Annotated in this window: 98 protein-coding genes, 1 tRNA gene, 1 other RNA gene and 6 pseudogenes (1 of these 106 only partly in view); 66 read left to right on the top strand and 40 right to left on the bottom strand. The window is 64.3% G+C overall.

Translation table 11 applies throughout. The features are described from left to right. Positions 1-159, top strand: partial view of a UDP-N-acetylmuramate--L-alanine ligase gene (gene murC / locus C7449_RS18235; protein WP_108004333.1) — the end only. It extends 1,257 nt beyond the left edge of the window; the window shows 159 of its 1,416 coding nt (coding positions 1,258-1,416); its start codon lies beyond the left edge, outside the window; the stop codon is at positions 157-159. Then, a complete protein-coding gene (gene murB / locus C7449_RS18230) occupies positions 156-1,130 on the top strand; it encodes a UDP-N-acetylmuramate dehydrogenase (RefSeq protein ID WP_108004332.1) in 975 nt (324 codons plus the stop codon). Before murC ends, murB begins: the two co-directional genes overlap by 4 nt. Positions 1,131-1,204: 74 nt before the next feature. On the opposite strand, the gene C7449_RS18225 is transcribed toward murB, so the two are convergent. After that, positions 1,205-2,515, bottom strand: a complete 1,311-nt coding sequence (locus tag C7449_RS18225; RefSeq protein ID WP_108004331.1) for an MFS transporter — start codon at positions 2,513-2,515, stop codon at positions 1,205-1,207. Positions 2,516-3,029: 514 nt separating this feature from the next. Between C7449_RS18225 and C7449_RS18220 the strand changes: the two genes are divergently transcribed. The 8 genes from C7449_RS18220 to ligA all read left to right on the top strand — a co-directional run bounded on the left by C7449_RS18220 (position 3,030) and on the right by ligA (position 14,339). Continuing rightward, positions 3,030-3,953 carry a D-alanine--D-alanine ligase gene (locus tag C7449_RS18220; RefSeq protein ID WP_108004330.1) on the top strand — a complete coding sequence of 308 codons (924 nt, stop codon included), beginning with the start codon at positions 3,030-3,032 and terminating at the stop codon, positions 3,951-3,953. Then, complete coding sequence (locus C7449_RS18215) at positions 3,941-4,873, top strand: cell division protein FtsQ/DivIB (RefSeq protein WP_170115938.1); 933 nt, start codon at positions 3,941-3,943, stop codon at positions 4,871-4,873. Before C7449_RS18220 ends, C7449_RS18215 begins: the two co-directional genes overlap by 13 nt. After that, positions 4,870-6,201 carry a cell division protein FtsA gene (ftsA, locus tag C7449_RS18210; RefSeq protein ID WP_108004328.1) on the top strand — a complete coding sequence of 444 codons (1,332 nt, stop codon included), beginning with the start codon at positions 4,870-4,872 and terminating at the stop codon, positions 6,199-6,201. The genes C7449_RS18215 and ftsA overlap by 4 nt, the downstream gene beginning before the upstream one ends. A 105-nt stretch (positions 6,202-6,306) precedes the next feature. Beyond that, positions 6,307-8,070 carry a cell division protein FtsZ gene (gene ftsZ / locus C7449_RS18205; protein WP_108004327.1) on the top strand — a complete coding sequence of 588 codons (1,764 nt, stop codon included), beginning with the start codon at positions 6,307-6,309 and terminating at the stop codon, positions 8,068-8,070. A 299-nt stretch (positions 8,071-8,369) separates the two neighbouring features. Then, the gene (gene lpxC / locus C7449_RS18200; protein ID WP_108004326.1) at positions 8,370-9,323 is read left to right on the top strand and encodes a UDP-3-O-acyl-N-acetylglucosamine deacetylase; all 954 of its coding nucleotides are present in this window, start codon (positions 8,370-8,372) and stop codon (positions 9,321-9,323) included. A 166-nt stretch (positions 9,324-9,489) separates the two neighbouring features. Beyond that, positions 9,490-10,353: an outer membrane protein assembly factor BamD gene (locus tag C7449_RS18195; RefSeq protein WP_108004325.1), complete on the top strand. Its 864-nt coding sequence runs from the start codon at positions 9,490-9,492 to the stop codon at positions 10,351-10,353. 20 nt (positions 10,354-10,373) lie between these two features. After that, positions 10,374-12,044, top strand: coding sequence for a DNA repair protein RecN (gene recN, locus C7449_RS18190; protein WP_108004324.1), 1,671 nt, complete (start codon positions 10,374-10,376; stop codon positions 12,042-12,044). A 141-nt stretch (positions 12,045-12,185) separates the two neighbouring features. Then, positions 12,186-14,339: an NAD-dependent DNA ligase LigA gene (gene ligA / locus C7449_RS18185; RefSeq protein WP_108004323.1), complete on the top strand. Its 2,154-nt coding sequence runs from the start codon at positions 12,186-12,188 to the stop codon at positions 14,337-14,339. Between the two features lie 60 nt (positions 14,340-14,399). Here ligA and C7449_RS18180 read toward each other — a convergent pair whose 3' ends face one another. Further along, a complete protein-coding gene (locus C7449_RS18180; RefSeq protein ID WP_108004322.1) occupies positions 14,400-15,140 on the bottom strand; it encodes a PAS domain-containing protein in 741 nt (246 codons plus the stop codon). Between the two features lie 433 nt (positions 15,141-15,573). Next, positions 15,574-17,679, bottom strand: coding sequence for a DEAD/DEAH box helicase (locus tag C7449_RS18175; protein WP_108004321.1), 2,106 nt, complete (start codon positions 17,677-17,679; stop codon positions 15,574-15,576). Positions 17,680-17,968: 289 nt separating this feature from the next. Between C7449_RS18175 and panC the strand changes: the two genes are divergently transcribed. The 4 genes from panC to C7449_RS18155 all read left to right on the top strand — a co-directional run bounded on the left by panC (position 17,969) and on the right by C7449_RS18155 (position 20,860). Next, a complete protein-coding gene (gene panC, locus C7449_RS18170) occupies positions 17,969-18,850 on the top strand; it encodes a pantoate--beta-alanine ligase (RefSeq protein WP_108004320.1) in 882 nt (293 codons plus the stop codon). Beyond that, positions 18,847-19,674, top strand: a complete 828-nt coding sequence (gene panB, locus C7449_RS18165) for a 3-methyl-2-oxobutanoate hydroxymethyltransferase (protein ID WP_108004319.1) — start codon at positions 18,847-18,849, stop codon at positions 19,672-19,674. Before panC ends, panB begins: the two co-directional genes overlap by 4 nt. Positions 19,675-19,833: 159 nt before the next feature. Then, positions 19,834-20,544, top strand: coding sequence for an AzlC family ABC transporter permease (locus C7449_RS18160; protein ID WP_108004318.1), 711 nt, complete (start codon positions 19,834-19,836; stop codon positions 20,542-20,544). 1 nt (position 20,545) lies between these two features. Further along, on the top strand, positions 20,546-20,860 hold the full coding sequence (locus tag C7449_RS18155) for an AzlD family protein (protein WP_108004317.1): 315 nt from the start codon (positions 20,546-20,548) through the stop codon (positions 20,858-20,860). Positions 20,861-20,926: 66 nt separating this feature from the next. Here the strand turns inward: C7449_RS18155 and C7449_RS18150 are convergent, their stop codons facing one another. From C7449_RS18150 to C7449_RS21845, 5 genes are all read right to left on the bottom strand, one after another. Next, complete coding sequence (locus tag C7449_RS18150; RefSeq protein WP_108004316.1) at positions 20,927-22,768, bottom strand: aminopeptidase P family protein; 1,842 nt, start codon at positions 22,766-22,768, stop codon at positions 20,927-20,929. A gap of 489 nt (positions 22,769-23,257) precedes the next feature. Further along, positions 23,258-24,136: a 50S ribosomal protein L11 methyltransferase gene (locus C7449_RS18145; protein WP_108004315.1), complete on the bottom strand. Its 879-nt coding sequence runs from the start codon at positions 24,134-24,136 to the stop codon at positions 23,258-23,260. Positions 24,137-24,233: 97 nt separating this feature from the next. Next, positions 24,234-25,364, bottom strand: coding sequence for an FAD-dependent oxidoreductase (locus tag C7449_RS18140; protein ID WP_108004314.1), 1,131 nt, complete (start codon positions 25,362-25,364; stop codon positions 24,234-24,236). A gap of 12 nt (positions 25,365-25,376) precedes the next feature. Continuing rightward, positions 25,377-25,976 carry an SCO family protein gene (locus C7449_RS18135; protein ID WP_108004313.1) on the bottom strand — a complete coding sequence of 200 codons (600 nt, stop codon included), beginning with the start codon at positions 25,974-25,976 and terminating at the stop codon, positions 25,377-25,379. 135 nt (positions 25,977-26,111) lie between these two features. After that, positions 26,112-26,270 carry a hypothetical protein gene (locus tag C7449_RS21845; RefSeq protein WP_170115937.1) on the bottom strand — a complete coding sequence of 53 codons (159 nt, stop codon included), beginning with the start codon at positions 26,268-26,270 and terminating at the stop codon, positions 26,112-26,114. A gap of 304 nt (positions 26,271-26,574) precedes the next feature. Between C7449_RS21845 and C7449_RS18130 the strand changes: the two genes are divergently transcribed. The 3 genes from C7449_RS18130 (at position 26,575) to C7449_RS18120 (ending at position 28,450) form a co-directional block, all read left to right on the top strand. Continuing rightward, positions 26,575-27,039, top strand: a complete 465-nt coding sequence (locus C7449_RS18130) for a chemotaxis protein CheW (protein ID WP_108004312.1) — start codon at positions 26,575-26,577, stop codon at positions 27,037-27,039. Between the two features lie 201 nt (positions 27,040-27,240). After that, the gene (gene pncA, locus C7449_RS18125) at positions 27,241-27,879 is read left to right on the top strand and encodes a bifunctional nicotinamidase/pyrazinamidase (RefSeq protein ID WP_108004311.1); all 639 of its coding nucleotides are present in this window, start codon (positions 27,241-27,243) and stop codon (positions 27,877-27,879) included. A 76-nt stretch (positions 27,880-27,955) separates the two neighbouring features. Beyond that, complete coding sequence (locus C7449_RS18120) at positions 27,956-28,450, top strand: hypothetical protein (protein ID WP_108004310.1); 495 nt, start codon at positions 27,956-27,958, stop codon at positions 28,448-28,450. A gap of 68 nt (positions 28,451-28,518) precedes the next feature. On the opposite strand, the gene C7449_RS18115 is transcribed toward C7449_RS18120, so the two are convergent. Beyond that, on the bottom strand, positions 28,519-29,010 hold the full coding sequence (locus C7449_RS18115) for a CreA family protein (protein ID WP_108004309.1): 492 nt from the start codon (positions 29,008-29,010) through the stop codon (positions 28,519-28,521). Positions 29,011-29,073: 63 nt separating this feature from the next. Beyond that, complete coding sequence (locus C7449_RS18110) at positions 29,074-29,823, bottom strand: copper homeostasis protein CutC (protein WP_108004308.1); 750 nt, start codon at positions 29,821-29,823, stop codon at positions 29,074-29,076. Between the two features lie 172 nt (positions 29,824-29,995). Between C7449_RS18110 and C7449_RS18105 the strand changes: the two genes are divergently transcribed. The 3 genes from C7449_RS18105 (at position 29,996) to C7449_RS18090 (ending at position 33,497) form a co-directional block, all read left to right on the top strand. Next, entirely contained in the window at positions 29,996-31,417 is a 1,422-nt protein-coding gene (locus C7449_RS18105) for an amidase (protein ID WP_210204754.1), read from the top strand. Positions 31,418-31,518: 101 nt separating this feature from the next. Further along, on the top strand, positions 31,519-31,722 hold the full coding sequence (locus C7449_RS18100; RefSeq protein WP_108004306.1) for a DUF1059 domain-containing protein: 204 nt from the start codon (positions 31,519-31,521) through the stop codon (positions 31,720-31,722). A gap of 668 nt (positions 31,723-32,390) precedes the next feature. Beyond that, a complete protein-coding gene (locus tag C7449_RS18090; protein ID WP_245414440.1) occupies positions 32,391-33,497 on the top strand; it encodes a DUF2778 domain-containing protein in 1,107 nt (368 codons plus the stop codon). Positions 33,498-33,706: 209 nt separating this feature from the next. On the opposite strand, the gene C7449_RS18085 is transcribed toward C7449_RS18090, so the two are convergent. Both C7449_RS18085 and C7449_RS18080 read right to left on the bottom strand, forming a co-directional pair. Beyond that, positions 33,707-34,141, bottom strand: a complete 435-nt coding sequence (locus C7449_RS18085) for a hypothetical protein (protein ID WP_108004303.1) — start codon at positions 34,139-34,141, stop codon at positions 33,707-33,709. Positions 34,142-34,282: 141 nt separating this feature from the next. After that, positions 34,283-36,895 (bottom strand): ATP-dependent helicase, encoded by a 2,613-nt coding sequence (locus tag C7449_RS18080; RefSeq protein ID WP_108004302.1) that lies wholly within the window; start codon positions 36,893-36,895, stop codon positions 34,283-34,285. 337 nt (positions 36,896-37,232) lie between these two features. On the opposite strand from C7449_RS18080, the gene C7449_RS18075 reads away from it, so the two are divergent. The 4 genes from C7449_RS18075 (at position 37,233) to C7449_RS18060 (ending at position 46,986) form a co-directional block, all read left to right on the top strand. Beyond that, positions 37,233-38,414, top strand: a complete 1,182-nt coding sequence (locus C7449_RS18075) for an efflux RND transporter periplasmic adaptor subunit (RefSeq protein WP_108004301.1) — start codon at positions 37,233-37,235, stop codon at positions 38,412-38,414. Beyond that, the gene (locus tag C7449_RS18070; RefSeq protein ID WP_108004300.1) at positions 38,414-41,596 is read left to right on the top strand and encodes an efflux RND transporter permease subunit; all 3,183 of its coding nucleotides are present in this window, start codon (positions 38,414-38,416) and stop codon (positions 41,594-41,596) included. Before C7449_RS18075 ends, C7449_RS18070 begins: the two co-directional genes overlap by 1 nt. A 137-nt stretch (positions 41,597-41,733) precedes the next feature. Beyond that, positions 41,734-43,146 (top strand): FAD-binding oxidoreductase, encoded by a 1,413-nt coding sequence (locus tag C7449_RS18065; protein WP_108004299.1) that lies wholly within the window; start codon positions 41,734-41,736, stop codon positions 43,144-43,146. 129 nt (positions 43,147-43,275) lie between these two features. Further along, a complete protein-coding gene (locus tag C7449_RS18060) occupies positions 43,276-46,986 on the top strand; it encodes an AsmA family protein (RefSeq protein WP_146165106.1) in 3,711 nt (1,236 codons plus the stop codon). 115 nt (positions 46,987-47,101) lie between these two features. Here the strand turns inward: C7449_RS18060 and C7449_RS18055 are convergent, their stop codons facing one another. The 4 genes from C7449_RS18055 to ssrA all read right to left on the bottom strand — a co-directional run bounded on the left by C7449_RS18055 (position 47,102) and on the right by ssrA (position 48,680). Continuing rightward, positions 47,102-47,317: a ribbon-helix-helix domain-containing protein gene (locus C7449_RS18055; RefSeq protein ID WP_108004297.1), complete on the bottom strand. Its 216-nt coding sequence runs from the start codon at positions 47,315-47,317 to the stop codon at positions 47,102-47,104. 97 nt (positions 47,318-47,414) lie between these two features. Continuing rightward, entirely contained in the window at positions 47,415-47,612 is a 198-nt protein-coding gene (locus tag C7449_RS18050) for a DUF4169 family protein (RefSeq protein WP_108004296.1), read from the bottom strand. Positions 47,613-47,621: 9 nt separating this feature from the next. Then, positions 47,622-48,149 carry an SspB family protein gene (locus C7449_RS18045; RefSeq protein WP_108004295.1) on the bottom strand — a complete coding sequence of 176 codons (528 nt, stop codon included), beginning with the start codon at positions 48,147-48,149 and terminating at the stop codon, positions 47,622-47,624. 174 nt (positions 48,150-48,323) lie between these two features. Next, positions 48,324-48,680: a transfer-messenger RNA gene (ssrA, locus tag C7449_RS18040) on the bottom strand. Positions 48,681-48,818: 138 nt separating this feature from the next. Between ssrA and C7449_RS18035 the strand changes: the two genes are divergently transcribed. The 5 genes from C7449_RS18035 (at position 48,819) to C7449_RS18020 (ending at position 52,191) form a co-directional block, all read left to right on the top strand. Beyond that, a complete protein-coding gene (locus C7449_RS18035) occupies positions 48,819-49,130 on the top strand; it encodes a DUF2853 family protein (RefSeq protein ID WP_108004294.1) in 312 nt (103 codons plus the stop codon). Positions 49,131-49,370: 240 nt separating this feature from the next. Beyond that, positions 49,371-50,288 (top strand): thymidylate synthase, encoded by a 918-nt coding sequence (locus C7449_RS18030; RefSeq protein WP_108004293.1) that lies wholly within the window; start codon positions 49,371-49,373, stop codon positions 50,286-50,288. A 70-nt stretch (positions 50,289-50,358) separates the two neighbouring features. Then, the gene (locus C7449_RS18025; RefSeq protein ID WP_245414439.1) at positions 50,359-50,823 is read left to right on the top strand and encodes a YqaA family protein; all 465 of its coding nucleotides are present in this window, start codon (positions 50,359-50,361) and stop codon (positions 50,821-50,823) included. A 147-nt stretch (positions 50,824-50,970) separates the two neighbouring features. After that, complete coding sequence (locus C7449_RS21625) at positions 50,971-51,255, top strand: hypothetical protein (RefSeq protein WP_146165105.1); 285 nt, start codon at positions 50,971-50,973, stop codon at positions 51,253-51,255. 600 nt (positions 51,256-51,855) lie between these two features. Continuing rightward, a complete protein-coding gene (locus tag C7449_RS18020; protein ID WP_108004292.1) occupies positions 51,856-52,191 on the top strand; it encodes a four-helix bundle copper-binding protein in 336 nt (111 codons plus the stop codon). Here the strand turns inward: C7449_RS18020 and C7449_RS18015 are convergent. Further along, entirely contained in the window at positions 52,188-52,409 is a 222-nt protein-coding gene (locus C7449_RS18015) for a heavy-metal-associated domain-containing protein (RefSeq protein ID WP_108004291.1), read from the bottom strand. The two genes, C7449_RS18020 and C7449_RS18015, sit on opposite strands and share 4 nt — an antisense overlap. 336 nt (positions 52,410-52,745) lie before the next feature. Here C7449_RS18015 and C7449_RS18010 point away from each other — a divergent pair, with 336 nt between their 5' ends. The 6 genes from C7449_RS18010 to C7449_RS17985 all read left to right on the top strand — a co-directional run bounded on the left by C7449_RS18010 (position 52,746) and on the right by C7449_RS17985 (position 57,979). Continuing rightward, positions 52,746-53,342: a glutathione S-transferase family protein gene (locus C7449_RS18010; protein WP_108004290.1), complete on the top strand. Its 597-nt coding sequence runs from the start codon at positions 52,746-52,748 to the stop codon at positions 53,340-53,342. Continuing rightward, positions 53,343-53,855 (top strand): dihydrofolate reductase, encoded by a 513-nt coding sequence (locus C7449_RS18005; protein ID WP_108004289.1) that lies wholly within the window; start codon positions 53,343-53,345, stop codon positions 53,853-53,855. 166 nt (positions 53,856-54,021) lie between these two features. After that, positions 54,022-55,161 (top strand): FtsH protease activity modulator HflK, encoded by a 1,140-nt coding sequence (hflK, locus tag C7449_RS18000; RefSeq protein ID WP_108004288.1) that lies wholly within the window; start codon positions 54,022-54,024, stop codon positions 55,159-55,161. Then, positions 55,161-56,075: a protease modulator HflC gene (gene hflC / locus C7449_RS17995; RefSeq protein ID WP_170115936.1), complete on the top strand. Its 915-nt coding sequence runs from the start codon at positions 55,161-55,163 to the stop codon at positions 56,073-56,075. The genes hflK and hflC overlap by 1 nt, the downstream gene beginning before the upstream one ends. Positions 56,076-56,084: 9 nt before the next feature. Next, positions 56,085-56,270, top strand: coding sequence for a DUF2065 domain-containing protein (locus C7449_RS17990; RefSeq protein WP_108004286.1), 186 nt, complete (start codon positions 56,085-56,087; stop codon positions 56,268-56,270). Between the two features lie 266 nt (positions 56,271-56,536). Beyond that, positions 56,537-57,979 (top strand): DegQ family serine endoprotease, encoded by a 1,443-nt coding sequence (locus C7449_RS17985; RefSeq protein WP_245414445.1) that lies wholly within the window; start codon positions 56,537-56,539, stop codon positions 57,977-57,979. Between the two features lie 77 nt (positions 57,980-58,056). On the opposite strand, the gene C7449_RS17980 is transcribed toward C7449_RS17985, so the two are convergent. Both C7449_RS17980 and serB read right to left on the bottom strand, forming a co-directional pair. Beyond that, the gene (locus tag C7449_RS17980) at positions 58,057-58,632 is read right to left on the bottom strand and encodes a GNAT family N-acetyltransferase (protein ID WP_108004284.1); all 576 of its coding nucleotides are present in this window, start codon (positions 58,630-58,632) and stop codon (positions 58,057-58,059) included. Continuing rightward, positions 58,629-59,531 (bottom strand): phosphoserine phosphatase SerB, encoded by a 903-nt coding sequence (gene serB, locus C7449_RS17975; RefSeq protein WP_108004283.1) that lies wholly within the window; start codon positions 59,529-59,531, stop codon positions 58,629-58,631. Before serB ends, C7449_RS17980 begins: the two co-directional genes overlap by 4 nt. On the opposite strand from serB, the gene miaA reads away from it, so the two are divergent. Next, entirely contained in the window at positions 59,530-60,441 is a 912-nt protein-coding gene (gene miaA / locus C7449_RS17970) for a tRNA (adenosine(37)-N6)-dimethylallyltransferase MiaA (RefSeq protein ID WP_108004282.1), read from the top strand. The genes serB and miaA overlap by 2 nt on opposite strands. Before the next feature lie 19 nt (positions 60,442-60,460). Here the strand turns inward: miaA and C7449_RS17965 are convergent, their stop codons facing one another. Continuing rightward, positions 60,461-62,515, bottom strand: a complete 2,055-nt coding sequence (locus tag C7449_RS17965; protein WP_108004281.1) for an ATP-binding protein — start codon at positions 62,513-62,515, stop codon at positions 60,461-60,463. Between the two features lie 332 nt (positions 62,516-62,847). On the opposite strand from C7449_RS17965, the gene C7449_RS17960 reads away from it, so the two are divergent. Together C7449_RS17960 and ilvN are read left to right on the top strand one after the other, a co-directional pair. After that, complete coding sequence (locus C7449_RS17960) at positions 62,848-64,626, top strand: acetolactate synthase 3 large subunit (protein WP_108004457.1); 1,779 nt, start codon at positions 62,848-62,850, stop codon at positions 64,624-64,626. Between the two features lie 22 nt (positions 64,627-64,648). Then, on the top strand, positions 64,649-65,221 hold the full coding sequence (ilvN, locus tag C7449_RS17955) for an acetolactate synthase small subunit (RefSeq protein ID WP_108004280.1): 573 nt from the start codon (positions 64,649-64,651) through the stop codon (positions 65,219-65,221). 21 nt (positions 65,222-65,242) lie between these two features. Here the strand turns inward: ilvN and C7449_RS17950 are convergent, their stop codons facing one another. Continuing rightward, on the bottom strand, positions 65,243-66,085 hold the full coding sequence (locus C7449_RS17950) for an aldo/keto reductase (RefSeq protein WP_146165104.1): 843 nt from the start codon (positions 66,083-66,085) through the stop codon (positions 65,243-65,245). Positions 66,086-66,217: 132 nt separating this feature from the next. Here C7449_RS17950 and C7449_RS17945 point away from each other — a divergent pair, with 132 nt between their 5' ends. Then, positions 66,218-66,811: a LysE family translocator gene (locus C7449_RS17945; RefSeq protein ID WP_108004278.1), complete on the top strand. Its 594-nt coding sequence runs from the start codon at positions 66,218-66,220 to the stop codon at positions 66,809-66,811. 75 nt (positions 66,812-66,886) lie between these two features. Here C7449_RS17945 and C7449_RS17940 read toward each other — a convergent pair whose 3' ends face one another. From C7449_RS17940 to C7449_RS17930, 3 genes are read right to left on the bottom strand one after another with little or no spacing between them, the layout of a single operon-like run. Continuing rightward, positions 66,887-67,678, bottom strand: a complete 792-nt coding sequence (locus C7449_RS17940; protein ID WP_108004277.1) for an anti-sigma factor family protein — start codon at positions 67,676-67,678, stop codon at positions 66,887-66,889. Continuing rightward, positions 67,675-68,247, bottom strand: a complete 573-nt coding sequence (locus tag C7449_RS17935; RefSeq protein ID WP_108004276.1) for an RNA polymerase sigma factor — start codon at positions 68,245-68,247, stop codon at positions 67,675-67,677. The genes C7449_RS17940 and C7449_RS17935 overlap by 4 nt, the downstream gene beginning before the upstream one ends. Continuing rightward, complete coding sequence (locus C7449_RS17930; protein WP_108004275.1) at positions 68,231-68,605, bottom strand: COG4315 family predicted lipoprotein; 375 nt, start codon at positions 68,603-68,605, stop codon at positions 68,231-68,233. The genes C7449_RS17935 and C7449_RS17930 overlap by 17 nt, the downstream gene beginning before the upstream one ends. Positions 68,606-68,835: 230 nt before the next feature. Between C7449_RS17930 and ku (C7449_RS17925) the strand changes: the two genes are divergently transcribed. After that, positions 68,836-69,642, top strand: coding sequence for a non-homologous end joining protein Ku (gene ku / locus C7449_RS17925; RefSeq protein ID WP_108004274.1), 807 nt, complete (start codon positions 68,836-68,838; stop codon positions 69,640-69,642). 163 nt (positions 69,643-69,805) lie between these two features. On the opposite strand, the gene ligD is transcribed toward ku (C7449_RS17925), so the two are convergent. From ligD to C7449_RS17910, 3 genes are all read right to left on the bottom strand, one after another. Further along, entirely contained in the window at positions 69,806-72,370 is a 2,565-nt protein-coding gene (ligD, locus tag C7449_RS17920) for a DNA ligase D (RefSeq protein ID WP_108004273.1), read from the bottom strand. 3 nt (positions 72,371-72,373) lie between these two features. After that, positions 72,374-73,246 carry a non-homologous end joining protein Ku gene (ku, locus tag C7449_RS17915; RefSeq protein ID WP_108004456.1) on the bottom strand — a complete coding sequence of 291 codons (873 nt, stop codon included), beginning with the start codon at positions 73,244-73,246 and terminating at the stop codon, positions 72,374-72,376. A 143-nt stretch (positions 73,247-73,389) separates the two neighbouring features. Next, positions 73,390-74,478, bottom strand: a complete 1,089-nt coding sequence (locus C7449_RS17910; RefSeq protein WP_374828204.1) for an AbrB family transcriptional regulator — start codon at positions 74,476-74,478, stop codon at positions 73,390-73,392. A 170-nt stretch (positions 74,479-74,648) separates the two neighbouring features. Between C7449_RS17910 and C7449_RS17905 the strand changes: the two genes are divergently transcribed. Then, positions 74,649-75,776, top strand: coding sequence for an ATP-dependent DNA helicase (locus tag C7449_RS17905; RefSeq protein ID WP_108004272.1), 1,128 nt, complete (start codon positions 74,649-74,651; stop codon positions 75,774-75,776). A gap of 75 nt (positions 75,777-75,851) precedes the next feature. On the opposite strand, the gene C7449_RS17900 is transcribed toward C7449_RS17905, so the two are convergent. After that, positions 75,852-76,526, bottom strand: coding sequence for a MerR family transcriptional regulator (locus tag C7449_RS17900; protein ID WP_170115935.1), 675 nt, complete (start codon positions 76,524-76,526; stop codon positions 75,852-75,854). A 344-nt stretch (positions 76,527-76,870) separates the two neighbouring features. On the opposite strand from C7449_RS17900, the gene C7449_RS17895 reads away from it, so the two are divergent. After that, positions 76,871-77,623: a pyridoxine 5'-phosphate synthase gene (locus tag C7449_RS17895; RefSeq protein WP_108004270.1), complete on the top strand. Its 753-nt coding sequence runs from the start codon at positions 76,871-76,873 to the stop codon at positions 77,621-77,623. A 94-nt stretch (positions 77,624-77,717) separates the two neighbouring features. Here the strand turns inward: C7449_RS17895 and C7449_RS17890 are convergent, their stop codons facing one another. Then, the gene (locus tag C7449_RS17890; protein ID WP_108004269.1) at positions 77,718-78,440 is read right to left on the bottom strand and encodes an aspartate/glutamate racemase family protein; all 723 of its coding nucleotides are present in this window, start codon (positions 78,438-78,440) and stop codon (positions 77,718-77,720) included. A gap of 175 nt (positions 78,441-78,615) precedes the next feature. On the opposite strand from C7449_RS17890, the gene C7449_RS17885 reads away from it, so the two are divergent. Together C7449_RS17885 and C7449_RS17880 are read left to right on the top strand one after the other, a co-directional pair. Continuing rightward, positions 78,616-79,080, top strand: a complete 465-nt coding sequence (locus C7449_RS17885) for an Lrp/AsnC family transcriptional regulator (RefSeq protein WP_108004454.1) — start codon at positions 78,616-78,618, stop codon at positions 79,078-79,080. Between the two features lie 76 nt (positions 79,081-79,156). Beyond that, positions 79,157-80,428 carry an NAD(P)/FAD-dependent oxidoreductase gene (locus tag C7449_RS17880; RefSeq protein ID WP_108004268.1) on the top strand — a complete coding sequence of 424 codons (1,272 nt, stop codon included), beginning with the start codon at positions 79,157-79,159 and terminating at the stop codon, positions 80,426-80,428. Between the two features lie 159 nt (positions 80,429-80,587). Here the strand turns inward: C7449_RS17880 and C7449_RS17875 are convergent, their stop codons facing one another. Continuing rightward, positions 80,588-80,797, bottom strand: coding sequence for a cold-shock protein (locus tag C7449_RS17875; protein WP_108004453.1), 210 nt, complete (start codon positions 80,795-80,797; stop codon positions 80,588-80,590). 30 nt (positions 80,798-80,827) lie between these two features. On the opposite strand from C7449_RS17875, the gene C7449_RS21970 reads away from it, so the two are divergent. Continuing rightward, positions 80,828-81,013: a hypothetical protein gene (locus C7449_RS21970; protein WP_146165103.1), complete on the top strand. Its 186-nt coding sequence runs from the start codon at positions 80,828-80,830 to the stop codon at positions 81,011-81,013. A gap of 93 nt (positions 81,014-81,106) precedes the next feature. On the opposite strand, the gene C7449_RS17870 is transcribed toward C7449_RS21970, so the two are convergent. Beyond that, positions 81,107-81,490 (bottom strand): BRA0787 family protein, encoded by a 384-nt coding sequence (locus tag C7449_RS17870; protein ID WP_108004267.1) that lies wholly within the window; start codon positions 81,488-81,490, stop codon positions 81,107-81,109. A 442-nt stretch (positions 81,491-81,932) separates the two neighbouring features. Here C7449_RS17870 and C7449_RS17865 point away from each other — a divergent pair, with 442 nt between their 5' ends. Both C7449_RS17865 and ilvC read left to right on the top strand, forming a co-directional pair. Next, complete coding sequence (locus tag C7449_RS17865) at positions 81,933-82,625, top strand: TetR/AcrR family transcriptional regulator (RefSeq protein WP_108004266.1); 693 nt, start codon at positions 81,933-81,935, stop codon at positions 82,623-82,625. Between the two features lie 45 nt (positions 82,626-82,670). Beyond that, complete coding sequence (gene ilvC, locus C7449_RS17860; protein WP_108004265.1) at positions 82,671-83,690, top strand: ketol-acid reductoisomerase; 1,020 nt, start codon at positions 82,671-82,673, stop codon at positions 83,688-83,690. 630 nt (positions 83,691-84,320) lie between these two features. On the opposite strand, the gene C7449_RS17855 is transcribed toward ilvC, so the two are convergent. Beyond that, positions 84,321-85,163 carry a DUF2189 domain-containing protein gene (locus tag C7449_RS17855; RefSeq protein WP_108004264.1) on the bottom strand — a complete coding sequence of 281 codons (843 nt, stop codon included), beginning with the start codon at positions 85,161-85,163 and terminating at the stop codon, positions 84,321-84,323. Positions 85,164-85,319: 156 nt separating this feature from the next. On the opposite strand from C7449_RS17855, the gene C7449_RS17850 reads away from it, so the two are divergent. From C7449_RS17850 to C7449_RS17840, 3 genes are all read left to right on the top strand, one after another. After that, positions 85,320-85,874: an RBBP9/YdeN family alpha/beta hydrolase gene (locus C7449_RS17850; protein WP_108004263.1), complete on the top strand. Its 555-nt coding sequence runs from the start codon at positions 85,320-85,322 to the stop codon at positions 85,872-85,874. Between the two features lie 100 nt (positions 85,875-85,974). Beyond that, positions 85,975-88,548 (top strand): sensor domain-containing protein, encoded by a 2,574-nt coding sequence (locus C7449_RS17845; protein WP_108004262.1) that lies wholly within the window; start codon positions 85,975-85,977, stop codon positions 88,546-88,548. Between the two features lie 158 nt (positions 88,549-88,706). Further along, positions 88,707-89,924, top strand: a complete 1,218-nt coding sequence (locus C7449_RS17840; protein WP_108004261.1) for an aminotransferase-like domain-containing protein — start codon at positions 88,707-88,709, stop codon at positions 89,922-89,924. 210 nt (positions 89,925-90,134) lie between these two features. On the opposite strand, the gene C7449_RS17835 is transcribed toward C7449_RS17840, so the two are convergent. Beyond that, complete coding sequence (locus C7449_RS17835; RefSeq protein ID WP_108004260.1) at positions 90,135-91,748, bottom strand: hypothetical protein; 1,614 nt, start codon at positions 91,746-91,748, stop codon at positions 90,135-90,137. Between the two features lie 153 nt (positions 91,749-91,901). Here C7449_RS17835 and C7449_RS17830 point away from each other — a divergent pair, with 153 nt between their 5' ends. From C7449_RS17830 to C7449_RS17800, 7 genes and pseudogenes are all read left to right on the top strand, one after another. Beyond that, complete coding sequence (locus tag C7449_RS17830) at positions 91,902-93,005, top strand: endonuclease/exonuclease/phosphatase family protein (RefSeq protein WP_108004452.1); 1,104 nt, start codon at positions 91,902-91,904, stop codon at positions 93,003-93,005. Positions 93,006-93,143: 138 nt separating this feature from the next. Then, complete coding sequence (locus tag C7449_RS17825) at positions 93,144-94,061, top strand: PhzF family phenazine biosynthesis protein (RefSeq protein ID WP_108004259.1); 918 nt, start codon at positions 93,144-93,146, stop codon at positions 94,059-94,061. 258 nt (positions 94,062-94,319) lie between these two features. After that, a tRNA-Lys gene (locus tag C7449_RS17820) sits at positions 94,320-94,395 on the top strand. Positions 94,396-94,803: 408 nt separating this feature from the next. After that, positions 94,804-96,243 carry an AAA family ATPase gene (locus C7449_RS17815; protein WP_146165102.1) on the top strand — a complete coding sequence of 480 codons (1,440 nt, stop codon included), beginning with the start codon at positions 94,804-94,806 and terminating at the stop codon, positions 96,241-96,243. Between the two features lie 707 nt (positions 96,244-96,950). Continuing rightward, positions 96,951-102,837, top strand: a pseudogene (locus C7449_RS22480) (DUF3320 domain-containing protein). A 199-nt stretch (positions 102,838-103,036) separates the two neighbouring features. Further along, positions 103,037-103,302, top strand: a pseudogene (locus tag C7449_RS22185) (acyl-CoA dehydrogenase family protein); the annotation flags it as partial. Between the two features lie 205 nt (positions 103,303-103,507). Continuing rightward, positions 103,508-103,921: pseudogene (locus C7449_RS17800) on the top strand (integrase core domain-containing protein); the annotation flags it as partial. 1,626 nt (positions 103,922-105,547) lie between these two features. Here the strand turns inward: C7449_RS17800 and C7449_RS17785 are convergent. The 5 genes and pseudogenes from C7449_RS17785 to C7449_RS22180 form a co-directional block, all read right to left on the bottom strand. Further along, positions 105,548-105,823, bottom strand: coding sequence for a hypothetical protein (locus C7449_RS17785; RefSeq protein ID WP_108004255.1), 276 nt, complete (start codon positions 105,821-105,823; stop codon positions 105,548-105,550). Positions 105,824-105,999: 176 nt separating this feature from the next. Continuing rightward, a complete protein-coding gene (locus C7449_RS17780; RefSeq protein ID WP_108004254.1) occupies positions 106,000-106,380 on the bottom strand; it encodes a DUF6481 family protein in 381 nt (126 codons plus the stop codon). A 27-nt stretch (positions 106,381-106,407) separates the two neighbouring features. Next, the gene (locus C7449_RS17775; protein ID WP_108004253.1) at positions 106,408-106,632 is read right to left on the bottom strand and encodes a hypothetical protein; all 225 of its coding nucleotides are present in this window, start codon (positions 106,630-106,632) and stop codon (positions 106,408-106,410) included. Positions 106,633-106,767: 135 nt separating this feature from the next. After that, positions 106,768-106,977, bottom strand: coding sequence for a cold-shock protein (locus C7449_RS17770; RefSeq protein ID WP_108004451.1), 210 nt, complete (start codon positions 106,975-106,977; stop codon positions 106,768-106,770). Positions 106,978-107,269: 292 nt separating this feature from the next. Beyond that, positions 107,270-107,458 (bottom strand): annotated as a pseudogene (locus C7449_RS22180) (transposase domain-containing protein); the annotation flags it as partial. Between the two features lie 173 nt (positions 107,459-107,631). Between C7449_RS22180 and C7449_RS17760 the strand changes: the two are divergent. The 6 genes from C7449_RS17760 to C7449_RS17740 all read left to right on the top strand — a co-directional run bounded on the left by C7449_RS17760 (position 107,632) and on the right by C7449_RS17740 (position 111,233). Continuing rightward, positions 107,632-108,801: an extracellular catalytic domain type 1 short-chain-length polyhydroxyalkanoate depolymerase gene (locus C7449_RS17760; RefSeq protein WP_108004252.1), complete on the top strand. Its 1,170-nt coding sequence runs from the start codon at positions 107,632-107,634 to the stop codon at positions 108,799-108,801. A 177-nt stretch (positions 108,802-108,978) separates the two neighbouring features. Continuing rightward, positions 108,979-109,329 (top strand): hypothetical protein, encoded by a 351-nt coding sequence (locus tag C7449_RS17755; RefSeq protein ID WP_108004251.1) that lies wholly within the window; start codon positions 108,979-108,981, stop codon positions 109,327-109,329. A 374-nt stretch (positions 109,330-109,703) separates the two neighbouring features. Further along, on the top strand, positions 109,704-110,138 hold the full coding sequence (locus C7449_RS22175; RefSeq protein WP_245414437.1) for a hypothetical protein: 435 nt from the start codon (positions 109,704-109,706) through the stop codon (positions 110,136-110,138). A 150-nt stretch (positions 110,139-110,288) separates the two neighbouring features. Continuing rightward, complete coding sequence (locus C7449_RS22170) at positions 110,289-110,570, top strand: hypothetical protein (RefSeq protein WP_108004250.1); 282 nt, start codon at positions 110,289-110,291, stop codon at positions 110,568-110,570. Between the two features lie 209 nt (positions 110,571-110,779). Further along, positions 110,780-110,974, top strand: a complete 195-nt coding sequence (locus C7449_RS21840) for a hypothetical protein (RefSeq protein ID WP_170115934.1) — start codon at positions 110,780-110,782, stop codon at positions 110,972-110,974. Positions 110,975-111,035: 61 nt separating this feature from the next. After that, positions 111,036-111,233: a hypothetical protein gene (locus C7449_RS17740; RefSeq protein ID WP_108004450.1), complete on the top strand. Its 198-nt coding sequence runs from the start codon at positions 111,036-111,038 to the stop codon at positions 111,231-111,233. A gap of 11 nt (positions 111,234-111,244) precedes the next feature. Here C7449_RS17740 and C7449_RS17735 read toward each other — a convergent pair. Then, positions 111,245-111,501: pseudogene (locus C7449_RS17735) on the bottom strand (IS3 family transposase); the annotation flags it as partial. 191 nt (positions 111,502-111,692) lie between these two features. Between C7449_RS17735 and C7449_RS17730 the strand changes: the two are divergent. The 3 genes from C7449_RS17730 (at position 111,693) to C7449_RS17720 (ending at position 113,221) form a co-directional block, all read left to right on the top strand. After that, on the top strand, positions 111,693-111,899 hold the full coding sequence (locus tag C7449_RS17730) for a hypothetical protein (RefSeq protein WP_108004249.1): 207 nt from the start codon (positions 111,693-111,695) through the stop codon (positions 111,897-111,899). Positions 111,900-111,972: 73 nt separating this feature from the next. After that, positions 111,973-112,248 (top strand): hypothetical protein, encoded by a 276-nt coding sequence (locus tag C7449_RS21615; protein WP_146165101.1) that lies wholly within the window; start codon positions 111,973-111,975, stop codon positions 112,246-112,248. A gap of 553 nt (positions 112,249-112,801) precedes the next feature. Continuing rightward, positions 112,802-113,221: a hypothetical protein gene (locus C7449_RS17720; RefSeq protein ID WP_108004247.1), complete on the top strand. Its 420-nt coding sequence runs from the start codon at positions 112,802-112,804 to the stop codon at positions 113,219-113,221. Between the two features lie 816 nt (positions 113,222-114,037). On the opposite strand, the pseudogene C7449_RS22165 reads toward C7449_RS17720, so the two are convergent. Further along, positions 114,038-114,327: pseudogene (locus tag C7449_RS22165) on the bottom strand (IS21 family transposase); the annotation flags it as partial. Positions 114,328-114,435 lie beyond the last annotated feature (108 nt).

Genomic DNA, 114,435 nt, shown 5'->3' with positions numbered 1-114,435 from the left:
GATGCACGCCATCTGGAGGGTCCGGAGCAACTCGCCTCCATCATTGGCGCCATTGCTAAGCCGGGCGACTTTGTGGTTCTCTTGGGCGCAGGCAGCATTACGCATTGGGCCGTGGCGCTGCCGGGGGAACTCGCAAGAATATCGGGAACGACGGCATGAAGCAGGTGAATGGCGAAAAATTGCTGGCGTCGCTGGGCGACGGCATCAAAAATGTGCGCGGACGGCTGACGCCGGACGCGCCGATGGACCGTGTCACCTGGTTTCGGGCCGGCGGACTGGCGGAACTGATGTTCCACCCGCACGACACCGAAGACCTGGTGACCTTCCTGCAACTGCTGCCCGAAGACGTGCCGCTGACGGTGGTGGGCGTCGGCTCCAACCTGCTCGTTCGCGACGGCGGCATCCGCGGCGTGGTCATCCGCCTTTCGGCAAAGGGGTTCGGCGATCTCGAACTCGTCGGCGACAACCGCATCAAGGCCGGCGCCATCTGCCCGGACAAGAACATCGCCGCCATGGCACTGGACAACGGCGTTGCCGGGTTCGAATTCTTCTACGGCATCCCAGGCTCGATCGGCGGGGCACTGCGCATGAACGCCGGTGCAAACGGCGGCGAGACCAAGGACCTTCTCGTCGAGGTGCACGCCGTCGACCGCAAGGGCAAGGCGCATGTGCTGTCGAACGCCGACATGGGCTACACCTATCGCCACTCGGACGCGCCCGAGGGCCTGATCTTCACCCACGCAGTCTTCGAAGGGCATGTCGGCGACAAGGCGCAAATCCGCCAGAAGATGGATGCGGTCCGCCAGCACCGCGAAACGGTGCAGCCGATCCGCGAGAAAACCGGCGGCTCGACCTTTAAGAACCCGGAAGGCCACTCGGCCTGGAAGCTGATCGATGAGGCGGGTTGCCGCGGGCTGATGATCGGCGGCGCGCAAATGTCGCCGATGCACTGCAACTTCATGATCAACACCGGACAGGCGACCGGGTACGAACTGGAGTACCTGGGCGAAACCGTCCGCAGCCGCGTGCTCGAGCATTCCGGCATCATGCTGAAATGGGAGATCCGGCGCATCGGCAATTTCATGCCGGGCTACGAGATCAAGGAGTTCCTCGGCAAGGCCACCGCCTGAGGCGGAGCAGCTTTCAATAAAGAAGGGCCGCGGCGGATGTCCGCCGCGGCCCTTTTTCGTTTCGTCGCCAGCCGTCAGCCGGAGACCTCCTGCTCCGAGGAGAGCAACAGGCAGGCAAGCGTTATCACTGCGGCCGCCGCCAGATAGTAGCCGACGAAGTTCAAGCTGTAGGTCGTGGCAAGCCAGGTCGCGATGTAGGGCGCCAGCGACGCCCCAAAGATGCTGGCGAGGTTGAACGTCATCGAGGCGCCGGTGTAGCGCACAGAGGTCGGGAAGGGGGCTGCGAGCGCTGCGCCGATCGGGCCGTAGGTCATCCCCATCAGGCCGAGGCCGATGATCGAGCAGGCGAAGGCGCCGCCAAGACCGCCGGCGAGCATCGGTCCCATGAAGATCCCGAAAATGGCGATGCCGATCGTCGTCAGCACGAGCATCAGGCGCCGGCCGTAGCGGTCGGAGAGGATACCGGAAACCGGAATCATCAGGCCGAAGAAGACGACGCCGGTCATCTGGATGACGAGGAACTGCTCGCGCGAATAGCCGAGCTTCGCGGTGCCCCAGGAAAGGGCGAAGACGGTCATCAGGTAGAACAGCACGAAGGTGGCGAGCGCCACGAAGGTGCCGAGCACGAGGCTGCGCTTGTGCGATTTCAGGATCTGGGTGATCGGCACCTGCACGCGCTCATGCTTGTCGATCGCCTTCTGGAATTCCGGCGTCTCGGTGATCTTCAGCCGGACATAAAGGCCGATGATGACCAGCAGGACACTGAGAATGAACGGCAGGCGCCAGCCCCACGCGAGGAAATCCTCGTTGCTGAGCGTCTCTCCGAGGACCAGGAACGTTCCGGCCGAAAGGATGAAGCCGATCGGTGCGCCGAGCTGCGGGAACATCGCGTACCAGGTGCGCTTACCGGGCGGGGCGTTCTCGGTGGCGAGCAGCACGGCTCCGCCCCACTCGCCGCCGAGGCCAAGCCCCTGGCCGAAGCGGCACAGCGCCAGCAGCAGCGGCGCCCAGACGCCGATCGTCGCGTAGGTCGGCAGCAGGCCGATCGCGACGGTGGAGATGCCCATCGTCATCAGAGCCGCCACGAGCGTCGCCTTACGTCCGATCTTGTCGCCGAAATGCCCGAACACCACGGCGCCGAACGGCCGCGCGAAAAAGGCGATCGAGAAGGTGGCGAAGGATTGCAGCATCGCCGACGTCGGATCGGCCGACGGAAAGAACAGGTGCGGGAAGACGATCACCGCGGCGGTTGCGTAGACGTAGAAGTCGAAGAACTCGATGGTCGTACCGACCAGACTTGCAAAGAGGACACGCGCCGGAGAGTTCCCGGCGGGGGTGGTCGAATGCGTTGCGGTCGGTGACACCGTCATGGAAGTGTCACTCATTTTTTCTCATGCCTGTTGGTGGATTGTTCTTGCCGTCTTGGGAGGCAGCCAGGCCGTTCTACGGCATCGGATCACGCGGCGAAACAATTAAAATGCTAATATAGCCTCGGCAGCGGCAATTTCTGGCGTCAGCTATCCCCCGTTCGGGACATTTTCGATCGGTCACCAATCGCGCGGAGCTGAACCGCTGTCGCAGGCGCTCGCAATTCAAACCGGGCGCCGCCGGGCACGGCGGACGCATCGGGCTCGTCCCCGGTATCGACCGAGTGCCTCTTCACAACTCAAAGCTTGCATTTGGCCCAACTACCTGATTCTAGCGCAGGAATCTGCGTTGGGTCGCGATTCGCAACGTCGAAACGGCGCTCCGCCCCCTTCAAAAGTTAACGAAAGTAAACGCTTCATTAACCATAATGCCGTTGTAGTGAGAGTGTCTCGCAATGCGAGTCGGGCGGATGCAAATCAGGTCCGCGCAAGCGAGTTCAATTAGTGTGCGAAAGAGTCCCCGGAGGTCGAGATGAGCAAGCATGTGGCAGTGCTGATGGGTGGAGTTTCCTCCGAAAGGCCCGTGAGCCTTTCGTCCGGCAACGCCTGCGCCGATGCTCTCGAGGCGGCCGGCTACCGCGTCACCCGCGTCGATGTCGGCTATGACGTCGCCACCGTTCTTGCCGGGCTTAAGCCGGATGTCGCCTTCAATGCGCTGCACGGACCGTTCGGCGAGGATGGCACGATCCAGGGTATCCTCGAGTTCCTGCAGATCCCCTACACGCATTCGGGTGTGCTGGCGTCCGCGCTGGCAATGGACAAGGCGCAGGCGAAGATCATCGCCAAGGCTGCCGGCATTCCGGTCTCGGAATCGAAGCTGATGAACCGCTTCGACTTCACCTCAAGGCACCCGATGAAGCCGCCCTACGTGGTCAAGCCGGTGCGCGAAGGGTCGAGCTTCGGCGTCGTGATCGTCAAGGAAGACCAGTCGCATCCGCCCCAGGTCATCACCTCCGACGAGTGGCGTTACGGCGACCAGGTCATGGTCGAGCGCTATGTCTACGGCCGGGAGTTGACGTGCGGGGTCATGGGCGATGTCGCCCTCGGGGTGACGGAAGTGGTGCCGCAGGGCCACGGCTTTTACGATTATGACGCAAAATACGTGAAAGGCGGGTCGATGCACGTCCTTCCGGCGCAGATTTCACCAAATATTTACCAAAAAATACAAACAATCGCACTCAAGGCGCATCAAGCGATCGGGTGCCGCGGGGTCAGCAGATCGGACTTCCGATATGACGACCGCTTCTCCGAGAATGGCGAGCTTGTCTGGCTGGAGATCAACACCCAGCCCGGCATGACCCCGACATCCCTGGTGCCCGAGATGGCCGAGCACGCCGGTCATTCCTTTGGTGAATTCTTGAGTTGGATGGTGGAGGACGCATCTTGTTTGCGTTGATCGGCAGAAAGAGGGGCAGGTCGCTGCCGCGGGGCGTCCCGGGTGCCGCCGACGCCGAGACCGGCCGCGTTCTGCCGCGGCCGCTGCGCCGGGTCGTGCGCTTCGCCGTCAGCCTTGCTGTCGGGCGTGTGCATATTCCCCGCCACACCGGCCCGATCGCCGCCCTGTCGTTTTTCGCTGCGACCGGCTTCTACGGCATGTCGCTGGGCGGGCATTCGCAAAATTTCGCACAGACGACCACGACCGCGGCGGGCTTTGCCATCGACGACGTGAAGGTGTCGGGGGCGCGCGAAACTTCGGAGATCGATATCCTCGAGCAGCTCGGCCTCGATGGCACCACCTCGCTCGTTGCGCTCGACGTCGCCGAAGCGCGGGAGCGGCTGGCCAAGCTCCCCTGGGTCGAGCAGGTTTCCGTCCGCAAGGTCTATCCGGGCACGATCGAGATCGTGCTCAAGGAGCGGACGGCGTTCGCGATCTGGCAGCACGGCGACGATCTCTCGCTGATCGAGAAGAACGGCAGCGTCATCGCGCCGCTGCGCGACAACAAGTTTTCGAACCTGCCGCTGTTCGTCGGGCGCGACGCCGAAACGGCGGCTGCGGACTTCGACCGGCAGTTCGACGCATGGCCGCAGATCAAGGCGCGCGTGAAGGCCTACGTCCGCGTCGCCGGCCGGCGCTGGGATCTTCGCCTCGACAACGGCATCGTCGTCAAGCTGCCGGAGACCAATATCGCCAGGGCCATGCAGATGCTGTCGACGCTCGATGCGGAGCAGGGGCTGCTGGAACGCGACATCGCCTCCGTCGACCTGCGGCTTGAGGACCGCACGACGATACAGTTGACCGAAGGGGCCGCCGCCCGCCGCAAGGTGGTGCTGGAGCAACGCACCAAGGAACTCAAGAAGGTGACCGATCGCTCATGAGTATATTCGGTTCCTCGCACTTCGGTCTGCCGCGCCTGAAGCCGCTCAATTCCAAGCGGGTGCATATCGTCTCCGTGCTCGACATCGGTTCGACCAAGGTCGTCTGCCTGATCGGCCGGCTGACGCCGCGTCCCGAGAGTGAAATCCTGCCCGGTCGCACCCACTCGATCGAGATCATCGGTCTCGGCCACCAGCGCTCGCGCGGTGTCAAGAACGGCGTCATCGCCGACCTGGATGCGGTCGAGAGCGTGGTTCGCCTCGCGGTCGACGCGGCCGAGCGCATGGCCGGGCTGACGATCGACAGCCTGATCGTCAACGTTTCGGCAGGGCGCCTGCAGAGCGACATCTACACCGGCACGATCGACCTGGGCGGCCAGGAGGTGGAAGCCGCCGACCTGCGCAAGGTGCTCGCCGCCGCCGGCCAGCGCTCGCTGCGCGCGGATCGCGCCATCCTGCACTCGCTGCCGACCGGCTTTTCGCTGGATGGCGAACGCGGCATCCGTGATCCGCTGTCGATGTTCGGCGATGTCCTGGGCGTCGACATGCACGTGCTGACGGCCGAGCGGACGGCGCTGAAGAACCTCGAGCTCTGCGTCAACCGGGCCCACCTCTCGGTGGAAGGCATGGTGGCGACGCCCTATGCCAGCGGCCTGTCGGCGCTCGTCGACGACGAGGTCGAACTCGGCTGCGCCTGCATCGACATGGGTGGCGGAACGACGACGATCTCCGTGTTCGCCGAGGGCAAGCTCGTCCATGCCGACGCCGTGGCGCTCGGTGGCCATCATGTGACGACCGACATCGCGCGCGGCCTGTCGACCCGGATCGAGGATGCGGAGCGGCTCAAGGTCGTGCATGGCTCGGCCCTGCCGAACGCTGCCGACGAGCGAGACATCGTCGCCGTCCCGGCGCTCGGCGAGGACGACCGCGACCAGCCGACCCACGTGCCGCGGGCGCTGCTTTCGCGCATCGTTCGCGCCCGGATCGAGGAGACGCTGGAGCTCATCCGCGACCGTATCCAGCGCTCCGGCTTCTCGCCGATCGTCGGCAAGCGGATCGTGCTGACGGGCGGTGCCAGCCAGCTCACGGGCCTGCCGGAAGCAGCCCGCCGGATCCTGGCCCGCAACGTTCGCGTCGGGCGGCCGCTCGGCGTGTCGGGCCTGCCGGCCGCGGCTAAGGGCGCGGCTTTCTCAACGGCGGTCGGCCTGATGATCTATCCGCAGGTCGCGGAGCTTGAAACGCATTCGACGCAAGGGGGAATGCTTGCGTCGCTGGCAGGAGGTAACGGCCGCATCGCCCGGATGGGGCAGTGGCTGAAGGAAAGTTTCTGACGGAGTTGCCGCAAGTAGCAGCGTTGAGCGGCAAGGACGGACGGGTTTAGCGAGATTGGCCGGTGAGGCGATGCGGGCCAGAACAGACAAAAAGGAACAGGTACAATGACTATCAAGCTGCAGAAGCCGGACATCACTGAGCTGAAGCCCCGCATCACCGTCTTTGGTGTTGGCGGCGGCGGCGGCAACGCGGTCAACAACATGATCACCGCAGGGCTGCAGGGCGTCGATTTCGTCGTCGCCAACACGGATGCCCAGGCGCTGACCATGACCAAGGCCGAACGGATCATCCAGATGGGTGCCCAGGTTACCGAAGGCCTCGGTGCCGGCTCGCAGCCTGAGGTCGGCCGTGCGGCTGCCGAGGAGTGCATCGACGAGATCATCGATCACCTGAACGGCACCCACATGTGCTTCGTCACCGCCGGCATGGGCGGCGGCACCGGCACCGGTGCGGCCCCGATCGTCGCGCAGGCCGCCCGCAACAAGGGTATCCTGACCGTCGGCGTCGTCACCAAGCCGTTCCACTTCGAGGGCGGCCGCCGCATGCGGCTGGCCGAGCAGGGCATCCAGGAACTGCAGAAGTCGGTCGACACGCTGATCGTCATCCCCAACCAGAACCTGTTCCGCATAGCCAACGACAAGACCACCTTCGCCGACGCTTTCGCGATGGCCGACCAGGTGCTCTATTCCGGCGTCGCCTGCATCACCGACCTGATGGTCAAGGAAGGCCTGATCAACCTCGACTTCGCCGACGTCCGCTCGGTGATGCGCGAGATGGGCCGCGCCATGATGGGCACCGGTGAGGCCTCCGGCGAGGGCCGCGCGATGGCCGCCGCAGAAGCTGCGATCGCCAACCCGCTGCTCGACGAGACCTCGATGAAGGGCGCCCAGGGCCTCTTGATCTCGATCACCGGCGGCCGCGATCTCACCCTGTTCGAGGTCGACGAGGCAGCAACCCGCATCCGCGAGGAAGTCGATCCGGACGCCAACATCATCCTCGGCGCGACCTTCGACGAGGAGCTGGAGGGTCTGATCCGCGTCTCGGTCGTTGCGACCGGCATTGATCGGGCGGCCGCCGAGGCCTCCGGCCGCAGCACCGAGTTTCGCGGCGCGAGCAAGCCGGTGATCCGTCCCTCGGCCGCCATTCAACCGCAGGCAACGCAGGCTGCAGCGCCGGCACCGGCTCCGACGATGGCCCCGATGGCACAGACGGCCGCCGCCCAGCCGGTTGCCCAGCAGCCGGTCCGGACCGCCGATCCGATCTCGGAGACCATCCTGGCCGCCGAGCTTGGCCTCGAGCGTGAACTGGCCCTGCCGGAAGCAAAGCCGGCAGCTGCCGCGCACGACGATTTCCGCCCGCAGAGCCGAATCTTCGCCGCAGCCCCGGCAGCCGAGGCTCCGGTCGCCGCCCGGCCGGCTCCGGTCCACCAGCCGCAGTTCCAGCAGCCGCAGTACCATCAGCCGGTTGCCGCAGCGCCGGTTGCCCCGCGTGCAGAGCCGGCCGCGCCGATCTTGCGCCAGGAGCCTGTCGCGACCCGCATGCCGCGCATCGAGGACTTCCCGCCCGTCGTGCAGGCCGAGATCGAGCACCGCAGCCAGCCGGCCCAGGTTCAGGCCGAGGAGCGCGGTCCGATGGGCCTGCTGAGGCGCCTGACCTCTTCGCTGTCCCGCCGTGAGGGAGAGGAGCCGCAGGCGGCAGCCGAGGTCTCGGCCGCACCGCAGCGTCGGGCGCTTTCGCCGGAGGCCAGCCTCTATGCGCCGCGCCGCGGCCAGCTGGACGACCACGGCCGTGCGAATCCGCAGCCGCGGACGTTGAGCGAGGATGACCAGCTGGAGATCCCGGCGTTCCTGCGACGCCAGTCGAGCTGATTACACAAGGCCCGGATCATCGATCCGGGCCTTCTTGTTTTTACGTTCAAAATCAATTGCATGCATGAATTCTGTGGGACGTAACATACAGAAAGAAACAGTGATTTGTAACGCGTCGGGCCGGCAACTACATTCCGCCCAGAAATCGGGTGCATGGCATTGATTCATGGGCAATTTTTTAAGCCCGGTCAGATACCCGGTAGTGCCGCCCCAATCGCCCTCTTTCGGCAGTTGTGCGGCGCACACGAGGCAGACATGGCGACCGGCGCGGCGCTGGCGTAAGACAAGGCGAACAAACAATGTCCATCAGCTTGCTGGGTCTCCAGACAACGATCTCGAGCCCGGTCACGATTTCGGGAACCGGCGTCCATTCGGGCGCCGTGGTTTCGATCACCTTCCACCCGGCTGAAGCCGACAGTGGCATTGTTTTCCAACGCGTTCATGACAACGGTTCCGTCAGCGAGTATCGCGCGGTTTCTTCGCAGGTGGGCAATACCGACCTCTGCACCGTCCTGGGCTTCTCGCCGGAAAAATCGGTCGCGACCATCGAGCACGTGATGGCGGCCCTTTATGCGCTCTCCCTGGACAACGTCCTGATCGAGGTGAACGGCGCCGAAATGCCGATCATGGACGGCAGTGCCGCTCCGTTCATCGACGCGATCGATCAGGTCGGGCTGCGTCCGCTCGCCGTCAAGCGCCGTTACATCCGCGTCGTCAAGCCGATTCGCATCGAGGCTGGCGCCTCGTGGGCGGAGTTCCTGCCGCACGACGGCACGCGGTTCGAGGTCGAGATCGACTTCGATTGCCCGCTGATCGGCCGCCAGGCCTGGAAGGGCGAGCTGACGCCGCAGACCTTCCGCACAGAACTGTCGCGGGCCCGTACCTTCGGCTTCATGCGCGACGTCGAACGGCTGTGGGCGGCCGGTTACGCGCTCGGTTCGTCGCTGGAGAACTCGGTCGTCATCTCCGACGACAATACGGTGATCAACGTCGAAGGCCTGCGCTACGGGGACGAATTCGCCCGCCACAAAACGCTCGACGCCGTCGGCGATCTGGCGCTGGCAGGCGCGCAGCTCATCGGCTGCTATCGCTCCTATCGCGGCGGTCATAAGATGAACGCCCACGCCCTCAAGGCGTTGCTGAACGATCGCACGGCCTATGAGGTGGTCGAGGCATCGGTGCCGCGGGCCCGTGCCGGCCAGCGCGAGCTGATTACCGTTAATGCACCGGAATTCGCCCCCTGGTCAGCCTGAGCCGGGGGGGGCGCGATCCGCGCATCGTGGTGATTTCACACATCCTTTGCCATAAAATTGCGTTAATGCGCTCGCATGGCGTTGCGGTCCGCGCGAGTTTGAGGCTAGAACGCGGGTTGATGACCGGCGCTCGAAGCGGGCGCTGCGCTGATTTCGGGATTGTCAGATGAATTTTGCAGGGATTGTTGGTGCGAAGCGATTGACGCAAATTGCCTGCGTCGTTCTCCTGTCCACGGCCTCGATGGCGCTCACGGCCTGCCAGACCGATCCCGACATCGACATCACCAAGCTGTCCGGCGAGACCGATCCGCCGGATGTTCTCTACAACCAGGGTCTGGCCAACCTCAACGCCGGTAAGGTAACCGAAGCCTCGCGCAAGTTCGAGGCGATCGACCGCCAGCACCCGTTCTCGGAATATGCCCGCAAGGCGCTCGTGATGAACGCCTACGTCAACTACCGTCAGGGGCAGACCGAAGAGGCGATCGCCGCCGGCAACCGCTATCTGAACCTCTACCCGGAATCGGAAGACGCGGCTTACGCGCAGTACATCGTCGGCCTCGCCTATGCGAAGCAGATCCCCAACGTGACCCAGGACCAGCGCGCCGCGAGCAAGACAATCGAGGCGATGCAGAAGGTCGTCACCAAGTATCCCGATTCGGAATACGTCGAGGATGCGCAGACGAAGATCCGCTTCGCCCGTGACCAGCTGGCCGGCAAGGAGATGCAGGTCGGTCGCTACTATCTGGAGCGCAAGGAGTATCTGGCGGCGATCACCCGGTTCCGCACGGTCGTCGAAACCTACGGCAATACGAACCAGATCGAGGAGGCCCTCGCGCGTCTGGTCGAATCCTATTATGCAATGGGCATTGCCAGCGAAGCGCAGACCGCCGCCGCCGTCCTCGGCCACAATTATCCGGACAGTCAGTGGTATGCGGATTCCTACAAGCTTCTCCGGTCCAAGGGGCTGGAGCCGCGTGAGAATGCTGGTTCCTGGATTTCCCGCGCCGGCAAGAAGCTGATCGGCGCCTGAGCAGAGAGATCTGACCTCGAATGCTGGCACAGCTTTCGATCCGCGATATCGTCCTGATCGAACGACTTGACCTTGGCTTCGAGGCGGGCCTCTCCGTCCTGACCGGCGAGACCGGCGCCGGCAAATCCATCCTTCTCGATAGCCTGTCCCTGGCGCTCGGCGGCCGCGGCGACGGTTCGCTGGTCCGCCACGGCATGGAAAAGGGCCAGGTGACCGCGGTTTTCGACGTGCCGGCCGGCCATGCCGCCCGGGCGCTGCTGCGGGAGAATGGCATCGACGACGACGGCGATCTCATCTTCCGCCGCGTCCAGTCGGCCGACGGACGGACCAGGGCCTATGTCAACGACCAACCGGTCTCGGTACAGCTGATGCGCCAGGCGGGCCAGCGGCTCGTCGAGATCCACGGACAGCACGACGACCGGGCGCTGATCGACACCGACGCCCACCGGATCCTGCTTGATGCCTTTGGCGGGCTCGGCGATCTGGTGGGCGAGGTGGGCATCCTGCACCAGCGCTGGAAGGAAGCCGAACGGGCGCTGCGCAAGCATCGCGACCGCGTCGAGGCGGCCGCCCGCGAGGCGGACTACCTGCGAGCCTCCGTCGAGGAACTGGAGAAGCTCTCGCCGCAGGACGGCGAGGAGGAGGTTCTCGCAGAGGAGCGGTCCCGGATGATGAAGGCCGAGCGTATCGCCGGCGATATCGGCGAGGCGAGCGATTTCCTCAACGGCAATGCCTCGCCGGTGCCGGTGATCGCCTCCATGGTGCGGCGGCTCGAGCGCAAGAGCCAGGAGGCGCCGGGCCTTCTGGAGGAGACAGTCGAACTGCTGGGACGCGCCGTCGACCAGCTCTCCGACGCGCAGATGGCGGTGGAAGCGGCTTTGCGAAAGACCGAGTTCGACCCCAAGCTGCTGGAGCGGACGGAAGAGCGGCTGTTCGCGTTGCGGGCGGCGTCGCGAAAGTACTCCGTCCCGGTCGCCGGCCTGCCGGCCCTGGCGGAACGGATGTTTGCCGATCTTGCCGACCTTGACGCGGGCGAGGAGAAGCTCGTCCAGCTCCAGCGAAAGCTTGAGGAGCTTCGCGCCGCCTATGAGACAGCGGCCCGCTCGCTGTCGGAACGCCGCCATCGCACTGCCGAGGGGCTGTCTGCGGCGGTCATGGCCGAGCTGCCGGCCCTGAAGCTGGAGCGGGCGCGCTTCATGGTGCACATCACCACCGATCCGGATGGCGGCGGCCCTGAGGGCATCGACACCGTCGAATTCCACGTCCAGACCAACCCCGGCACCCGGCCGGGACCGATCATGAAGGTCGCCTCGGGCGGCGAACTGTCGCGTTTCCTGCTGGCGCTCAAGGTCGCGCTCGCCGATCGCGGCTCGGCGCCGACGCTGGTCTTCGACGAGATCGACACCGGGGTCGGCGGCGCGGTCGCGGACGCGATCGGTCAACGCCTGAAGCGGCTGTCCTCGACGGTGCAGGTGCTATCGGTCACTCACGCCCCCCAGGTCGCGGCGCGCGCCGCCACGCACCTTCTGATTTCCAAGGGGCCGGTTGCGGACAGCGAGGCGGTCGCGACCCGGGTCGTCCGCATGGACGACGATGACCGGACCGAGGAGATCGCCCGCATGCTGGCCGGCGCGTCGGTAACGGAAGAGGCGAGGGCGGCTGCGGCGCGGCTGCTGTCTGGCGGCGGCTGAGGCCGCAGGTCGGCCTATCCTTTCCCGACCATCTGAAGAGTGCGTCGCATCTGCCTGCCGACACCTTCTGCCCGTAGGCGCCATCTCTTCCCTTTCATTGCAGTTGCTCTAAAACCATCACTCGGAATCGCGGAGTGGGCCATGGCAATCGAGAAGATCCCCGTCGAAAACCTGACCGAGGAGGAGGCGGCGGCCGAGCTCGCCTACCTGGCGGCGGAGATCGCCCGCCATGACGAGCTCTACCACGGCAAGGATCAGCCGGAGATCTCGGATGCCGACTATGACGCGCTGAAGCGCCGCAACGATGCGGTCGAGGCGCGCTTTCCGCAACTGGCGCGGGCCGACAGCCCCTCCCGCCGCGTCGGCGCGGCGCCATTGCCGACCTTTGCCCCGATCGTCCACGCCCGGCCGATGCTGTCGCTCGACAACACGTTTTCCGACGAGGACGTGCGCGACTTCATCGCCTCGGTCTACCGCTTCCTCGGCCGCCTTCCGGATGATTCGATCGCCTTTACCGCCGAGCCGAAGATCGACGGTCTCTCCATGTCGATCCGCTACGAGAACGGCCGGCTCGTCAACGCCGCCACCCGCGGCGACGGCACCACCGGCGAGAACGTCACCGCCAACATCCTCACCATCGCCGAGATCCCGCATCGCCTGCCGGCCGGCGCGCCGGCGGTCGCCGAGGTGCGCGGCGAGGTCTACATGGCCAAGAGCGACTTCCAGGCGCTGAACGCACAAATGGTCGCGGAGGGCAAGCAGACCTACGTCAATCCACGCAACACCGCGGCCGGCTCGCTGCGCCAGCTGGATGCCGCCGTGACCGCCAGCCGCAAGTTGCGGTTCTTCGCCTATGCCTGGGGCGAGTTGTCGGAGATGCCGGCCGACACCCAGTTGGGCATGGTGGAGGCATTCCGGACCTGGGGCTTTCCGGTCAACCCGCTGATGAAGCGGCTCTCCAACATCGACGACATCATCGCCCATTACCGGGAGATCGGCCTGGCGCGCCCGGATCTTGACTACGACATCGACGGCGTCGTCTACAAGGTCGACCGGCTCGATCTGCAGGCACGGCTCGGTTTTCGCTCGCGCAGCCCGCGCTGGGCCACCGCCCACAAGTTTCCGGCCGAGCAGGCGTTAACGACGCTGACGGCGATCGACATCCAGGTTGGGCGCACCGGGGCGCTGACGCCGGTGGCGCGGCTGGAGCCGGTCACGGTCGGCGGGGTCGTCGTCACCAATGCGACGCTGCACAACGAGGACTATATCCGCGGCGTCGGCAACAGCGGCGAGCCGATCCGCGACGGCCGCGACATCCGCGTCGGCGACGTGGTGATCGTGCAGCGGGCCGGCGACGTGATCCCGCAGATCGTCGACGTGGTGTTGGAGAAGCGTCCCGACGAAGCGGTTCCTTACGAGTTTCCGAAGACCTGCCCGGTCTGCGGCAGTCATGCCGTGCGCGACATCAACGAAAAGTCCGGCAAGGTGGATGCGGTGCGGCGCTGCTCCGGTGGTTTCGTCTGCCGCGCGCAAGCCGTGGAGCACCTCAAACACTTCGTCTCCCGCAATGCCTTTGATATCGAGGGGCTCGGTGCCAAGCAGATCGACTTCTTCTTCGAGGCGGAAAGTCCGGCGCTGATGATCCGCACGGCGCCCGACATCTTCACGCTCGAGAAGCGCCAGGCCGGGTCGCTCGCCAAGCTGGAAAACGTCGAGGGGTTCGGCCGGGTCAGCGTGCGGAAGCTCTATGAGGCGATCAATGCGCGCCGCACGATCGCGCTCAACCGCTTCATCTACGCGCTCGGCATTCGCCATGTCGGCGAGACCACGGCCAAGCTCTTGGCGCGTGCGTATGGCAGCTACGCGGCCTTCGAGGCGGGGATGAAGGAAGCCGTGTCGCTGTCCGGCGAGGCCTGGAACGAGCTCAACCGCATCGACGGCATCGGCGAGGTCGTGGCGCGCGCCATCGTCGAATTCTACAAGGAACCGCGCAACCTCGACGTGATCGGTCGGCTGCTGGAGGAAGTAACGCCGGAGGCGGCGGAACTGCCGGTCGCAAGCGACAGCCCGGTCGCCGGCAAGACGGTCGTCTTTACCGGCTCGCTGGAGAAGATGTCGCGCGACGAGGCGAAGGCGATGGCCGAGCGGCTCGGTGCCAAGGTGTCCGGCTCGGTGTCGAAGAAGACCGACCTTGTCGTCGCGGGGCCGGGGGCCGGCTCCAAGCTCGACAAGGCGCGCGAATTCGGCGTCGAGGTGATCGACGAGGACCAGTGGTTCGAGCGGATCAAGGCCTGACCCTGAGATGCGCAGCGCGGCAGGGACCGATCGCGTCGAACCGCTTCCCGCCGAGGACGATCAGCCGGCGCTGCGACGCCGGTCCGGGCCTTCCTGGATGACCACGAGCGCCCCGACCAGAACCCGGCTCTCGGCGTAGCACGGGGTCAACCGCCGCCGAACCACAACGATTCTGCCGTCTTTCTCGCGGGCATTGGTGCTCTCGACGATCTCGCCTAAGAAGCAGCGGTCGAGATTGGTCCTGATGGCGGCGTCGAAACGGTCCGCCCCGACGACGTCACGCACGTGGCGACCGACCAGTTCATGCGGCTTGCGTTCCAGCCGCGCGGCTTCGGTAGCGTTGGTGTAGAGATAGCGATAGTCCGTTGTCACCACGCAGACGCGTTCGGGAAGGACATCGAGCAGACCGACGTCAAGGACGCCGTCGCGGATCGGTCCGGTCAGCGCAGGCAGGGTATCGTGGTCAGCCGCACGGGTGCGCACGGTGATGTAGCGTCGGAGAAGGGTCTCGATCAGGGCGGCGTTACTGCGCACGCGCGCAGCGTCGTCGGCCTCCTCATGCAGCAGCCGCAGCAGCACTGCGAATTGCGCCTGCTGCTCCGCCGGATCGAGCGCCTGGTGTTCCACGAGTGCCGTGAGCGAGGCGGCAAATTCGCGCTCTCGCCGGTCGACGAGCGGCAAGTCGTCCGTTGCGACGGCGGCCTGCAGGCGGCGGTAGCGCTCCCAGAACTCGTCGGTCAGGCGTTGTGTAACGCCGGTACCAAGGCCGATATGGCCCACTTTCGATCCCCTGTCCGCCATTTGCCCCGCCAACCGAACGGCCGTCGAAACCCGATTCGACGGCGCTTCGAAAGTGGCGAGGATAGGCCGGATCGGTCATGCGGTGAAGTCGCAAAAAATGGGATGCGGATCAGGGGCCAAGTTCCCGCAGACGCCCGGTTGCTGTTTAGAGAAAAACTCTCGGCCACAGCCAAGCGCCCCGCGCTATTACTAACCCGGGGATCGGCCTCGCGATCTCGTGCTGAGATGCCAATATCGAAGGCCGCCGGAGTATTTTCCAGTCCTGAAAGATGGGTTCCGGCAGGGTGGATGGGGAAGAAACCCATCCGTTTCTGTCCTCGCTATCCATTTCGATCCGTCGGCCGCTCTCGCGCCCTCAACCGGCCCTCCGCACGAACGTGGGCCGCGCCTCACGTCTCTCGAGGGCTGCGCAGGCGGGGCCTCTGACATGGCGTCAGCCGTTCGACTTGCGGGCCTTCTTGCGCGCCGGGCCGGTGCCTCCCGGGCCGCCTGGACCGCCCGGGCGCGGCCCTTTTGCCGGTTTTCCGGCATAGCCCTTGTCGCCGAAGGTTTTTTCCCGTGGTGACCTGTCTTTCCGGGCCTCGGACTTGGTCGGCTTCGGCTTGCGTGACGGGGCGTCCGCGTCACGGTACTCGGGCCGCGCCCCGGTTTCCCCGTCCTTGCGGAACGGTTTGTCGCCGGATCCGAATGCCTCGGCGGTGCGCTTCTCGAATGCCCGCTTTTCGAACGGGCGCTTTTCGAACGGGCGCTCGGGCCTGTCGGTCTTCTGTTCCTGGCCATCGCGCGCCTTGCGGAAGCCGCGCTCCGGCTTGTCGAAATCGCTCGCCCCGCCGCGGTCGTATCCCTTGCGGGGACCGCGCTCCGGCCGGTCGGAGACGGGCTTGCTTCGGGGGATGGCCGTCAGGTCGGGCGCCTGGTCCAGGGGAGTCAGCCGAATGCCCTTCTCGAGCATGCGCTTCGGGCCGATGGTTGCGAGGAAGCTGTCGGCCGCGTCGGCGGCGAGCTCGACGAAGGTCTCTTCCGGCTGCATCTTGATCGCGCCGATCTCGTTCTTGGTGATATTGCCGGCGCGGCACAGCATGGGGATCAGCCACCGCGGTTCGGCACTCTGCTTGCGGCCGACCGAGAGCGAGAACCAGCGGCCGGGACCGAACGCCTCGCGCGGCCGCCGAGGCTCGCGGGGCTCCATCGGCCCGCGATCACGGGCCGGGCGCCTCTGCGACAGGTCGATTTCCTTCAATTCCTCCGGCGCAGACCGCCCGGAGCGGTACAGCCGGGTGAAGGCCGCGGCAATCTGGCGGGGTTCATAGACGGCGAGCAACGTATCGGCGAAGGCGATTTCGTCTTCGGCGATCGCGTCGCTCAGGACCGGATCGGCCAAGAGCCGCTCGTCGTCCCGTGCCAGGATTTCGTCGGCGGAAGGCGGCGTCGCCCACTCAGCCGTTATCTTGGCGGCCGCCAGAAGGCGCTCGGCGCGCCGCATGGCGGGGAGGGGAACGATCAGCGCACTGACGCCTTTGCGGCCGGCGCGCCCGGTGCGTCCGCTCCGGTGCAGCAGCGTTTCCGGATTGGTCGGCAGGTCGGCATGGACGACCAGTTCGAGGTTCGGCAGGTCGATGCCGCGGGCGGCGACGTCGGTGGCGATGCAGACACGGGCCCGGCCGTCGCGCATCGCCTGCAACGCATGACTGCGCTCGTTCTGCGAAAGCTCGCCGGAGAGCGCCACGACCGAGAAACCGCGGTTGTTGAAGCGGGCTGTCAGGTGGTTGACGGCAGCACGCGTCGAGCAGAACACGATCGCCGTCTGCGCCTCATAGTAGCGCAGGACGTTGATGATCGCATTCTCGCGGTCGTGCGGCGCTACCGCCAGCGCCCGATATTCGATGTCGACGTGCTGGCTGCGTTCGGCCGCCGTGGAGACGCGAATCGCGTCGCGCTGATAGCTGCGGGCCAGTTCCTCGATCGCTCGCGGAACGGTTGCGGAGAACATCAGCGTGCGCCGGTCCTCCGGCGCCGAATCGAGGATGAACTCCAGATCCTCGCGAAAGCCCAGGTCGAGCATCTCATCGGCCTCGTCGAGAACGACCGCCCGCAGTCCGGACAGGTCCAGCGAGCCGCGATTGATATGGTCGACCAGGCGCCCGGGCGTGCCGACGACGATCTGCGCACCTCGATCCAGAGCCCGGCGCTCGTTGCGCATGTCCATGCCGCCAACGCAGGAGGCGATCACGGCGCCGGTCTCGCCATAGAGCCATTCCAGCTCGCGCTTCACCTGCAATGCCAATTCGCGCGTTGGCGCGATCGCGAGCGCCAGCGGCGTTCCGGCCGAGCCGAACCGGTCTTCGCCGCCCAGCAGGGTTGGCGCCAGGGCCAAGCCGAATGCAACCGTCTTGCCCGAGCCGGTCTGCGCCGAGACGAGCACGTCCGCGCCCTCGAGCCCAGGATCGCAAACGGCCTTCTGCACGGGCGTCAATGTAGTGTAGCCGCGTTTTGTCAACGCGCTTGCCATCGCCGGAACGAGGCCTTCGTATTCGGTCATCTTCTGTCTTTCGGAATTCGTGAATTATGGCGCCCGTTGGGAGACGAGGGCGTGATCGTGTCGGCCGCACGCGGCGGGCCATCGCTGCGGGCTTCCTAATCTGAAGCGCGTGAAAAGTACAGGTGCAATATCGTCTGACGCGCAGGACGGTTCAGCTTTCCGGACAAGGTTTGCCGATTGTCTTTTTGCGCTGCACAAGATAGAACGCGCCCTGCCGCAGAAAAGCCAGATTGCCAAGGCGGCGGCCGTCCCCGGGAAAGGACGTCCAAGGATTGGAGGAACCCGTCCGGTGCTGACCATTACGTCCATCGCGGCCCTGCGCGCGGCGCTCGCGCCCCATCGAGTGGCTGGAAAGACGATCGGCTTCGTACCGACCATGGGCTATCTGCACGTCGGCCACATGGAACTGGTGCGGCGGGCGCATGCCGAAAACGACATCGTGGTTGCCTCGATCTTCGTCAATCCGCTGCAATTCGGCGCCAACGAGGACCTGTCCCGCTATCCGCGCGACCTGCCGCGCGACGAGGGCATGCTGGAAAAGGGCGGTGTCGACATCCTGTTCGCCCCCGGCGTCGCCGACATGTATCCGCGGCCGATGGAAACCGTGGTCGACGTCCCGACGCTCGGCTCCGAGCTGGAAGGGGCAGCGCGGCCGGGGCATTTCGCCGGCGTCTGCACGGTCGTCACCAAGCTCTTCAACATCGTCGGGCCGGACCGCGCCTATTTCGGCGAGAAGGATTTCCAGCAGATCGCCATTGTTCGGCGGATGGTGGAGGACCTGGCGCAGCCGGTCGAGGTGATCGGAGTGGCGACGGTGCGCGAGCCGGACGGGCTAGCCTGCTCGTCGCGCAACGTCTACCTGTCGCCCGAGCAACGGGCCGCCGCGGTCGTCGTGCCGCGCGCCCTCGATGAAGCCGAGCGCTTGATCGCGGCCGGACAGAAAGACGTTGCCAAACTGGAGACGGCGGTCCGCGCCTTCATTTCCGCCGAACCGCTGGCCGTCCCTGAGGTCGTCGCGCTGCGCGACCCGGTAACGCTGGCGGAGATCGCCGAAATCGGCGAAGCCCCCGTTCTCCTGTTGCTTTTCGTCCGGATCGGGAGCACGAAACTGCTCGACAACCGGATCATCGGCACCAAGGGCGGCCAAGCAGCAGAGGTAGCCTCACCATGAGCGTACATGCAACGAAACGGCGTCTTGCTCCGTCGGATATCAAGGCACTGAAGGGCCAGCGGCCGATCGTCAGCCTCACGGCCTACACGACGCCGGTTGCGAAGCTGATGGACCCGCACGTCGATTTCATTCTCGTCGGCGATTCGCTCGGCATGGTGCTCTACGGCCTCGATTCGACGGTCGGCGTGACGCTCGAGATGATGATCGCGCACGGCCAGGCCGTGATGCGGGGCTCCACCAACGCCTGCGTTGTCGTCGACCTGCCGTTCGGCTCCTACCAGGAATCGAAGGAGCTCGCCTTCCGCAGTGCCGCGCGCGTGCTGAAGGAAACCGGCTGCAGCGCCGTGAAGCTGGAAGGTGGTGCGGAAATGGCCGAGACGGTCGATTTCCTCACCCGTCGCGGCATCCCCGTGCTCGGCCATGTCGGTCTGATGCCGCAACTGATCAACACCACCGGCGGCTACCGGTCGCTCGGCCGCAGCGACAAGGAGGCGGAGAAGATCCGCAGCGACGCCAAGGCCATCGACGATGCCGGCGCCTTCGCGATCGTCATCGAGGGCACCGTCGAGCCGGTCGCCCGTGATATCACCGGTACGGTCCGGGCTCCGACCATCGGTATCGGCGCATCGCCGGCCTGCGACGGCCAGGTCCTGGTCGTGGACGACGTGCTTGGCGTGTTTACCGATTTCAAGCCGCGCTTCGTCAAGCGCTTCGCCAATCTGGCGCCGCTGATGAGCGAAGCCTTCGCCGCCTATGCCGAAGAGGTGAAGGCCCGCAGCTTCCCGGCCGAAGAGCACACGTTCCAGGTGAAGAAATCGTCCTGACGGCGGTCGGGCCCTGCGCGTCGCTTTTCCGCGCGGCGGGGCTACGCTTCCGCGGGACGATCGTTCAGCAAAATCGATGCTTCCATCAGCCTAATTGAATTGCCCTGAAAGCCGGGTGCGCATAGAGCGGTCGATCAACGGCAGGAGAGGCGATTTCCCTTGAGCAAAGCAGACTTCATCCAGGGCGCGCGCCTTGCCGCCCCCTTGTGCGTTTCGGCGGCGCCATTCGGCGCCCTGTTCGGCGCCGTTGCGGTGGCAAACGGCCAGACGATCGCCGAGGCGGCGGTCATGAGCCTCACCCTCTTTGCCGGCGCCAGTCAGTTGGTGGGGATCGAACTGTTCGGTCAGAAGATCGCGCCCTGGGTCATCGTGCTGTCGATCTTCGCGGTGAATTTCCGCCACATCCTCTATTCTGCGGCCATCGTGCCTTATGTGCGTCACTTCACGCCGGTTCAAAAGTTTGTCACGTTCTTCCTGCTAACCGATCCGCAATTCGCCGAGACGCTGAAGCGGGGCGAAGCCGGCGGAGAGGTGAGCTTTTCCTGGTATCTCGGCTTCGGCCTGATGATCTACGTGCCGTGGCAGGTCACGACCGTGCTCGGCGGCATCTTCGGCCAGCTGATCGGTGATCCGAAGCTGATCGGCATCGACGTGCTGCTGCCGATCTACTTCATGGCGCTGGTGCTCGGCTTCCGCAAGAGGGCCAACTTCCTGCCGGTCGTTGCCATGAGCGGGGCGGCCTCGGTGATCGGTTATCACACGATCGGCTCGCCCTGGCACGTCAGCGTCGGAGCCGTTGCGGGCATGCTGCTCGCCGCGGCGCTGCCGGTCAAGCGCCAGGCGAAGCACGGCGGCGGCAAGGAGGCCTGAGATGGGTGCATGGTTCAATACCGAAATGATGCTGATCATCCTTGGCGGAGCGATCGCCACCTTCCTGACGCGGATCGGCGGCTATGTGCTGATCACCCAGATGAAGACGATCCCGCCACGGCTCGAAGCGGCCCTGAACGCCGTGCCGGCCGCCGTCCTGACCACACTGGTGGCGCCCGCCTTCTTCACCGGCGGGCCGGACGTGCAGGTGGCGATGGCGGCGGCGCTGATCGCCAGCCTCAGGCTTTCCATGCTGCCGATGCTGGCCGTCGGTTGGTGCGCGGTGATGGCGATGCGGTACTGGTTCGGCGCTTAAGCGCAGCAGCGAGACGGCGAAGGGAGGCGCGCGCGCCTCCCTTCTGTGTACTCCGGTGGTGCGCGCTCACGCGCCGTGGCTGAACGGCTTCGTGGCGTTGACCAGCCAGCCGCGAACCTCCACGTCGTCGATCAGCGGCATCAGCGCCGCGCGCGTCCGCGCGTGATATTCGTCGAGCCAGTGCAGTTCCTCGCGGGTCAGCAGTTCGGTCAGGATCAGTCGCCTGTCGATCGGGCAGAAGGTGATGGTCTCGAAGCCGAGCATGTCGATGTCGCCGCCGTCGACAGGCGCGGCCGGCAGGACATGGATGAGGTTCTCGATGCGGATGCCGAAGCTGCCGGGGCGGTAGTAGCCGGGCTCATTGGAAAGTATCATGCCCGGCAGCAGCTCCTGCGTCGAAAGCCGCGAGATGCGCTGCGGTCCCTCGTGCACGGAGAGATAGGAGCCGACGCCATGGCCGGTGCCATGGGCGAAGTCGGCGCCGGCCTTCCAGAGCGCGATGCGGGCCAGCGGGTCGAGGTCGCAGCCGCGCGTGCCTTTCGGAAAACGGGCGGTGCTGATGGCGATCATGCCCTTCAGAACCAGCGTGAAGAAGCGCTTCTGCTCCTCCGGCACGTTGCCGATCGCAACGGTGCGGGTGATGTCGGTGGTGCCGTTGATATATTGCGCGCCGGAATCGATCAGGAAAAGCGTCCCGTCCTCGAGCCGGGCGTCCGTGTCGGTCGTCACGCGGTAGTGCATGATCGCCGCATGGGCGCCGGCGCCGGCGATCGTGTCGAAGGAGATGTCCCTCAGCGGGTTCTGCATGCGCTCGCCGACGGCGGCGCGACAGGCCTCGAGCTTCCGCGTTACCTCGATTTCGGTGAGCGTGCCGGGCCTGCACGAATCGAGCCAGGCGAGGAACTCGACCATCGCCGCACCGTCCTGCAGATGAGCCTTGGCGGCGCCGGCAAGCTCGACCTCGTTCTTGCAGGCACGAGGAATCCGGGCCGGGTCGGCTGCTTCGACGACGGTGCCGCCGGCCGCGCGGATCGCCTCTCCCAGGCCGAATGACGCCTGCTCCGGGTCGATCAGGATGCGCTTTCCCGCGCGCGAAAGTGCCTCGATGCGCACGCCGAACTCCGAAGGCGGCGAGAAGTCGGCAAGCTGGGTCAGGTAGGCCTCCTCCTCGATGCCGGTCTTGCGCTTGTCGATGAAGATCTCCGCCTTGCCGTCGGCATGCAGGACAGCGCGGGCGAGGGGATGCGGGGTATGGGGAACGTCGCTGCCGCGGATGTTGAACAGCCAGGCGATCGTCGAGGGATCGGTGACGGCCAGCACGTCGGCGCCGGCCTCGCCGATCTTCGCGGCGATCTCGGCGATCTTGTCCTTTGCCAGCCTGCCTGCGCACTCCATCGGCTGGATGCGCACGCGTCCGAGCGGTTCGGTCGGCCGGTCGGTCCAAAGCCGGTCGAGCGGATTGTGGGAAAGCTGTACGAGTTTGCCGGCGATCTCCGCCAGGGCCTTCTCCAGCCTGCGCACCTCCGCGCTCGTGTGCAGCCAGGGATCGATGCCGAGGCGGAATCCCTTGCCCGCGTGCTTCGGGATCCACTTGTGCGGCGGTTCGTTGACGAGGTCGCCCCCCTTGAAGACACTGCCGTCGACCTGTTCGGCGAGCTGCGTCACGTAGCGGCCGTCGACGAACACGATCGCCTCGCCACGCGTAACCAGTGCAACGCCGGCGGAGCCGGTGAAACCCGTCAGCCACGCCAGCCGTTCGGCGCTCTCAGGTACGTATTCGCCCTGGAACTCGTCGGCCCGTGGCACGAGGAAACCGTCGATGCCAAGCGTGTCGAAGGTTGCGCGCAACGCATCGGCACGTTCGCGGCCGAATTGCGGGGTCGAGGTGACGTCGAAGCTCTGGAACATGGGCGGCTACCTGAAGGAAATGGACATGCCGCACCCTAGTGCATGGCGCGCTCGAAGGGAATTGGGCGCAGGCAAGGCTGCCGTGCTTCCGCCGCCTGCCAGGGCAGGCATTCCCTCTTTATTGGGCGGCGCCGATGCTGTTCATGCGCCGCGCGCATGGCTCCCATGTTCAAATAATGCTGTCCATTTTCCTCGCTTCGGCTATAACCCGCGGCAACGAAGCGAACGCGATATGCGTTCGAAACGAAGAAATCGAAAGTTCGCCGAAAGGCGATTGTTCTAGGTGTTCCGACAGGCGCTTGTCCGGTCACTCCTCCTCCCTCCTCCGGGCGGGCGTTTGGAACACTTGGGGTCCGCTTGAGCTCTCCTCCTCCTAAAGGCTCGCGGACAGACCGGTTCTACCGGTCCTTTAGGCGGTGCCTCTGGCACCGCCTTTCTCTTTTTCAGCCTCCCGGCCGTCTCCCTGCACGGTCGGGAGGCTTTTTCTTTTCAGCGCCTGTCGAGATGAATCGTCACCCAGCCATTACGCCAGATCGTGCGGACATGGCGCAGGCCGACGGCGTTGTAGGCCGACAGCACCTTCCAGCGCTGAGTGGCGAGAATTCCCGAAAGCACCACCTGTCCGCCCGGCGCCAGGTGGGCGACGAGTTGCGGCGCCATGCGCATCAGCGGACGGGCGAGGATGTTGGCGATCACCAGGTCGAAGGGGCCATGGCGGCGGAACGCGGTGTGGTGGAAGCCGGGCGCCGTTTCGAGAGTGATCCCTTCGGCGATGCCGTTCTTGCGCACGTTCTCGCGCGCCACTTTCGTCGCGACCGGGTCGATGTCGGTGGCGAGCACCGGGATCGGCGCCAGCTTGCGGGCGGCGATCGCGAGCACGCCGCTGCCGGTTCCAAGGTCGAGTGCGGAGCGAATCGTCCTGGAGCGCATGACGCTCTCGATCACCTCGAGGCAGCCGGCCGTGGTGCCGTGGTGACCAGTGCCGAAGGCCTGGCCCGCGTCGATCTCGATCGCGATCTCGCCCGGGCGCGCCGTGCCGCGATCATGGGAGCCGTGCACGACGAAACGGCCGGCGCGCACCGGCTGCAGCCCCTCGAGCGACTTGGCGATCCAGTCGACGTCGGGAATGTCCTCGCGCTGGATGACGGCATCGGGGAAATCGTCCTTGACGAGCGCTGCGAAGCGTTCGTGCATTTCTGCTTCCTCGTCGGCCATCAGGTAGAGCGAAGCCTCCCAGATGTCGGCCTTTTCGTCGATCTCCATGGTGGCGATGGCGTAGCCTTCATCCTCGAAAGCGTCGCTCATCAGCGCCAGGATCGCTTCGGCATTCTTCTCGGTCGTGGTGATGAAGAGGCGGATTTCGCTCACGGTCGGCAGTTCCTGCTTTCGGGCCGGAAGGGTGCGGGGCCCCGGCGCATTTCGGTGCGGGATGCGCTAGCATGTCGGCGATGCCGAGCAAAGCCGTTCAGTGCGTTCTTGCGATCCAGGGCGGGTGCGGCGTGTCCAGTCCGGCGATGCCGTGCACCAGCGAGCGCTCCGCAAAGGGCACATGCGCCATCAGCGGCAGGAGCCGGTTGCGCATCGCCAGCGCGGCGGGGCGCTCCATTGTGGCGAGCGCGGTCAGCATCTTCGTCTGGCGGAGCACGCCGCGCACGGCCGGCAGCCGCAGTTGCGAGTACTCCGCCTCGCGTCCTTCCGAAATGAGCCATGCCAGCCAGCAGGCGTCCTCGATGCCGAGGTTCATGCCGCGCGCGCCGACGGGGGAATGGATGTGGGCGGCATCGCCGGCGAGAAACACCCGGCCCTTCGACATCGCCTCGACGTGCCTGAAGCTCACCGTAAATTGGGACTTCCAGGTCTGCTCGACCGGCGGGTGCGGATGGGCGATGCGGTCCTCGAAATCCGGCAGGGTCGAGATGTAGCGAAGCACGTTTTGGCGGACAGGGATGCAGCCGAGCACGCCGGGGTTGGTGAAGTCGACCCGTGCATGGCTGACGTCAACCGGCGCGCCATAAGCGTAGTCCGCCAGGAAGAACTCGTTTTCCAGCGCCTCGCCGGGGAAGGCGAAGTCCAGGGAATTGCGCACGATCGAGTGCGCGCCGTCGGCGCCGACCAGGATGGTGGGCTTGATGGTTTCGCCGCTGTCATCGTTGCCGATTAGCGTCACTTCGGGCGTTTCGGGATCGCCGTCGACAGACTTGACCTTGGCGTGCCAGCGCGGCTCCACCTCGAAGGCGCGCAGCCGTTCGAGCAACAGGCGCTCGGTGGTGCCTTGCGGCAGGATGCACAGCGCCGGCGTCTGCCCGTGCAGAATGCTGGTGTGAATTGTCAGAAGCGGCTCGCCGAGCGACGAGAGCTGCAGGCCCTCGATCGGCAGCGCCTGCTCCCTTATCCGGTCGGCGACGCCGGACGGGCCGAGCAGCATCAGCGTGCGCGCGTTGACGCCCAGAGCCCGGCTCTCGCTCTCGGCCACCGGGCCGTCGCTGCTGGCGACGATCCGCGGCTTGATTCCGCGCCGGGCGAGTTCAAGCGCAAGCGTCAGGCCTGTTGGTCCCGCGCCGGCGATGAGGATCGAGGTGTCGGCGCGTGAAACCATGACCGGAGGGTCCTATCCCTTGATGAGGTTCTCCAGCTTTTGTACGGCAACTTCCGGGTTCTCGCCATAGGCGATGGTGCCCCGGAAGCCGCCGTTGCGGTCCAGCAGAAACACCGACGCGGTGTGATCCATCGTGTACTCGCCGTCCGGGACCTTCTCGTCGACCGGCACCTTGCGGGCGTAGACGCGGAAGCCCTTGACCATCTCCATCACCTTGGTGGGAGGGCCGGAAATCCCGGTGACGCGCTTGGAGACATTGGACACATAGTTGCCGAGGATTTCAGGGGTGTCCCGTTCCGGGTCGACCGTGATGAAGTAGGCCTGCATCTTCGTGCCGTCCGGATCGACCTTCGCGAGCCACCCGTCCATTTCGAACAAGGTCGTCGGGCAAACTTCCGGGCAATGGGTGAATCCGAAGAACAGCGCCGTCGGCTTGCCTGTGAAGGCCTCCTGCGTGATCGGCTTTCCGTCCTGGGCGACAAGGGTGAAGGGTACGCCGAATGGGCCTTCGGCAAGCTTTTCGCCACTCTTCGTCATTTCCAAACTCAGCCACCCCAGCAGGCCGGCGAGGATGGCGATGGCGATCCAGAGTACGATTCGTATGGTTTTCATGGGCCTATCCGGACTCCGAGACTGCCGCCACTGACATGGGCGATTTCAGCGAAGTCATAGTGCGTCGAACGCCCGTGCGCAAATGCGCCTAACGCCGCAACCCCGTAGGCGCCGCTGGCTAGCCGGCACTGCCCGTCACATGCACCAGGAGAGGCCGGTCTCCGCCATCGACAGCAGGATCGAGGAACCGTGGTCGAGCCAACCGGCAAACGCGAGGCCGGATAGTACGGTAAGCAGGACGCCGCCGGCGACGAGCGCAAGTATGGAACGTAAGGGACGACGGTTCGCAATCATGACGGCATACTAGCGCAGGTTCTTCGAAATCGGAATGGCGGCCCGCTCGCCTTCTCGTCGATTGCGTCATCAAGCGTTCCGGTGCGGATGGTCTTTGGGGAGGACGGTGCGGCGCGAACTCTTGGCGGCAACGATCGGGAAGCCGGCGATTCTGCCGATCCCCTTAGCCATTGCTTAATCTCTGTTTGCAATGCTTTGGAGGCGTATGGGCCTGCCGCGGTCCTCCCGGGCATGAGGTCCGTCGGCCATCCAGGCCGCAAAGCGCAACTTGCGACACTGCCGCCGAAATCTGGGAAATCCGATCATGTCCAACGCCATCAAGCAATCCGGTGCCTATCTCGAAATCGTTTCGTTCCACCTCGGCGAGCAGGAATTCTGCATCGACATCATGGCCATCCGCGAGATCCGCGGCTGGGCGCCGGTGACGCCGATGCCGCACACGCCGTCCTATGTGCTCGGCCTGATCAACCTGCGCGGCGCGGTGATCCCGGTGATCGACATGGCCTGCCGCCTCGGCATGAAGATGACCGAGCCCTCCGAGCGCTCGGCGATCATCGTCACCGACATCGCCGGCAAGCTGGTCGGCCTGCTCGTCGAGCAGGTCTCCGACATGATGACCATCAAGAGCGAGGACCTGCAACCGGCGCCGGAGATCATCCCCGAGGCCCAGCGGGCCTTCTGCCGCGGCATCGTCGCGCTCGAGAAGTCGATGGTCTGCTTCCTCAACCTCGATACCGTCATCGCCGACGAACTGGCGCAGGCCGCCTGAGCCAGCGTCAGCGGATATTTGTCGCCCGGCCACGACGCATCGGCGGGCAGGGATGCGGCGCAGCCTGTTTGAGCGCCGCGTCAGACCTGATTTTCCAGAACTATTCGCCGAAAGCGGTTCGCGCTTTCCGGGCGCATGCGTTAGGGTGATCCATCCTGCCCGGCCGGGCAGGGCCCTTCCCGAGAGTCCGGAGTGCCGACCATGAAATGCCTGCTGCTCATCGATCTACAGAACGGCTTCTGCCCGGGCGGCAATCTTGGCGTCGCCGGCGGAGACGAGGTGATCCCGGTCGCAAACCGGCTGATGGCGGAGGGCGGTTACGAACTGATCGTCGCCTCGCAGGACTGGCATCCCGCCGATCACGGCAGTTTCGCTTCCAATCACCCCGGCATGAAACCATTCGAGATGGGCGAACTGGGCGGCAAGCCGCAGATGCTCTGGCCGGATCACTGCGTTGAGTACACCGACGATGCGGCGCTCCACCCCGGCCTCGACCAGTCAAAGATCGCGTATGTCCAGCGCAAGGGCACGAACCGGCTGGTCGACAGCTACTCGGCGTTCCGCGACAATGATCGGACGGCCCATACCGGCCTCGCCGATTTCCTCAACAGACATGGCGTGACGCAACTCGATATCGGCGGGCTTGCGACGGATTACTGCGTCCAGGCATCGGCGATCGATGCGGTCGAGATGCTGCCCGGTGTCCGCGTCCGCTACGTGGAGGACCTCAGCCGCGGCATCGATCCGGCGACCATCGCTGCCGCCGAGAAAGCGATGGCGGCGGCAGGCGTGAAGACCGTCACCTCCGACGAGATCCTGCGGGAAGCGCGGGGCGTCTGAGAGCAGGGCGCCGGAACAATCGGGCCGAGTGGTCATTTCCCTTTGCATTGCGACACCACGCTGAAGGGAGAAAATCATGAGGCCATTCGCCACCCTTACGCCCATCCTCCTTGCCGGCGCGCTCTCCAGCGCGGCATTCGCTGGAACTACGATCGACGGCATCAAGGTTCCGGTGCCGACGCCGCGCCCGGACGTAATGGAGTTTGCCCAGGCCACAGGTGGCAGCAAGGCCCACAGCGGCGAGCTGGCCAAGCCGGGGGCTGGTGACACGCAGCCAGACACGGTGACCACCGGCTCGATTGCGCCGGACGTATTCGGTATCGAGGACTACAAGGCAATCGACCTCACGAAGATCGCGGTGATGCGCGTCGACGAGCTTTCCGACGAAAGCGCGCGCGAACAGTATCGTCGCATGGTGGACGGAAAGTCGGCGGAGGTGCGCAAGCTGCAGCAGGCCATCCGGACCAACCCCGACCTGGTCGCAGCGCTCGAGGACAAGCAGGTCGCCGTGGATCACATCATCTCGGTGCGGCCGGCCGGCGACGGAAGCGTGACCTTCATCGTGATGTGAGGGCGAGCTTGCGGGATCCAACATGTGGCGGCACGCTGGGCAATCCGGCTCCGGGCCGCCATACGTCGTTACTGCGGTTTTCCGTTGGACCAGCTGACGGTCTCACCGAACAGTGGTACGGTCGAGATCGACATCTTCGCCGATCCGTTGGTCAGTTCCCGTGAGTGCGCCAGATAGATCAGCGTGTCGTTCTTGCGGTCGTAGATGCGGGTCACGACCAGCTTTTTCCAGATCAGCGACAGCCCGGACTTGAACACCTCCTCGCCGCTCCGCGACAGGTTGATGTCGCCGATCGTGATCGGGCCAGTCTGCCGGCAGGCGATCGCGTTGTTGGAGGGATCCTCGAACCAGTTTCCCTTCTGCAAGCGGTCCAGGACACTTCGATCGAAATAGGTCACGTGGCAGGTGATGCCGGAGACTTTCGGATCGCTGACGGCGTCGATCATGATGTCGTTGCCCATCCAGTCGACGCCGACCTTGCCGACGGTGTCGGCGTGGGCGGTCGCGGCGAATAGGGACAGGAAGGTTGCAAGGGCGAGGCGAAGGCGCAGGGCGGTCATCGGTCGGTCTCCATCAGGCGATCACTTTCAGGTAGGTGGCGGGAGGCGCTTTGCAAAGGACCGTCAGGCGCTTCTTGCGGCGGCGATCGTGGCGCGGACGGCGTCGGGGTCGGTCACGGTGAGCTGGTACTCGCGGTCCTTGCCGGTGCCACCCATGCCGACGTTCGGATTGCGGAACATCATGCCGCTCGGGATCGTCTTCAGCGCCGCGAAATGCAGCTCCCGCAACCTAGCGCCGTCACGCACCGCCTTGATGGTGTCGGCGTCCAGCGCGCCGCAGCCCATGATGACGATGCGGTCGCCGGCCTGCGCGTTGATCTGTTTCAGGATGTCGAGCCCTTCAAGGGCAGTGTCGCGCTGGCCGGAAGTCAGGACACGGTCGACGCCGCAACGGATCAGCGCCTCCAGCGCCTCGCCGGCGTCCGCCGTCATGTCGAAGGCGCGGTGGCAGGTTACCGACATCGGCCGCGCCGCCTCGACCAGCGCCTGCATGCGCGCCTCGTCGATCCGGCCGTCCGGCGTCAGGCAGCCGATGACGACGCCGGCGACACCTTCCGACCGGAGGGCGGCGACGTCGGCCAGCATCGTCTCGAACTCCGCCTGCGAATAGAGGAAGTCACCACCGCGCGGGCGGACGATCACGTGCACCGGGATGCGGGCGGCCCGGACGGCGGCGCGGATCGTCGCCAGGCTCGGCGTCAGCCCGCCCTCCATGAGGCTGGCGCACAGTTCGACCCGATCGGCGCCGGCCCCCTGTGCGGCCAGAAATCCATCGATGCCTTCGACGCAGACTTCGATGAGCGGTGCAGTCATGAGATCTCTCCTGTGGTGAGTTTGCTGCACGTTATGGCCGACCGGAGGTGTGGACAATGGGGTTGGGAAGACGAACGCCGCCGGTTGAATGCGGCATCGTCAGAACCGGCCATTTCGCCGGAAGCGCAGCTGCGCTATCGATCAGCCAGCATGCAGGGGGAGAATGCATTCCATGGACGACATCACCAGCCTTTCCGCCACCGAACTCTCGGCTGCGATCCACGCCGGCAGCACCACCTGCCGCGCGGTGATGGTGGCTTATCTGGCGCGGATCGAGGCGCTCAATCCAAAGATCAATGCGATCGTCAGCCTGCGCGACGCCGGCGAGCTGGTCGCCGAGGCCGAGGCGGCCGACCGTGCGCTCACCGCCGGCGGATCGCGCGGCTGGCTGCATGGCATTCCGTTTGCCGTCAAGGATCTGTCCGAGGCGGAGGGCATCCGCTGCACCTACGGCTCGCAGATCTACCAGGATCATGTGCCGGACTTCGACGACATCCATGTCGAACGCATCCGCGCCGCCGGCGCCATCATCATCGGCAAGACCAACGCGCCGGAGATGGGGCTCGGCTCGCACACCTACAACGCCGTGTTCGGCGCGACGTGCAATCCGTATGATTTGACCAGGAGCGCCGGCGGTTCGTCCGGCGGGGCGGCGGCGGCGCTGGCGGCGCGGCTCCTGCCGGTTGCGGACGGCAGCGACATGATGGGCTCGCTGCGCAATCCGGCAGCCTTCAACAACGTGGTCGGATTCCGGCCGAGCTTTGGACGGGTACCGTCGCTCGGCACCGAATTCTACCTCGGCCAGCACGCCGTCAACGGACCGATGGGGCGTAGTGTCGCCGACGTTGCGGCGCTGCTCGGTACACAGGCGGGCCATGATGCGCGCGATCCGCTGTCACTGCCGACGGAAGATGTGCTGCCAGGGAAAGTCGCCGATTTCTCCGGGGCCCGGATCGGATGGCTCGGCGATTTCGGCGGCCACCTGCCGTTCGAGCCCGGAGTGCTGGACCTCTGCCGCGAGGCGGTCAGCGTGCTTGCGACGCTCGGGGCCGAAGTGGCCGACGTGCGGGCGGGCTTCGACATGGATCGCTTGTGGCAGGGATGGCGCATCTACCGCCACTTTCTCGTAGCCGGCGCGCAAGGAGCGGATTATGCCGATCCGCCAAAGCGGGCGAAGATGAAGCCCGAGATGATCTGGGAGATCGAAAACGGGTTGGGTCTTGCCGCAACGGACGTCCTTGCGGCCTCGGCCATCCGAAGCGATTGGTACCGCTACGTGCTCGAGCTGTTTCGCGCTTACGATTTTCTCGTGCTTCCCGCCGCGCAGGTCTTTCCCTTCGACGTGACGCTCGATTGGCCGAAGGAGATCGCCGGCCGGGCGATGGACACCTATCATCGCTGGATGGAGGTGGTGATCGGCCCGACCATGGCGGGACTGCCGGTTGCCGCCATGCCTGCCGGCTTCGGCGCGGCCGGCCTTCCCGCCGGTATCCAGATCATCGGGAAGCCGCGGGCAGACCGGGCGGTCCTGCAGCTGGCGGCTGCCTACGAGGCGCAGGTCGACTGGCTGGAGCAGCGCCCGGTGATCGGCTGATCTGAGACCGCTCGGCCTGTTTGTGATTTGTTCTTTCCCGGAGCGGGACGTATGCTGTCCTGCACCGACCGGCGCGCCGGCCGCAGCTTCGGGAGGGTCCCATGGGTCGCAAATACATCGACTGCCGCGAATTTCCGAGCGACATGAAGTGCACCATCGCCATATCCGCCGACAGCGAGGACGAACTGGTCGAGGCCGCCGTCCAGCACGCGGTTGCGGTGCACGGCGAGCATGACACGCCCGCCCTGCGCACGGAGATCCGCAAGGCCGTTCACGACGGCATGCCGCCTATGAAGGTGGCCTGACGACCAAACCGCGCCGGGTTCGCCTGCGTGCGCATCGGCTCGTTGATCTGTGCATGCCGTGTCCCGAATGCGGTTTCCTCTCTCGGGACAGATGCGCATTACGTTAGCGCGTGCCGAACGCCTTGGCACGCTTTGCCGTCACTCCCCCTCTGCCATTGTTGGCCCGGCTCGACGCCGCTGTGAGAACTGGTGCTACCTGCATTTCTATCCGGGTCAGGTGGATGGCCTCGCCGCGTGCCCAAGTTTCCTTGGCAGGCCAGCAGCCTTCATGCGCGCCCCGCACCGCGACCGGTGCAAATTTTTCCGCTGGCCGAAGCGAAGGACCAAGTCCTTGAAAACGCCCGCCGAGTTGCTGCCGGATCGCCTCGCCTGCTGGTCTCGGCGGAGGGGGCGCAGGTCCGCGTAAAGAATTTGCTTACCATAGTATGACAGCATTTTGGTCATTGTTTCGACCTGTGTGCATGGCACGGGGCGCCGGAAATCCGGCGTGTTGACGCCATGATGCCCGGTCCCGGCGGCCAGTCTTCGCGTAGTGCCGGATCGAGTAACCAGTATCTTGGGTAACGAGTATCATGGCGTCAGTCGCAGTTGCGTTGCGTGAAATCCGTCCTCGCCGCAGGGGCATTCCTTCCTTCCCGAAATCGCCTGTCTTGCTTGGAATGACCGCCGTGCTGCTTTCGCTGGCAGCCGGCGCGTGGGTTGCGGGCGCGCTTGCGAGCGTTCAGGCGATGGCGCCGCCGATGCCGGTGCCAAAGCAGGCTCGGCTGCAGGCCTCGCTCGATCTGCCGGCAGTCGTTCGGGCGGCACCGATGGGGCGCAACATCCGCGTACGAAAATTCGCGCGGCTGTCGAAGACCCCGGACGACCAGCTATGGCCTGCCGGCCTCACGGTCGAGGCGATCAAGGCTTCTCACGACAAGCGCGCGGCGTTGGCAGAAGCGAAGCTGAAGCGCGAACTGGCAGGCAAAGCCTATGTGCTGGCAGGGGCGCTGCAATCGCAAGCCGACCTCGCCGCGGCGCCGCCTGCCGAATTGACGGCTGACGCGCCGGCGCAGCCGCTGCTCGTTTCCGCGCTTGTCGATCCCGGCACCGCTCGGGCCGAAACATCCGGCAAGCCGTTCGATCTCGTCATGCAGAACGAGGCGGCAGCGGCAACCGAAGCGCTTCCGGACACCATTCCGCTTCCCGAGATGCGGCCGAAGATGCTGGCGCGGGGCGGGGAGGGCCAGCCCGACCACCGCGACGCCAAGCCGGCGGTGCGCGAGCTCGCCTATGCGAGTCCCTCGCAGGTCGGTACCGACGACGACGTGAGGCAGCAGATCCGGCCAAGCCTGTTCGGCAAAAGCCGGGCCCGCGGCCGCACCGCCTATTACGACATTGCCGCCGGCGTGGTGCACCTGCCCAGCGGGGAGCGGCTGGAGGCGCATTCGGGCATCGGGAAGATGCGCGACAACCCGAAATACGTGCACATGAAGATGCGGGGATCCACGCCACCTGGAACGTTCAGGCTTTCGATGCGCGAGAAGCCTTTCCACGGAGTGCAGGCGTTACGCATGACGCCGGTCGACGGGGTCCACCCCCACGGCCGGACCGGGCTTCTGACACACTCCTACCTGCTCGGCGCCGACGGCAATTCGCATGGTTGCGTCGCATTCAAGAACTACCCGCGGTTCCTCGCCGCGTTCAGGCGCGGCGAAATCGACACGCTCGTCGTCGTGCCGAGCATGACGACCGGCACGTCCCGGTTCGCCTCGTTATTTCGCAGGGAGGGTTAGGACCACCCGGAGCGGACGCACGGACAACCGGTCGATCGCCGAGACGACCGACCGGCCGGTGTGCGGTCAGCAACGCGCACGTTCCACGCCATTCCGGCGCGGACGATGTCGGTACCCCATGGTCCAACGTCGCACACGAAGACTTCGAGCGTCATGCGCTCGCATGCATCCCACCTCCGAAGATCGGAGCCGAACTCCGGTGGGGAGCGTTAGGCCATGAACAGCCGACGTAGCGTGGCGAAGAAGCCGGGTGGCTTGGGTGCCAGGACCGCCCGGATCTGTGCCGCTGCCGTTGCCGCGCTGACAGCCGAACCATAATGGCAGTAGCAGATGACCTCGTGGAGCTCGTCGTCCGAAAGCTCGAAGAAGCGCCGTGCTTCGCCATAGGTGTCGTCGGCCAGGCCGGCTGCACGCAGGACCGGATCCGCATAGGCAACGGAGATCGGAGAGCCGTCGCCGCGCATGTTGGCGCGAACGCTCGGCGTCTGATGTTCCGTCTGGCGCAAGGTCGACAGGTGCCAATGCGGATTGCGCTCCAGCAGTTCCGCCCAGCGCTCCAGACGCTCCTTGCGTGTCATTGTCTGAGCCGGAAAGGTCTCGACTTCCGCAACAAGCCGGAGTTGTTCCACTGTTTGATGCTTCATCTTGGACTCCCATTCAGAGGATGGATGTTCCCCCAATGCTCATGCAGCCCACTCTGTGAAGGTTGACTCCACTGCGCGCGGAAGTCCAATCACGATCGAAGCTCGGCCAAAAAGAATGGTCGTCCAACGTCGGAGCGCCGGTTATACCCGCTCCACGAAGCCGTCCAGCACCCGCTTCTGGCCGGCCCGGTCGAAATCGATCGTCAGCTTGTTGCCCTCGACGGCGGCGACGTTGCCGTTGCCGAATTTGAGGTGGAAGACGCGGTCGCCGACCGCGAAGCGCGACGGCTCGGTCGTGGTCGACTTGGCGACGAGCTCGCCTTCAATGGTGCGAGCCCGTGGGCCGCTCTCGCCATAGCCGATGCGCTCGACGGCATGGCCGGAGCGGTTGCCCCAGTTGTCGCGCGTGGCGTCGGTCTTGTTCTGCTGCGCCCGGCGCCAGCCAGGTGTCGAGTAGCTGTTCTGGAACGGCTCCTGCTTGTCGAAGCGCGACTGGCCGTAGCCGCCGCCGCGCCCGTAGCCGCCATAGGACTGGTCCGACTCGGCCACCTCGACATGGGCTTCGGGCAGTTCGTCGAGGAAGCGCGAGGGCACGGTCGACTGCCACAGGCCGTGGATGCGGCGGTTGGAGACAAACCAGATGTGGCAGTTGCGCTTGGCGCGGGTGATGCCGACATAGGCGAGCCGGCGTTCCTCTTCCAGCCCGGCGCGGCCGCCCTCGTCGAGGGCGCGCTGGTGCGGAAACAGCCCTTCTTCCCAGCCGGGCAGGAAGACCGTCTCGAACTCCAGCCCCTTGGCGGAGTGCAGCGTCATGATCGAGACGGCATCGAGATCCTCGTTCTGCTCGGCATCCATGACGAGTGCAACGTGCTCGAGAAAGCCGCGCAAGCTCTCGAACTGCTCCATCGAGCGGACCAGTTCCTTCAGGTTCTCCAGCCGTCCCGGCGCCTCGGCCGACTTGTCGTTCTGCCACATCGCCGTGTAGCCGCTCTCGTCGAGGATCTGCTCGGCAAGCTCGGTGTGCGGCATGGTCTCCAGCAGCGCCTGCCAGCGCTTGAAGTCGGTGACGACGTCGAACAGCGCCTTGCGCGCCTTCGGCTTCAGCTCGTCGGTCTCGATGATTTCGCCGGCCGCGGCAAACATCGGGATGTCGCGGGCGCGGGCGTAGTCGTGCAGGTTCCGGATCGTGGTGTCGCCGAGGCCGCGCTTCGGCGTGTTTACGATGCGTTCGAAGGCGAGGTCGTCGGCCGGCTGGCAGACGAGGCGGAAATAGGCCATGGCGTCGCGGATTTCGAGCCGCTCGTAAAAGCGCGGGCCGCCGATGACGCGGTAGTTCAGGCCGAGGGTGACGAAGCGGTCTTCGAACTCGCGCATCTGGAAGGAGGCGCGCACCAGGATCGCCATGTCGTTGAGGTTGTGGCGCCTGCCATTGCGGTCCGGCCGCTGCAGGGTCTCGATCATTTCGCCGACGGCGCGGGCCTCCTCCTCGGAATCCCAGGCGGCGTGAACGACGACCTTGCCGTCGTCCGGATCGACGCGGTCGGTGAACAGCGTCTTGCCAAGCCGGCCCTCGTTATGAGCGATCAGGTGGCCGGCGGCACCGAGGATGTGGGCGGTCGAGCGGTAGTTGCGCTCCAGCTTGATGACCTTGGCGCCGGGAAAATCCTTCTCGAAGCGCAGGATGTTGTCGACCTCGGCGCCGCGCCAGCCGTAGATCGACTGGTCGTCGTCACCGACGCAGCAGATGTTGATCTGCTGCTTTTCATTTGCGCTCACGGCCGTATCGCGCCTTCCGGCGCTGGCCTGCGCGGGCGCGGGCGAAACGTCGCCCGGCCAGCTATCGCTGGCTCGGCCTTCGGCCGGCACCGACGCCCGACCGGAGGATTGCGACCGCTGCGCCAAAAGCCGCAGCCACATGTACTGGGCGGTGTTGGTGTCCTGGTACTCGTCGACGAGGATGTAGCGGAACTTTTGGTGGTACTCGCGCAGGATATCCGGATTGGCGCGGAAGATGCGGATCGGATGCAGCAGCAGATCGCCGAAGTCGCAGGCGTTCAGCGTCTTCAGGCGGTTCTGGTAGGCGGCGTAGAGCTCGCGGCCCTTGCCGTTGGCGAAGGCGCGGGCGTCGCCCTCCGGGATTTGCGCCGGATCGAGGCCCTTGTTCTTCCAGGTGTCGATCATCCCGGCGAACTGCTTGGCCGGCCAGCGCTTGTCGTCCAGCCCCTCGGCCTGGATGATCTGCTTGATCAGCCGCACCACGTCGTCGGTGTCGAGGATGGTGAAATCGGACCGCAGCCCGGCCAGTTCGGCATGGCGGCGCAGGAGCTTGACGCCGATCGAGTGGAAGGTGCCGAGCCAGGGCATGCCTTCGACGGCGCCGCCGACGAGCATGCCGATGCGTTCCTTCATTTCGCGGGCGGCCTTGTTGGTGAAGGTCACGGCGAGGATCTGCGAGGGGAAGGCGCGGCCGGTGGCGAGGATGTGGGCGATGCGGGTCGTCAGCACGCGCGTCTTGCCGGTGCCGGCGCCGGCGAGCACCAGAACCGGGCCGTCGAGCGTCTCGACCGCTTCGCGCTGCTCGGGATTGAGGCCGGCGAGATAATCGGGCGCGCGGTGCGCATCGCGGGCGGCCATGGCGCGCGCCGCAATGCCGCCGGTCGGGGCGTGACCGGATTTCGGGCCAGGGGAAGGGGCCTTCTTCAGCGTGGGATCTTCGTCGTCGAAGAAGGGAATGTCGTCGTAACCGCTCATCATGCGGCTCAATGTAGTGATTCGGGGGCGAAAGGCCAGTTGCGCGTTCTTCTTTTATTCCGCCGGACGCCGGGCATCGCCGCCGATGTGGACGGTCGGCTGTCGCTGCCGGCCGATCAACGCCGATCGGCGTCGACGACCGCTCCACCGAATCCGGCGAAGACGCCGTCCGGGACGCCGCGCATCGCAACCAAGGGACGGAAGAAAACCGGTTTTCCCGTAATCCTTACAATTCCGTAATGATCGCATTCTTTCATTGCCGGTTCATAGGCAAGACACGATACTTGCTCTAAATGGCGACCGTGCCGACGCGGCGGTACACCCATGTCCGGAGAATTTCATGCGCCTTTGGAAACAATTCGTCGTGAGCCTCGCAGTGGTCTGCGCCGGCGTCCTCGTCTGGGGGCGGCTGGCACCTGGGGCCGGCGACACGCTGAAGGGCGCGGGCCTGCCGGACGGCCTCGTTGCCGCAATCGCGCCTGCCACCGGTGACGCCGGCACAAAGCCGAACGGACAGGGCAGGCGCCAGTCGGGCGGCTTTGGCGGGCCGACGCTGGTGGTGACCAAGCCTGTGCAACTGACCCTGGTCAACGACCGGCTCAACGCCATCGGCGACGGCGCGGCGATCCGCAGCGTCGTGGTGACCCCTTACTCGACGGGCAACCTGACCGACGTCTTCGTCAAGTCTGGCGACAGGGTGGCGCAGGGCCAGGTGATCGCCCGGCTTGACAATGATGAGCAGAAGATCGCCGCCGACCAGGCGCGGCTGACGCGAGACCGGGCGGCCGACAAGCTCAAGCGCTACGAGAACCTGCAGGCGGCGGCGGCGGTGACGGAGGTCGCCATCCAGGACGCCCGCGACGAGCTGAAGGCGTCCGAACTGGCGCTGCAGAAGGCCGAGCTCGATCTCAGCCGCCGCGACATCACCGCGCCCTGGGCCGGCATCGTCGGCATCATTTCGGTCAATCCGGGCGACTACGTCACGACCTCGAGCGAGATCGCGCGCATCGACGACCGCTCGGACATCCTCGTCGATTTCTGGGTGCCGGAGCGCTTCGTGCCCAAGATCCGTATCGGCGGGCCGGTTTCGGCGACGGCTATCGCGCGGCCGGGAGAGACGTTCACCGGCTCCGTCGAGGCGGTCGACAACCGCATCGACCCGGCGAGCCGCACCCTGCGGGTCCGCGCCCGTATCGACAATCCGCAAGACGTGCTGCGCGCCGGCATGTCATTCTCGGTGACGATGCATTTCGAGGGCGACCGCTTCCCGAGCGTCGATCCGCTGGCGCTGCAGTGGAGCGCCGACGGCTCCTACGTATGGCGGGTCGCCGAGGGCAAGGCGGAGAGGATTCCGGTCCGGATCGTCCAGCGCAATCCGGACAAGGTGCTGGTGGACGCAAAACTCGCCGAAAACGATGAAGTCGCCACCGAAGGGCTGCAGCGGCTGCGCGACGGCAGTGACGTCAAGGTGCTGGGCGCAGCGAACGAGCAGCGCCAGCCGGCAGCGGCGGAGGGGACGTAATGGGCGGTCGTCAGGCCGATACGGCCGTCCGTGGCGGGCAGGCGGGCTTTACCGCCCTTTTCGTGCGCCGCCCGATCTTCGCGCTGGTCGTCAACACGCTGATCGTCGTTGCCGGGCTTGCCGCCTTCAACGGCGTGGAAATCCGCGAGCTGCCGTCGGTCGACCAGCCGGTGATCACCGTCACGACCGATTTCGAGGGCGCCTCGCCGGAGACGGTCGACCGCGAGCTGACCGATGTCATCGAGGGCGCGGTGTCACGCGTGCAGGGGATCAAGGACATTTCCTCGACCTCCTCGTTCGGCCGCAGCCGCGTGACCTTGCAGTTCTCCGACACGACCGACGTAAGCCAGGCTGCCAACGACGTGCGTGATGCACTGGGGCGTGTCACCAACCGGCTTCCCGACAGCGCAGACGAGCCGCGCGTCGTCAAGGCCGATGCCGACAGCCAGCCGATCATGCGGCTTGCGCTGACCTCCGATCGCCTGTCGATGGAGGATCTGACGCAGCTCGTCGACAACGAGGTCAGCGACCGGCTCGCCGCCGTCGAGGGCGTCGCCGACGTCGCCGTATACGGCGAGCAGGAGAAGGTGTTCCGGGTCGACATCGACCAGGCGAAGCTCGCCAGCCGCGGGCTGACGATCGGCGACCTGCGCAATGCGCTGGCGACCGCTTCCTTCGACGTGCCGGCCGGTTCGCTCACCAGCATGAACCAGGACATCACGGTGCGGGCGACCGCCGACCTCGCCACCCCCGAGGATTTCGAGAACCTGATGCTGGAGAACCGGGTGCGGCTCGGCGATCTCGCCACGATCACGCTCGGCCCGGACGACGGCACGACGGCGCTGCGCTCGAATGGCCGCCAGGGCATCGGGCTCGGCATCATCCGCCAGGCGCAGTCGAACACGCTCGACATCTCCGCCGGCGTCCGTGCCACCGTCGCGCAGCTTGAGGGCATCCTGCCGGAAGGCACGGAACTGCGCGTGACCAGCGACGACGCCGTCTTCATCGAGGGTGCCCTGCACGAGGTGGAGATCGCGCTCGTGGTCGCCGTCGCCATCGTGACGCTGGTGATCTTTCTGTTCCTGCTCGACTGGCGGGCAACGCTGATTCCGACGATCAGCATGCCGATCGCGCTGATCGGCACCGTTGCCGCCATCTATCTCGCCGGTTTCTCGGTCAACATCCTTACGCTGCTGGCGATCGTGCTCGCCACCGGCCTCGTCGTCGACGACGCGATCGTGGTGCTTGAGAACATCGTGCGCCGTCGTGCGGAGGGGCTTGGGCCCCGTGCTGCCGCGGTACTCGGCACCCTGGAGGTATTCTTCGCGGTCATCGCCACGACGGCGACGCTCTGTGCCGTCTTCGTCCCGCTGTCCTTCCTGCCGGGGCAAACGGGACGCCTGTTCCGCGAGTTCGGTTTTGTGTTGGCTTTCGCGCTGCTGCTTTCCGGATTCGTGGCGCTGACGCTCTGCCCCATGCTCGCCTCGCGCATGTTGACCAAGGGCCCTGCCGACCACAGCCGCGGCGTGATCGGCCGTTTCGGCGGGCTGTGTGCCGCGTTCTACCGGCGCACGCTGAGGGCCTGCCTGAACGCGCCTTTGATCGTTTACGTCGTGGCGCTGCTGTTCACCGCCTTCGGCGCCGGATCGTTCCTGACGCTGAAGTCGGAGCTCACGCCGACCGAGGACCGCTCGCTGGTGATGATGCGCATCAATGCGCCGCAGGGTGTCTCGCTCGAATACGCGCAAGAGCAGATGCGGCTGATCGAGGAGAAGTTGCGGCCACTCTATGACAGCGGCGAGATCGTCAACATCTACTCTATCTCAGGGCAGGGCGGCTCGACCAACAGCGGCTTCATGGTGCTGACGCTCGCGCCCTGGGGCGAGCGGGAGCGCAGCCAGCAAGAGATCGTCGCCGACATCAACGCGGCGACCGCCGGCGTGCCGTCGGTGCGGGCCTTTGCCATCCAGCCGAACAGCCTCGGCATCCGCGGCGCGGGCAGCGGCCTGCAGGTGGCGCTCGTCGGCAACAACTACGAAAAGCTCGGCAACGCTGCTGCCGAACTCGTCCGCAAGATCGAGGACAGCGGGCGGTTCGAGAACGTGCGGCTGAACTACGAGGCCAACCAGGCGCAGCTGTCCGTCACAATCGACCGGGAGCGGGCCTCCGACCTCGGCATCGACATCAACGGTCTGTCATCGGCGCTGAAGGCCATCATCGACGGGACGAGCATCGTCGACGTCTATGTCGAGGGACAGGCCTACCCGGTGATCATCTCCTCGACCACCAACCCGGTGAACGACCCGACTGATCTCGAAAACATCTTCCTGAAAACCGGCGACGGCAAGATCGTGCCGATGTCGTCGATCGCCAGCCTCGAGGAAAAGGCCGTCGCGCCGCAGCTGGCGCGCGAGCAGCAGATGCGCTCCGTCTCTCTGTCGGCCGGCCTCAAGGACGGGTTGGCGCTCGGCGACGCGCTGAAAATGGTCGAGCAGATGGCCGAGCCGTTGCTGCCGGAGGGAGCGCGGCTGCTGCCGATGGCCGAGGCGGCCACGCTCGGCGAGAACGCCAACGGGCTGTTCATCACATTCGGCTTTGCGATCGTCATCATCTTCCTGGTGCTGGCGGCGCAATTCGAGAGCTTCGTCAGCGCCATCATCATCATGACCACGGTGCCGCTTGGGCTCGCCTGTGCCGTCTTCGCGATGATCCTCACCGGCACGTCGCTGAACATCTACAGCCAGATCGGCCTGGTGCTGCTCGTCGGCATCATGGCCAAGAACGGCATCCTCATCGTGGAGTTCGCCAATCAGCTTCGCGACCGCGGGCAGGACGTGCGCAGCGCCATCGAGAACGCCTCGAACATCCGTCTTCGCCCGGTTATGATGACGATGATCGCAACCGTCGTCGGCGCCCTGCCGCTGGTGCTGGCGAGCGGGGCCGGCGCGGAAGCCCGGATCGCGCTCGGCTGGGTGCTGGTCGGCGGGCTCGGGCTTGCCGCGGTCGTCACGCTCTACCTGACGCCGGTCGCCTATCTCACCATCGCCCGTTTTACCAAGCCGCATGCGGACGAGGAAAAGCGGCTGCAGCTCGAAATGGACGCGGCCGCCGGCCTGACGGTCGAAACCGTGCCGTCCGCCGAGCCACGGCAGATGCCGAAACCGGCGCAGGCCGCGGAGTAGATCGCGCACCGACGTGCATTGCCGATTGATGCAATATGGCTCGCCGGGGTTGGTCGGATGGTGGCCCGGAGAAACTTGCGCTGGACAGCCGTGCCGAAATTCGCCCATAACGCGGCATGGGTACGAAGGGGACGGGCATGGCGCTTTCGGACATCAGGGCAGGGACGCGCGACGAGGCGGCGATCCAGGCGGCGGTCGCGGCCTTTGGGCAGATCTTCGGCCCTAAGTTCCAGTCCGGCGAGGCGATCCGGGCGCAGCACGCGCACACCACCACCTACATTCCCGCGCAGCTGCCCGACGGCGTGCTCTTTGCCGAAAGCGCCGAGGACGTGCAGGCCGCGGTGCGGCTGTGCGCCGAGCACAAGGTGCCGGTCATTCCCTTCGGCACCGGCTCTTCGCTGGAAGGCCAGGTCAATGCGCCCTATGGCGGAATTTCGATCGATTTCAGCAGGATGAATCGCGTCCTTGAAGTGAATGCCGAGGATCTCGATTGCACCGTCGAGCCCGGCATCACCCGCGAGGAACTGAACGCGCACCTGCGCGATACCGGGCTGTTCTTCCCGATCGACCCCGGCGCGAACGCCTCGATCGGCGGGATGGCCTCGACGCGTGCCTCGGGCACGAACGCGGTGCGCTACGGCACCATGAAGGACAACGTGCTGGCGGTGACGGTGGTGACCGCCACGGGCGAGGAAATCCGCACTGCCCGCCGCGCCCGCAAGTCGTCGGCCGGATACGATCTTACCCGCCTCTATGTCGGCTCGGAGGGGACGCTCGGCGTGCTCACGTCGATCACGCTGCGCCTTCAAGGTATTCCGGAGATGATCGCCGGCGGCATCTGCGGCTTTCCGACCCTGAAGGATGCCTGCAATGCGGTGATCATGACGGTCCAGCTCGGCATTCCGCTCGCCCGCATCGAACTCGTCAACGCGCTGCAGATCAAGGCCTGCAATGCCTATTCCGGCCTGTCGCTCCCCGAGCAGCCGACGCTCTTCGTCGAGTTCCACGGCAGCCAGGAGAGCGTCGCATTGCAGTCGCGGCAGTTCGGCGAGGTCGTATCGGAATGCGGCGGCGGCGACTTCCAGTGGACGTCTGATGCGGAGGAGCGGGCCAAGCTCTGGAAGGCGCGGCACAACGTCTACTGGGCGGCAAAGGCGCTTCGCACCGGCGCCGCAGTGCTTGCCACCGACGTCTGCGTGCCGATCTCACGCCTTGCCGACTGCGTGGCGGAGACGGAAGCGGACATCGCGGCGCACGGGTTGCTGGCGCCGATCGTGGGCCATGCCGGCGACGGCAATTTCCACGTCAGCGTCGTCTTCGACGACAAGGACCCGGCCGAGATCGCCGCGGTCGAGGCCTTCGTGGAGCGGCTGAACGCGCGTGCGCTGGCAATGGACGGCACCTGCACCGGCGAGCATGGGATCGGCCAGGGCAAGCAGGCCTTCCTGCCGCGCGAACTGGGCGAGGCGGTCGATGTCATGCGGCAGATCAAGCGGGCGCTCGATCCCGGCAACATCCTCAATCCCGGAAAGATTTTTCCGCTGGAGTGAGACAGCAGACCATGGCCCCGCCTATAGTCGGGCCGCCGGCGACCGCCCACGGGCAGGGCGCCGAATTGTTTGGAATTTGATGTGAACGCGGCGATCTGAGCGTGCACATGTAGTGTTGGGATTGGCGGCGTGCTCGCACGGGTGATGTTGGCGATTGGCGGTCTGGTGGTGGTGGCGTTGTTCGCGGCCCTGCTGGCGCCGTTGTTCGTCGACTGGACCGGCTTCCGCCAGGAGTTCGAGCGCGAGGCGAGCCGGATCGTCGGCCGCAAGGTCGTCGTCCACGGCAGCGTCGATGCCCGCCTGCTTCCCTTTCCGTCGGTCACGCTGAACGACGTACGCGTCGGCGAGGAGGACGGGGGCGAGCCGGCCGTCACCGTCGGCCGCTTTTCGATGGACGCGGAACTGGCGCCGTTCCTGAGCGGCGAGGCGCTGATCTTCGACATGCGCATCGAGGAGCCGAAGCTGCGGCTGAAGCTGCTTCCCGACGGCACGCTCGACTGGGCGCGCGGGCGCCGCTCCGACATTCCGGCGAAGCTCGTCGTGCTCGAGAACGTCTCGGTGACGGGCGGCGAGATCGAGTTCGTCGACGAACAGGCCGGCCGCACCCGCCGCCTCACCGGACTCGACGCCCAGCTTTCGGCGCGCTCGCTGAAGGGCCCGTGGCGCATCGACGGGCGGGGCGCGCTCGACGGGCAGGCCGGCGCCTTCCAGATCTCGACCGGCCAGATCGACGAGAGCGGCAGCCTCTCGGTGAAGACGCGGATCGTGCCGGACCGGATCGGCTTTTCGGCGGATCTCGACGGCAATCTCCGGATCGTCGACTTCAAGCCGCAATACCGCGGCGCCTTTGCGCTGGCGCAGAAGAAGCAGCCGGACGGCCGCGACGCGCCGAAGCCGATCCGCGTTACGGGTGACTTCGAGCTGTCCAACGAGCGCGTGCGGGTGCCGCGCTACCATTTCCAGGTCGGCGACCCCGCAGACCCCTATGTCGTCACGGGCGAGGCCACGCTCGACACCGGCAGGAAGCCGGAGTTTCTGCTGATCGCCGATGGTCAGCAGATCGACGTCACCCGCATCGGCAAGAGCGGCGGACAAGGCAAGACGGGGCGCAACACCCAGGTGTCGGCCCGCCAGCGCCTGCAGGACATGCTTTCGATCCTCGGCGACATTCCCGTCCCGCAGGTGCCCGGCCGCGCCAGCCTCAAACTGCCGGCGATCATCGTCGGCGACACCACCGTCCGGGATGTGCTGGTCGACGTGGAGCCGGACGGCGACGGCTGGCTCGTCTCCCGCGGCACCGCGCAGTTTCCCGGCCGCACGACCCTGGAGGCCAAGGGACGGCTGACGCTCGCCGACAGGCCCGGTTTTTCCGGCAACCTGCTGGTCGCCTCCAGGCAGCCGTCGGGACTGGCAGCCTGGCTGGCCGGGTCGGTCGATCCGGAGATCCGCAAGCTCGGCAGTGCCGGTTTCTCGGCCGACGTCGATCTTCGCGAGGACCTGCAGCGTTTCGAGAACCTTGAGCTCGCCGCCAATGGCGCCACGCTGAAGGGGCGCATCGAGCGCCAGTCGCGCGCGGGCGAAACACCGGCGCTGTCGATCGAACTGGGTGGTGATCGCGTCGAGATCGAGACCCTGCGGGCACTGACGGGGATGGTCGCCGGCGACGCCTCCTCGGCCGCCTTGCTTCACCATTCGATCGCGCTGAACCTCCGGGCCGAGCGCTTTGCAGCATTCGGCGAGGAGGCGCGCGACGTCGACGCAGTCCTTTCGCTCAAGGACGGCGCGCTGGAGGTCAGTCGGCTCGACATCGCTTCGCTCGCCGGTGCGTCGATCTCCGCCAAGGGGCAGGTCGGCGGCACGGTCGCATCGCCTTCGGCAGGGCTCGATCTCGCGTTGCGTGCGAATGAAATGCGTCCCGTCATGGAGATGCTGAAGCGGCACCTGCCGGCCCATCCGGCCCTGGCGCGGCTGGTCGCGAGCGCCGGATATTACGACGATGCCGACCTGAAGCTGACGCTGGCGCTGCCCGGTGATCCGGAGGGCCCGGTGGGGGCCATCCTGTCGGGAAGCGTCAATGGCGGCCGTATCGATGCGCGGCTCTCCGCCGACGCCTTCGGTGATTTCCTCGCGGGCCGGAACATCGAGGCGCGGGCGACGCTCGAGAACCCGCGCACGGTCGTGCTCGCCGGGCAGATCGGCCTCGAGCCGCTGCCGTTCGATGCCGAGTCCGATGGCACGGTCACCGTCAAGGCTGCACAGCGCGGCCCGGGGCCGGCCGACTTGAGCTTCTCCTTCAGCGCCGGTGGCACATCGCTGACGGCCGCTGGCAAGGCGGATCTTTCCGCGAAACGGTTCCTGAGCGGGCAGTTCGACGTTACGGGTACCACAAGCGATATCGAACCCTACCTGCTGATGAACGGCATCGTCCTGCCGCAGAGCGGGGCCGGCCTGCCCGCGGCCCTCAAGGCGAAGGCCGTCATAGATGGCAGTTCGATCCGGCTGACCGGCATCGACAGTAAGTTCGACCGGAACGGGGTGACCGGCGAACTTGCGATCGATCGAACGGCGGCAATCCCGACGGGAACCGGCAGTCTCACTTTCGATACGCTGGATTTCGCCTGGCTCGCAGAGGGCGTTCTCAGTCCGGTCGAGGATGCCGACGGGCAGGGGCTTAGCCGCGCCCCCTTCGCCAATCCGGTCCACGGCGACGCGAATTTCGACATCAGGCTCGCCGCCAAACGGTTCTGGACGGGTCTCTATGGGCCGGTCGAGGACTTCAAGGCGGCGCTCAAGTGGACGGGGGCCGATTTCGCACTCTCCGACGTCGCCGGCGACTGGCTCGGGGGCACGCTCTCCGGTCGGATCAGGCTTGGCAATGCCGATGCCACCGGCCTGTTCGAGACGCGCCTGTCGCTTGCCGGGGCCGATCTGTCCCGCATCGTCTGGGCGAGGGAGGGAGGGGACCCGGTTGCAGAAGGCAGCAGCCACCTGACCCTGGCGATCGACGCCTCCGGCAAGAGCGTCGCCGCCATGATGGAATCCGCCAGCGGCTCGGGCGAGGCGCGGATCAACGGCCTGCGGCTGCACGGCATCCGCAGCGACGGTTTCGGCGCGATCCTCGCCGCCGCCGATTCCGTCGATGGCGAGATCACAGACAAGACGGTGGACAGGATTGCCCGCGGCACGGCGCTGGGCGGCGAGGCGCTGCTCGGCGCCGTCAACGTCCCCTTCACGATCGCTTCCGGCAAGCTTCGAGCCGACGCCATCACGGGGGAGGACGGTGCGGCGAGTTACAGCGGCGGCGGCGAACTGAACCTTGTCGAGCGGACGCTCGCGGCGCAGATCGTTGTGCGCCTGCGGGCCGGCGAGGAGGCCGTCACGGGCGGCGAGCCGGAGGTGGTGCTGCGTTTCGACGGGCCGATCGGCGCGCCCCGGATGAGCGTCGATGCGCAGCCGCTCGGCAACTACCTGTCGATGCGGCGGTTCGAGCGGGAGCGGCGGCGCGTCGAGATGCTGCAGGCGGCCGTCCTGGAGAAGCAGCGGCTGCGGCGCGAGGCGGCGCTCTACCGATCGCGCCAGCAAACGCGGGCAGCGCTTTCCGAAGCGGCGCGCCTCCAGGCCGCAGAAGAAGAGCGACGCCGCGAGGCGGCGAAGGAGCGGCTACGCGCGGGGGAGGCGGCGAAGGCGGAGGCCGCGAAAGCCGAAGAGGAGCGCCGGGCCGCGCCGGAGCAGCGCCGGGACGGATTTCTCGCCGCCCCGGACGGCCGCATCATCCGCAAGGACCTGCCGCCGATCGACGGCGGAAGCCTGAAATTCGACACGTTGCCAGGCGTCAACTGACGTTCTGCCAGCGGATCATTCGGTCGAGACAGCACTGCCCGTCCATCGCCATCAAACCGGTCGCGAAACCGCCGCTGCCTTTGTGTCTTGCGGTTCGTCCCGCAATTCGGAGAGGTCAGCCGGCCTTCGCCTTGACCGCCTCCAACACATAAACGCGAAGTGCCGAGGACAGGTTGCTGTCTGGCTGGCGGGCGTCGTCGATTTCGGAGAGGAGGGCGGCCAACGGGATCCGGCGCTCTTCTGCGATCGCCTTCAACTCAAGCCAGAACGGTTCTTCCAGCGTGAAGCTCGTGCGGTGCCCGTGCAAGGTGGCGGAGTGCTTGCGGATCACCGATCAGGGCTCGCAGATCGATTCAACAGGTTGTCAGACCGCATCAAGTTCACCGGCCAAGGCTTGGAACCGGAATCGCTTTTTCCAGCCACACTGATCATTTTGGGCGATCGTCGCTCGTTTCGAGCTTGCCCTGGTCCAGGGTCTTTTCGGCCATGTCGTTCAACGCGCGCGTGCGCGTCTTCTCCGCCTTGGTGCGGCCGAAGGAGATGCGGTTCTGCTCGGCCTGACGGTCCTTCTCGGCGCGGGCCTTCTGCTTTCGGAACTGGCGGAGATTGACGACGTCGCCGCTCATGCCGTTCCTTCAGTTCTTCTTGCGGAAGGAATCGAGCGATACGACCGAGGCGCCGGGCTTCTTCCCGTCATCGTCGCCGCCCGCCTTCGGGGCATCGCCGGCATCATCTGCGGCCGTGTCGACGGCAGCCGGATAGGCGGTAACCTCCGCGGACTGTTCGTCCTCCTCCTCCTCGCTCGCCGCGACGTCGAACTCGAGCTCGAAGCTGACGGAAGGGTCGTAGAAGCCGCGGATTGCGTTGAACGGAATCACCAGCTTTTCCGGCGTGTCGGAGAAGGAGAGGCCGATCTCGAACTGGCTGTCGGTCACCTTCAGGTCCCAGAACTGGTGCTGGATGACGATCGTCATCTGCTCGGGGTACTTCGCCTTCAGGTGCTGCGAAATCCGCACGCCCGGCGCCCCGGTCAGGAAGGTGATGAAGAAATGGTGATCGCCGGGCAGGTGGCCGGTCGCCGCCACTTCGCTCAAGACCTTGCGGATGACGCTGCGAAGGGCGTCCTGAGCCAGTATGTCGTAGCGGATGTGGTCTTGCGCCATCAGTGCCCGTCTTTCTGCTTGTCTTTCGTTTTGTCGCTCTTTGCCGAAAACCGGTGCCGGCGTCAAACGGCGAATGGCCTTTCCGGCCGTTCTCCCTTGTGGAGCAACCCCTGACCATCTCGGCCGCGAGTCATTCCAAACGAAAGCTATAAACCATTTCGAAAGAGGGGAGAAGGTGAAGGCTTCTGTTGCCAGGTGCCTTCGGACCCCGCCTTACGGTGCTACCCGCAAGGGCTTGATTTGAAGTGTCGCACCGCGATTAAGCGGCGAGACGTGCTTCAGCATAGTTGTCGTTTGCAACTATAAGTTTAGCCCGATAACGGTGGTACAATGCCGAGCAAAAAGTCGATCTTTACGCCCTTGTCGATCCTATTTCGCCCCCAGCAAAAGCCGATCGCGCCGATCGGTTTTTGGTGGAGGCGCCGGGTACCGCCCCCGGGTCCAATGGGTTTATTACACCGCCCGTTTATTGCCATAGCTGCGCGAGGCAGCACCCGACATATAGGAGGTTCGGACGCTGAGGAAAAGAGGGGCTGCAACAATTCTGCTTCAGGCCTGCGCCCGCGGAGCGGACCTCTATTAGCGCTTGACTTGCCACTCGCGCGTGAAACACTGCCACCGTTGGCTCGAGCCGCAGTGTCGACCCGCACAGGACAAGGAGGAGGCAGCATGACCGACTATCTCGCAGATGTCCGCAAATATGACAGCGCCGCCGACGAAGCCGTGGTCAAGAAGATCGTCAGCCATCTCGGCATCGCCTTGCGCAATCGCGATTCTTCGCTCGTGTCCTGCTCCGATCGCGAGGAACTCGATCGGGTCAAGGACAAATGGTGCGCCAAGAAACTGGGCGTGACGGGCGAGGCGGCCGACAAGGCTCTCGAGTCCGTCTGCGCCAGGATGGCCGGCGACCGCACCAAATCGCGCGTGACGTTTTACTATCTGGCCGCCAAGGAACTGGACAAGCTCGGCATACTCGCCTGACCGGCGAGAACCGGCCGGGACCTGGCCGGTGGAGAACGCGCATGATCCCGGCACGGGACAACCGCGGACGCTTTCCAGCCGCTGCCGTGTTTCCACACCTCACGACTGTAGCCGGCATCGCCCGGTCCGCCGGGGTATTTGCCGTGGCGTGACTGCTTTCGGTCCGTCGTGCTGGGGATGCGCCCTTGCATGGGCTGCCGCGGTGCGTAAGAGTGCGCCCGATTTGCGCAGGTTAAGAAAATGGCACGGCACCCCGAATACCAGTATCTCGACATTGTTGAACACCTGCTCGAGAAGGGCGACCGCCGTCTCGACCGGACGGGCGTCGGCACGTTCTCGATGTTCGGCGTGATGATGCGCTTCGACCTGTCGGACGGCACGTTCCCGGTCTACACGACGAAGCGGGTTTTCTGGAAGACGGCGGTCAAGGAGATGCTCTGGTTTTTGACCGGGCAAACCAACATCCAGTCGCTGCTGCGCGACAACGTGCGGATCTGGACCGACTGGCCCCTCGACAAGTACCGCAAGGCGACCGGCGAGCAGATATCGCAGGAGGCCTTCGAGGCGCGCATCCTGGCCGACGACGATTTCGCGCAGGCCTGGGGAGATCTCGGCCCCGTTTACGGCAAGCAGTGGCGCCGCTGGCGCGATGCGGACGGCAAGGAACACGACCAGGTCGCCGCCGTCATCGAAACCTTGAAGACGAACCCGTCCAGCCGCCGCATGGTGTTTCACGCCTGGAACGTCGCCGAGCTCGACCAGATGGCGCTGCACCCGTGCCACATGACCTATCAATTCCATGTGAGCGGCCTCGGCGGCGGACAGGAAAAGCCGAAGCTTTCGTTGCTGGTCGGGCAGCGCTCGAACGACATCGGGCTCGGAAATCCGTTCAACATCTGCCAGCAGGCGGCCCTTCTTGCGATGGTGGCGCAGCAGGTCGACATGACGCCCGGCGAACTGATCTGGGCCGGCGGGGACGTGCACCTCTACTCCAACCACGTCGAGATGGCGCGCGAACTTGTCCGCAGGGAGCCGCGTCCCTTCCCGAAACTCAGGCTGCTCCGGAAGCCGGACAGCATCGACGGCTACCGGATCGAGGACTTCGAAGTGACCGGTTACGACCCCCACCCGGCGATCGCAGCGCCGGTCGCGGTCTGACCGGCACCGCTGCGATGGAAGGGGGAGGCGCGCGGGGCAGCCCGGCTGCGCAGACCGCGAAACGCGCCCGATGATCGCTGCGATGGGCTTGAGTGCCTACCTGGGGCTGTTCATCGTCTCGTTCGGTGCTGCGACCGTGCTGCCGCTGCAGTCCGAGACCATACTCGTCGGCCTCATCCTGTCCGGAGAGTTCTCTCTGGCCGGGCTGCTCCTCGTCGCCAGCGCCGGCAATGTGCTGGGGGCGGTCTGCAACTGGGGGCTGGGGCGCTGCATCGAACGATTCCGCGACCGCCCCTGGTTTCCGGCCAATGCCAGTTCGCTGGAGCGGGCTGGCAAATGGTACCGGCGTTACGGGCGCTGGTCGCTGCTCTTCTCCTGGATGCCGATTTTCGGCGACGCGCTGACGGTTCTCGCCGGAACGCTTCGCGAGCCGCTCTGGTCGTTCCTGCTGCTGGTGGCGGTTGCAAAGACGGGCCGGTATCTCGCGCTTGCGGCCGCAACGCTGGGGTCGCAGGCCGTCATCGGTTTGTTGTAATCCAGAACGGAACAATCGTCCCAGCGGCAGGTTTCCACGCGTGCGGCGGACCTTCGTGATAGACTAACCGTTGAGTTGGCACGCAAGGCACGGCCCCACTACAGTCCGCGGATTCTGGAACTCCTTTATCTGAAAGAGGACAAGGCCATGCAAAGATTCACTGTTGCAGTTCTGGCGAGTGTCTGTTTTGCCATCACCGCTCCGGCTTCAGCTCAGACGTTGTGTGGCAATGGGCCATTCACCTACTTGAGAAACCTCTGCACCGGCGGTTCAGCCGCAAACGTTACCACCCCGGAGACCGCCCAGCATTCCAAGTCATCCAAGTCGTCCAATTCGTCCAAGTCATCCAACTCCGGCCAAAACAATCACAATAAAAGCAACCGCAATGGTGACAAGCACCAAAACGGCGCCAAGATGCCAGTGACGGGGTGACCCGCTAGCCGTTGAGGAAGGCGAGGGCGTCGATGCAACAGTCGGCGGCTCCGAGTGCCAACGAACCTGGCGAGCCAGCCTGACAGGCCAGGCTGGTGACACAGACGACCGTTGATGGCACCCGCACACGCAAACCGATTTAAGTTTTTTAGCTGCCAGAACGGCGGGGCGGAAACAAATGTCGTGGAGTGTGTTATTATCATCCATGTAGCGGACCTCCTTGATGGAGGTCCGCGCCCCGACTGCCCGACTACGCTGAGCTTGGCGGTATCCAGGCCAGCCTCTGGTTCGCATCGCAGCCCCGGCGCGGCGTCCTGATGGAGGTCCTTCAACCAAGAGGACTGACCATGCGTAAGCTCAGCATTGCACTTCTGGCGAGTGTCTGTTTCGCCATTACAGCTCCGGCTTCAGCTCAGACATTGTGTGGCAAAGGGCCGTTCACCTACCTGAGAGACATCTGCACCGGCGGTTCACCCGCCAACGTTACCACCCCGGAGACCGTCCCTCATTCCAAGTCATCCAACAACAACGACCACCACAATGGTGGCTCGCATCACCACTGATGACGGGTGATCCTCCGGCCTTGCAGGGGATTTCCGGATGAACGATCCACAATCGGCGCAAATGAAGATCTGCATCGACGAATGCCTGGCCTGCTATCGGGAGTGCCTGGCAACCGCGATGCACCACTGCCTGCAGGCTGGCGGCGAGCATACGGAGCCTCGGCATTTCACGCTGATGATCGCCTGCGCGGAAATCTGCCGGACGTCGGCGCACTTCATGCTCATCGGTTCCGAGCATCACCGGCACCTATGCGGTGAATGCGCGGAGATCTGCACCGAGTGCGCTCAGGACTGCGAGCGCATCGGGGGCATGCAGAATTGCGTCGATGCCTGCCGCCGCTGTGCTGAAAGCTGCCGAAAGATGGCGGCCTAGGCAGCGCCGCCGCAGCAGGACTTCTCAGCCGACGCCTTATAGCCGGCGTCGGCTATTGCCGCGATCAGCGCCTCGGTGCCGATCGTGGATTCGATCTCAGCCGAGCCAGTCTCGAGGTTCACGGCAACCTTCGCATTCGGGTCGACCGCCTTGACGGCCTTTTCGACCGCCCACACACAGTGGCTGCAGGTCATGTCGGATATGGTGAGTTGCTGCATCGGAAGCTCCCGTCTGATGTGATGCCACGAATGTGGGGCTTCCCACCGTGGCAAGGTCAATAGCCGGACGGAACACCAGCCAAAAAATTCGTTCTTGCAAGCATGAGCCCCGACCGGCGCTCCGCGTCCTGGCGTAACTACGGTTTCGAGGCGACATTCTGCTGGTGGAGGGGGCGGGTTGATGCTGCCATTCGCCCCTTTCGATGATAATGGTACCCCTGAACGACGTCGATCTTTTCACGCGCCACACGCTGCCGCCGCTTGGCCCGCTGGTGCGCATACTGACATTGAGCACAGATTGCCCGCGTGGCGATCGGCTGACACGGGAGGAAGACAATGCTGACGCTCGTACATGCGACGCAATCGCGTTCGTTTCGCATCCTATGGCTGCTCGAGGAACTTGGCACCGACTATGCCATCCGGCCCGTGAGCATCCGCCGCCGCGACGGCTCGGGTGCGCCTGATCCGGGCAACCCGCATCCGCACGGTCAGGTGCCGGCGCTGATCCACGACGGCTCGGTCGTCACCGAATCGACGGCGATCGCGCTGTACCTGACGGATCTGTTTCCCGGATGCGAGATGGGTCGCGATGTCGGAACCGCGGCGCGCGGGGCTTATCTTTCCTGGCTCGCCTATTACGCCGGCGTCATCGAGCCGGCCGCCATCAGCCACATGAATGGCTGGACCGCCGCCAACGCGGAAGCCGCCCGCCTTCACAAGGCGATGTGCGATCATGTGATTGCGACCCTGGAAAGGCAGCCGTATCTCGTCGACGAGCGGCCGAGCTCGGTCGATATCATCCTGTCCAGTTCGCTGATGTGGTTGCGGACGCTATTGCCGGAAAGTGCCGCCGTCGACGGCTACATCGGGCGGATGGCGGCGCGGCCGGCACTGGCGCGGGCGCAGATAAAGGAAAAGGCGGAAGGAAAGTAAATGCGTGAACCGAAGATCGTGCTTGTCGTGGCCGTTGCGCTGAACGGGGTGATCGGCCGCGAGGGCGACCTGCCGTGGCGGCTGCCCTCCGATCTGAAGCGCTTCAAGCAGTTGACGATCGGCCGGCCGGTGGTCATGGGCCGGCGTACCTACCAGTCGATCGGGCGGCCCTTGCCGGGACGGCCGAACATTGTGGTGACGCGCGATGCCGGATTTCGCCCTGAGGGCACGATCGTCACAAGCTCGCTGGAGGAGGCGCTGGAGCGGGCGCGCGCCGAGGCGCGGGCGCTGGAGGTGGACGAGATCTGCGTCATCGGCGGCGGCGACATCTACCGCCAGACGATCGGCAGCGCCGACGTGGTGCACCTGACGGAGGTGCAGGCGGAGGTCGATGGCGACACCCGGTTCCCGACGCTCGATCCCGCCATTTTCAAGGTCGTCCACGAGGAGGAAATTCCGCAGGGCGAAAAGGACAGCCACGCGATGCGTCTGATCACCTACGTTCGGAAGTGATGATTGAGCCTAACGCCCTGTTCACGAACTATTTTGCCGCATTTGTCCGGAAGTTGAGGCGGCTCCGTTGAAAGGGCCATGGGGGATACATATAACGGGGTTCACATTCATGTGACGCTGGGTGACCTGACGCGTGACCCGGGAGTGACCAGAGAAAGAGGTATTGATGCCCTGGAGCAATCAGAACGGCGGCGGCGGCCCTTGGGGCGGCGGCGGCAACAATCAGGGAGGTCCCTGGGGGCAGGGGCCGAACCGGCCCCGCGGCAGTGGCGGCCCGCCGGATCTCGAGGAGATCATTCGGCGCGGGCAGGACCAGCTGAAGAACGTGGTTCCCGGCGGCTTCAACGGCGGCATCTTCGTCATCGCGGCGCTGCTGATCGGCGTGTTCTGGTTGATGAACTCGATCTACACCGTCCAGCCGGATGAGCGCGGCGTCGAGTTGCGCTTCGGCAAGCCCAAGGACGAGATCTCCATGCCGGGCCTGCACTTCCATTTCTGGCCGCTGGAAAGGGTCGAACTGGTCACCATCACCGAGCAGCAGCAGAACATCGGCCGCAAGGGCGCTTCCGTGAACGCCGAGGACAGCGGCCTGATGCTCTCGGGCGACCAGAACATCGTCAACGTGCAGTTCTCGGTGCTCTACTCGGTAACCGATCCGCGCGCCTACCTCTTCAATCTTGAAAATCCGTCCGCAACCCTGCAGCAGGTCTCCGAGAGCGCGATGCGCGAGGTGGTCGGCCGCCGGCCGGCGCAGGACATCTTCCGCGACAACCGCCAGGCGATCGCCGAGGCGGTGAAGACGACCATCCAGGCGACGATGGATTCCTACGGGGCCGGCATTTCGGTCAACACGGTCGCGATTGAGGACGCGGCGCCGCCGCGTGAGGTCGCCGATGCGTTCGACGAGGTGCAGCGCGCCGAGCAGGATGAGGACCGTTACGTCGAAGAGGCGAACCAGTACTCGAACCAGAAGCTCGGTCTCGCCCGCGGTCAGGCCGCGCAGATCCGCGAAGAAGCGGCCGCCTACAAGAACCGCGTGGTCAACGAGGCCGAGGGTGAAGCGCAGCGTTTCATCTCGATCTACGAACAGTACAAGCTTGCGCCGGACGTGACCCGCCAGCGCATGTTCCTGGAAACCATGGAGGGTGTCCTGAAGGGCTCCAAGACGGTCGTCATCGACCAGAAGCAGCAGGGCAGCCAGGGCGTCGTGCCCTTCCTGCCGCTCAACGAACTCGGCAAGCAGTCGTCGTCCTCGACGCCGCCGCTGCAGCGCCAGCAACAGCCGCAGGCGGGAGGCACGCAGTGATGAGCAACCGCTTGCCAGCCATCCTCGTCGGCCTCGCCGTCGTTCTGTTCCTCGCCTATTCGTCGGTCTTCGTGGTCAACGCGCGCCAACAGGCGATCGTCGTCCGGTTCGGCGAAATCCAGTCCGTCAAGACGGAGCCCGGCATCTATTTCAAGCTGCCGTTCGGCTTCATGGACGCCGACAGTGTCCAGTACGTCTCTGACCAGGCGCTGCGCTTCGATCTCGACAACATCCGCGTCCAGGTGTCCGGGGGCAAGTTCTACGAGGTCGACGCTTTCGTGGTCTACCACATCAACGATGCCCGGCGCTTCCGCCAGGCGATCTCCGCCGACCGCGACGCTGCCGAGGCGCGGCTGCGCACCCGCCTCGATTCGGCGCTGCGCCGGGTCTACGGTCTGCGCGGCTTCGAGGCGGCGCTGTCGGAGGAACGCGCCTCGATGATGCGCGAGGTCCGCAACGAACTTTCGGGCGACGCGGAGAACCTCGGGCTGAAGATCACCGACGTCCGCATCCGCCGCACGGACCTGACGCAGGAAGTCTCGCAGCAGACCTTCGAGCGCATGAAGGCGGAGCGTCTCGCCGAGGCAGAACTCATCCGTGCCCGAGGCAACGAGCAGGGACAGGCGCGGCGCGCGATCGCCGATCGCCAGGTCGTCGAGATCATCGCCGAGGCGCGCCGGGAATCGGAGATCGTGCGCGGTCAGGGCGACGCCGAGCGCAACCGCGTGTTCGGCGAGGCGTTCCAGAAGGACCCGTCCTTCTTCGCGTTCTACCGTTCGATGGAGGCCTATCGCCAGAGCCTGGGCGTGACCGACACCACACTGGTTCTGTCGCCGGATTCCGAGTTCTTCCGCTACTTCGGGGCGATGGGCGGCCAGCCACCGGCAGCCCCGGCGCCCGTGCCGGCGGACTAGGTCCGGCACATGGCGGATTTCCTGACGGGGATCGCGTTCTTTCTCGTGATCGAGGGGCTGGTGTACGCACTGGCCCCTGCATCTTTGAAGCGCATGGCGGCCATGCTGCCGGCGGTTGCAGATTCGCAGCTTCGGGTTTTCGGCGTCGTCTCGCTCGCGCTCGGCGTTGGACTCGTCTGGATGATCCGCGGATAGCAATCCAAAAGTTGCCGCGGCGCCGACTTCGCTTGCGGCAGACGGCTAAAGGGACGACAGTAGATTGGGGCGCGTGCGGGGCATCCGCCCCGTCCCGCATCCCCAATTCCGCCGTATCCTTGGCGAAGATGGGTTGCAGGCTTTTGACAAGGACAGAGCAGATGGCATCGAGCACCAGGTCACCACAAATCGGCACACTGGGAACGGCGCTGCTGCTTGCCGCAGTCACCGGGCTCGCACCTGTTGCCGCACGGGCACAGGCACAGATGCAGGTCCAGCCGCAGCCTCGGGCCCAGGCGGTCGTACCGCTGAAAGTACCCCAGGGGCCGCAGTCGGTCGCCGACCTAGCCGAAAAGCTGCTCGACGCGGTCGTGAACATCTCGACCTCGCAGAACGTCAAGCCCGACGACCAGACGCCGGCGCCGGAAATACCGGAGGGATCGCCGTTCCAGGACTTTTTCGACGAGTTCTTCAAGGGCCAGCAAGGCGAGGGCGGGCCGCGCACCGTCAATTCGCTCGGTTCGGGCTTCGTGATCGATCCGGCCGGCTTCATCGTCACCAACAACCACGTGATCGAGGGCGCCGACGACATCGAGGTCAACTTCGCCAATGGCTCGAAGCTGAAGGCCAAGCTGATGGGCATCGACAACAAAACCGATCTGGCGCTCCTCAAGGTCGATCCGACGGCACCGCTGGTCGCCGTTCCCTTGGGCGACTCGACGAAAATGCGGATCGGCGACTGGGTCATGGCGATTGGGAATCCGTTCGGTCTCGGCGGCTCGGTGACGGTCGGGATCATCTCGGCGCGTGGGCGCAACATCAATGCCGGCCCATACGACAACTTCATCCAGACCGACGCGGCGATCAACCGTGGCAATTCCGGCGGCCCGCTGTTCAACATGAAGGGCGAGGTTATCGGCATCAACACCGCCATCATCTCGCCCTCCGGTGGCTCGATCGGCATCGGCTTTTCGGTGCCGACCGAACTTGCGGCAAACGTGATCCAGCAGTTGAAGGAGTTCGGCGAGACCCGGCGCGGCTGGCTCGGCGTGCGCATCCAGCCGGTGACGGACGACATTGCCGAGAGCCTCGGCATGAAGGACGCGAAGGGCGCCCTCGTGGCAGGCGTGATCAAGGGCGGTCCGGTCGACAACGGCGTCATCAAGACCGGCGACGTGATCATCCGCTTCGCCGGCAAGGACGTGCACGAGATGCGCGACCTGCCGCGCGTCGTCGCCGAGAGCCCGGTCGGGCAGGCCGTCGATGTCGTCGTCATCCGCGAGGGCAAGGAGATCACCGTCAAGGTGACACTCGGCCGTCTGGAGGACGGGGAGAAGCTCGCGCAGACGGGAGCGGAGACAAGCCCGCCAAAGGACGACAAGGCTCCGGAGCAGAAGGCCGAGAACAAGGCACCCGTCGTGCTCGGCATGACGCTCGGGGCGCTCGATGCGGCGACGCGCAAGGACTTGGGCGTCGCCGAGTCGGTGAAAGGTGTCGTCGTCACTGCCGTCGAGCCGAGTTCCGCGGCTGCCGAGCGGCGCATCCAGGCGGGTGACATCATCGTCGAGATCGGCCAGGAGGCCGTGTCGAGCCCCGATGATGTCGCCAAGCGCATCGCCACGCTGAAATCGCAGGACCGCCGCAACGCCCTGCTGATGCTTGCCGACAAGACCGGTGCCCTGCGGTTCGTCACGGTCCGCATCGAATAGGGTCGTAGCCCGCGTCAGAAATCTGTGCGCGATAGCTGAGAAGCCGGTCAGAGCGGGGTCTTTCCCCTTCGGCGGTTTCAGATCGGCGAGCGCTGCCGCCATTGTGCGGCGGTGACCGCGTAGAGCACGTGGCGCCGGAGATGCGGGTGGCTTTCGGGTACGCGCGGGTGGTCGAAGTCGCGGGCTGGATCCGGTCGCATGCCGATGCGTTTCATGACGGCCGTCGAGCGGCTGTTTTCACTAACCGCGAAGGAAACGATCTCCTCGAGGCCGCGCTGGTCGAATCCGTAAGCCAGCAGCGCTGAAGCCGCTTCGGTCACGTAGCCCTTGCCCCAGAACGGTCGAGCCAGGCGCCAGCCGATCTCCGCGCTTCCCTTCGGCAACAACGGCTCCAGATCGGTGTGCGCCAGCCCGCAGAAGCCGATCGCCTGATTATTCTGTCGCAGCGCCAGGGCAAAGAAGCCGAGCCCCGTCTCGTTGATCGTGCCGCGGATGCGGTCGAACAGTTCGTCCGCCTGTGCCCGGTTGCGGCGGAAAGGGAAATAGGCCATCACCTCCGGGTCGGAGTTGATTTCGTGGAACAGGTCGCGATCGGCCTCGATCCAGTTGCGGACGGTCAGGCGCTCCGTCTGCCTGATGATGTCGCCGATCATCCCTGATGGTCCGGCACGATGAAGTCTGACTTGCGGTAGCCCTGGATATAGAGCAGCGCCGTGAGATCGCCGTGATCGATGCGCATCTGTGCCTCGGCCGCCACCACCGGCTTGGCGTGCAGCGCCACGCCCGCGCCGGACAGGTACAGCATGCCAAGATCGTTGGCACCGTCGCCGACGGCGATCGCTTCTTCGGTTAAAATGCCGAGACGTGCGGCGATTTCGGCCAGCGCGTCGACCTTGGCCTGCTTGCCGAGGATCGGCTCGGCAACTTCGCCGGTGAGCCTGCCATCCTGCTCGAGAAGGACGTTGGCACGGTTCTCGTCAAAGCCGAGGCGGGCGGCGATCGGGCCGGTGAAGACGGTGAACCCGCCGGACACGAGCGCGGTGTAGTGCCCTTTCGCCTTCATCGTGGCGATCAGTTCCGGCCCGCCGGGCGTCAGGGTGATGCGCTTCTCGATGACCTCGCCGATCACCGAGACCGGCAGACCCTTGAGCAGGGCGACGCGCTCGCGCAGCGCCGGCTCGAAGGCGATCTCACCGTTCATCGCCCGCGCCGTGATCTCGGAGACGCGATCCTTCAGGCCGACTTCGGCGGCAAGCTCGTCGATGCACTCCTGGCCGATCATCGTCGAATCCATGTCGGCGATCAGCAGTTTCTTGCGGCGGGTCTCGGCGTCCTGGATGACGAGATCGATCGCGGCATCGCCCGTGGCCGCCGACAATGCCCGCCGGGCCGTCGCCGTGTCCGTGCCGTCGCGGAGCGCGATGTCACAGGCAATGCCGTCGGCGAGCCAGTAGAGGCCCGAGGCGTTTACGGCCTCTGCCGCCCTTTCGCCGATCGTTGGCGTCAGAATCGGATTTGACGGATTGGCGATGAGCGTGGCAACGAGAGCCATGATGAGAATTCCTGCAGGTGAACTGGACGCCATCCTGATAACCGGGCCGACCGCCAGCGGCAAGTCCGCGCTGGCCGTGCGCCTGGCGCAGGCGCGTAATGGCGTCGTGGTCAATGCCGACAGCATGCAGGTCTACGACACGCTGAGCGTGCTGACCGCCCGCCCGCAGGCCGGCGAGACCGGCGGGATCGAGCACCGGCTCTACGGTCACGTGCCGGCCGGCGAGGCCTACTCGACCGGCGCATGGTTGCGGCAGGCGACTGAGGTGATCGCAGAGCTGCGGGACAGGGGCAAACTGCCGGTGCTCGTCGGCGGCACCGGTCTCTATTTCAAGGCGCTGACCGGTGGGCTCTCCGACATGCCTTCGATCCCCGCCGATCTCCGCGACGCGCTGCGGCAGAGGCTGGCGGCGGAAGGGCCCGCATCCCTTCATGCCGAACTCATGCGGCGCGACCCGCTTTCCGCCGGCGCAATCCTGCCGTCCGACGGGCAGCGCATCCTGCGGGCGCTGGAGGTGCACGCGGTGAGCGGCCGCTCGATCCGGGAGTTCCAGGCCGCCTCCGGGCCTGCCGTCGTCGATCCGGCGCGGGCGCTGAAGCTGGTCGTGCTGCCGGAGCGCAGCATCCTGCACCAGCGGATCGACCAGCGTTTTGCCAGGATGATGACGACCGGGGCGGTGGAGGAGGTGCGAGCGCTACTGGCGCTGGGCCTGCCGCCGGAACTGCCGGTGATGAAGGCGATCGGCGTGCCGCAGATCGCCGAATTCCTGGCCGGGCGGATGAGCGAGGCCGAGGTGATCGCGCGCGCCGCCGCCGCCACGCGGCAATATGCCAAGCGTCAGATGACCTGGTTCCGCAACCAGATGGACGAAAGCTGGATCAGGACCGACGGATCCGACGTCGGCACCTGACAAGATCCCCTGGGCTGGCTCACTTGCGCAGGAGGCTGCTCAGCGGCTTCTTCAAGAGCTGGTCGCGGATCGAGCCGTCGCGACGAGGCTCGTCGTCGCCGAAGGCGGGTCGTGCTTGAGCGGCCGGCTCTTGCGGGTGGTCACCGCCGAGCTCACGCCGCAGCGCTGCGAAACGGTCCTGCGCTGAGAGCGGCGACGGGGCGCGGGGCAGCATCTCGGGGCGGTAGGGCTCGATTTGCGACGGGGCGGATGGCTCCGACACCCCGTGCACCGGGGGCGTCGCGGAGCCCGTATCGGCGTGACCCTCCACGCTTTGATGGGGTTCGTCCGCGAAACTGGCATTGCCGCGGCCGGGGTCGGCTACAGTTTCGGCCGCGAGATAGGTGTTTTGAAACGCCGAAATGTCCGGACCGGAGACCGAGCGCATGCGCGCCACGATCGACCGCAGGTCGATGGTGTCGGGCGTGGTGTCGCTGGCCTTGACGCCTGCGCCACTGGCGCGCGGCAGGCGATTTTCCTGGACGCGGGAGAACTTCATCCGCATCGGCACCGCCACGGCCTCGCCGAAGGCGATCGCCTCGCCGTTGCCGATCGACGAGATGAAACTGGTCGTTGACGACGAGGAGTTCGGGATCGCGGAGCGGATGATGTCCTGGTCGGCGTCGTTGGCAAGGCGCATAGCAAAGACCGTCGAGCATTGCGACAGGATGGTCGGATCCAGTTCGCCGGGGCGCTGCGTGACGATGCCGAGCGAAACACCGTATTTCCGGCCCTCCTTGGCAATTCGGGCGATTGCCTGGCGGGTCGGCAGGAATCCCAGGGTCTGATCGGCCGGCACGTAGCGGTGGGCCTCCTCGCAGACGACGAGCATGTGAACGCCGCCATTGCTCCAGAGCCCGATTTCGAACGCCATGCGGCACAGCACCGATGCCACCGAGTTGACGACCTCCGAGGGGATGCCCGCCAACTGGAAGGTGGTGATCGGCCTGCCGTCGCCCGGAAGGCGGAAGATGCGCGCCACCGTGTCGAGGATCGTGTCGGTGATCGTGTTCGACGAGAACATGAAATGGTAGCGCGGGTCGTTGATCGCCGACATGATCTTGACCTTGAGCGAGCGCAGGTGCGGCTTCTCGCTGCGTCCCTCGAGCCGGCCGATGCGCTCGTCGATCAGCGCCATCAGGTCGGCGATGCGGAACGGCACCGGCGTGTCGGCGGTGATCGAGCTCTTCTCCTGGCTGCGGCGCATCAGGCCGGAGTCGCCGGAGCCGCGAAACGCCTTCTTCGCCTCCGGGATCAGGTCGCGCAGCACGTCCATCTCTTCGGGCACCGGCGGGCGGCCGCGGAAGATCACCTCGGCGAACTCCTCGAGCCGGAACAGCCAGAAGGGCAGGTCGAGCGTGTCGGTTTCGATCACGACCGAGTGGTCGGGGAAGGCCGCGGCGAACTCGTTATGCGGGTCGAGGATGAGGACGCGCAGCTTCGGATCGGCCTGGATCGCCTTGTGCAGCAGCAGCGTCACCGCCGTCGATTTGCCGACGCCGGTGGTACCGACCACGGCGAAGTGCTTGGCGAGCATCGAGGGCACATGGATCGTCGCGTCGAGCGTCTCGTCCTGCGCCAGCTTGCCGATCACGGCGACGTCGTTCAGGCCGGTGTCGTAGACCCTCGCGAGATCCGAGGCACGAATGCGATGGGCGATGGCGCCGAGATAGGGGTAGCGGGAAATGCCGGATGAGAATGTCTCCCGGCCATCGGCGTCCAGGTGCACTTCACCGAGGAGCTCGACTTCGACGCGGAACACCGTATCGCCGTTCTCGGCCCAGGCCTGCGCGTCCGTTGCCATGGCGTAGACGAGCGCCACGATCCGGTTTCCCCCGACGGAGATGGAGATCAGGCGGCCGACGGACCACAGTTCGGTGAGGGCCGTCTGGCCGGCTTCGGCCACGGCGCTGATCGTCGCGCGCGCCCCGCTGCAGGCCACGACCCGGCCGAGCAGCCTGTTCCCAGGCGTGTCGTCATCCCGTCTGTCCTGCTCGCCGGCGACGATCGAACGCTGAAAATCGGTGTTGCGCAACACTGACACTCCTTGCCATTTGGCGGAGAATAACAGTGCCCGCTTAACAATGGGTTGCCTGACGGGCCCTCAAAGAGTGGCAACTATCCTGGGTTGCGGCTCATGTCGGACGGCAAAGGAAGTTGACGCCCCTGACAAGAGTGTTTATCAATCCGTCCCATGATTTTGAACGGTACGAAGATTCTCGTGGTGGGACGGCGCATGGGCAAGGTGGTGTAACCACCGGGCGAAAGCACCCATGCGCGGTAAGCAGGCTCCGAAAGGGGCCTTTTTTTATGCCCCCGATTTCGCTAATCACACTTTGCAACGGTAAAATGGACGGAAACATTCCGATGAGTGCAACTGAGAACCAGATGACGGGCGCCGAAATCGTCCTCCAGGCCCTGAAGGACAACGGCGTCGAGCACATCTTCGGCTATCCCGGCGGTGCGGTCCTGCCGATCTACGATGAGATCTTCCAGCAGGACGAGATCCAGCACATCCTCGTGCGCCACGAACAGGGTGCCGGGCACGCTGCCGAAGGCTATGCGCGCTCCACCGGCAAGGTCGGCGTCATGCTGGTAACCTCCGGGCCGGGCGCCACCAATGCCGTCACGCCGTTGCAGGACGCCCTGATGGATTCGATCCCGCTCGTCTGCATCACCGGCCAGGTCCCGACCAGCCTCATCGGCTCCGACGCCTTCCAGGAATGCGACACCGTCGGCATCACGCGCCCCTGCACCAAGCACAACTGGCTGGTCAAGGACGTCAACCAGCTGGCCGGCATCATCCACGAAGCGTTCCGGGTCGCCAAGAGCGGCCGTCCGGGCCCGGTCGTCGTCGACATCCCGAAGGACATCCAGTTTGCCACCGGCACCTATGTGCCGCCGGCAATGGTCCCGGCGAAGCACAACTATCAGCCGAAGGTGCAGGGCGATCTCGACCGGATTCGCGAAGCCGTGGCGCTGATGCAAGGCGCCAGGCGGCCCATCATCTATTCCGGCGGCGGCGTCATCAATTCCGGGCCGGAAGCCGCACAGCTGCTGCGCGAGCTCGTCGACCTCACCGGCTTTCCGATCACCTCCACCCTGATGGGGCTCGGCGCCTATCCGGCCTCGGGCAAGAGCTGGCTCGGCATGCTCGGCATGCACGGCACCTACGAGGCCAACATGGCGATGCACGACTGCGACGTCATGGTCTGCATCGGCGCCCGCTTCGACGACCGCATTACCGGCCGCCTGAATGCATTTTCGCCCAATTCCAAGAAGATCCACATCGACATCGACCCGTCGTCGATCAACAAGAATGTCCGCGTCGACGTGCCGATCCTGGGCGACGTCGGCCGCGTCCTGGAGGACATGGTGCGGCTGTGGCGCGCCGGTGCGCAAACCGCCGGCAAGGAACATCTCTCCGATTGGTGGGCCTCGATCGCCAAGTGGCGCGCGCGCAATTCGCTGGCGTACAAGCCGAGCGACGATGTCATCATGCCGCAATACGCGATCCAGCGGCTTTACGAGCTGACCAAGGACCGCGACACCTACATCACCACCGAGGTCGGCCAGCACCAGATGTGGGCGGCGCAGTTCTTCGGTTTCGAACAGCCGAACCGGTGGATGACCTCCGGCGGCCTCGGCACTATGGGCTACGGCCTGCCGGCGGCGTTCGGCGTGCAGATCGCCCATCCGGATGCGCTCGTCATCGACATCGCCGGCGATGCCTCGATCCAGATGTGCATCCAGGAGATGTCGGCGGCGGTCCAGTACGAGGCGCCGATCAAGATCTTCATCCTCAACAACCAGTACATGGGCATGGTGCGCCAGTGGCAGCAGTTGCTGCACGGCAACCGCCTGTCGCACTCCTACACCGAGGCGATGCCGGACTTCGTCAAGCTCGCGGAGGCCTATGGCGCGGTCGGCCTGCGTTGCGAGAAGCCCGGCGATCTGGACGGGGCGATCCAGGAGATGATCTCGGTGAAGAAGCCGGTGATCTTCGACTGCCGGGTCGCCAACCTCGCCAACTGCTTCCCGATGATCCCCTCGGGCAAGGCGCACAACGAAATGCTGTTGCCGGACGAGGCGACCGACGAGGCGGTGGCGAATGCTATCGACGCCAAGGGCCGACAGCTGGTTTGATGAAAAGGCAGGAACACCGATCATGAGCGCACATCTTCAGCCGACCGGTTCGGCCTATTTCATCGCCGCCGAGACGCAGGTTTCGGAAAGCCACACGCTTTCGGTGCTGGTCGACAACGAACCGGGAGTGCTTGCCCGGGTTATCGGCCTGTTCTCCGGCCGCGGCTACAACATCGAGAGCCTGACGGTGTCGGAGACCGAGCACCAGGCCCATCTCTCGCGCATCACCATCGTCACGCGCGGCACCCCGCACGTGCTGGAACAGATCAAGGCGCAGCTCGAGCGCATCGTGCCGGTGCACCGGGTCGTCGACTTGACCGTGCGGGCCCGGGATCTTGGCCACGAGCGGCCGCTGGAGCGGGAGCTGGCGCTGGTGAAGGTCTCCGGCACCGGCGACCACCGGGTCGAGGCGCTGCGCCTCGCCGATGCCTTCCGGGCTTCTGTCATTGACGCCAATACCGAGCACTTCGTCTTCGAGATCACGGGCAAGGTGTCGAAGATCGACCAGTTCATCGCCATCATGAAGCCGCTCGGCCTCATCGAGGTCTGCCGAACCGGCATCGCCGCGATGAACCGCGGCCCGCAGGGGATGTAGGATTTAGGGCCGGAAACGGCCCTAAATCATTTCCAGCGGCCGCCGGCGGCCGGGCGGCGGAAACGCGGCGTCGAGCGCAGCCTTATCGTCAGCCGTCAGCTTGAGATCGGCCGTCTTGCGGTTTTCTTCGACCCGCGCCGCCGATCCCGACTTCGGAATGGCGATGACGTTGTCGCGCGACAGAACGAAGGCGAGGGCGACCTGAGCCGGGGAGGCGCCGTGGGCGGCGGCGATCTCGCCTAGTACCGGATGGCGCAGCAGCCGGCCCTCGTCGAGCGGCGAATAGGCCATCGTCGGAATGCCGCGGCGGGCGCTCCACGGCAGCAGGTCGAATTCGATGCCACGGCGGGCGAGGTTGTAGAGCACCTGGTTCGCGGCGACGTTCTCGCCGCCGGGCACGGTCATCAACTCCTCCATATCGTCGACGTCGAAGTTCGACACGCCCCAGGCGCCGATCTTGCCCGCCGCCTTGAGTTCTTCGAAGGCGGCGACGGTTTCGCCGAGCGCGAACCGTCCGCGCCAGTGAAGCAGGTAGAGATCGATCCGGTCGGTGCCGAGTCGTTTCAGGCTGGCCTCGCAGGCGGCGATCGTACCCTTGCGGCTGCTGTTGGAAGGCAGGACCTTGCTGACCAGGAACACCTCGTCGCGGCGGCCGCGCACGGCCTCGCCAACCACCAGTTCGGCGCCGCCGTCGGCATACATCTCGGCCGTATCGATCAGCGTCATGCCGAGGTCGAGGCCTGCGCGGAGGGCACGGACCTCCTCTGCGGCCGAAGACCGGCTTTCGCCCATGTGCCAGGTACCCTGGCCGAGTGCTGCGACGCGGCGCCCGTCGGGAAAGGCTGCTTGCGGCATGGGATCCATGAAAATCTCCTCGTCTGTCGCGCCATCCATCACATCAAGGAATGGCAGTATGACAAGTTTTGTCTGGTGCTTCCATGCGCAGACCCTATCAAGAGGGCTATACAGCCAGAAACATTCCGCCTGGAGCGCGCCTTGCCGATCGAAATCTTCCTCGCTCTCGTCGTCTTCGCCTTTACCACCTCCATTACACCCGGCCCGAACAACATGATGCTGTTTGCCTCAGGGGTGAATTTCGGCTTCGTGCGCACCGTCCCGCACATGATCGGCATCGGGGCGGGGTTCCTGACGCTGTTGCTCGCGGTCGGCTTCGGGCTCGGGGCGATCCTCCAGGCCGTGCCGCTGCTCTACACCGCCCTGAAATTCCTGGGCGGCGCCTACCTCGTGTGGATCGCCTGGAAGATCGCGACGTCGGCCGGGCTCAGCGAGCGCAGCGCCGGCGGCCGGCCGATGACCTTCCTGGAGGCCGCCGCCTTCCAATGGGTCAATCCGAAAGCCTGGGTAATGGCGGTCTCCGCCATGGCGACCTACACGGAGCCGACCAACTATGCGGCAAGCGTGCTGCTCGTGGGCGTGGCATTTGCTGTCGTCAACGTCCCGAGCGTGTCGACTTGGGCAGGCTTCGGGTCGGTGCTGCGCGAGTGGCTGTCGGTGCCGGCGCGGCTTCGGGCGTTCAACGTGACGATGGCGCTGCTGCTGGTGGCCAGCCTCTGGCCGATGCTGCGCTGAGGCCTGCCGGCGCCCGCCGCACCGCGCGCCTCGAAAGGTTCCAAAGCCTTTCCGAGGCGTCGAAGCGGCGTGGTGTCACGCCGCCTCCATCTGGCGGTAGCACTCGTCGGCGACGGCGCGAAGTTGCTCGGCCGGGATCTCGGCGGAAACGGCGTAGCCGATCGGACCGTCGATCCAGTAGAAGGTCCGCACCGGGCCGGTCGTGTCGAGGCGGAAGCTGGTCTCGCGATGCTCGTCGTTCCTGCCGATCATCATCGTCAGCCGCCGGCCCTCCTGGTTCTGATACATCAGAAGCGCCCCCGGCTTTCCGCCCACCGGCACCAGCCGTCCGCCTACGAGGCCATAGCCGAGCGACGACAGGTCCGGCAGGTGCAGGCGATAGTCGAGACGCTTGCCGAGCCAGGCGGCGAGGTGCTGTTGCTGGTCGGCGCCGACTTCGACCGGGTGGCGGACCTCGCTGGTGTATATCAGGAAGGCCGTGCGGGCTTCGCTGGCCAGTTCCGTGACGGCAGGCATCGCCGGCGGGTGAGCGCCGCCCGGAACGAGGCGCCCGGCGGCGAAGCCCGAAACGAAGAGGACCAGTGCCGCGGCCGTGGCGATTGCCGGGCGGGCGAGGCGCGCCAGCGGGCGCAAGCTCGCCGCGCGCTTCGGCTGCAGCAGACCGTGGTCGGTGGGAAGCGACGCGAAATCCGCCGAGAAGGCATCGCGGAGCCGTTCATTCTGGACCGACCAGCCGGCCACCCGCTCGGCGTCCTGCGGATGGGCGTCGAGCCACGCCTCGACATCCGCGCGCCGGTCCGTGTCGAGCTGCCCGTCGACATAGGCGTGCAGGTCGCTCTCGCCCACAATGCCCCTTGCTTCACTCATTTCGGTCTCCTGAGAGCGACGATGTTGTCCTTCGCCAGTTGTTCGGCCAGCTGATGCCGGGCGCGCGACAGCCGCGACATGACGGTGCCGATCGGGATGGCGAGGATGTCGGCGGTTTCCTGGTAGCTGTAGCCTTCGACGACGACGAGCATCAGCGTCGTGCGGTTTTCCGGTGACAGGCTTTCGAGCGCCGCGCGGATCCGGGCGCGCTCCAGCGGGTCGCCGGTCTGGTCCGGCACGGCGACGTCCTGGGCGTCCTCGATCACGGTGGTCGGCCGGCGGACGGCGGCGCGGTGCCGGTTGCGGTAAAGGTTGGTCATGATCGTGAAGGCCCAGCTGCGCAGGTTTACGCCGCGCCACTGGGCCCGGCGGGCCAGCACGGTCTCGACGCAATCCTGCAGCAGGTCCTCGCCGTCGGCATCGCTACGGGCGAGGCTGTGGGAATATCGGCGCAGCCCCGGCACAAGCGCCAGCAGCGCGTCCTCGAACGAGGCCGGGACCGCGCCGCCGGCCGGCGACTCTTTCGGCGAACCGGTTTCGCCAGTGCCGTTGTCAGGGCCGCGCGGCATCCCATACGCCCTTCACGCCGTCACCGCTGACGTCGCCTTGCTTCTTGTCCTTGACGAAGTAGTAGAGCGGCATGCCGTCCTTCGCCCATTGCTTCGTGCCATCCTTGCGGTCGATCACGGTAAAGGCGCCTCCGACTTTCGCACTTGCTTCCGCCTTGAAGGGCGGCCAGTTGCTGGCACATGCTTCATAGCAGGTCGACGTGCCCTTGCTGTCGTTCTTGTAGGTGTAGAGCGTCATGCCGTTCTTGCCGGCAAGCACCTCGCCCTTTTGGGTCTTGACCGTCGTGACGGGAGCGTCCGCGAAGGCGGCGGTCGCGGTAACGGCAAGGGCGGCAATCGCGAGGAAGAGAGTTCTCATGGCGCTTGTTCCTGTGTCGTGTAAATTGGTTGCGGGTGCAGCCATGAGACACCGTATGGCCGAATAATATTCCCGCTCCGGTCGAAAAAGCCATATGATCGACGTTAGCGCGCGATGTGGGCCGGCTTCCGCCGCCTTCCGGATGCGCGCGGCCTGTGCTCAACCCTGCGGTTGAAGGAACAAATGTGCACAGCCACCGTTCCGCCTGTTCTGCCAGGGAGGCAGCAGCCATGGCTCCGCGTACGTTCTGGAAGGGCTATCTGAAACTCTCGCTTGTCACTTGCCCCGTCGCGATGACGCCGGCGACCAGCGACAACGAGAAGGTCCGCTTCCACACCCTCAACCGCGCCACGAAGAACCGGCTGGTCAGCCACTATGTCGATGCCGTCACAGGGAAAGCCCTGGACGAGGACGACGAGGTGAAGGGCTACGAGCGCGGCGAGAACGACTATGTCATGCTGGAAGACGAGGAACTGGATGCCGTGGCGCTGGAGAGCACCCGCACCATCGATATCGAGACGTTCGTCGCCCGCGACAGCGTCGACTGGATCTGGTTCGACAAGCCGCACTACCTGACCCCGAGCGACCCGGTCGGCGAGGAGGCGTTCAGCGTCATCCGCGATGCCATGAAGGCGAGCGAAACCGTCGGCATATCGCGGCTCGTGATGTATCGCCGCGAGCGCGCCGTTCTGCTCGAGCCGAGGGATAAGGGCATTGTCCTGTGGACACTTCGCTACGGCGAGGAGGTGCGCCAGCAGGATCAGTATTTCAGCGGTCTGGAGAAGATCGAGGTGGAGCCTGCGCTGACCGCGCTTGCCGAAAGGTACATCGACGAGCACAGCAAGACGTGGGACCCTTCGATGGTCGACGATCCGGTGCAGGAACGGCTGCTCGAAATCATCGCCGCCAAGAAGAAGGGCCGCAAGAAGCCGGCGAAGGAAAAAGCAGAAGAGCCGCAGGCGCCGCGGTCAAATGTCATCAACATCATGGAGGCGCTGCGCAAGAGCGTCGCGGCCGAAGCCAAGCCGAAGAAGTAGAACCGGGCGGCTGAAAAGAAAAGGCCGGGCGAATAATCGCACCGACCTTCCCGTTCTCGTCTCGACGCGCTGCCAGTACATCCGTGGTCAGGCGGAGACGAATTCTGTTCGCACCCCATCTGGGTATCGACTTCCACGATTGCAAGGGGCGACGCGGAAAGTCTCAGGCGCGCCCGCGCCGCGGCGGCTTGACCGCCAGCGGTGCCGCGCTCGCCCGGAAATCGGCCCAAGGGTCTGCATGCAGCGCCGCCAGGCGGGTAGGGGCATTCAGCACGGTGAAGTAATCCGGGCCGATGGCCGGATCGAGTTCGTCCCAGGCAAGCGGCATCGACACGGCCGCGCCCGGACGGGCGCGCGTTGAATAGGCCGCCACCGCCGTCTGGCCGCGCTGGTTGCGAAGATAGTCGACGAGGATCTTGCCGCCGCGTTTCGCCTTGGTGATGGTCGACACGTAGCGGCTCGGGCTGTCGGCTGCCATCTGGTCGGCAAGGCCCTTGGTGAAGGCCTTGATCTCGGGCCATTCGGCGGAGGGCTTCAGCGGCGCCACGACGTGAAGGCCCTTGCCGCCCGAGGTCTTGACGAAGGCCTGCAGCCCCGCCTCCTCGAGCCGATTGCGGGTCTCCTCCGCCGCGGCAATGACGTCGCTCCACCCGACGCCCGGGCCGGGATCGAGGTCCATGATGATGGTGTCCGGCTTCTCCCAGTTGTCGACCGTCGAGCCCCAGGGATGAATTTCGAGCACGGCCGCCTGTACCAGGCCGAGCAGCCCGTCGAGATCCTTGATGCTGATCAGCGGCTCGTCCGGATCCTGGGGGTCGGTCACCAGTACGATGTTCTCGTTCAGCCCCTTCCAGGCATGCTTCTGGAAGAACTGCTGGCCGTCGATGCCGTCCGGGCAGCGCACCAGCGCCAGCGCCCGGCCGGTGACGAACGGCTCGATGAAGCGCCATACCTCGGTATAATAATCGGCAAGGCCGCCCTTGGTCACGCCTTCGCGCGGCCAGTAGACACGGTCCGGATGCGTCAGCTTCACGCTTGACTTCGGCCTCGCCGAGGAGGATTCGGAAGCTGCGGTTGCCATCGCGGCCCTGCCGCCTTGGGGCCGCTCATGCACGACCTCCCTGGCCGGCTTGTCCTCGCGGATGCCGCGAAACGAGGCGTGACGCAGGTGGCCGTCTGCCGTCCATGCCCGGAACTCGACTTCGGCGACGAGTTCGGGGCGCACATAGCGCGCGCCACGCGCCTCGTCGGCGGTCAGCTTGTCGGCAAACGGGCTGCCATCGGCTTTCAGCCGCTCCAGGCGCGTCGCGAGCTCGGTGGCGACGGCATTGCTGAAGCCGGTGCCGACGCGCCCGACGTGCTCGAGGCGACCATTGTCGTAGACCCCGAGCAGGAGCGAGCCCACGGCCTTGCGGGAGACGGTCGACGGCACCCAGCCGGCGATGACGAACTCCTGGCTGGAAGAGCATTTCGCCTTCATCCAGCCCTTGCTGCGGCCGGAGCGGTAGGAGTCCTCCGCGAGCTTCGAAACGATGCCCTCGAGCCCGAGCCTGCATGCGTGTTTCAGAAGCACCTCGCCGCCCTCGTCGAAATGGCTGCTGTAGCGCAGCGTGCCGGTCTCGGCGGGGATGATGGTCCGAAGCAGTTCCTTGCGTCGCATCAACGGCACGGCGGTGAGATCATAGCCGTCGAGATGCAGGAGGTCGAAGGCGTAGTAGACGAACCGCTCCGTCCGGCCCTCGCTGAGATCCGCCTGAAGGGCGGAGAAGTCCGAGGCGCCCGAACTGCTCTCGACGACGAGTTCGCCGTCGATCAGGGCGCTGCCGACCGGAAGGTCGTGGAAGGCGGCGACGATCGTCTTGCCGAACTTGGCCGACCAGTCCAGTCCGCTTCGGGTGAGCAGGCGGACCTTGCCGGCCTCCAGGCGCGCCTGCAGCCGGTAGCCGTCGAACTTGATCTCGTGAATCCAGCGCTTGCCCATGGGGGGCTTGGAGGCAAGCGTAGCCAGTTCGGGCTCGACGAAGGGTGGCAGTCTGCCCTTGACGGCGCCTTCGACACGCGAGGGGTCGCCGGGCTCCAGGACCGGCGCTTTCTCGACGTCCTTCGTCTTGCTTGCGGTCTTGCGCTTGGTGATCTTCCCGGTCTTCGAAGACCAGCCCGGTTCCTCGCCGGCGACATCGTCGACGAGGCGGCCGGTCTTCACCGATTCGGGCCGCTCCTCGAGGATGTCGGGGTCTCCTTCCTGCCGGGCGAATTCGTCGTCTCCCTTGATCAGCAGCCAGTTCTCGTGCCTCTCGCCGGGTTTGCCCTGCATCCGCACAAGGTGCCAGTGGCCCTCGAGTTTCTCGCCGTGCAGGTCGAATTCGAGATGGCCTTTCTTGTAGCCCTTATGGGGATCGCCGTGGGGCTCCCAGGTGCCCCGATCCCAGACGATGACGGTGCCGCCGCCATATTCCCCCTTGGGGATCGTCCCCTCGAAGCCGCCATATTCCAGCGGATGGTCCTCGACGTGCACTGCAAGGCGTTTTTCACCCGGAACGAGGCTCGGACCGCGGGTGACCGCCCAGCTTTTCAGCACGCCGTCCATCTCCAGGCGGAAATCATAGTGCAGCCGGCGGGCGTCGCGCTTCTGGATGACGAAGCTGTTGCCGCTCGCCTTCGCCTTGCGGCCTCTCGGCTCCGGCGTCCTGTGAAAGTCACGCTTGCGGTTGTAGGTCTCGAGTGCCATGGATCAGCCTGCCTTGCGCTGCGGTGAACTTGCCTTCTTCGCCTTCGTCGCCTTGGCGGGTGAACCCTTGGCCGCACCCTTGGAGGGCGGCTTGGACGGCGCGCCGAGCGCCGCGCTCTGGCGCAGCGCCTCCATCAGATCGGTGACCTTTTCCGGCTTCCGGACCTTCTTCGGCTCGATCTTGCGGCCCTCGATCTTGGCCTTGACCAGTTCCGCCACCGCCTCCTCGTAGCGGTCGTGGAAGTCGGCGGGCTCGAATTTGCCGGCCTTTGTGTCGATGATGTGTTTGGCCAGATCCAGCATCTCGCCCTTGATCTCCATTTCCGGCACGTCGGCGAAGGCCTCCCTGGCGGAGCGGACCTCGTAGTCGAAGTTGAGCGTCGTCGCGATCACGCCGCCGTCGTGCGGGCGAATCAGCACCGTGCGCAGGCGGCGGAACAGGACCGTCTGGGCAATCGCCGCGGCGTGCTTCTTCGCCATCGCGTCGCGGATCAGCGCAAAGGCCTCGTCGCCCATCCGCTCGCTCGGGGCGAGATAGTAGGGTCTGTCGAAATAGAGGTCGTCGATCTGGTCGGTCGGCAGAAAGGCGCTGATCGCCAGCGTCTTGTCGCTCTCCGGTACCGCCGCGGCCACTTCGTCCGGCTCCAGGATCACATAGTCGTCCTTGCCGATCTCATAGCCCTTGACCTGATCCTCCTTTGCCACCGGCTCTCCGCTGGCGCTGTCGACGAATTCGCGGCGGACGCGGTGGCCCGTGTCACGGTTGAGGGTATGAAAGGCTATGCGTTCGGAGGTCGAGGCAGCCGTGAACAGCGACACGGGGCACACGACCTCACCGAACTTCAGATAGCCTTTCCATTGCGCGCGCGGTGCCATCTGCGATTCCTCGAGTACAGCATCGGCCATCAACGTGGCCCCGCCGAGGATTGTTCCGGAGATTATGCCACGGCGGGCGCGGAATATCAGGGGTGCGGACCCGCTCTTTCGAGCTATGACGCGCTGCCGGGCGAGCCGGCGTCTCAGGCTCGGTCGGCGACGAAGCGGGCGATGAACGGGCCGGCTACGGTGATGATCACCAGGCGGGCCGTCTGCAACGCCATGACGAAGGAAAGGTCGACATTGCTGGATGCGGCGATGACGGCGATCGAATCGAGGCCGCCCGGGCTGGTCGCCAGGTAGGCGGTCATCGGATCGATGCCGAGGGTGGCGACGAGCATGACCGCCAGCACGCCCGAAAAACCGATCAGCACGACGATCGAGACGATCGTCGGGAGCACGGCGCGGCGGGCGTGTTGCAGGATCGATCGCGTGAAGCCCAGCCCGATGTTCCAGCCGAGCAGCGCGAAGGCGAGGGCCAGCAGCCATTGCGGCAGCTCGACGTGGAGCGTGCCGGTCAGGCTCAGCGTAGAGCCGATGGCAAAGGGCGCCAGGAAGGCGCCGGCCGGGACTCGCAGGCGCCGGCCGGCGAAGCCGCAGCCGATGCCGACGGCAAGCGTCAGGGCGACGCTGATCAGATCGACGGGGGCGAAGAACATCGTCTGCTCGCCGCCCGCCGCCTGCTGACCGGCAAAACGGGCGACCAGGGTCGCCAGCGTCGCGACGAACACCACCCGCAGATACTGCATGAAGGCGACGAGGCGGACGTCGGCACCATAGGCGCCGGCCATCAGCAGCATGGTCGAGGCGGCCCCGGCCGACGAGCCCCAGATCGCCGTGGTGCCGGGCAGGATGCGCATGCGCGTCATCACCCAGCCGCTGAGCGTGCTCACTGCGATGACGGACAGGACGATCGCAAGAAAAAGCGGCCACCGGCTCAGAAAGGTGCCGGCCAGATCGGGCGAAACCATGCCGGCGATCATCATGGCGAGCACCACCTGGACCAGGAAGAAGAAGGTGCCGGGCAAGCGGATGGTGCCGCCGTTCATGCCGATGACGATGCCGGCCAGCATCGGTCCCATCAGCAGGCCGGCAGGAAGACCGATCGATTCGAATCCGGCCGCAAGTGGCGCAGACAGGCAGACGAGCAGCAGCCATTGCACGGCCGCCGGCAGACGTCCGAGACCGAAGGACTCGGCGACCGGATCGGACGATGAGCTGTCGATGCGCAATGGGATGCCTTCCGGTGGCGGGTGACACGACTACATATTGCGGTTGCGTCCGCCGCGCCACCGCAAAACGCCTCGGTCGCCGCGGCTCCCGCCATTCCCGGGCCGTTCACCGCGCGTCGGGCAAAGCTCTTTCTCTTGCATCCCGGCTCCAATCCTGCCAAGTCGGGCCCATGGAATTCGCACCACAACAGGACGAGGCGCTCAAGGCGGTCTCCCGTTGGCTGAAGGACGGCTGCTCGCCGCTGTTCCGTCTGTTCGGCTATGCCGGAACCGGCAAGACGACGCTTGCGCGGCATTTTGCCGAGCATGTGGACGGTGATGTGCTGTTTGCCGCCTTCACCGGCAAGGCCGCGCAGGTGCTGCGCTCGAAGGGCGCCAGCAACGCCCGCACCATCCACTCGCTGATCTATCGCCCGCGCGGCGAGGAGGAGGTCGCCGACGAGGAGACCGGCAAGACCTCGATTTCGCCGATGTTCTCGATCAACCGGCAGTCGCCGGTGGCCAAGGCCGCCTTGATCATCGTCGACGAGTGCTCGATGGTGGACGAGGCGCTCGGCAAGGACCTGATGAGCTTCGGCACGCCGATCCTGGTCCTCGGCGATCCGGGCCAGCTGCCCCCGGTGTCGGGCGGGGGCTTCTTCACCAGCCAGGAGCCCGACTACCTGCTCACCGACATTCACCGGCAGGCGCGCGACAATCCGATCATCCAGCTCGCGATGCACGTCCGCGAGGGCAAGGAGATCATGCACGGCGACTGGGGCACGGCGAAGGTGATCTCGAAGGGCGACGTGACGCAGTCGCTGGTGCTCGACGCAGACCAGGTGCTCGTCGGCACCAACCGCACGCGGCGGCGCTACAACATGCGGCTGCGCGAGCTGAAGGGTTTTACCACCGAGTATCCGCAATCGGGCGACAAGCTTGTCTGCCTGCGCAACGATCCGGCCAAGGGCCTTCTCAACGGCTCGCTGTGGCAGGTGATGACGTCGTCGAAGGAGACCGTGAAGCCCGGCATCAACCTGATGATCCGGCCCGAGGACGACGACATGGACAGGGGCGCTGCGAAGATCAAGCTCCTGAAGGCGGCGTTCGAGGATGCCGAGGGCGAAATTCCCTGGTCGACGCGCAAGCGCTACGACGAGTTCGACTACGGCTATGCGCTGACCGTGCACAAGGCCCAGGGCTCGCAGTGGAACGACGTCGTGCTGTTCGACGAAAGCTGGGCGTTCCGCGACACGCGCGAGCGCTGGCTCTACACCGCGATCACCCGGGCGGCGGAGACGTTGACGATCGTGCGCTGATTCGGCGCCTGGCGGCGATCCGACCGGGCCGCCGTGCACGGCGGCGCCATGCCGCCGCTGCAGGCGGCTGGCAGATCAGTTGCCGATGATGCCGAGCAGGACCGCCTTGGCGACGGCCTGAAAGCGGTTGTGGCCGTTGAACTTGCGGATGATTTCCTTTTCCATCGCCTGCACCTGACCGGGCTCGATCTCGAGCGCGCGGGCGATGCGGGTGGTCGGATATCCCTCGGCCATCAGCGTCAGACAGCGCAGCTCCAGCTCGGACAGCGCTTCCGGGCGGACGTTGTCGTTGATTTCGATTTCCTTTCCGAGACCGATATCCAGCAACTCGCCGATCTGCTGCATCTGACGCTGAATGGTGGCTTGCTGCGCTGCCAGTTCGCGCTTGCGGGCGATCATGGCGCCGCGGAAGATGGCATCCGCCTCTTCCTGGCTCTGCACCTCTGCGAGTGCGTCGAGCATGTCACGGATGGCGGCCACCGGCATGCCGGTCTCCCGGCATGTGTTGACCACCGCCATCTGCTGGATCTCGACCGGACCGTAAACCCGCATCGGGCCGACGCGGGCTGCGCTCAGCAGCCCCTTCTCCTCGTAGAAATGCAGCGTGCGGTGCGTGACGCCGAAAGCATTGGCCATCTCGGCAATGGCCAGCCGACCCTCCGGAAGATCGTCGGGGAGGGGGGCCGCCGGCAGGAAGCGGATGGCGTCGATCACCGAAGCGGTGACCTTGTCGGCTGCGCGAATCGTCATGAAGCCCACCGGGGCAGAAGGTCCGACATCGGGTCGATGTTCCTCGTCTGATCGCACCACCGGCACGGCGCCTCCGCCTGCGCACTGCCGATCGTGGTGTCTGCTAAAACCTGTCCGCATAGGCGCTGCCGTTGCCGGACACAGAAATACTAGCGTCGGCAACGGCCGTTTCCTACCCCTATATCTGGGGGTGCCGCCGGGTTTCGCATGGCTTTGACAGGCTGCGGGCGCTGGTTTGGAGAACGCCGCGGCGGCCGGTGAAGGCCGTCGCAACCGATCAAGGCCGATTGAACGATAGGAAACAACCGGCTAGACATCGTTCGTGAACAAGGAACGGTGCTGCCATGGCTGCGAAACTGTCGGTCAACCTGAATGCGATCGCGATGCTCCGGAACCGGCGGGACTTGCCTTGGCCGAGCGTCACCGGACTGGGCCGCATCGCTCTCGAGGCCGGCGCGAGCGGACTTACGGTGCATCCGCGCCCCGACCAGCGGCATATCCGCTTCTCCGATCTCAACCCGATCCGGACGCTGATCGACGAGGCGTTCCCGGATGCCGAATTCAATATGGAAGGCTATCCGGCCGAAGAATTCCTGCAGCTTGTTGAAGAGCACCGGCCCGAGCAGGTGACGCTGGTGCCCGACGATCCGGCCCAGGCGACATCCGACCATGGCTGGGACTTCCGCAAGGACCGCAAGCTGCTCGAGGCGGTGGTCGGCCGCCTAAAGGGGCTCAGCCTGCGGGTTTCGCTGTTTGCCGACGGCGAGCCTGATCGCGAGGCCTTGACGATCGCGAAAGAGGTCGGCGCCGATCGGATCGAGCTCTACACCGGGCCGTATGGCGGCTGCTTCGACCAGCCCGCACGGGCGGCGGAATTGGTGGAGGTTCTTGGGCAGACCGCCGATATCGCGCTCGATCTCGGCCTCGACGTCAATGCCGGTCACGACCTGACCGTGGCAAACCTGCCCGCACTCGTCGCCCGCATCCCGGCGCTGGCCGAGGTTTCGATCGGCCATGGGCTGACGGCGGACGCGCTGGAATACGGCATGGCCGAGACGGTTCGGCGCTTCCGCCGCGCCGGCGGGCAGGACGTCTGACGGGGCAACAAAGAGGGCTGGCGATAGCCGGTAGCCGACACCAGCCCTTCGCCTCGCAACTTCGCGGACGACGTGCCCCGGCGATCAGCTTACCTCAGGCCGCGATGGTGGCCGATTGGCCGATTGCTTCACCGAGCGCGAAATCCACGGCCGCCGTGGCGTGGATCGCCGTGGAATCGAAGCCTGGCAGGGGCAGGTTGGCAGGATCGAGGATCAGGCAGATTTCCGTGCAGCCGAGAATGACGCTGTCGGCTCCCGCCGCCTTCGCCGTCTCGACGATCGCCAGCAGCCGGTCGCGCGAAGCGTCGAGGATCTTGCCTGCGCACAGTTCCTCGAAGATCATGTCGTGCACTGTGGTGCGATCGTCCGCGTCGGGGACCATGACGGCAAGCCCGTGGTGGGCCATCTGCTCCGCGTAGAAGCCGTGTTCCATCGTGTAGCGGGTGGCAAGCAACAGCGGGCGCCGGCGCCCGGCGGCCTGCAGCGCGCGGGCCGTTTCGTCGATGATGTTGATGAGCGGGACCGAGATGGCCGCCTGCACCTCGTCGGCGACGAGATGCATCGTATTGGTGCAGATCAGAGCGCAGGACGCGCCGGCATTCTCCAGCCCCTTTGCCACCGCGCCGAGGCGTTCGCCCGCACGGTCCCATCGGCCGGCCTTCTGCAGATCGACGATGTCCTGGAAATCGACGGAATGCAGCACGATGTCGGCGGAGCGCAAGCCGCCGCGCCGCGCCCGGACGGCCTCGTTGATCATGCGGTAGTAGACCGCCGTGCTTTCAAAGCTCATGCCGCCGATAAGTCCGATGGTCTTCATGCCGCTGCCCTTTCGCTGCCGGAATTTGCGTCCGCAATAATGCGGCAGGCATGGCGCCAATTGTTCGCAAAGATCATCGCTGCGATTGCGGTGAACGCTCGATCTGTGTTGCTTTGTCCGAAGAATGCAGGAATTATTCGCGACGATGGTTGTCCTGGCGAAGAGCGTGCGCATGATTCTGGATGAACGCGACAGGAAGATCTTGGCTCTGCTGCAGGCCGATGCCGGCGTGCCGGTCGCCGAAATCGCCGAACGGGTGAGCCTCTCGCTGTCGGCCTGCGCGCGGCGCATACAGCGCCTGGAGGAGAGCGGCCACATCATCCGGCGGGTGGCGGTGCTGGATCGCGACAAGATCGGCGTGCCGACCACCGTCTTCGCCCTGATCAAGACCGCCCATCACAGCGACGAATGGATCGAGCTGTTCCGCAAGGCGATCAGCGGCATTGCCGAGATCGTCGAAGCGCACCGGCTGACGGGCAACTACGATTACATTCTGAAGATCGTGCTGCCGCGGGTCGAGCACTACGACGTCATCTACAAGGAGATTGTCCGCAAGGTCGAACTGTTCGATGTCTCGGCGTCGATCTCGATGGAGGTCTTGAAGAGCGGGTCGGCCCTGCCGGTCGACTATGCGCGATAGGCGGAGTAGTCTCGTCACACCGGATGACTTTGCTTGATTGCCGGGCCGGTCCATGGCGCGGCGGAAGGAGAAGTCCATGGCAGAGCGCCATCAGGTGGTTGTGGTCGGTGCGGGCTTTGGTGGCCTGCAACTCGTCAACGACCTGAAGGGCGCGCCGGTCGCGATCACGCTGATCGACCGCAAGAACCACCATCTCTTCCAGCCGCTGCTCTACCAGGTGGCCACCACGGTGCTCGCCACCTCCGAGATCGCCTGGCCGATCCGTCATCTCTACCGCAACCGGCCCGAGGTGACGACGCTGATGGCCTCCGTGACCGGCGTCGATACCGCGGCAAGGACCGTGACGCTGATGAACGGGACGGTGATCGGCTACGACACGCTTGTCCTCGCGACCGGCGCGACGCATGCCTATTTCGGCAATGACCAATGGTCGGGCTGGGCGCCCGGCCTGAAGACGCTGGAGGACGCGACGATCATCCGCAGGCGCCTGCTGCTGGCCTTCGAGCAGGCGGAGCTTGCGGCCGATCCGGCGGCCCGCGAGGCGCTGGAGACCTTTGTCATCGTCGGTGCGGGGCCGACCGGCGTCGAGCTTGCAGGCATGATCGCCGAGCTCGCGTACCGCACGCTTCCCACCGAATTCCGCCATATCGACACGCGGAAGGCCCGCGTCGTCCTGATCGAGGCGGGGCCGCGCATTCTCGCCGGTTTTTCGGAAGAGCTGTCGCTCTATGCGGCGCGGGCGCTGGCGGCGCTTGGCGTCGAAGTCATGACCGATACGCGGGTGACCGATTGCCAAAGGGAGGGCGTGCAGACGAGCGACGGGGCGATCGCCAGCCGGACGATCGTCTGGGCCGCCGGCGTCGAAGCCTCGCCGGCAGCCGCCTGGCTCGGCGCGGCGGCGGATCGGGCGGGGCGGGTTAAGGTGGAGCCGGATCTTTCGGTGCCGGGCCTGGCCGACGTGTTCGTCATCGGCGACACGGCGGCGGTCTTTTCGGAGGACGGCGGTCCGGTGCCGGGCATCGCTCCCGCCGCCAAGCAGCAGGGTGCCTTCGTGGCCCGGGTCATCCGTGCGCGGCTCGCCGGGCAAGCGCCGCCGGCGCGGTTCCGCTATCGAAACCGGGGCAGCCTCGCCACCATCGGTCGGCACGTGGCGATCATCGATTTTGGAAGGATCAGGCTGAAGGGATGGCTGGCGTGGTGGATATGGGGGATCGCCCATATCTACTTCCTGATCGGCACGCGAAGCCGCTTCGCCGTTGCCTGGAGTTGGCTCTGGATATTCCTGACCAATCAGCAAAGCGCCCGGCTGATCACGCAGCGCGATCCGGTCCGTGACGATAGCGACTGAAGAGGCGGCGGCGCCATCTGCCTGGGGCGGAGTATCCGGTAGAGACCCGGGGCTAGTTAGGGGCGCGAAGCCGGAAATCAAAAAAGGCCGGGCAAAGCCGGCCTTCCCTTCGCTCCTGTCGCAGCAAATGGCTTGCGGCGGAGCAGTATGCTTTGGCGATCAGGCTGCGGACAGCTGATCGGCCGACATCTTGCCCGACTTGCGGTCGCGGACGAGCTCGTAGCTCACCTTCTGGCCGTCGTTCAGGCCGGCGAGGCCGGCGCGCTGTACGGCCGAGATGTGCACGAATACGTCCGGCTCGCCGCTATCGGGAGCGATGAAGCCGTAACCCTTGGTGGTGTTGAACCATTTTACGGTACCAGTTGCCATGACGAAAACCCTTTCTTCTCCGGCATATATTTGGATTTGGGCCATGCGGCCAAAATCCTGGTGGTCGAAATTGAAGGGGAAGTTCGTCAAAATGCTGCCATCGAGGACAGCAAGAGCAAAAGTCGTCGTTCAATTCTCGATGGTCGAGAAATAAGCGCTTCGCGTCCAAAGGTCAAGAAGGGGAAGCGCTTTGGATTTGAGACGAAGTTTTTCTGAAGGACCGCACGTCCCTGAAGGGTGGCGCTCCGGCGCCGGCCGCAGGATTGAAAAGATCGCCGCGCGGCAGGCGCGGCGATCGGCGGTTCGCAATCAATGGATCTGCGGCGGGGCGCTGCGCTCGGCTGCAACGAGCAGCGCCGGGTTGTCGCTCTCTTGCAATTTGCGCTTGCGAACCAGGACGCCCATGACGCGGGCGGCGGTGGAAAAGGTCATGACGTCGAGGGGGCCATCGCCATCCCATGGCTTGGTGAGGCGCTCGGCGATCAGGCCGACCACCGTCTTGGGCACGATGTCGGTGCATTCGCGCATCGCTTCGAAGACGGTGCTGATCGGCACCAGCGTGCCCTCGTGCATCACCGCCGGCTCGGCTTCGCCGGTCTTCCAGTCGTCGAAGGCATCGATGGCATCGCGAAACAGGTGTTGCAGGGTGATGGGAGCATGTCCTTCGTGAAGGTCAGGCAGGAAATTCAGCATTTTCTGTCTCCTTGGCGTCGGGTTGGCTGCTTGCTCCTGCAGCGGCCAGTCACCGTGCGGCGCTGGCAGAAATTTCCACCGCACGACGAATGACCTCACCAATTCTATCGATAGGAAATGACTTGGGAAGAGAAAAAACGTGCGCAAAATTCCGCACTTAGGCGGCGTTGAGAACAAATGGTTTCATTTCAAACGGTTAATGTTGTCGCCTCATGCTATGATTCATCGCTCAGCTGGGCCTCTTCGTGAGAGGTGGGTTCCGGTTGAGGCGGGGAAGCGTTGGCCTGCTCGGCGGGAATCGCCGGCCGGGATTCGTCCGTTCGGGGGGGGTGACGAGACAATTGGCGCCACTCCCGCAGTTCGCTGCCGCTGGCGTATCGAAATTGCGGTTGACCGGCGATGCGCGTCCGGCTATAAATCGGAACCGTACCGTACGGTACGCATGGAGTCGCAGGTGCAGGTCGTCAGGGACAGTGAGACAGGAACGGAGCGGGCCGGCTTGACCGACCGCCAGAATGCCGTTCTCGAAAGCGCGCTGAACCTGCTTGTCGAAGGCGGCGAGAAGGCGGTGACGACCGCCGGTGTCGCCCGCGCCGCGAACTGCTCCAAGGAAAGCCTCTACAAATGGTTCGGCGACCGCGACGGGCTGCTGTCGGCGATGATCGCCTATCAGGCCGGGAAAGTCCGCACCGTCGACGCGAGCGGCGATGCGCTGACCTCGGAGGGGCTGCGCAAAAACCTTTCCGCCTTCGCCCATGACCTTCTCGACGTCTTGTCGGGCGAGGTGTCGCTGGCCCTCAACCGGCTGGCGATCGGCCAGACCGTCGGCAAGGGGCGCGCCGCAAGCCGCGGCGGCCCGACGCTGGGGCGGCTTCTCGAGGAGCGCGGCCGCCGGCAGATCGGCCGGCGCGCGGCGACCCTGCTGGAGGCGGGGCGCAGGGCCGGCTTTCTCGCCTTCGACGACGCGGACGAGGCCTACGGTACGCTCTACGGGCTGATCGTCACCGACACCCACTTGCGCATGCTGCTGGGCGAGGACCCGCAGGCGCTCAAACAGGAATTCGCCGCACGGGCGGAACGGGCGGTGACGTCCTTTCTCGCCCTCTACGGCGTGGATGCAACGGCGGACGCCTAGGCGCCCGCTTGGGAAACAACGGACAAGCAAGGGAAGGAAACCACAATGCGCGTCTATTACGATCGTGATGCCGATCTCAACCTCATCAAGGCCAAGAACGTTGCCATCGTCGGCTACGGTTCGCAGGGCCGCGCCCATGCGCTGAACCTGAAAGATTCCGGCGCCAAGAACGTCGTGATCGCGCTGAAGGCCGGTTCGCCGACCGTCAAGAAGGCCGAGGCCGACGGCTTCAAGGTCATGACGGTTGCCGAAGCCGCCAAGTGGGCCGACCTGCTGATGATGGCGACCCCGGACGAACTGCAGGCCGACATCTACAAGGCCGACATCGCCGGCAACATCCGCGATGGCGCGGCGATCGCGTTCGCCCACGGCCTCAACGTCCATTTCGGCCTGATCGAGCCGAAGTCCTCGCTCGACGTCGTGATGATCGCCCCGAAGGGCCCCGGCCACACGGTTCGCGGCGAATACCAGAAGGGCGGCGGCGTTCCCTGCCTCGTCGCCGTTCACCAGAACGCTTCCGGCAATGCCCTTGACCTCGCGCTGTCCTACGCCTGCGGCGTCGGCGGCGGCCGTTCGGGCATCATCGAGACCAACTTCAAGGAAGAGTGCGAAACCGACCTGTTCGGCGAGCAGGTCGTCCTCTGTGGCGGTCTGGTCGAGTTGATCCGCGCCGGCTTCGAAACGCTGGTCGAGGGCGGCTACGCGCCGGAAATGGCCTATTTCGAGTGCCTGCACGAGGTGAAGCTGATCGTCGACCTGATCTATGAAGGCGGCATCGCCAACATGAACTACTCGATCTCCAACACCGCCGAGTGGGGCGAATACGTCACCGGCCCGCGCATCATCACCGAGGAGACCAAGGCCGAGATGAAGCGCGTCCTGAAGGACATCCAGACCGGCAAGTTCACCTCCGAGTGGATGCAGGAATGGAAGGCCGGCGGCGCGCGCTTCAAGGGCATTCGCCGCAACAACGACTCGCATCAGATCGAAGAAGTCGGCGCCAAGCTGCGCGGCATGATGCCCTGGATCGCCAAGAACAAGCTGGTCGACAAGGCCGTCAACTAAGGCCCGTCAGCGCCGTCAGCCAAGCTGTCCGTCGTGCGACGGGAGGGCTGGCCGACGACCGATGGTGAGAAAAGCCGGGCACGCGCCCGGCTTTTCCATTTTTGGCAAAGCCATTTCTGCAACCTCCAGGCTCGCATCAAAAAAACGGCTCTGATCCCCAGCGCCTGGGCCGGCACCTGCGCCTGCCTTGCCGGCTTCCGCCCGACACGTTGAACGTCGAAACCCTCCACCAATCAGGGGTTGCCCTCCCGGTGACGAAGGAACATCATTGCTCCGATGTCGTTTCACGATCGCGGAGGAAAGTGTGATGGCAACGTTTTTCTACCATTTCGCGTGGTTCGACGCGGCGATACTGACGGCGATCGTCGCGCTGGTGCTGGCAAGCATCTTCGGCGAGGGGAAAGCCTGAAGGACCTCTCCGGAGGGACGACGCAACGGGAACGCAGCCACAACTGCGACGTACGGTCGTTTGCCTCATGAGCAGCGATGCTGTTGGCGCCGGTGCCTGACTTCGCGCGACCACGAGGCGCCTGCCTTCAGCGTGCGGCCGCCGGGCAAATCGTCCGGGACTTTCTATCCCCCAGCTTGCGGGCACCAGGGGCGATCGGCCCGGATGATGGGCCCGCATGTTCAGCCTGGACTTGTGGCGAGGTCGGACGTCGGAGCAATGGGTGCCGTTTCCGGCACGACCAGCTTGCGATAGAGATGCCAGGTCGCATGGCCGAGGATCGGCATCATCACCGCCAGTCCGGCGAAGATCGGGATCGTGCCGATGATCAGGCAGACCGCGACGATCAGGCCCCAGAAGGCGACTGGCGCCGGATTCGTCACTGTCGCGCGCAGCGATGTCTCGACGGCGGAAACCGCGCCGACATCGCGATCAAGCAGCATCGGGAAGGCCACGACCGTGGTTGCGAGCACCACGGCGGCGAAGCAGAAGCCGACCAGGTTGCCGATGACGATCAGTTCCCAGCCTGCGCGGGTGTCGAACACCTGGGAAAGGAACACCGATAGCGTCTGCGGCGGCTGCGGGCCGAACAGGCTGACATACAGGCCTTGAGCAACCAGGATCCAGGTCACGAACAGCACCAGCAGCATCAGCCCGACCGTCAGGATGGCCGGCAGTGCCGGGGACTGGCGGACCTCGAGGGCATGCTGCCAGGAGGTGTCGAGGCCGGCCTCGCGGCGGCGGCTGATCTCGTAGAGGCCGACTGCGAACAGGGGCCCCAGCAGCGCAAAGCCGGCCATGAGCGGGAAGATGATCGGCAGCAGGTTGGCACCGGAACTCCAGGTGATCAACACGACGCCGGACAGGGGATAAATCATGCAGAGAAAGGCATAGTGCGATGGCTGCTGGCGAAAATCGTCGAGACCGAGCAGGAAGGCGTCCCAGACTTCGCCGATGCTGATCTTGCGGATCTGCGGGTGGGCGACCCTGCTTTCCGCGTCCGACATCACGTGAAAAGTGGCCATGCTTGGTCCTCCTTGCGGGTTGGGCCGTAGGAACGCCGCGGGCAGGACCTCCATCCACCCTGCGGTGGTCGATCAATGGTCGCTAAAACATTAGCATTCTCGCATGAAGTTGTCCTGCCCCTTGACACCGGCGCCCTTCGCACGCAAATCGCCTTCATGAAGGTTTCCGAGGCAGACATACTGATCGTCCCGGGCTACACCAATTCCGGGCCGGGACATTGGCAGAGCCGCTGGCAGGCAAAGCTGTCGACGGCGCGCCGTGTCGAGCAGGCCGAATGGTCCAAGCCGGTGCGCGAGGACTGGGTCCGGCGGGTGGTCGAGGAGGTTGAGGCGGCCGAAAGGCCGGTGGTGATCGTCGCCCATTCGCTCGGCGTCGCCGCCGCCATCCATGCCGTCCCCCAGGTCGGCCACAAGATTGTCGGGGCCTTCCTGGTGGCGCCGCCGGAGGTGACGAATCCCGCTATCCGTCCCAAGCACCTCATGACGTTCGGTCCCTATCCGCGCGATCCTCTGCCGTTCCCGTCACTGATGGTGGCGAGCCGCAACGATCCGTTCGGCAGCTACGACCACGCCGATGACATTGCGAACGCCTGGGGCTCGCTCCTGGTCGACGCCGGTTCATCCGGTCACATCAATACCGAATCCGGGCATGGACCCTGGCCGGAAGGAACCCTGGTGTTCGCCCGGTTTCTCAGCCGTCTGAAGCCCTGACTGCCGGCTCTCCGGTGCGGCCGAGCCCGGCCGGCATTAATCGGAACTTCATTCAATTCTCCGAAGCTGCGTCGGTGTTCTTCCAACGGGAGCCGCATCGATGGGCTCGACATCGCGATCGACGCCAATTTCGCGTCCGGGCATGCCGCTCGGCGCAGTCGCCGAGCATTCTCCGTTCGGCATGGGAACCGTCGACGATGCCCTGAACTTCACGCAGGCAAATCCGGCGCTGCTCAGCCTGTTCGCCGCCGCAGGCGTGGCTGACCTGCCGCGGCTGGACCGGGCCGTGCCCGACGAGGATCGCGGCCGTCTTTCGTGCGCGCTTGCCGGTGCGAATGGAGCGATGCAACAGCAATCGATTGAACTCCGCCTGCAGCGCACCGACGGCACATCGGTCTGGTGCCTGCTGTCGCTCGTCGATTGCGGCGAGGAAAATCCGAAGCACCTCTTTGTCCAGTTGGTCGATATCGACGCGCAAAAGCGCCGGGAAGCCGATCTCGCCGACCGGGAAAGCCGGTGGAACCACGCGCTGGAAAGTGCAGGGCAGGGCGTCTGGGACCACGATTACGCCAAGGGCGAGCTGTTCTACTCCCGCCAGTGGAAGGCGATCCGCGGGATGACCCCGGACGAGGAGGTGGACGGCTCGCTGGAAAGCTGGCTGCCGACGGTGCATCCCGACGATCGCGAGCGGGTGCTCCTCGAAATCGACCGGCAGGAATCCGCCGAGGCGGCATTCAACGTGTTCTCCTATCGCGAGCGCCATCGCGACGGCCATTGGGTCTGGATCGAAAGCCGGGGCGCCGTCGTGGAGTTCGGCCCGGACGGCCGGCCATCCCGCATCGCCGGAACCGACACCGACATCACCGAGCGCAAGAACGCCGAGGAGATGTTGGCGCAAATGTCGCGCCGGCTCCAGCTCGCACTAGACATCTCGCGCATCGGCGTGTTCGAAGTCGATCTCGACGCCCGCGTCCTCAACTGGGACGAGCCGATGCGGCAGATGTACGGCAAGGGCACCGGCCCGATCGCGAACACCGAGTGGGAGGAGGCGCTCCACCCGGAAGACCGGGAGGCGGCCACGGCCGTCGTAACGCAGGCGATAGAGGACTGGTCGGAATACAGCCATGCCTTCCGGATCATCCGCGAGGACGGCGCGATCCGCCACATCCGGGCCCGCGGCGCTCCCTATGTCGACGTCAACGGCGTGCGGCGCCTGGTGGGCGCCAACTGGGACGTGACCGAGGACGTGCTGCTGCAACAGGAACTCCAGCGCGCCAAGGACCTTGCCGAGGCCCGCAGCGCCGCGCTGGAGGAGGCCAGGGCACGGATCGAGTATACCGCGCTGCACGACCACCTCACCGGGCTTCCGAACCGCCGATACCTCGATTCGGTGCTCGAGGAGCGGGCCGCCCGGGCTGCGGCGGATGGCGCACGGCTGTCGATCCTCCACGTCGACCTCGACCGTTTCAAGGAGATCAACGACACGCTCGGCCATACGGCCGGAGACAGCATGCTGGTCCATGCCGCCGACGTGCTCAGAGCCAATATCGGCCCAAGCGATTTCGTCGCCCGCATCGGTGGCGACGAGTTCGTCGTTCTCGTCTGCGGGCCGGAGCAGGGCGACCTCGGCGAGCTTGCCGGCCGGATCGTCTCGGCCATGGGTGCGCCGGTGACGATCGAGGGAAACACCTGCCGGTTTGGCGCCAGCATCGGTATCGCCAGTGCCGCTGGCGCGTCGATCGACGGACGACAACTGCTGATCAACGCCGACCTCGCTCTTTACCGGGCAAAGAGCCGGGGGCGCAGCCGCCACGAGGTTTTCACCAGCGATTTCCAGGCACAGATCATCGCCACCCGGAACACGGCCGACGAGATCATGGCGGGTCTCGAGCGGCACAGTTTCATCCCCTACTACCAGCCGCAGTTCTGCGCCCGGACGCTCGAACTCGCAGGCGTAGAGACGCTGGCGCGGTGGCAGCACCCCCGCCGCGGCCTGCTCGCGCCGGACGCTTTCCTGGCCATTGCCGAGGACCTGAACGTCGTGGCGTGGATCGACCGGCAGATCCTCGAGCAGGCGCTGCGCGATCTCGATGGCTGGGACCGCGCCGGCCTGCACATACCCAAGCTGTCGGTCAACGTCTCGTCGCGTCGCCTGCACGACCCGGACCTCGCTCCGTCGCTGCGGGCACTCCCGATCGAGCCCGGCCGCCTGTCGTTCGAGTTGCTGGAATCCACCTTCCTCGACGATTGCGACCGGGTCGTTCTCGACAACCTCGCCGAAATGCGGCAGCTCGGCATCGACATCGAGATCGACGACTTCGGTACCGGGCACGCCTCCATCGTCGGGCTGATGAGGCTGCTGCCCCGGCGGCTGAAGATCGATCAGGAACTCATCCGGCCGATCAGCAGTTCGACGGCCCAGCGTCGGCTGGTGGCCACCATCATCGAGATCGGCCGGTCGCTCGACATTACCGTGACCGCGGAGGGCGTCGAGACGGCCGAGCACGTCCACATGCTGCGCGACATGGGCTGCGACATGCTGCAAGGCTACGCGCTGGCCCGCCCGATGCCGGCAGGTGAGGTCGCCGCCTTCCTGCAATCGGAGTGCTGGCGGGACGGATTTGGCTCCCCGCTCGAGTTGCAGGAGCGCGTCAGGCGCACCCTTGCGGGCTGACGCCGGCGGGGCGCCGCAACTTTGCCGTACGCGCTCTTGCCGATCGGGCGGGGCGGTGCTACGGCCTCCCGAAAGCGCGCGGGTATAGGTCAGTAATATTGACTTAAATTGGCCTGTGTGGTCCTCTCCAGCAATTCGAAATACCGAGGAAATCCCCCATGCTGAACTGGGAAGACATCTTTGCCACGCGTTCGTCCCGGATGAAGGCGTCCGAAATCCGCGAGCTGCTGAAACTTCTCGACCGCCCGGACATCATCTCCTTTGCCGGCGGCATCCCCGATCCGGCGCTGTTTCCGGATGAGGAGTTCAAGGCGGCCTATGCCGACATCTTCTCCGGCAGCGCCGTCAACGCCGCCCTGCAGTACTCGGTAAGCGAGGGCTACAAGCCGCTGCGCGAATGGCTGACCGGCGAGATGGGCAAGCTTGGCATCACCTGCTCGGCGGACAATGTCTTCATCGTATCGGGATCGCAGCAAGGCCTGGACTATCTCGGCAAGCTCTTCCTCTCGCCCGGCGACACGGCCCTCGTCACCTGGCCGACCTATCTCGGCGCGCTGCAGGCTTTCAACGCCTATGAGCCGAACTACGACAAGCTGGCGCTGAGCGGCAACCGCACGCCGGAGTCCTACCGCAAGACCGCGCAGGAGGCCGGCGGCAAGGTGAAGTTCGCCTATCTTTCCGCCGACTTCGCCAATCCGACCGGTGAGACGGTAGATCGGGCCGGCCGCGAAAGGCTGATCGACCTGGCTGACGAGCTCGACATCGCCATCATCGAGGATGCGGCCTACCAGTCGCTGCGCTTCGACGGCGAGGCCATTCCGCCGATCCTCGCCCTGGAGATCGCACGCAAGGGCGACATCAATGCCACCCGCACCATCTACTGCGGCAGCTTCTCCAAGACGCTCGCGCCGGGGCTGCGGATCGGCTATGTCGTGGCAAATGCCGACATCATCCGCAAGCTCGTGCTGATGAAGCAGGCCGCCGACCTGCATTCCTCGACCATCAACCAGATGGCGATCGCACACGTCACCGAACGTGGCTTCGACGCGCAGGTGAAGAAGATCAAGGCCGCCTACAGCAAGCGGCGCGACGCGATGCTTGCCGCACTCGCGAAGTACATGCCCGAAAGCGTGCGCTGGACGAAACCGGAAGGCGGCATGTTCATCTGGGTGACGCTGCCGGAAGGCATGGACGGGGCAACGCTGCTGGCCAAGGCGATCGAGACCAAGAAGGTTGCCTTCGTGCCGGGCAAGGCCTTCCACGCCGACGGCAGCGGCGCCAACACGCTGCGCATCTCCTTCTCCTGTGCCGACGAGAAGACGATCGACGAAGGCATAAGCCGCCTCGGCGCCTTGATCCGCGAGGAACTGGCCTGACGCTTGTTTTTCGGAACCGCCCGCCGGGCGGTTCCGGCCTCGGCGAAGGGCAAGCCGATCAAGAAGACCGGGCGCCGCCGCGCAAGGCTGCGCCCGTCGTCGAGCACAGACCGGGAAAACCGGCAGGCGATCCCCACAGCATGTGCAAAGTCAGCGGCAGCGTGCTGAGCGGCGCTCCTCTGAATGCTGCCGGCATCACGACGATGCCGGTTACGGCATCACAACGTCGATTTCCTCGCCGGAGGACGCATAGGTGACCCGGCCGGCGCTCTTACCGTCGGGGCTTTCCACCCGGATCTCCATTGTCAGCCGGCCATCGGGCGAGGGCACCATGTAGGTGCCATCCGGGCCCATGGCCTGGCCGATCGCGAAGGTGTAGCGGGCGATCGGCATCGCGTGATCGTCCACGCCGAGGCGACGGTAGGCGCGCGCCCGGAACTCGGCGAGCCGGCCGGAGCCGGTAAAGGTCTCGATGGCCTCCATCGTGAACAGGCGCTCCGGGCGGAAATCCTCGTCCCAGGGCATCCGCATCGCGGACCGGGCGACATGCGTGTCGTCCGCCACGAATTCAGCCATGGCGCCGGGTCGATTCGGGTCTTCGGCAAGGATGCGGGTCTCGTTGGCGTCGAAGCCGAGTTCGGCGAACCGCGCCGCTTGCGGGAACTCGGCGGCCACGCGCCGAAGCGTGTCGGCTATGGCTTGCGGTGCAAGGCGGTCGCGCCTCGGCTGGCGGCTGTCGGGCAGGTCGACCTGTCGAACCGTGCCGTCGGGGGTAACCTCGACCGTGCCATTGCCGTCACCCTTGCCGTCGACGGCCCCGTCGTCGAAATGGACCACCCATCGCAGTTCCGTGCCTCGAACGGCGCGTTCGCGCCTTAGCGTCATGGCTTGAAGTCGCGCTTCGTCGTTGCCCCATTCGCGCCGCGCGATCCGGCGGATGCGCTCCAGCCCGTTCAGGTCCACGTCCTTGAGTGAGAAGAGTTCTGCCGTGCTTGCCCCGTGGACGAGGGGTGACAGCAGGGGAGAGCGGGTGACGCCGGAAATCGTCCAGGTATAATCCTCCTTTCGCCCGGCGATCGAAGGATGGTCGGCGCTGACCGACAACGCTCGCGGTCGCACCGTGAATTCCCGCAGCCGCCGGTCTTCCCCAAAGATCGCGGCAAGCGCCGCCATCGCCTCCCGTTTCGGCCAGTCGGAATTTGTCAGAAGGTCCATGCGGCGGGCGCGGTTGGTGTTGGACAGGTCGCCGCCGATGATGTTGCCGGCGGCGTCGGCGCGAACCGTCGCGCTCTCGCGGCCGGAGGTGACATAGATCGACCAGCCGATCTCCCCGTAGGCGGGCTCGGGCAGGATGCTGACCTGCCGGGCGATCTCTATCGATTGCACATGCGCCTCGTCTTCGAGCCTGGCATAGGCGATCGCGTGGGCAACCACCTCCGGAACCCGCTCCAGGGCGATCTCGTCCCGTCCGAAGAAGCCCCCGGTCGTGTCGGAGACGAGGCCGGGTGTATCGGAGGCCCGAGGGCCGACCGTGGTCTCGAAGTCGAAGAAGAAGCGCCTGACGATGCCGATCCGCCATTCGTCGACATTCGCAGGGGCATGCTCGCCCTGCAGCTCGACGGTGACGTTCCTGTCGGTCAGCCGCACGGCCAGCAGCCGGGGGGACCGCCCCGTCGCCGCGATGATGGAATCCACAGCCCTTGCGGCCTCGCCGCGTTCCGTGAGGTAAGAGCCGGCGGCGCTTGCGTCAGGGGCTGCGGCCAGCAGGCAGGTCAGAACGCTGGCGGCGAGGATTGTGAGACTTGCGAACGACCACGCCTTCATTTCACTGCCTCGGCCCGGAATCGGGATCGCCGCGATGATGAAGCCTCAGGATATGGGACACAAGCGGGATGTGTCCGTGGCCGCAGCGGGAAATCGCTTCCCATTCGGCTGATGGCGGCTAAACTGCGCGTCATTTCAACGGTTGCAATGCAGATGTCCGTTCGCCTCGCCACCTTCAATGTCGAAAACCTTATCTCGCGTTTCGATTTCAGCGGCTTCCGCAACCAGGCGCGCCAGGACCGGGTGCTGCGGCTGTTCAGCATCAGGACCGAGGCGGAGTTCCAGCGGCTGGAGGAGGCGCGGGCCATCGCGCTGACCGACGATTCGCGCCAGCAATCGGCGCTGGCGATCGCCGACACCGATGCCGACATCCTCTGCCTGCAGGAGGTCGACAACATCGAATCGCTGCAGGCTTTCGAGTACGGCTACCTCTTCAGGATGGCCGGCAACGGCTATCGCCAGCGTTACCTGATCGAAGGAAATGACAAGCGCGGCATCGACGTCGCCGTGCTGATGCGGGAGCGCACGCGCGACGGCCAGGCCATCGAATGCGTGGACGTGCGCAGCCATGCGGCTCTCACCTATCGCGATCTCGACCTGTATCTGCCCGAACTCGCGCCGCTCACGCCCGATGACCGCATCTTCAAGCGCGACTGCCTGGAACTGGACCTGCGGATCGGCGGGCGGCCGCTGACGCTCTACGTGGTGCATTTCAAGTCGATGGGGCCGGGGCGCGACGGCCTGGACGGGCGTTCGTCGACAATGCCGGTCCGGATCGCCGAAGCGAAGGCGGTCCGCCGCATCATCGAGGACCGCTTCGGCGCCGGGCGGACGGCAAACAAGCGCTTCGCCATCTGCGGCGACCTGAACGACTACCGGGAGCGGATCATCGTCGAGGGAGACCGACGCAACGGCTACGTCTTCCGCCGGGTCGAGGAGGGCGTGAGCGCCGTCGACGTCTTCACCGGGGACGGTTTCGTCGAAAACCCGGTGCTGCGCCCCGCCGAGGACGACCGCTGGACGCTCTACCACAACATGGGGCCGGACGACCGGTATCTCTGCCAGCTGGACTACATCCTGCTTTCGCCCGAACTGGCCCGCCGCAACCATTCGCGGGTGCCGGAGATCATCCGCGCCGGCCAGCCCTACCGGACCATCTTTCCGCCGGGCCAGGAGGTGGAGCGCTACCCGCGCATCGGTTGGGACCGCCCGAAGGCCTCCGATCACCGCCCGGTGGTGATGACGCTGGACGTGTGATGCGCGGCGTCATTGACGTCCCGCCATCCGCCCTCGAGGCGGCGCCTAGTCATCCCCCGCACCGGCGTGATTAGCCTCTTGCCGGAGACGAAGGCGTCGTGCAGTTTGCCAATCGGGACAATCGCCAGGGAGTATGCCGTGTCGCGCCGATACGCCGTTTACGACGTTTTCACCGACCGCAGGCTGGCGGGTAATCCGCTTGCCGTCGTCTTCGACGCCGATGGCCTGGATGACGCGCAGATGCAGGCGATCGCTGGCGAGTTCAACCTGTCCGAGACGGTGTTCGTCAAGCCCGCGCGGAACCCCGCGCACGCGGCGAAGCTGCGCATCTTCACTCCCGTCGACGAGCTGCCCTTCGCCGGCCACCCGACGGTCGGCGCGGCCGTGGCGATCGCCGAGATGCTCAACAGGGAGGCGGGGCGCCCGCTCGACCTCGTCAGCGTGCTGGAGGAGAACATCGGCCCGGTGCGATGCGCGGTGCGGCTGCCGTCCAGCGGGGCTGCCTTCGCCGAGTTCGACGTGCCGCGGCGGTCGGTGCGGCTGGACGCGGTGCTGGACCGGCAGGCGATCGCCGACGCCTTCGGCCTGAAGATGAGCCAGATCGGCTTCGAAAACCACATTCCCTCGCTCTGGAGCGCCGGCGTCGCCTTCGTCATGGTGCCGGTCCACGACCTTGTCGCGGCGTCGTCGGCGGAGTTCGACCCGGTGCTGTGGCAGCGCTGCGTTCCCTTTGCCGACGGGCGGCTGGCATCGGCCTATCTCTACTGCCGGGGCGGGGTGAACCATCTCGCCCGCTTTCACGCCCGCATGTTCCCCGCCGAGATCGGCATCGGCGAGGATCCGGCCACCGGATCGGCGGTGGCGGCCCTTTCCGGCGCCATCCAGTTGTTCGACCAACTGGTGGACGGCCATCATCCGATCCTGATCGAGCAGGGCATTGAAATGGAGCGGCCATCCTTCATCCACCTCCATCTCGACGTCGCCGACGGTGAAATCGCGGGGGCGCGGATCGGCGGGCAGGCGATCCGCATCGCATCCGGCACGCTCGAACTCTGACCTGGCGCTTGCTTACCCCCGGACGCGATGGGCCGAGGTGCGCGGCAGGCCCGCGAGCAGCAACGGCAGACGCGAAGCCCGCGACGGTCGCGGCTGTGGTCGGAAGAGGCCAGAAAATGAGCTCGCAGTATTCGCTGTCGGATGCGGACCGGCGTGGAAAATTGTGCCGCCGCGAAGAAATTTTTCGCGACCGGGTAGACAAGGTCGGAGAACGCCATTATACGCCCCATCAGACCGCAGCGACGCGGTCCTGACGGCGGGTGATTAGCTCAGTTGGTAGAGCAGCTGACTCTTAATCAGCGGGTCCACGGTTCGAGCCCGTGATCACCCACCAAGTTTCCCGTGATATTTCAATTTTTTAGAATGGCAGGGGACTTCGCGAAAGCTAGACGTCTTCACGGCGGTTTGGCCGCAAAAGCGCTGGTCTGGAGCGCAGATTCCCGGAAGAATCCCGAACTGAACTCTGAATGCGCGGGGCTGGGCGCGCGTGCGGACTTGGCCCCGGAGTCCCGGATTCGAGGCGGCCGCTATCCTTCGCTCGAATCCTGCCCGCCTGCCTTGCTCCCCTGCGAATTGTCGATCAGCCCCCAACCCTGCCCAATGGTCGGGCGGACGAACACGATACCCTGTTGTTCATAGCAGGTCTGAAGCAGGATCGAGGCGCGCGTCCGAGCCCGGCTATCGAACACATGACTATGAAGTCGCTGCCTACGACGCGATCGCTGCCGACCGGGAGGAGTGGGTGTCGCGGCGCGCCATGATACGGCTTGCCAATCCGCCCAGGAAGAAGGGCAAGGCCCACGAGCCCGTGACGGTGTTCGATCTCAAGGGATTGGCGGTATTGATTGCCAAGCACATCAACGAGGTTCCAAAGGACGTCCGGTTTGCTGCCCTGGCGGTGATGGTTGTCAAGCCTCCGACGGCAAGCCACATTCATGCCGCGCGTCGCCTTTCGGGGAGACCTCCGATTTCCGACCAGCATGCTGCTCTGCTCGCTCCGAAACGGCAAAACGTTGTGCTTGCCGCAATCCTCAAAAGCGATCTCGGAACTCAGGAGGTCGCCACGCTCGAAGACCTGGAACATCCGGACACAGAGTTGCCGGGATACGACGAAGCGAAGCGCTGGGCTCGAGGACTACGGTCCGACGTGGCCCGATGGCGCGAAGGCAATTTGCCATGGCAGGAGGTCGCTGGTGGCGCGCTGATTTCAGGCCCGCCGGGGACAGGCAAGACGTTCTTTGCGGCCGCACTGGCGAGCGCACTGGGACTGAGGCTGATCTCCACGACCATCGGCGAATGGCAGTCGGCCGGAGCCCTCGACGACACACTGATGGCGATGAGGAGCTGTTTCGAAGATGCGAACGACGGCCGAGGGGCCGTCCTCTTCATCGACGAACTGGACAGCATCGGCAGCCGATCGAGCAAGCCCACCGGTCGCCGCGGCAACCACTATTGGCAGATCGTCCTTAACGAGTTTCTGAGCCTGTTGACGGGATTGGGTGAGGGTGTCGTGGTGATTGGCGCCACGAACTTTCTAGACTGGATCGACCCCGCGATATTGCGCGCCGGTCGGCTGCAACAACCACGTGGAGGGAAGCTAGCCGCTCGAATCCTTGGCCGAGATTGCCGAATATTTGGATGGCAAGTCTGGCGCGGCTTTGGAAAAGATCGTGCGCGATGCGCGGAAGACTGCCCGACATCAGGATCGAGGGCTGGAATACGGGATCTGAGCGCTCAGCTTCCGGAAAAGACACGCTACACACCGCAAGACTTGCTTCGGCTCGCGGTGCACGAAGCCGGTCATGCGTTGATCTCGCTTGCGGTCGGATACGCGACCAGCGCCACCATCGAAATCAAGGACTCGTTTGAGTCATCGGCTCAAGCATACCTTGGCGGGCTGATTTCATATGAATTGACGGAAGACCACGTCCCGACGGAAACGAGCCTCCTCAACCGCATGGCAGTGGGGCTGGCCGGTATGGCTGCCGAAGCGGCCGTGTTCGGTGATCGGTCGCTGGGCTCAGGCGGCACGATCGGCAGCGATATCGAGCGGGCTTCGTCTATAGCTCGGCGGTTGGTCGGCTCCTACGGTCCGGTTCGACGCCGATATTTATCGGCTCCGTTGAAGAGCTGGACGAGAAAGGATTGCCCGAAAACCTTGAGAAGGAAGTCACAGAGATAATCGCGGCGCAATATCATCGAGTCTTGGCAATGCTCACCGTCGAGCGGGATCGTCTGGCCTCCCTAGCGGCGGATGCGGTCAACCACCGCTCTGTCAGGATTGAGCGCGGGGGGACAGCGGATGCGGCCTAGCTCACATCTACGTCCCCCCTGGCAGTTTCTGAGGCGGAAATATGGATTCGGGACAAGGTTTGAACCTGTCCGCCCACGCCCTCGCGATCTCGGACTGGCGAAACAGCAAACTGGCGTGCCACACGATGAAAGGAACCCTGCAGGCATAGCCGGCGACGTCAGCCCGATCGATGAAACCGCAGACGACAATGAGACATTTGGCGAAGCGCTGTCAAAGGCGGGATTCAAGCCGGCCAAAGTCGGGCGCAGGATCGTGTCCCAAGGGAAACGCAGAGAAACTCTGAAGAGGCGGCCTTCGAAGAATACGGACTAGCTTCGGAGCGCTCCATTCCGGGTGCGAAGGATTCGTGCAGTGAGGCATGGTCTGGGTTGGTCAGATCGCTGCCTGGTCAGGCGCAGGTTCTAAGGACACAACGGATTCGCGTTCATGCTCGAACCTTGGCATCCTGCGATAAACGTTGTCAGCCAGCAACAAGTTAACGCGTTATTGGTTAGCCGGAACACGAGAGCCCAAAATATCCTTGAAACCCTCAGTAGAGTAGTGGTTGATCGCCAACTAGGGCTCGGAGGATCGGAATGTCGGATGTCGTAGAGTATGTTGTTGGCATTAACGCCGATATTGCTTCCTGTTTTACATATGCTTCGTTCCAAAATGCGATCCCGGTCATACGATCGATCAAGATTGACAATCCCACCTTACAGAACGTTGAGGACTGTCAGCTTCACCTCGCAGCGAACCCGCCGTTCATCCGCGCGAAGACCTGGACGATCGACCGCATCCTTGCTGGCGACAGCATCACGGTCACGGATCGCAAGGTCGATCTTGACGCATCCTATCTGTCGGGCCTGAACGAGGCCGAGCGCGGCGAGATCACGCTGACGCTGAGCTCCCGCGGAGCGACCTTGAGCGAGGTCCATGTCCCCGTTCGTCTTCTTGCTCGTGACGAGTGGGGCGGCGTGGACGACATGGCACAACTTCTGCCGGCCTTCGTCATGCCGAACGACCCTGCCGTCGCCCGTGTCATGAAATCCGCTGCGGATCAGCTCGCGGCACACGGTCATTCGTCAGCGTTGGACGGCTATCAGAGCGGCGACCCGAAGCGAGCATTCATGCTCAGCGCTGCCATATACTCTGCCGTCTCCGCCCTGGGGCTGCATTATGCCGAGCCGCCCGCGAGCTTCGAGCACCGTGGACAGAAGGTGCGGCGACCGACCGACATCCTCGAGCAGAAGCTGGCGACATGCCTTGATCTGACTCTGCTGCTCGCATCGACCTTGGAAGCGTCGGGTCTTCATCCCGTCATTCTGATGTTTAGCGGACATGCTGCAGTGGGCGTCTGGTTGAACCAGAGAACACTCTCCAACGCGATCGAAAGCGATCTGGAGGTGAGAAAGGCGCTTGCGCTCCGGGAGTTACTGGTGTTCGAGACTACCGGATTAACCCATCGCCCGGCCATGGTCCTCGATCATGCCCAGAAACTGATCGAGGCTCGCATGGAGGAGGGGCAGCGGGACAAGTTCGTCGCTGCGATAGATGTCAGACGTGCGCGCAGTGGAGGCGTCACCCCGCTTGCCTCCCACGAACCCATGCGACGCGCGGTCCAGGACGTCGATGATGCAAGACCGATCGCACTACCTCTGCCAGCAATGCCGGTATTCTATGCCCTCCCTGCAGACGTCGCCGAAGAGAAGCCCACTACGGCGGCGGGCAGGATCGACCGGTGGCAGAAGAAGCTTCTCGATCTCACTCTAAGAAATCGGCTTCTGAATTTTCCCGACACGCAGAAGACGATCCCCTTCCTGTGCACCGACGTACCTTATCTTGAGGACAGGCTGGCATCTGGCGCTACGATCAGGCTTATTTCTCTGCCGGAACAGAACCCCGTCGGCGAAAGGGACGAGGCACTCTTCCGGGAAACCCGCGGCGAGGATCTGCGACGCCGCTTCGCCACGGAAGCCTTGCAGCGCGACGAGCTGTCCTCGAAGTTGCACACCAAGGAATTGGATAAGCGGCTGATCGAGCTCCACCGGCAGGTCAAGAACGACTTCGCCGAGGGTGGCGCGAACACCCTGTTCCTCGCTGTCGGATTCCTGCGCTGGAAGAAGAAGCCCGAAGACCCTAGGAGCTATCGAGCTCCGCTCCTTCTCCTTCCAGTCAAGCTTGAGCGGAAGAGCGCATCGTCTCGCTTTGGTCTCCGGTTCCACGAAGACGAACCTCGTTTCAATGCCACCCTGCTGCAATTCCTCGAGCGGGACTTCGATCTGCGGCTTCCCCAGTTTTCCGGACCGTTGCCAGTCGACGAAAGCGGTGTCGACGTCCTCCGACTGTTGGCGTCCATTCGTCAGGCGGTCAGGGACGTGCCTGGAATGGAGGTCGTAGACGAAGTTGCCCTGTCCACGTTCTCCTTCGCCAAGTTCCTCATGTGGAAAGACCTTGTGGAGCGGACGGACGCCCTTCGTCAGAACCGCGTGGTAAAGCACCTCATCGATACGCCAGAGCAGACGTTCGCCGATGGGGAGATGACCTTTGCAGAAGAGCGGGAGATCGATCGCCGGTTCGACCCGAAGGATATCATCTGCCTCCTGCCTGCCGACTCCTCGCAGATCGCGGCGAGCTTGGCCGCCGCGGAGGGGCGGGACTTCGTCGTCGTCGGGCCGCCGGGCACGGGCAAGAGCCAGACCATCGCCAACATGATCGCCAACTGCCTGGCGATCGGAAAGACGGTCCTTTTCGTTGCCGAGAAGACTGCCGCGCTCGACGTCGTATATCGGCGGCTGCGCGAGCATGGTCTTGGCGATTACTGCCTGGAACTGCATTCAAGCAAGGCGGATCGCAAGAGTTTCGTCTCTCAACTGAAGCAGGCGTGGCAGGCTTCCACTCGTTCCGACGATCGCGAATGGATACAGGTCAACGAGCGATTCCGCCTGCGTCGCGACGAACTCAACAGCTACGTGGACAGCCTTCACAAACGGCATCCCAACGGGCTCACCGCCTATAAGGCGATCGGTGTCGCCTCGAAGGAGGCAATGCAGCATTCGCCGAAGTTCTGGTTCGCATCGACGGATGCGCACGATGAGCATACCTACAATAACTTGGCTATGCTCGCGGCCGAACTCGGTCGGGTCTACGGCGCTGTTCAGCGTCAGCCGTCCCTTGACCTCGTGGACAAGGCGGAATGGTCGTCCGGCTGGCAGGAGCAGCTACTGTCTTTCGCCTCATCGATAAGCCAGCGGATCGACCGGCTGCAGCAGGCATACCGCGCGTTTATGCGCGAACTCGGTGTGACGGAAGAAGCGTTGCCAGGCTTTGATAGCGTTCAGAGGCTGGCGGACTTCGCCGAAAGCCTTGCGGCGACAGCCGGGACGGACGTCAGCGTCGCTTTCGATAGAGAGTTCGGTCAGCTCCAGCACGCGCTTGACGAGCTACGCGGTGCAATTTCGGAATACCGTTCGGCAGAGCGGGGGCTTGCTGCACCATTCGCCCGCGAGACGCTTGACGCAATACCAATCGAGCAGTTGGAGAACGACTGGCGCGAGCGTCGGCATCGATCTGGCCGAAAAGCTGGCTAGGAAAGCGTCGCGTTAAGAAGCTTCTGCAGTCATATGCAGAGGCAGGGACTCCCGATCCCGAGCGTGACTTCGCAATCCTGAAACGGATGAGACAGCAGTCGGCTGCTATTCAAGGTAACGCGCTGGCAGGTAAGAGGGCGGGCTTCGACGGACTTAAGACTGACCTCGGCTTGGTCGAGCGGCGCCTTTCGGGCGCTCAGCGGGTCAGGGACAGTCTCTCCAGGCTAGGCAAGGTGATGGAAGAGGTGAGGGTGATCGTACAGGCGATTGCGCCGGCTCTGATATCCGCATCTCCGGACGCCTCCGTCCGTATTGCCGCGCGAGACTTTATCGATGCCTTTGCGCAGTTCGTGCAGACGAAGCAGGACTTTTCGTCCGTGGCCGGAACAGACGTGGCCACACTGTACCCGCAGGAACTCTTTTCCACCCTTCCTCGGCGACTGGCAGAACTGTCAGGGGCACGCCAGATGCTGCGCGACTGGGTTGCGTGGTGCCGTGTCCGGCAGGAGGCGATCGCGAAGGGTCTCGTCGGGCTGGTCGAAGACATCGAAAGCGGGGCCGTGGCGGGCCCGGACACCGAGGCGGCTTTCCATCTCGGATATGCGAGATGGTGGCTGCCGCTGGCGATCGACGCCGATCCTGTCCTCAGAGAATTCCGTCGGTTCCAGCACGAACACGCGATCGAAGATTTCCGGCAGGTCGACGACCTTGTCAGGAAAGCCGCTGCTGGCAAGGTCGCGTCGGTTCTTGCGCACGGTCTGCCGCCCATCCAAGGCGTGCCGCGCCAGTCCGAGCTCGGCTTGCTCCGGCACCAGATGGAGCTACAGCGGCCGAGCCGCTCAATCCGGGAGATGATCGGCGGGATGCCCAGCAGCCTCTCGAAGCTCGCGCCCTGCATGCTCATGTCGCCGCTGTCGATCGCGCAATACCTTCCACCCGATCAGGCTCTCTTCGATGTCGTGATCTTCGACGAAGCTTCGCAGATCACGACTTGGGACGCCGTCGGCGCGATCGCGCGCGGGCGGCAGACAATCATCGTCGGCGATCCCAAGCAGTTGCCGCCGACGAACTTCTTCGGACGCAACGAGGACGATGAGGAGGTCGAGGAGCACGAGCGCGATCTCGAAAGCATCCTCGACGAAGCGAAGACGGCCGGCATCCCGGTACGCGACTTGCGCTGGCACTACCGCAGCCGCAATGAATCCCTCGTCGCTTTCTCCAACCACTACTATTACCAGAACAGACTGATCACCTTCCCGTCTCCGCAGGTTGAGGATCGGGCAGTAAGCCTCCGCCCTGTGCTGAGCGGCGTCTATGATCGTGGTAAGAGCCGGACGAACAAGGTCGAAGCGCGAGCGGTGGCCGACGAAGCCGTGAAGCGGATGCGGTCCTGGTTGAAGCTGCCTGAGGGCGATCGCCCGACCATCGGAGTCATCACCTTCAACGCCCTGCAGCAGTCGCTTATCCAGGACTTCCTCGACGAAGCCAGGCGCGACATCCCCGAACTCGAATGGTTCTTTGCCGACGACCGGATCGAGCCGACGATCGTGAAGAACCTCGAAAATGTCCAAGGCGACGAACGTGACACTATCTTGTTTTCGATCACCTTCACTGAAGACGCTGCCGGCAAGCGGACAATGGATTTCGGCGCCCTCAACCGCGATGGCGGTGAGAGACGCTTGAACGTTGCCGTGACCCGCGCACGCCAGGAACTGCTGGTGTTCTCCGGCTTTCGTGCAGACCAGATCGACGTCGGCGGGACAAAGGCGGTCGGAGTACACCACCTCAAGGCCTTCCTCGACTTTGCTGAGCGGGGAGCGATCGCTCTTCCCGCACAGGATCAGGGATCGGTAGGCGGACTTGAGTCGCCTTTCGAAGAGGCCGTTGCGGAAGATCTGTCCAAGCGCGGGTGGCACGTCGTGCCGCAGGTCGGCATTTCGGGCTTCCGCATCGACATCGGGATCAAGCATCCGGACAAGGCTGGCGCCTATCTCGCTGGCGTCGAATGCGATGGCGCGACATACCACAGCTCGGCGACGGCTCGGGACCGTGACAAGGTGCGGGAGCAGGTCCTGCGCGGACTGGGCTGGAACATCGTTCGTGTCTGGTCAACCGACTGGTGGTTCGACCGCCAAGGTGCGGCCGAGCGAATGCATCAGTCGCTATCCGTTCTGTTAGAAGAAAGCCGGTCTGCGCCGGAAGCTGTCATGGACGAAGCTGTCGATCAGGAGTCTATCGTAATCGATGTGGAATCTTTCGTTCATGAGGACGAGCAGCCGGCCCTTGTGGAGGAAGAGGTGCCGATCGAAGCCGGTGATCACTTGACGGGTGCGGCTGCGGTTGATCCTGTGATGTCTATGGAGAGCGAAGTCGCTCTTCGGGCCGACGGATCTGCGTACCGTATGGCCGACCTCAGCACATTTAAGGTCGATCCGGACAGCTTCTTCGAGTTATCCTATCGTCCTACCCTCAAGGCAATGATCGAGGCGGTCATCGAAGCTGAGGCACCAATGCGGGAAGATGTGCTCGCACAGCGAATTGCCCGTGCTCACGGGTGGCTTCGAACAGGATCGCGAATTCGCGAACGCATTTCCCTTCACCTGAAAGAACTTGACAGAACCGAAGAGTCGAGCGGCTCCTCTGGAAGAAGGGGACAGTAGCTGAAGTTCATCCATATCGCGCCGGCGAAGGAGAAGTGCGTCGATCCATCTCCGATACACCTCTTTCAGAACTGGCAGCGATCGTAATCGCGAACCGGGGACTTCTCGACGAGTCCGATCCGGCGTTGTCGATAGCCAGAGTGATCGGCGTCGAACGGCTGGCGGCGACCTCGCGCGCTCGCTTGGAGGAAGCGATTGAGAAAGCTAGGGCTCACAGCACTGCGGAAGCCTAGAGACCCTCGAAAGGCTTCGTACCAGTTCTTCTGGCTGGCAGCAGGATCTGCCTAGTCGGCTAGATATGAAAGCTCATTGGTCGCCTCGGGCAAAGGCCGAGGCTGCGGAATGAAGGCCGATTGATTGATGTCCGCTTAGCAAGGTCTTCCGCCTGCACCAGACAGCGGCATGTCCGTCTGCAACGCGCGATATCGGCCATTCGCGGGCCGATCGATGGTGTTGGAAGCAGCCCGGATGTTCGATCAAGGCACACCGATAATCCGGGAGGCGGCCGCATGTAAATTGTTCTGTTCGGAAATGATCGGACGGGTAGCGGAGCATGCTGCCCAAGTTCATGGCGGCGCCGGTTACATGAGGAATATTCCGTCGAGCATCTCTATCCCGACGTACGTCTCTTCAGGCTTTACGAAGGCACCTCGCAGATCCAGCAGATCATCATCGGCCGTGAGATGACCAGGAACTAAACTCGCTCCGCGCGCGCTCTGCATAACATAACCCGCCGCTTTTCGTCGCTAAGATCAAGGTCGCGGATCTGCAGTCACTGCGCGACGCGTTGGAGGAAATGGAGGTCGCCAAGCGTGCAATGGGCGAGCTCTAGGCTGACGCGAAGTTGCTGTCGCGCCGCCCGTCCGCCGGGACACGGCTTTCGAAGGATTCGTGGAGGGCTAGAGGGCCAAGCCGAAGATGATTGTCAGCGACAACGGCAGCGAGTTCACCAGCAACGCGATCTTGCAATGGACGGACCGGACCACGGTTCGATTGGCACTACATCGCGCCTGGCAAACCGATCCAGAACGCGTTCATCGAAAGCTTCAATGGGCGGCTGCGGAACTCTTGAACGAAACGCTCTTCTCGTCACTGACCCATGCACGCTCAGCGCTTTCAAACTGGCGCAGCGATTACAACGATCACCGACCGTGCCTCGGCTGGCTGACACCTGCCGAATTCGCTCTGACCATCAACCCGCGACGTGATGCGGTGCTGCGCAGCCGAAATGGCTCCGCACCGCAACCCGCCGCTACCGCCCCAAGCACAGCAACCCAAAACCGCTGGAGCGAACTCACTAAGGTTTATGGGGGGTGATCGCCTGCCTCCCCGAGGCCACCAACCAGCATGCTTGGGTTCTTCCCCGGTCGAGGAACTCGAATCCCTCGTTCTGGCCCGCGAGGCTTGGCCACAATCCGATGGCGTTGCGACGATTGGCAATATCGGCGGCGCTCAGAAACGGCGCGCCACCGAATCCGCTCGACTTACAACCCATACACGCGCATGTTGGGGGATGAAAAACGCTCTCACCATTACGTGGTGGTTGTCCATCCTGACCCTAATCGGGGTTTTATGCTTTATGATTTTTGTGGTGTTGGGTAACATGCACTGGTGATACCACCGCCACCTAGATGTCCAGCATATTCCTGCGGTTCAGGTCTTTAGCGTTTAGGACGGCGCAGTACGTGGTCGCCTCGGCAAGCGTGAGGTTCACCAAATTCCAGCTTGAAGGTTTCGCCGGGTCGCCTGTGAAAACGTCATAGACCGTCCATGACTGACCTGCCTCGCAACGAACCGCATATCTCATCGTATGGGCCGCCATAGCCATCTCCATGAAGGATGGCGACGGGTGTCCTCGGCATCGATCTAACGAAGTCTAGCAGCGTTGCAAGACGCCAACAATGCCACGCGCGCAACAAAGAAGGCGGTGTGAAAAACGCACCGACCTTCCTCACCAATCGCTATTCCACCCATTGCTAGGACATCCGTGCTTAAAGTCAGACTGCGATTGCGGCATTCGCGAGTGCGGAAGCGTTCCCACCGCTCATCAGCGATACCGATGGCATTCGTATTGGTGTAAGCATTCGGCCAATAACGTGGAAACTATGATTTCGGCTGGGGTCGATGTCGTTTATCTTTGCCGAGACGATCAGCGAATACGTGGATGCGCTTCCACCGCGCTGCTATCCGGGGCGAGCCGCACGAGGCAAAGAAGCTGGATGCGGTGGCTTAGCGCCTTCCAGGGAGACCCTGTATCGCGTACCGGTGCAAAGGGATGCGGGGTCAACGATGTTCCGGTTGAGGATCGCGGCCACCCCTTTGGCATCCGTCTCTGAAAGTCCTATCACCGGAAGAAAGCCAGGTGCCGCGGTGACGCCGGAACGAGTGTCGAAGACAGTCCAGGTACCGTCCTGGGCGAGGCGAAGCGCAAACGGGGAAGCGTCCACCCCGCCGATCACTTGGTCGAGTCCTTCATGGTTCCGGTCATGAAGCGGCGAAGCACGGACTTTGACGCCTGGTGGAGAGGGCCTGTCAAAGGCATCAGCCTGGCTGTGACGTATCCCGCCTTCGCAAGCATTTCTCGAATGATACGGATGTCACTTGTTCGAAAATCAACATGTTGAACATTGGAGGACATCGTGTCCTCCTTTCGCCATGGGGCTAGGGTGTGAAGACCCTGAAGCAGCAGCGCCCTGATAATTGGCTGCTGAAGAAATCACATTGAACGCAACTTCGTGCACTAGCAAGCAACCGATAGAAGACGGTGCGATTGGGCGTTCGACCCGCAGCCGACGATGGTATGACGGAGCTTTGACCTTGACGCGCTTGCCGAAAGGCAACTTTGGTCAGCCCATGCTCTTCAATGAAGGCAGCCGTTTGCGCCTGGCAAGCCGCAATTGGGATGGAAGGAACAACAGGTGAGACATCGTCGAATAATCGTTGTCAAGTGCGATCATAGGTGAAGGATGTCAGCAGTGTGGTAACGAAATTACTCGCTTTTTCTTTGACAAGCACTTCCGTCCATTCATCTGTCCCGCGCAGACGCAGATCGGTGTGAATGCTGTCCACCGCAGCCTCTTCGATGCGTTTGATGTTGGCCAAAAAGGCGGCTTCTCCCTCCCCGTGATACATGTCGCGGATGACCATTCGCAGTATTTCCTGAATCGCAATCTGCCACGCTGTGTTGATCGCTTGTAGTTCACCGGTATGCTCTGCCATGACAGGTTCCTTTTCGGTGTGACGAGGGAATACGCCGCGCTTTTGGCTTCGGGCTGAAACAAGAGCGCTAGAGACCGCGTCTGCGCATCAGGCCACGTCGTCGCAGATCTGATGGCCCGCTCCAAGGCCAGGTGAACAAGGCCATGAGTTCGCCACCCATGCCCGAAAGCGGGGCGCTAGGCTCGTCTGGCCTTACGGTTCGCATAACGCCGATCGCGCTCCGCCTTTCGAGCGGCCTCGTCTTCGAGCACCAGTGCTATGCGGTTCCTTTCCGCTGTCTCGCGCGCTTCGGTATCTGCCCGCACTGCAGCATCGGCGGCTGTCAGCTGCTCCGCGGCCTCGGTCGCTCGGCGGTCAGCTTCGCTACGCTTCACCCGTTCGCGTTCCACGCGCCGCTCTTCCCTGGCAGCAGCTACAGCCATCCGTTCCGCTTGCCTCGCCAATCTGTCTGCCTCGCCGGCGATTTTCGCGTTGCGGTAAGCGTTCAAGAGAGCAGTTCTTGCCGCCGCGGCGGCAGTCCGGCGATCGGAATGGTCGGTGTTTCTGGCGTTCTTCAAATCTTCTTCAAATGGCGTCGCAAAAATTCAGTCTCTCTTGGCCCGCTTAGCGAGTAGCGAGGCCGTCGCTGCCTCACGGTCCTTTGACGCTTTTGCGAGGCGGGCTTCGCGAAGCCGCACGGTCTTGGCCTCGCGAGCCTGCATGAGGGAATCAAGTTCTTCAGCGGCGCTGTTGCGACCAAAAAATTGCGATTGAGCATTGGCGAAGGCGATCTCCGCCTGCTGCCGAGATTTGCTGTGGGTTTGTGACATGGTCATTTCCGGACTGGGCGCCGCAGGCTTCTGCGGCAGCAAAAAAGGCCAGGCAAGCTGCCTGACCTCGCTGGTATCATGCTCTCGACAGTGCCAGTACATCCGTGGTCAACGGAGAGCCGATACCGGTAAGACTTAGGCGGCCTGCAGGTTGCAAGCTGACATCTTGCCCGACTTGTTGTCGCGCTCAAGGTCGTAGCCGATCTTCTGGCCTTCTACGAGGTCGCGCATTCCGGCGCGCTCGACAGCAGAGATGTGGACGAACGCGTCAGCGCCGCCATTGTCAGGCTGGATAAAACCGAAGCCCTTGGTGGAATTGAACCATTTAACTGTGCCGGTGGTCATGATGAACCCTTTCATAGCAATAGAAGGTCCACAACGCTTGCAGCGCTGCGGAATGCGATAGCGATTTTTGAAAGAAAGGTTCGTTCAGGGCGCGCTGCCAGATGCGCGATAACCAAAGCTAAGCAAGCAAATATCGACATTCGGTATATAGGCTGTCTCGATGGGAGTGTCAACTTTTAGTTTTCGGGCGGTCAATAGCCTCAATATCTGGTTGCAATTTCACAGCCTTCCTACAATCGAACCGGCTGTACTTCATAGAGCGCACTTAGTGTCGCGCTTGGTGAACTCAGTCCTAACTCGCCGGAACAGGCTTCAGACCGCCAGGTGCCGTGCGCCTGGTCGCTAAACGGGCATTGGGGTCCGGCGTGTCCGCGATGTTGGCGAGGCCGTGGGCAAGCCAGGCCTGCGGGTCGATGTCGTTGAGCTTGGCACTCATGATCACCGTCGCAATGAAGGCGGCCCGATCAGCACCACGATCCGATGCGGGTGCTATGCGGTCATCGGTGGGTCGCGGCTCCACCCACAGAAAATCGCATGGCTATCCGCAGTCCGTCAAAAAACGAGTCCATTGTGCGATGCAGCAACCATTCTTGCGCAGGTGCGTTAGGAGATGTCAGCAGCGCGTTGGCCATTGCAACACGAGGATACTCTGAAATGAGAAATCTATCGGACACCATTGCTCGCCTTGCCGCACTCAAAGCTGCGTACGGTCAGACGGATCACCGTTCCACCCGTGACCGTCTCAAGGACATGGAGATAGCAGCATCCAATCCCGGAGCCCTAAGAGCGAGGACATTCATTCCAGAAAATCTCGTTTCGGGCGCGCCGCTCGTAGTTGTCTTGCACGGCTGCACGCAAAGCGCGGCAGCGTACGATAACGGCTCCGGATGGTCGGTTCTGGCTGAGCGATATGGATTTGCCCTTCTTTTTCCCGAACAGCAGCGGGCGAACAATCCCAATCTATGCTTCAACTGGTTTTTGCCGGGCGATGCAAAACGCGATGCAGGGGAAGCCCTTTCGATCCACCAGATGATCGAGACCATGGTGAACGCTTACGGATTGGACCGAAGCCGCATTTTCATAGTCGGACTTTCTGCGGGTGGTGCGATGTCATCAGTAATGTTGGCCAGCTATCCCGATGTCTTTGCTGGCGGTGCCATCATCGCCGGATTGCCCTATGGCAGCGCGACGACAATGCCCGAAGCATTCGATCGAATGCGTGGCCAGGGTGGTCCGAGCGAAATGGACCTGCAGAAACTTGTTCGCAGTGCATCGCCCCATCAAGGAAACTGGCCTACCATTTCCGTTTGGCACGGCACTGCCGACAGCATCGTCGACATATCGAATATGGAGACCATTGTCCGGCAATGGGCAGGACTTCACGGTGTCAAGACAACAGACTACGTCAGCGAGAGTGAACAGAGATATCTGCGCAAAGTCTGGCATGGCGCGGACGGGCGGGAACTCATCGAATCCTACACAATCCATGGCATGGGCCATGGTACGCCTTTGGCAACGGGCGGTCCGGACGGTTACGGCAAGCCAGGCCCCTACATGCTGGAAACCGGCATATCTTCCACATTACAGATCGCAACGTTTTGGGGCCTTGTAGACGTCGCGCATCGTCGTCGGGACGATACAGCAGACGCGCGGTCCGAAGATTACATCCACACGGGCGAAATTCTCATGCCCGGAGCGCTCACCGATGGAAATGACACGGATCGGTCAGATCGTCATCAGCATGGGACGGCTAACGCGCAGCAGGGCGCTGGGGTCCAGAAAATCATCGAAGACGCGCTCCGCGCAGCAGGGCTGATGAAATGAGCCAACGCTTCGTCAACAATCAATGCGTCTCGCCGCCAGGCAACACACTCAGGTGATATATAGCAAGCTGTCTTGAGAGGGTGACCGAATCCATGCAAGGTTTTTGATACTCCGGTGCTATGATAATTTTCTGGCCCGCAATAATGCGGACTCGATCATTGACGATCGGACAAGGTCATGGACATCCCCGCATGGATTAAACCCGCTCTAACCGGTGCGGCTGTTGGCGCTTTTGCCATGGTAGTTTTTGGATTTTCTTGGGGAGGATGGGTGACCAGCGGTACGGCACGTAATATTTCCGCCTCGGATGTATCATCCGGCGTCGCTCTCGCCTTGACGCCTTACTGCGTTGAGAGGTCAAAAAGCGATCCTGCGGCAGCCAACGTGTTAGCGCAGATCAAGGCAGCCTCGATCTACGGGCGTCGCTCTATCGTTGAGAAGTCCGGCTGGGCTACCCCGCTTGGGACGGATCAACCAAACTCCGCGCTGGCCTCGGCCTGTGGCGATGAGCTGGTCAAGCCTCTCTGAACTCTCTGGCTATGAGGGTGCGTAAGGTTCAATTCGTGGCCGTGGCATTTTCACGGCCATGAGGAAGCTTGTTAGGTCCTCCAATGCAAGGCCTCGTGTTAACAGCTCCGTTGTATGGATCACGCCGACACTGTCCCGACGCGATCGCGGTGCCCCGCTGCAAACTGCCTCACATTTTTGTGGCCTCACCTCGCGACAGGGGGGCAAAACAGGGGGCAAACCGGTGATGGGCTGTCACACCCGCACGTCCGAATGAAACCTGCACGCGCTTGCGTTTGGTGCGGTCGAAGCGCATCCTTCAGTTGTCGGTAGCAATGTTACGGGCGCTACTGTTAGAGGGCTGATTACCCTGGCCCCAATCAAAGGAGGACATCATGTCTTCCGACCCCAGATACGCTTCCATCTCGCCTTCTGAAATGAAAATGGTCCAGTCTGTTTTGGACGACGCCGGCTATGACGCCAATGTTCTCGCCGAAGATCAATCGCTTTTCAACGCCGCCGCATTGCTCGTGATGAACCTGTTTATGGCCGGGGAGACATCCCCGTATGCACTCGCGGCGCAGTTGGAACGCAATTTCGGCAAGGCGACGACAACAAAACTGCCCTACAAATCGCCGCTTCCGCGCTATGCCATCCAAGGTCTGCCACACAATCTGAGCAGAGCTGGCATCAAGACGCCGAGGCTCCCTGACGAGTTAGACGTACAAACTTGGGAAAACGAAGGCGGAGCGGTGAGCATGAGCGCCCAACGCACTTTTCCGATCGCGATCAAGAGCGTCGGGACCGTCAAGGAGACCGGCGATGTCTAGCCGATTGCTGATGTCTTCTTTGCTGGTGCTGTTTGTTATCATTGCGGTTTGGGCCTTGCGCCCGGAACAAGGCAGGTACGAACAGCCAAATCCAACGACGTTGGGTCAACCCACGTCAACGCGATAAAATGGGGCGGGTCGATAGCGCAAATGATCGAAAGAACGACAGAGACTCAAATAACATTCGAACATCCGTTTGTCTTGGATGGCCTTGTCGCGCCTTTGCAAGCCGGGACTTATCGCCTCGTCGTTGACGAGGAGCTTATCGAAGGTCTGAGCTTCTCCGCCTACAGGCGGGTAGGCACTCATCTGGAGATACCCGCGATCTCCGCTGTGACCGCCACCCGTCAGTTTTTGCAGGTAACCGCAGCGGAGATCGAGAGCGCCCTTCTAAGGGACGCAGGAGTATCGACCGGCAATCCAGCGCACTAGGGTGTTAGCGTTCATCTCGACCTGCTGCCCTGTTTCGCGGGGAATGCCTATATACGGCCATGCTATCTGCTGAACCAAAACACCAACTTTGCCTGTCCTGCTGGGGCTGTTCGGCCTCATCGGTCGACCGCAGCGAAGGGACAGCAAGGGTCGTTGTCGGGGATTCAACGTTGTAGCGATGCGCTGCGCATAATCGACATGAGACGATGATGCTGGCGCTCGAAAGCATCGGGTTCGCGCGATCACGATCCACAGATCTGAACGACCACCGACAAGGTCATCGACATCCAGCCGAACACCACTTTGCTGCGGGTGTGCTGAACGAGACACACCTGCTGAAGGATGCCGACTTCGCGCGTCTCGTTACTGTTCACGGCGCGGCATGCAAAATTTATCGGGTGTAGTTCTATGGTGTATAATCACGGTCGGATCGACAGATCACCCTCGTTTCGCGGTCACGAATTCATGGACACGCACCTTCCTCTCTGGCAGCGACTGATCATAACCGTGGTAACGATGTTAGCGGCCAGCTACGTGATTGGCCTTATCTGGCAGTCAGTATTTGCCGGATCTATTCCGAGCTATGTGGCGGGCGTCATCGGTGGCCTCGCTGCGCTCCCCATCTGGGACTTGCTCAAGCGTATTGGCCCGTCGTCAAAATGACAATGCTGTCGGCGACGCAGCAGCCGAGCGCGTAGACCATTCTCTCGCATGGAGCCGTTCGGCACGATGCAGGCCACAGGAAGCCCTCGGCCAAAACCTCGTTTCACGCGCGGCGCGAACCATAGGTGCGGTCGCTGCTCTTGAAGCTCCCATTGATAGCGTCTAGCAGCACCTCGTGATGCTGGGAGCGAGCGCTAGCGCTGCGGTTGAGCCAGGCGTAGAAGCCTGAGCGGGACACATCCAACGCACTTGCTTCAGTTGCCCATGGCAGGAAAGGCATGCTGCGGATCAGCGCTCAAGCTACTCGCGGCTGAACTTTCTCTGCGTTCCCACTTTCCAGCTTCATTGAACACCTTATCTCGCTGCCCACAAGAGCGGCAGCAGGCCACGGATCGCCGCCCCGCTTGCGGAGACGATAAGATTAGATCAAACTCTCTCGGCTTGGTTGGGGATGGCGCTATGATCAAGCGGAGTTTTCCGACCGGTACGATCGGTCCGAACGATCTTGCGTTGCTGCAAGACGTTCTCGAGGAGGTTCTTTCGAGCAACCACATCGCACTGCACTCGGACACTGCAGACGATATTGCCAGCCGCTTGATCGAGCTTTACCAATCGGGCATCGGCGACCGGGCTGAACTGCTCGCAAGGATGAAACCCCTGGAGTGAGACTAGGAAGCCCGCCGGAACATTCCGGCGCGGTCGTTGTTGTGCGGGTTTCGACGACGCAAAGTCCGAGGCAATGCCACAATATTTTTTCGGCATCAGCGACAATGACGGATCGCAATCGCCCGGCGATGCTCTCAGCCTCTCAGATGATAGCGTCGCCATTCAGCGGGCGAGCAAGACCTTGGCTGCAATGGCCGTAAACGGCCTGCCCAAGGATGCTGCTCATCCGCTTGCTGTCCGAGTTTATGGCCCCGGTCAGGACCTGATCGCTGAACTGCGCCTCGAATACAGTGTTGATATCTATTGGTCCCGTTGCAAGAATCCTCCGACGAGCGGCTGGCTTCACTGATCTACTCAGGGCTGCATCTGGCGCAGTCTTGAGGGGCGTCAGTCGGGGCGTGATCTCCACCGAGCCCAGCATTGGCACAAAACAGCTACTCAGACAAATTTAGCTGCCAATGACAGCACCCGCGAGAGCTGGGCTGCATGTCATATGCTGGCCAGTTGACCGCGGTGTGATCGGACACCGGCAGGGGCAGCACTCAGATAAACTGCCGCCCCGCAGGTTATCGAGCCATCAATTGCTGCCTTTGGGCGGGTTGGACACTGCTTCCCCGACACGCTCAAGGTTGAAGCTGCCGGGAACTGCGGCGCGAATTCACGTTGACATCATTCACGATTCGCCACGCAAAGCCAGTTTCCCTGCGCATGCGGCCGAGCGGGACCGTCATCTTCGGCTTCCTCCAGAAAAGCAAGTGCCGATGAGCCGGATGTGATGGCAAGCCCGCACGCTGGCGCGCCTTGGGCGGTTGAATATCGGGGTGGACAGCATCATATTATTGGCCGCCCTCGTCGAGCGCCGTCGGGGCTTTGGTTTCTTCCGGTGACCTTGGGAGGAGATCATGCGTAGCGGGAACTTCATTCAAAAGCGCCAGAAGCTCAAAGCGATCAACCGCATCGTCAATGCCATTAGCAGCAACGGTTGGTTTGAACACCCCCAGGCCAATCGGGCCTGGCTGCGCGACTATCTATCGACGTTGTACGATCGTGGCCTAGTGCTACATGACGAACTGGTAGCATGCGGGATAGCAGCGGCCCGGCACCGCTTCTCCCGGCACGGGGACGATATCCGGACGAAAAATGGCGTGTTCGGCCCGGAGGACATTGCCCTGATGAGCTCCATATTCTGTCTGGCCAACCAGAATCCGACACTAGCCAAAGACAGCGAGGAAGCCCAACAGATGGCGCGCCGCGTGATGCGGCTCTACGAAGCGGGATGCCAGGATCCCGATAGTGCGCTGCGGCTGCTGAAGAGTATTTAGTGTTCGGGGTCGCGATGTACGCGCTATTCTGAATTGGAGACCGCCACTGCGGAGGTCGTCGGTTCGAATCCGCTCGGCATCGCGGCTCAGGCCACAGTCGCTCCGTAGCCTTAGTGGCAGTGAATGGCGGGCGTGTTCCCGCCGGGACACAGGAGGGGCCACCCTGCAAGATGGCTTCAGCCGTCGGAAGCACGCCCATATTCCGAACTATGCCGAGAAGAAGGGTTCCCGAACTGGTGAAAAAGCGTCGTGGAAGGGCGAAGCTCCATGCTGATCACGTCCTCTAATTCGAGGGCGCCCGTAGCGGAACCATCGTCAACCCCAGCGTCTGACTGAGGCCTTTCCTAGTGCGCTAGCTTCCTCTGGGGATGAAGTGCGTCCTGTGCTGAACGATTCTGACATCGCCTCAAAGCCCGCTGCTTGGCGCGGGAACTGGCGAGAAGACCGGATTCCGGCGACTGCAAACCTCGTTGACGCTGATGCCGTGATAACCCTCCGGAGGGGATTCGAACTGCAACTACCTGAATCGACACACACTGTGTAGGTCCGCGTTCTATGGTCTCTAGAAGCAGACCGTCCTCTCTCGGCCCCTGAGCCGACCGACGGCCCCTGATCATCCGCCACATACATGCGATCCACGAGGTCACAAGCGCGAGGGTCAAAGTGAGCAACGATGGCATTTTCCGGCGCGTGCGTTGATATAGGTGGCAGATGTTTCGGCGCCGCATCCGCTGGTGCACGATCAAAGGATTCGCACCCGAGTTCTTGAAGGGATTCATCCTCGAATCCATCAATTGTTGACAATGGGACAGGACTTGCAGAGTCCTCGGACCAGTCGAACTGGAATCCTCGCCCGGTTCGAAGGCCAACGGCACGAAGGTGTCACGACCGGACGTCTGCCGCTCTCTTTGCCAGTCTGCTCTCCACTCGCGGGGGAAGGCGGCAGCCCGGCAATAGGACCCGTCGTAACTGAGGCTGAGCAGATCAGCATGGAGCTGTTTGAGAGTGCGCTTCTGCTTGCGGGGCTTATTGGCTTCCGTCCGCAGTCGGGCCGATAGCCGGTCCGCGAAAGGATCGAGTTTGCTCGGCCTGTCTGGGACCTTGAACTGTAAGCGCTGGTTTTCCCCCACCTTCCGGATCAGCGTGTGATTGTTGATGTTGTTGCCGAACGAGGCTTCGACATATGACGATTACAGGGTTTACGCATGGCACCA

This window comes from Mycoplana dimorpha, from assembly GCF_003046475.1.
Taxonomy (GTDB): domain Bacteria; phylum Pseudomonadota; class Alphaproteobacteria; order Rhizobiales; family Rhizobiaceae; genus Mycoplana; species Mycoplana dimorpha.
This window is presented reverse-complemented; position numbering and strand designations above follow the sequence as displayed.

Coding starts and splice junctions, on each gene's coding strand:
- murB (WP_108004332.1), top strand. CDS start 156: ATGAAGCAGGTGAATGGCGAAAAATTGCTGGCGTCGCTGGGCGACGGC.
- C7449_RS18225 (WP_108004331.1), bottom strand. CDS start 2,515: ATGAGTGACACTTCCATGACGGTGTCACCGACCGCAACGCATTCGACC.
- C7449_RS18220 (WP_108004330.1), top strand. CDS start 3,030: ATGAGCAAGCATGTGGCAGTGCTGATGGGTGGAGTTTCCTCCGAAAGG.
- ftsA (WP_108004328.1), top strand. CDS start 4,870: ATGAGTATATTCGGTTCCTCGCACTTCGGTCTGCCGCGCCTGAAGCCG.
- ftsZ (WP_108004327.1), top strand. CDS start 6,307: ATGACTATCAAGCTGCAGAAGCCGGACATCACTGAGCTGAAGCCCCGC.
- lpxC (WP_108004326.1), top strand. CDS start 8,370: ATGTCCATCAGCTTGCTGGGTCTCCAGACAACGATCTCGAGCCCGGTC.
- C7449_RS18195 (WP_108004325.1), top strand. CDS start 9,490: ATGAATTTTGCAGGGATTGTTGGTGCGAAGCGATTGACGCAAATTGCC.
- recN (WP_108004324.1), top strand. CDS start 10,374: ATGCTGGCACAGCTTTCGATCCGCGATATCGTCCTGATCGAACGACTT.
- ligA (WP_108004323.1), top strand. CDS start 12,186: ATGGCAATCGAGAAGATCCCCGTCGAAAACCTGACCGAGGAGGAGGCG.
- C7449_RS18180 (WP_108004322.1), bottom strand. CDS start 15,140: ATGGCGGACAGGGGATCGAAAGTGGGCCATATCGGCCTTGGTACCGGC.
- C7449_RS18175 (WP_108004321.1), bottom strand. CDS start 17,679: ATGACCGAATACGAAGGCCTCGTTCCGGCGATGGCAAGCGCGTTGACA.
- panB (WP_108004319.1), top strand. CDS start 18,847: ATGAGCGTACATGCAACGAAACGGCGTCTTGCTCCGTCGGATATCAAG.
- C7449_RS18155 (WP_108004317.1), top strand. CDS start 20,546: ATGGGTGCATGGTTCAATACCGAAATGATGCTGATCATCCTTGGCGGA.
- C7449_RS18150 (WP_108004316.1), bottom strand. CDS start 22,768: ATGTTCCAGAGCTTCGACGTCACCTCGACCCCGCAATTCGGCCGCGAA.
- C7449_RS18140 (WP_108004314.1), bottom strand. CDS start 25,364: ATGGTTTCACGCGCCGACACCTCGATCCTCATCGCCGGCGCGGGACCA.
- C7449_RS18135 (WP_108004313.1), bottom strand. CDS start 25,976: ATGAAAACCATACGAATCGTACTCTGGATCGCCATCGCCATCCTCGCC.
- C7449_RS21845 (WP_170115937.1), bottom strand. CDS start 26,270: ATGATTGCGAACCGTCGTCCCTTACGTTCCATACTTGCGCTCGTCGCC.
- C7449_RS18130 (WP_108004312.1), top strand. CDS start 26,575: ATGTCCAACGCCATCAAGCAATCCGGTGCCTATCTCGAAATCGTTTCG.
- pncA (WP_108004311.1), top strand. CDS start 27,241: ATGAAATGCCTGCTGCTCATCGATCTACAGAACGGCTTCTGCCCGGGC.
- C7449_RS18120 (WP_108004310.1), top strand. CDS start 27,956: ATGAGGCCATTCGCCACCCTTACGCCCATCCTCCTTGCCGGCGCGCTC.
- C7449_RS18115 (WP_108004309.1), bottom strand. CDS start 29,010: ATGACCGCCCTGCGCCTTCGCCTCGCCCTTGCAACCTTCCTGTCCCTA.
- C7449_RS18110 (WP_108004308.1), bottom strand. CDS start 29,823: ATGACTGCACCGCTCATCGAAGTCTGCGTCGAAGGCATCGATGGATTT.
- C7449_RS18105 (WP_210204754.1), top strand. CDS start 29,996: ATGGACGACATCACCAGCCTTTCCGCCACCGAACTCTCGGCTGCGATC.
- C7449_RS18100 (WP_108004306.1), top strand. CDS start 31,519: ATGGGTCGCAAATACATCGACTGCCGCGAATTTCCGAGCGACATGAAG.
- C7449_RS18085 (WP_108004303.1), bottom strand. CDS start 34,141: ATGAAGCATCAAACAGTGGAACAACTCCGGCTTGTTGCGGAAGTCGAG.
- C7449_RS18080 (WP_108004302.1), bottom strand. CDS start 36,895: ATGATGAGCGGTTACGACGACATTCCCTTCTTCGACGACGAAGATCCC.
- C7449_RS18075 (WP_108004301.1), top strand. CDS start 37,233: ATGCGCCTTTGGAAACAATTCGTCGTGAGCCTCGCAGTGGTCTGCGCC.
- C7449_RS18070 (WP_108004300.1), top strand. CDS start 38,414: ATGGGCGGTCGTCAGGCCGATACGGCCGTCCGTGGCGGGCAGGCGGGC.
- C7449_RS18065 (WP_108004299.1), top strand. CDS start 41,734: ATGGCGCTTTCGGACATCAGGGCAGGGACGCGCGACGAGGCGGCGATC.
- C7449_RS18050 (WP_108004296.1), bottom strand. CDS start 47,612: ATGAGCGGCGACGTCGTCAATCTCCGCCAGTTCCGAAAGCAGAAGGCC.
- C7449_RS18045 (WP_108004295.1), bottom strand. CDS start 48,149: ATGGCGCAAGACCACATCCGCTACGACATACTGGCTCAGGACGCCCTT.
- C7449_RS18035 (WP_108004294.1), top strand. CDS start 48,819: ATGACCGACTATCTCGCAGATGTCCGCAAATATGACAGCGCCGCCGAC.
- C7449_RS18030 (WP_108004293.1), top strand. CDS start 49,371: ATGGCACGGCACCCCGAATACCAGTATCTCGACATTGTTGAACACCTG.
- C7449_RS18025 (WP_245414439.1), top strand. CDS start 50,359: ATGATCGCTGCGATGGGCTTGAGTGCCTACCTGGGGCTGTTCATCGTC.
- C7449_RS21625 (WP_146165105.1), top strand. CDS start 50,971: ATGCAAAGATTCACTGTTGCAGTTCTGGCGAGTGTCTGTTTTGCCATC.
- C7449_RS18020 (WP_108004292.1), top strand. CDS start 51,856: ATGAACGATCCACAATCGGCGCAAATGAAGATCTGCATCGACGAATGC.
- C7449_RS18015 (WP_108004291.1), bottom strand. CDS start 52,409: ATGCAGCAACTCACCATATCCGACATGACCTGCAGCCACTGTGTGTGG.
- C7449_RS18010 (WP_108004290.1), top strand. CDS start 52,746: ATGCTGACGCTCGTACATGCGACGCAATCGCGTTCGTTTCGCATCCTA.
- C7449_RS18005 (WP_108004289.1), top strand. CDS start 53,343: ATGCGTGAACCGAAGATCGTGCTTGTCGTGGCCGTTGCGCTGAACGGG.
- hflK (WP_108004288.1), top strand. CDS start 54,022: ATGCCCTGGAGCAATCAGAACGGCGGCGGCGGCCCTTGGGGCGGCGGC.
- hflC (WP_170115936.1), top strand. CDS start 55,161: ATGAGCAACCGCTTGCCAGCCATCCTCGTCGGCCTCGCCGTCGTTCTG.
- C7449_RS17990 (WP_108004286.1), top strand. CDS start 56,085: ATGGCGGATTTCCTGACGGGGATCGCGTTCTTTCTCGTGATCGAGGGG.
- C7449_RS17985 (WP_245414445.1), top strand. CDS start 56,537: ATGCAGGTCCAGCCGCAGCCTCGGGCCCAGGCGGTCGTACCGCTGAAA.
- C7449_RS17980 (WP_108004284.1), bottom strand. CDS start 58,632: ATGATCGGCGACATCATCAGGCAGACGGAGCGCCTGACCGTCCGCAAC.
- miaA (WP_108004282.1), top strand. CDS start 59,530: ATGATGAGAATTCCTGCAGGTGAACTGGACGCCATCCTGATAACCGGG.
- serB (WP_108004283.1), bottom strand. CDS start 59,531: ATGGCTCTCGTTGCCACGCTCATCGCCAATCCGTCAAATCCGATTCTG.
- C7449_RS17960 (WP_108004457.1), top strand. CDS start 62,848: ATGAGTGCAACTGAGAACCAGATGACGGGCGCCGAAATCGTCCTCCAG.
- ilvN (WP_108004280.1), top strand. CDS start 64,649: ATGAGCGCACATCTTCAGCCGACCGGTTCGGCCTATTTCATCGCCGCC.
- C7449_RS17950 (WP_146165104.1), bottom strand. CDS start 66,085: ATGGATCCCATGCCGCAAGCAGCCTTTCCCGACGGGCGCCGCGTCGCA.
- C7449_RS17940 (WP_108004277.1), bottom strand. CDS start 67,678: ATGAGTGAAGCAAGGGGCATTGTGGGCGAGAGCGACCTGCACGCCTAT.
- C7449_RS17935 (WP_108004276.1), bottom strand. CDS start 68,247: ATGCCGCGCGGCCCTGACAACGGCACTGGCGAAACCGGTTCGCCGAAA.
- C7449_RS17930 (WP_108004275.1), bottom strand. CDS start 68,605: ATGAGAACTCTCTTCCTCGCGATTGCCGCCCTTGCCGTTACCGCGACC.
- ku (WP_108004274.1), top strand. CDS start 68,836: ATGGCTCCGCGTACGTTCTGGAAGGGCTATCTGAAACTCTCGCTTGTC.
- ligD (WP_108004273.1), bottom strand. CDS start 72,370: ATGGCACTCGAGACCTACAACCGCAAGCGTGACTTTCACAGGACGCCG.
- ku (WP_108004456.1), bottom strand. CDS start 73,246: ATGGCACCGCGCGCGCAATGGAAAGGCTATCTGAAGTTCGGTGAGGTC.
- C7449_RS17905 (WP_108004272.1), top strand. CDS start 74,649: ATGGAATTCGCACCACAACAGGACGAGGCGCTCAAGGCGGTCTCCCGT.
- C7449_RS17900 (WP_170115935.1), bottom strand. CDS start 76,526: ATGACGATTCGCGCAGCCGACAAGGTCACCGCTTCGGTGATCGACGCC.
- C7449_RS17895 (WP_108004270.1), top strand. CDS start 76,871: ATGGCTGCGAAACTGTCGGTCAACCTGAATGCGATCGCGATGCTCCGG.
- C7449_RS17890 (WP_108004269.1), bottom strand. CDS start 78,440: ATGAAGACCATCGGACTTATCGGCGGCATGAGCTTTGAAAGCACGGCG.
- C7449_RS17880 (WP_108004268.1), top strand. CDS start 79,157: ATGGCAGAGCGCCATCAGGTGGTTGTGGTCGGTGCGGGCTTTGGTGGC.
- C7449_RS17875 (WP_108004453.1), bottom strand. CDS start 80,797: ATGGCAACTGGTACCGTAAAATGGTTCAACACCACCAAGGGTTACGGC.
- C7449_RS17870 (WP_108004267.1), bottom strand. CDS start 81,490: ATGCTGAATTTCCTGCCTGACCTTCACGAAGGACATGCTCCCATCACC.
- C7449_RS17865 (WP_108004266.1), top strand. CDS start 81,933: ATGGAGTCGCAGGTGCAGGTCGTCAGGGACAGTGAGACAGGAACGGAG.
- ilvC (WP_108004265.1), top strand. CDS start 82,671: ATGCGCGTCTATTACGATCGTGATGCCGATCTCAACCTCATCAAGGCC.
- C7449_RS17855 (WP_108004264.1), bottom strand. CDS start 85,163: ATGGCCACTTTTCACGTGATGTCGGACGCGGAAAGCAGGGTCGCCCAC.
- C7449_RS17850 (WP_108004263.1), top strand. CDS start 85,320: ATGAAGGTTTCCGAGGCAGACATACTGATCGTCCCGGGCTACACCAAT.
- C7449_RS17845 (WP_108004262.1), top strand. CDS start 85,975: ATGGGCTCGACATCGCGATCGACGCCAATTTCGCGTCCGGGCATGCCG.
- C7449_RS17840 (WP_108004261.1), top strand. CDS start 88,707: ATGCTGAACTGGGAAGACATCTTTGCCACGCGTTCGTCCCGGATGAAG.
- C7449_RS17835 (WP_108004260.1), bottom strand. CDS start 91,748: ATGAAGGCGTGGTCGTTCGCAAGTCTCACAATCCTCGCCGCCAGCGTT.
- C7449_RS17830 (WP_108004452.1), top strand. CDS start 91,902: ATGTCCGTTCGCCTCGCCACCTTCAATGTCGAAAACCTTATCTCGCGT.
- C7449_RS17785 (WP_108004255.1), bottom strand. CDS start 105,823: ATGGCAGAGCATACCGGTGAACTACAAGCGATCAACACAGCGTGGCAG.
- C7449_RS17775 (WP_108004253.1), bottom strand. CDS start 106,632: ATGTCACAAACCCACAGCAAATCTCGGCAGCAGGCGGAGATCGCCTTC.
- C7449_RS17770 (WP_108004451.1), bottom strand. CDS start 106,977: ATGACCACCGGCACAGTTAAATGGTTCAATTCCACCAAGGGCTTCGGT.
- C7449_RS17760 (WP_108004252.1), top strand. CDS start 107,632: ATGAGAAATCTATCGGACACCATTGCTCGCCTTGCCGCACTCAAAGCT.
- C7449_RS17755 (WP_108004251.1), top strand. CDS start 108,979: ATGGACATCCCCGCATGGATTAAACCCGCTCTAACCGGTGCGGCTGTT.
- C7449_RS22175 (WP_245414437.1), top strand. CDS start 109,704: ATGTCTTCCGACCCCAGATACGCTTCCATCTCGCCTTCTGAAATGAAA.
- C7449_RS22170 (WP_108004250.1), top strand. CDS start 110,289: ATGATCGAAAGAACGACAGAGACTCAAATAACATTCGAACATCCGTTT.
- C7449_RS21840 (WP_170115934.1), top strand. CDS start 110,780: ATGCTGGCGCTCGAAAGCATCGGGTTCGCGCGATCACGATCCACAGAT.
- C7449_RS17740 (WP_108004450.1), top strand. CDS start 111,036: ATGGACACGCACCTTCCTCTCTGGCAGCGACTGATCATAACCGTGGTA.
- C7449_RS17730 (WP_108004249.1), top strand. CDS start 111,693: ATGATCAAGCGGAGTTTTCCGACCGGTACGATCGGTCCGAACGATCTT.
- C7449_RS21615 (WP_146165101.1), top strand. CDS start 111,973: ATGCCACAATATTTTTTCGGCATCAGCGACAATGACGGATCGCAATCG.
- C7449_RS17720 (WP_108004247.1), top strand. CDS start 112,802: ATGCGTAGCGGGAACTTCATTCAAAAGCGCCAGAAGCTCAAAGCGATC.